This is a genomic window from Alteromonas profundi, assembly GCF_010500865.1.
Taxonomy (GTDB): Bacteria; Pseudomonadota; Gammaproteobacteria; order Enterobacterales; family Alteromonadaceae; genus Alteromonas; species Alteromonas profundi.
In genome coordinates this window covers 1-115,343 of the sequence record NZ_JAAAWN010000011.1, presented here as the reverse complement: position 1 = coordinate 115,343, position 115,343 = coordinate 1, and the positions used below count along the sequence as shown (strand labels likewise).

General features: G+C 45.5%; 91 protein-coding genes (1 of these 91 running past the window's edge). 33 read left to right on the top strand and 58 right to left on the bottom strand.

All coding sequences use genetic code 11. The features are described 5' to 3' along the window. From GTH32_RS10110 to GTH32_RS10060, 11 genes are all read right to left on the bottom strand, one after another. A protein-coding gene (locus tag GTH32_RS10110) for a molybdenum cofactor guanylyltransferase (RefSeq protein ID WP_163085342.1) crosses the window boundary here: on the bottom strand, positions 1-482 show its 5' portion. It extends 109 nt beyond the left edge of the window; only the first 482 of its 591 coding nucleotides appear in the window; it begins with the start codon at positions 480-482; its stop codon lies beyond the left edge, outside the window. 9 nt (positions 483-491) lie between these two features. Then, positions 492-1,712, bottom strand: coding sequence for an alginate export family protein (locus GTH32_RS10105; protein WP_163085340.1), 1,221 nt, complete (start codon positions 1,710-1,712; stop codon positions 492-494). Between the two features lie 146 nt (positions 1,713-1,858). Next, complete coding sequence (locus GTH32_RS10100; RefSeq protein ID WP_163085339.1) at positions 1,859-2,725, bottom strand: ABC transporter ATP-binding protein; 867 nt, start codon at positions 2,723-2,725, stop codon at positions 1,859-1,861. Positions 2,726-2,741: 16 nt separating this feature from the next. Continuing rightward, positions 2,742-3,737 carry an ABC transporter permease gene (locus GTH32_RS10095; RefSeq protein ID WP_163085337.1) on the bottom strand — a complete coding sequence of 332 codons (996 nt, stop codon included), beginning with the start codon at positions 3,735-3,737 and terminating at the stop codon, positions 2,742-2,744. Positions 3,738-3,770: 33 nt separating this feature from the next. Further along, positions 3,771-5,078, bottom strand: a complete 1,308-nt coding sequence (locus tag GTH32_RS10090; protein WP_246223223.1) for a CmpA/NrtA family ABC transporter substrate-binding protein — start codon at positions 5,076-5,078, stop codon at positions 3,771-3,773. A 484-nt stretch (positions 5,079-5,562) separates the two neighbouring features. Then, positions 5,563-6,558, bottom strand: a complete 996-nt coding sequence (locus tag GTH32_RS10085; RefSeq protein WP_163085333.1) for a glycosyl transferase family protein — start codon at positions 6,556-6,558, stop codon at positions 5,563-5,565. After that, on the bottom strand, positions 6,542-7,477 hold the full coding sequence (gene cobA / locus GTH32_RS10080; RefSeq protein ID WP_163085332.1) for a uroporphyrinogen-III C-methyltransferase: 936 nt from the start codon (positions 7,475-7,477) through the stop codon (positions 6,542-6,544). Before cobA ends, GTH32_RS10085 begins: the two co-directional genes overlap by 17 nt. 13 nt (positions 7,478-7,490) lie before the next feature. Beyond that, positions 7,491-10,238, bottom strand: coding sequence for a nitrate reductase (locus GTH32_RS10075; RefSeq protein WP_246223216.1), 2,748 nt, complete (start codon positions 10,236-10,238; stop codon positions 7,491-7,493). Positions 10,239-10,311: 73 nt separating this feature from the next. Continuing rightward, complete coding sequence (gene nirD, locus GTH32_RS10070; protein ID WP_163085328.1) at positions 10,312-10,668, bottom strand: nitrite reductase small subunit NirD; 357 nt, start codon at positions 10,666-10,668, stop codon at positions 10,312-10,314. Positions 10,669-10,683: 15 nt separating this feature from the next. Further along, positions 10,684-13,233 (bottom strand): nitrite reductase large subunit NirB, encoded by a 2,550-nt coding sequence (gene nirB, locus GTH32_RS10065; RefSeq protein ID WP_163085326.1) that lies wholly within the window; start codon positions 13,231-13,233, stop codon positions 10,684-10,686. Positions 13,234-13,529: 296 nt separating this feature from the next. Next, a complete protein-coding gene (locus GTH32_RS10060) occupies positions 13,530-15,095 on the bottom strand; it encodes a SulP family inorganic anion transporter (protein ID WP_163085324.1) in 1,566 nt (521 codons plus the stop codon). A 358-nt stretch (positions 15,096-15,453) separates the two neighbouring features. On the opposite strand from GTH32_RS10060, the gene GTH32_RS10055 reads away from it, so the two are divergent. Together GTH32_RS10055 and GTH32_RS10050 are read left to right on the top strand one after the other, a co-directional pair. Then, positions 15,454-15,741: a hypothetical protein gene (locus GTH32_RS10055; protein WP_163085322.1), complete on the top strand. Its 288-nt coding sequence runs from the start codon at positions 15,454-15,456 to the stop codon at positions 15,739-15,741. A 310-nt stretch (positions 15,742-16,051) separates the two neighbouring features. Further along, positions 16,052-17,410 carry a nitrate regulatory protein gene (locus tag GTH32_RS10050; protein ID WP_163085395.1) on the top strand — a complete coding sequence of 453 codons (1,359 nt, stop codon included), beginning with the start codon at positions 16,052-16,054 and terminating at the stop codon, positions 17,408-17,410. Here the strand turns inward: GTH32_RS10050 and GTH32_RS10045 are convergent, their stop codons facing one another. Genes GTH32_RS10045 through GTH32_RS10035 form a run of 3 tightly spaced genes read right to left on the bottom strand, consistent with a single transcriptional unit; the run spans position 17,411 to position 19,078 of the window. Then, a complete protein-coding gene (locus GTH32_RS10045; protein ID WP_163085320.1) occupies positions 17,411-18,082 on the bottom strand; it encodes a phosphatase PAP2 family protein in 672 nt (223 codons plus the stop codon). Positions 18,083-18,122: 40 nt separating this feature from the next. Further along, the gene (locus GTH32_RS10040) at positions 18,123-18,440 is read right to left on the bottom strand and encodes a BolA family protein (RefSeq protein ID WP_163085318.1); all 318 of its coding nucleotides are present in this window, start codon (positions 18,438-18,440) and stop codon (positions 18,123-18,125) included. Between the two features lie 11 nt (positions 18,441-18,451). Beyond that, a complete protein-coding gene (locus tag GTH32_RS10035; protein ID WP_163085316.1) occupies positions 18,452-19,078 on the bottom strand; it encodes an alpha-ketoglutarate-dependent dioxygenase AlkB family protein in 627 nt (208 codons plus the stop codon). Positions 19,079-19,107: 29 nt separating this feature from the next. Here GTH32_RS10035 and GTH32_RS10030 point away from each other — a divergent pair, with 29 nt between their 5' ends. Both GTH32_RS10030 and GTH32_RS10025 read left to right on the top strand, forming a co-directional pair. Next, the gene (locus GTH32_RS10030; RefSeq protein ID WP_163085314.1) at positions 19,108-20,310 is read left to right on the top strand and encodes a methyltransferase; all 1,203 of its coding nucleotides are present in this window, start codon (positions 19,108-19,110) and stop codon (positions 20,308-20,310) included. A 10-nt stretch (positions 20,311-20,320) separates the two neighbouring features. Next, positions 20,321-20,929, top strand: a complete 609-nt coding sequence (locus GTH32_RS10025; RefSeq protein WP_163085312.1) for a peptidylprolyl isomerase — start codon at positions 20,321-20,323, stop codon at positions 20,927-20,929. A 116-nt stretch (positions 20,930-21,045) separates the two neighbouring features. Here the strand turns inward: GTH32_RS10025 and GTH32_RS10020 are convergent, their stop codons facing one another. From GTH32_RS10020 to efp, 8 genes are all read right to left on the bottom strand, one after another. Next, entirely contained in the window at positions 21,046-22,269 is a 1,224-nt protein-coding gene (locus GTH32_RS10020; protein ID WP_163085306.1) for a dipeptidase, read from the bottom strand. After that, positions 22,270-24,612 (bottom strand): TonB-dependent receptor, encoded by a 2,343-nt coding sequence (locus GTH32_RS10015; RefSeq protein ID WP_163085304.1) that lies wholly within the window; start codon positions 24,610-24,612, stop codon positions 22,270-22,272. Positions 24,613-24,942: 330 nt separating this feature from the next. Beyond that, positions 24,943-25,404 carry a methyltransferase family protein gene (locus tag GTH32_RS10010; protein WP_163085302.1) on the bottom strand — a complete coding sequence of 154 codons (462 nt, stop codon included), beginning with the start codon at positions 25,402-25,404 and terminating at the stop codon, positions 24,943-24,945. Positions 25,405-25,445: 41 nt separating this feature from the next. Then, a complete protein-coding gene (locus GTH32_RS10005; RefSeq protein WP_163085300.1) occupies positions 25,446-25,946 on the bottom strand; it encodes a GNAT family N-acetyltransferase in 501 nt (166 codons plus the stop codon). 93 nt (positions 25,947-26,039) lie between these two features. After that, complete coding sequence (locus GTH32_RS10000; protein ID WP_246223214.1) at positions 26,040-26,675, bottom strand: gamma-glutamylcyclotransferase; 636 nt, start codon at positions 26,673-26,675, stop codon at positions 26,040-26,042. Positions 26,676-26,745: 70 nt separating this feature from the next. Then, entirely contained in the window at positions 26,746-29,187 is a 2,442-nt protein-coding gene (locus GTH32_RS09995) for a TonB-dependent receptor (RefSeq protein WP_163085296.1), read from the bottom strand. 118 nt (positions 29,188-29,305) lie between these two features. Then, the gene (gene epmA / locus GTH32_RS09990) at positions 29,306-30,274 is read right to left on the bottom strand and encodes an elongation factor P--(R)-beta-lysine ligase (protein ID WP_163085294.1); all 969 of its coding nucleotides are present in this window, start codon (positions 30,272-30,274) and stop codon (positions 29,306-29,308) included. A 63-nt stretch (positions 30,275-30,337) separates the two neighbouring features. Beyond that, positions 30,338-30,907: an elongation factor P gene (gene efp / locus GTH32_RS09985; RefSeq protein WP_163085292.1), complete on the bottom strand. Its 570-nt coding sequence runs from the start codon at positions 30,905-30,907 to the stop codon at positions 30,338-30,340. A 36-nt stretch (positions 30,908-30,943) separates the two neighbouring features. On the opposite strand from efp, the gene epmB reads away from it, so the two are divergent. Then, complete coding sequence (gene epmB, locus GTH32_RS09980; RefSeq protein WP_163085290.1) at positions 30,944-31,969, top strand: EF-P beta-lysylation protein EpmB; 1,026 nt, start codon at positions 30,944-30,946, stop codon at positions 31,967-31,969. A gap of 1 nt (position 31,970) precedes the next feature. Here the strand turns inward: epmB and GTH32_RS09975 are convergent, their stop codons facing one another. Next, positions 31,971-32,162: a hypothetical protein gene (locus GTH32_RS09975; RefSeq protein WP_163085394.1), complete on the bottom strand. Its 192-nt coding sequence runs from the start codon at positions 32,160-32,162 to the stop codon at positions 31,971-31,973. A 121-nt stretch (positions 32,163-32,283) separates the two neighbouring features. Here GTH32_RS09975 and GTH32_RS09970 point away from each other — a divergent pair, with 121 nt between their 5' ends. Further along, a complete protein-coding gene (locus tag GTH32_RS09970) occupies positions 32,284-32,598 on the top strand; it encodes a hypothetical protein (protein ID WP_163085288.1) in 315 nt (104 codons plus the stop codon). A 325-nt stretch (positions 32,599-32,923) separates the two neighbouring features. Here the strand turns inward: GTH32_RS09970 and GTH32_RS09965 are convergent, their stop codons facing one another. The 10 genes from GTH32_RS09965 to nudF all read right to left on the bottom strand — a co-directional run bounded on the left by GTH32_RS09965 (position 32,924) and on the right by nudF (position 46,433). Further along, positions 32,924-33,463 (bottom strand): alpha/beta hydrolase, encoded by a 540-nt coding sequence (locus GTH32_RS09965; RefSeq protein ID WP_163085286.1) that lies wholly within the window; start codon positions 33,461-33,463, stop codon positions 32,924-32,926. 184 nt (positions 33,464-33,647) lie between these two features. Then, on the bottom strand, positions 33,648-34,943 hold the full coding sequence (locus tag GTH32_RS09960; protein WP_203565445.1) for a YfiM family lipoprotein: 1,296 nt from the start codon (positions 34,941-34,943) through the stop codon (positions 33,648-33,650). Between the two features lie 69 nt (positions 34,944-35,012). Beyond that, positions 35,013-35,690, bottom strand: a complete 678-nt coding sequence (locus tag GTH32_RS09955; RefSeq protein ID WP_163085285.1) for an HAD family hydrolase — start codon at positions 35,688-35,690, stop codon at positions 35,013-35,015. A gap of 69 nt (positions 35,691-35,759) precedes the next feature. Further along, on the bottom strand, positions 35,760-37,271 hold the full coding sequence (locus GTH32_RS09950; protein ID WP_163085283.1) for a GAF domain-containing protein: 1,512 nt from the start codon (positions 37,269-37,271) through the stop codon (positions 35,760-35,762). A gap of 5 nt (positions 37,272-37,276) precedes the next feature. Further along, on the bottom strand, positions 37,277-41,776 hold the full coding sequence (locus GTH32_RS09945) for a chemotaxis protein CheB (RefSeq protein WP_163085281.1): 4,500 nt from the start codon (positions 41,774-41,776) through the stop codon (positions 37,277-37,279). A gap of 164 nt (positions 41,777-41,940) precedes the next feature. After that, positions 41,941-43,836, bottom strand: a complete 1,896-nt coding sequence (parE, locus tag GTH32_RS09940; RefSeq protein ID WP_163085279.1) for a DNA topoisomerase IV subunit B — start codon at positions 43,834-43,836, stop codon at positions 41,941-41,943. Between the two features lie 114 nt (positions 43,837-43,950). After that, positions 43,951-44,562: a YqiA/YcfP family alpha/beta fold hydrolase gene (locus tag GTH32_RS09935; RefSeq protein ID WP_163085272.1), complete on the bottom strand. Its 612-nt coding sequence runs from the start codon at positions 44,560-44,562 to the stop codon at positions 43,951-43,953. Between the two features lie 4 nt (positions 44,563-44,566). Continuing rightward, on the bottom strand, positions 44,567-45,373 hold the full coding sequence (locus GTH32_RS09930; RefSeq protein ID WP_163085270.1) for a metallophosphoesterase: 807 nt from the start codon (positions 45,371-45,373) through the stop codon (positions 44,567-44,569). Further along, on the bottom strand, positions 45,370-45,810 hold the full coding sequence (locus tag GTH32_RS09925) for a DUF1249 domain-containing protein (protein ID WP_163085268.1): 441 nt from the start codon (positions 45,808-45,810) through the stop codon (positions 45,370-45,372). The genes GTH32_RS09930 and GTH32_RS09925 overlap by 4 nt, the downstream gene beginning before the upstream one ends. Further along, positions 45,807-46,433 carry an ADP-ribose diphosphatase gene (gene nudF / locus GTH32_RS09920; protein ID WP_163085266.1) on the bottom strand — a complete coding sequence of 209 codons (627 nt, stop codon included), beginning with the start codon at positions 46,431-46,433 and terminating at the stop codon, positions 45,807-45,809. Before nudF ends, GTH32_RS09925 begins: the two co-directional genes overlap by 4 nt. A gap of 278 nt (positions 46,434-46,711) precedes the next feature. Between nudF and tolC the strand changes: the two genes are divergently transcribed. Continuing rightward, positions 46,712-48,103 (top strand): outer membrane channel protein TolC, encoded by a 1,392-nt coding sequence (tolC, locus tag GTH32_RS09915; RefSeq protein WP_163085264.1) that lies wholly within the window; start codon positions 46,712-46,714, stop codon positions 48,101-48,103. A 278-nt stretch (positions 48,104-48,381) separates the two neighbouring features. Continuing rightward, positions 48,382-49,203 carry an ion transporter gene (locus GTH32_RS09910; protein WP_163085262.1) on the top strand — a complete coding sequence of 274 codons (822 nt, stop codon included), beginning with the start codon at positions 48,382-48,384 and terminating at the stop codon, positions 49,201-49,203. A 179-nt stretch (positions 49,204-49,382) separates the two neighbouring features. On the opposite strand, the gene prsT is transcribed toward GTH32_RS09910, so the two are convergent. After that, positions 49,383-52,160: an XrtA/PEP-CTERM system TPR-repeat protein PrsT gene (gene prsT, locus GTH32_RS09905; RefSeq protein WP_163085260.1), complete on the bottom strand. Its 2,778-nt coding sequence runs from the start codon at positions 52,158-52,160 to the stop codon at positions 49,383-49,385. Between the two features lie 220 nt (positions 52,161-52,380). On the opposite strand from prsT, the gene GTH32_RS09900 reads away from it, so the two are divergent. From GTH32_RS09900 to GTH32_RS09890, 3 genes are all read left to right on the top strand, one after another. Further along, positions 52,381-54,141 carry a DEAD/DEAH box helicase gene (locus GTH32_RS09900; protein ID WP_163085258.1) on the top strand — a complete coding sequence of 587 codons (1,761 nt, stop codon included), beginning with the start codon at positions 52,381-52,383 and terminating at the stop codon, positions 54,139-54,141. A gap of 122 nt (positions 54,142-54,263) precedes the next feature. Next, positions 54,264-55,649: a siroheme synthase CysG gene (gene cysG / locus GTH32_RS09895; protein WP_163085256.1), complete on the top strand. Its 1,386-nt coding sequence runs from the start codon at positions 54,264-54,266 to the stop codon at positions 55,647-55,649. Positions 55,650-55,716: 67 nt separating this feature from the next. Continuing rightward, positions 55,717-56,724 carry a hypothetical protein gene (locus GTH32_RS09890; protein ID WP_163085254.1) on the top strand — a complete coding sequence of 336 codons (1,008 nt, stop codon included), beginning with the start codon at positions 55,717-55,719 and terminating at the stop codon, positions 56,722-56,724. A gap of 33 nt (positions 56,725-56,757) precedes the next feature. On the opposite strand, the gene GTH32_RS09885 is transcribed toward GTH32_RS09890, so the two are convergent. After that, entirely contained in the window at positions 56,758-58,155 is a 1,398-nt protein-coding gene (locus GTH32_RS09885) for a PhoH family protein (protein WP_163085252.1), read from the bottom strand. A 350-nt stretch (positions 58,156-58,505) separates the two neighbouring features. Between GTH32_RS09885 and rapA the strand changes: the two genes are divergently transcribed. From rapA to GTH32_RS09855, 6 genes are all read left to right on the top strand, one after another. Then, on the top strand, positions 58,506-61,331 hold the full coding sequence (gene rapA / locus GTH32_RS09880; protein WP_163085251.1) for an RNA polymerase-associated protein RapA: 2,826 nt from the start codon (positions 58,506-58,508) through the stop codon (positions 61,329-61,331). Then, positions 61,331-62,017: a bifunctional tRNA pseudouridine(32) synthase/23S rRNA pseudouridine(746) synthase RluA gene (gene rluA, locus GTH32_RS09875; RefSeq protein WP_163085249.1), complete on the top strand. Its 687-nt coding sequence runs from the start codon at positions 61,331-61,333 to the stop codon at positions 62,015-62,017. The genes rapA and rluA overlap by 1 nt, the downstream gene beginning before the upstream one ends. A 146-nt stretch (positions 62,018-62,163) precedes the next feature. Continuing rightward, positions 62,164-63,102, top strand: a complete 939-nt coding sequence (locus GTH32_RS09870) for a DUF3530 family protein (RefSeq protein ID WP_163085247.1) — start codon at positions 62,164-62,166, stop codon at positions 63,100-63,102. Between the two features lie 135 nt (positions 63,103-63,237). Next, positions 63,238-63,561, top strand: a complete 324-nt coding sequence (locus GTH32_RS09865) for a hypothetical protein (protein WP_163085245.1) — start codon at positions 63,238-63,240, stop codon at positions 63,559-63,561. 100 nt (positions 63,562-63,661) lie between these two features. Further along, the gene (locus tag GTH32_RS09860) at positions 63,662-64,990 is read left to right on the top strand and encodes an AmpG family muropeptide MFS transporter (RefSeq protein WP_163085243.1); all 1,329 of its coding nucleotides are present in this window, start codon (positions 63,662-63,664) and stop codon (positions 64,988-64,990) included. A gap of 138 nt (positions 64,991-65,128) precedes the next feature. Continuing rightward, positions 65,129-67,345 (top strand): hybrid sensor histidine kinase/response regulator, encoded by a 2,217-nt coding sequence (locus GTH32_RS09855; RefSeq protein ID WP_163085241.1) that lies wholly within the window; start codon positions 65,129-65,131, stop codon positions 67,343-67,345. A 36-nt stretch (positions 67,346-67,381) separates the two neighbouring features. Here GTH32_RS09855 and GTH32_RS09850 read toward each other — a convergent pair whose 3' ends face one another. From GTH32_RS09850 to rppH, 7 genes are all read right to left on the bottom strand, one after another. Beyond that, positions 67,382-68,347, bottom strand: a complete 966-nt coding sequence (locus tag GTH32_RS09850) for a sensor domain-containing diguanylate cyclase (protein ID WP_163085239.1) — start codon at positions 68,345-68,347, stop codon at positions 67,382-67,384. Next, entirely contained in the window at positions 68,347-69,366 is a 1,020-nt protein-coding gene (locus tag GTH32_RS09845; RefSeq protein ID WP_203565450.1) for a response regulator, read from the bottom strand. Before GTH32_RS09845 ends, GTH32_RS09850 begins: the two co-directional genes overlap by 1 nt. Before the next feature lie 15 nt (positions 69,367-69,381). Further along, the gene (locus GTH32_RS09840; protein WP_163085235.1) at positions 69,382-70,215 is read right to left on the bottom strand and encodes a thymidylate synthase; all 834 of its coding nucleotides are present in this window, start codon (positions 70,213-70,215) and stop codon (positions 69,382-69,384) included. Between the two features lie 8 nt (positions 70,216-70,223). Then, entirely contained in the window at positions 70,224-71,036 is an 813-nt protein-coding gene (gene lgt / locus GTH32_RS09835) for a prolipoprotein diacylglyceryl transferase (RefSeq protein WP_163085233.1), read from the bottom strand. Positions 71,037-71,040: 4 nt separating this feature from the next. Next, positions 71,041-71,847, bottom strand: a complete 807-nt coding sequence (locus tag GTH32_RS09830) for a sulfite exporter TauE/SafE family protein (protein ID WP_163085231.1) — start codon at positions 71,845-71,847, stop codon at positions 71,041-71,043. An 87-nt stretch (positions 71,848-71,934) separates the two neighbouring features. Then, a complete protein-coding gene (gene ptsP / locus GTH32_RS09825) occupies positions 71,935-74,226 on the bottom strand; it encodes a phosphoenolpyruvate--protein phosphotransferase (RefSeq protein WP_163085392.1) in 2,292 nt (763 codons plus the stop codon). Between the two features lie 42 nt (positions 74,227-74,268). After that, a complete protein-coding gene (rppH, locus tag GTH32_RS09820) occupies positions 74,269-74,811 on the bottom strand; it encodes an RNA pyrophosphohydrolase (protein WP_163085391.1) in 543 nt (180 codons plus the stop codon). A gap of 114 nt (positions 74,812-74,925) precedes the next feature. Between rppH and mutH the strand changes: the two genes are divergently transcribed. Further along, a complete protein-coding gene (gene mutH / locus GTH32_RS09815) occupies positions 74,926-75,600 on the top strand; it encodes a DNA mismatch repair endonuclease MutH (RefSeq protein ID WP_163085229.1) in 675 nt (224 codons plus the stop codon). Between the two features lie 56 nt (positions 75,601-75,656). Here the strand turns inward: mutH and GTH32_RS09810 are convergent, their stop codons facing one another. Beyond that, positions 75,657-76,733 (bottom strand): helix-turn-helix domain-containing protein, encoded by a 1,077-nt coding sequence (locus tag GTH32_RS09810; RefSeq protein ID WP_163085227.1) that lies wholly within the window; start codon positions 76,731-76,733, stop codon positions 75,657-75,659. 32 nt (positions 76,734-76,765) lie between these two features. Then, a complete protein-coding gene (locus GTH32_RS09805) occupies positions 76,766-78,268 on the bottom strand; it encodes a CYTH domain-containing protein (protein ID WP_163085225.1) in 1,503 nt (500 codons plus the stop codon). 234 nt (positions 78,269-78,502) lie between these two features. Between GTH32_RS09805 and GTH32_RS09800 the strand changes: the two genes are divergently transcribed. After that, positions 78,503-79,048 carry a TIGR04211 family SH3 domain-containing protein gene (locus GTH32_RS09800; protein ID WP_246223213.1) on the top strand — a complete coding sequence of 182 codons (546 nt, stop codon included), beginning with the start codon at positions 78,503-78,505 and terminating at the stop codon, positions 79,046-79,048. 119 nt (positions 79,049-79,167) lie between these two features. Here the strand turns inward: GTH32_RS09800 and GTH32_RS09795 are convergent, their stop codons facing one another. The 6 genes from GTH32_RS09795 to putA all read right to left on the bottom strand — a co-directional run bounded on the left by GTH32_RS09795 (position 79,168) and on the right by putA (position 90,945). Continuing rightward, positions 79,168-80,469: a sensor histidine kinase gene (locus tag GTH32_RS09795; protein WP_163085221.1), complete on the bottom strand. Its 1,302-nt coding sequence runs from the start codon at positions 80,467-80,469 to the stop codon at positions 79,168-79,170. Next, positions 80,462-81,142 (bottom strand): response regulator transcription factor, encoded by a 681-nt coding sequence (locus GTH32_RS09790; RefSeq protein WP_163085219.1) that lies wholly within the window; start codon positions 81,140-81,142, stop codon positions 80,462-80,464. The genes GTH32_RS09795 and GTH32_RS09790 overlap by 8 nt, the downstream gene beginning before the upstream one ends. A 9-nt stretch (positions 81,143-81,151) precedes the next feature. Further along, positions 81,152-84,283 (bottom strand): efflux RND transporter permease subunit, encoded by a 3,132-nt coding sequence (locus tag GTH32_RS09785; protein ID WP_163085217.1) that lies wholly within the window; start codon positions 84,281-84,283, stop codon positions 81,152-81,154. Further along, positions 84,280-85,638: an efflux RND transporter periplasmic adaptor subunit gene (locus GTH32_RS09780; protein ID WP_163085215.1), complete on the bottom strand. Its 1,359-nt coding sequence runs from the start codon at positions 85,636-85,638 to the stop codon at positions 84,280-84,282. The genes GTH32_RS09785 and GTH32_RS09780 overlap by 4 nt, the downstream gene beginning before the upstream one ends. Next, positions 85,635-87,017: a TolC family protein gene (locus GTH32_RS09775; protein ID WP_163085213.1), complete on the bottom strand. Its 1,383-nt coding sequence runs from the start codon at positions 87,015-87,017 to the stop codon at positions 85,635-85,637. The genes GTH32_RS09780 and GTH32_RS09775 overlap by 4 nt, the downstream gene beginning before the upstream one ends. Positions 87,018-87,150: 133 nt before the next feature. Beyond that, positions 87,151-90,945, bottom strand: coding sequence for a bifunctional proline dehydrogenase/L-glutamate gamma-semialdehyde dehydrogenase PutA (gene putA, locus GTH32_RS09770; RefSeq protein ID WP_163085211.1), 3,795 nt, complete (start codon positions 90,943-90,945; stop codon positions 87,151-87,153). Positions 90,946-91,420: 475 nt separating this feature from the next. Here putA and GTH32_RS09765 point away from each other — a divergent pair, with 475 nt between their 5' ends. The 10 genes from GTH32_RS09765 to rpoS all read left to right on the top strand — a co-directional run bounded on the left by GTH32_RS09765 (position 91,421) and on the right by rpoS (position 99,742). Next, a complete protein-coding gene (locus GTH32_RS09765) occupies positions 91,421-93,136 on the top strand; it encodes a TIGR03545 family protein (protein ID WP_163085209.1) in 1,716 nt (571 codons plus the stop codon). Positions 93,137-93,237: 101 nt separating this feature from the next. Beyond that, entirely contained in the window at positions 93,238-93,528 is a 291-nt protein-coding gene (ftsB, locus tag GTH32_RS09760) for a cell division protein FtsB (protein ID WP_163085207.1), read from the top strand. Positions 93,529-93,533: 5 nt separating this feature from the next. Then, on the top strand, positions 93,534-94,253 hold the full coding sequence (gene ispD, locus GTH32_RS09755; RefSeq protein WP_163085205.1) for a 2-C-methyl-D-erythritol 4-phosphate cytidylyltransferase: 720 nt from the start codon (positions 93,534-93,536) through the stop codon (positions 94,251-94,253). Continuing rightward, a complete protein-coding gene (gene ispF, locus GTH32_RS09750; RefSeq protein ID WP_163085203.1) occupies positions 94,244-94,717 on the top strand; it encodes a 2-C-methyl-D-erythritol 2,4-cyclodiphosphate synthase in 474 nt (157 codons plus the stop codon). Before ispD ends, ispF begins: the two co-directional genes overlap by 10 nt. Continuing rightward, entirely contained in the window at positions 94,714-95,784 is a 1,071-nt protein-coding gene (gene truD / locus GTH32_RS09745) for a tRNA pseudouridine(13) synthase TruD (RefSeq protein ID WP_163085201.1), read from the top strand. The genes ispF and truD overlap by 4 nt, the downstream gene beginning before the upstream one ends. Positions 95,785-95,792: 8 nt before the next feature. Beyond that, positions 95,793-96,536: a 5'/3'-nucleotidase SurE gene (gene surE / locus GTH32_RS09740; RefSeq protein ID WP_163085199.1), complete on the top strand. Its 744-nt coding sequence runs from the start codon at positions 95,793-95,795 to the stop codon at positions 96,534-96,536. 59 nt (positions 96,537-96,595) lie between these two features. Further along, positions 96,596-97,231 carry a protein-L-isoaspartate(D-aspartate) O-methyltransferase gene (locus tag GTH32_RS09735; protein WP_163085197.1) on the top strand — a complete coding sequence of 212 codons (636 nt, stop codon included), beginning with the start codon at positions 96,596-96,598 and terminating at the stop codon, positions 97,229-97,231. Beyond that, on the top strand, positions 97,228-97,806 hold the full coding sequence (locus GTH32_RS09730) for a VTT domain-containing protein (protein ID WP_163085195.1): 579 nt from the start codon (positions 97,228-97,230) through the stop codon (positions 97,804-97,806). The genes GTH32_RS09735 and GTH32_RS09730 overlap by 4 nt, the downstream gene beginning before the upstream one ends. A 1-nt stretch (position 97,807) precedes the next feature. Continuing rightward, positions 97,808-98,680 carry a peptidoglycan DD-metalloendopeptidase family protein gene (locus GTH32_RS09725; protein ID WP_163085194.1) on the top strand — a complete coding sequence of 291 codons (873 nt, stop codon included), beginning with the start codon at positions 97,808-97,810 and terminating at the stop codon, positions 98,678-98,680. 72 nt (positions 98,681-98,752) lie between these two features. Next, the gene (rpoS, locus tag GTH32_RS09720; RefSeq protein WP_163085192.1) at positions 98,753-99,742 is read left to right on the top strand and encodes an RNA polymerase sigma factor RpoS; all 990 of its coding nucleotides are present in this window, start codon (positions 98,753-98,755) and stop codon (positions 99,740-99,742) included. 64 nt (positions 99,743-99,806) lie between these two features. Here rpoS and folA read toward each other — a convergent pair whose 3' ends face one another. The 4 genes from folA to rplU form a co-directional block, all read right to left on the bottom strand. Further along, the gene (gene folA, locus GTH32_RS09715; RefSeq protein ID WP_246223212.1) at positions 99,807-100,310 is read right to left on the bottom strand and encodes a type 3 dihydrofolate reductase; all 504 of its coding nucleotides are present in this window, start codon (positions 100,308-100,310) and stop codon (positions 99,807-99,809) included. A 323-nt stretch (positions 100,311-100,633) separates the two neighbouring features. Further along, positions 100,634-101,800 (bottom strand): Obg family GTPase CgtA, encoded by a 1,167-nt coding sequence (gene cgtA, locus GTH32_RS09710; protein WP_163085190.1) that lies wholly within the window; start codon positions 101,798-101,800, stop codon positions 100,634-100,636. Positions 101,801-101,968: 168 nt separating this feature from the next. Then, on the bottom strand, positions 101,969-102,226 hold the full coding sequence (gene rpmA, locus GTH32_RS09705; RefSeq protein ID WP_163085182.1) for a 50S ribosomal protein L27: 258 nt from the start codon (positions 102,224-102,226) through the stop codon (positions 101,969-101,971). A 15-nt stretch (positions 102,227-102,241) separates the two neighbouring features. Continuing rightward, a complete protein-coding gene (gene rplU / locus GTH32_RS09700) occupies positions 102,242-102,553 on the bottom strand; it encodes a 50S ribosomal protein L21 (RefSeq protein ID WP_044055906.1) in 312 nt (103 codons plus the stop codon). A gap of 734 nt (positions 102,554-103,287) precedes the next feature. Between rplU and ispB the strand changes: the two genes are divergently transcribed. Next, positions 103,288-104,262: an octaprenyl diphosphate synthase gene (ispB, locus tag GTH32_RS09695; protein WP_163085180.1), complete on the top strand. Its 975-nt coding sequence runs from the start codon at positions 103,288-103,290 to the stop codon at positions 104,260-104,262. 55 nt (positions 104,263-104,317) lie between these two features. Here the strand turns inward: ispB and GTH32_RS09690 are convergent, their stop codons facing one another. The 3 genes from GTH32_RS09690 to GTH32_RS19730 all read right to left on the bottom strand — a co-directional run bounded on the left by GTH32_RS09690 (position 104,318) and on the right by GTH32_RS19730 (position 108,680). Beyond that, positions 104,318-105,034 (bottom strand): ZIP family metal transporter, encoded by a 717-nt coding sequence (locus GTH32_RS09690; protein ID WP_163085178.1) that lies wholly within the window; start codon positions 105,032-105,034, stop codon positions 104,318-104,320. 143 nt (positions 105,035-105,177) lie between these two features. After that, entirely contained in the window at positions 105,178-106,497 is a 1,320-nt protein-coding gene (pepQ, locus tag GTH32_RS09685) for a Xaa-Pro dipeptidase (RefSeq protein ID WP_163085176.1), read from the bottom strand. Between the two features lie 113 nt (positions 106,498-106,610). Then, positions 106,611-108,680 (bottom strand): transglycosylase SLT domain-containing protein, encoded by a 2,070-nt coding sequence (locus GTH32_RS19730; RefSeq protein WP_343033420.1) that lies wholly within the window; start codon positions 108,678-108,680, stop codon positions 106,611-106,613. A 433-nt stretch (positions 108,681-109,113) separates the two neighbouring features. Between GTH32_RS19730 and fadB the strand changes: the two genes are divergently transcribed. Continuing rightward, a complete protein-coding gene (gene fadB, locus GTH32_RS09675; protein WP_163085174.1) occupies positions 109,114-111,264 on the top strand; it encodes a fatty acid oxidation complex subunit alpha FadB in 2,151 nt (716 codons plus the stop codon). 18 nt (positions 111,265-111,282) lie between these two features. Further along, entirely contained in the window at positions 111,283-112,446 is a 1,164-nt protein-coding gene (gene fadA, locus GTH32_RS09670) for an acetyl-CoA C-acyltransferase FadA (RefSeq protein ID WP_044055899.1), read from the top strand. Between the two features lie 106 nt (positions 112,447-112,552). Here the strand turns inward: fadA and GTH32_RS09665 are convergent, their stop codons facing one another. Further along, the gene (locus GTH32_RS09665; RefSeq protein WP_163085172.1) at positions 112,553-113,521 is read right to left on the bottom strand and encodes an integron integrase; all 969 of its coding nucleotides are present in this window, start codon (positions 113,519-113,521) and stop codon (positions 112,553-112,555) included. Positions 113,522-114,136: 615 nt separating this feature from the next. Between GTH32_RS09665 and GTH32_RS09660 the strand changes: the two genes are divergently transcribed. Then, positions 114,137-114,346 (top strand): hypothetical protein, encoded by a 210-nt coding sequence (locus tag GTH32_RS09660; RefSeq protein WP_163085170.1) that lies wholly within the window; start codon positions 114,137-114,139, stop codon positions 114,344-114,346. Positions 114,347-115,343: the final 997 nt, after the last annotated feature.

The following is a 115,343-nucleotide window of genomic DNA, read 5'->3' as shown; positions in this document are numbered from 1 at the left end:
AATGCTTTCATAGATGGCATAGGCGAAGCGGCAAGCAAGCGGTTCAAGCTGTCGTAATAACGAAAGGGCTGATATATAGCCAAAGGAAACCAATCGTAATTAAAAAAGTAACTTTGTTGGCCTTTGATGCTACATTCAATCAATCGTCTTAACACCTTATTACTTAAAAGCGGCATATCTACCGGCAGTAATAGTAGTATCTCAAACTGTTTCAACTGGGCGGTAGTACACCCTTTGGTTAACGCTGAAATTGCCGCTGCGGCGGGGCCGTGGAAGGGCTTTTCATCAACAATATCTCGCCCCTTACCGCCCACAGTAAAAATATCCTTCACGCCACTTTGCAAGGCCATACGCTTAACTCTTTGCTCAAACGTATCCCCCTGATAGCTCAACGTCGCCTTATCTTTGCCCATGCGGCGAGACTGGCCACCGCATAGCAAAAATGCATGAACATGTTCAAAGTAAGCAGAATGAGTTGCCATTACAATCGCCTAAAAACGCGTACCTACCCACAACCAAAATTTATCTGCGTCTACGTTAATATCATCTGCCATATAGCGTCCATACTTCACACCTACCTTCACTTTTTCCATTAGGGTAGTGGTATACTGAATATCTACCTCACTCCCTAAGTCATCTACGCCCTCAGTAGACTCATCGGCGCTGAAGTTGTGATAGGCAAGTAACCACTTGCCGCCAAGTCCACTTCCATTAAGTGAAAAGGTCGTGTCCACCAACCCTTGGGCTGGCGTGGCTAAAAACTGATCGGTCCATCCGTTAAACTTATGCAGCGTGGCTAAGGGCGTTGAAAACCCATACATGCCATTATCGCTTCCTAGCATCTCGTAGTTAATTTTTGCGGTCACCCCAGACACAGTGGCAGCTAAAAAGCCGTTAAGATAGTTAGCGTCGAAGTCTGATGCACCTTCACCACCTCCCGTACTGCTAGACTGAGTGGCAAATTCACCACCGTACTGCCACGCCACCGATTCACTACTGTATTTGCCACTATAGCGTATACCATAAGTATCTAGGCTATTTGCGGTTTCACTATCTACCTCAAGCAAATAGGCATAGCCGGTAAATTTACCCATTTGTGTGGTGAAATTGGCGTTTATTAGGTGGTCTTTACTGTCAATATCCGCCGCTTCCGCGAAAATACGGTTGCGCTGCGTAAGATACGCATAAAAAACATCGATATTGTCATTGATAACATACTTTGCACTTACTCCATCAAATGTTTGGCGGTCTTGGCGCCAGCCCACATGGCCTATAAATCGATGGTTGTCTAAAGCAATAACCTGTCGCCCCGCTTTTAGGGTTAAACTATCTTGTTTGTACTGAACAAATGCCTGATCCACCTCAGTAGTTTCAGGATCGGCAATGACCGAGTACTCACCCACGTTGTAGCCGGTAGGGCCTACTGTGTAATCTCCTTGCCCCATCACAATACGGCTGTCTTCCACTTCACCGGTAAATGAAAAACCGTTTAGGGTGCCTGTTTGAAAACCCAGACGGGTTCGCAACGTCAAAGCGCTGGCATCGTCAAGCGTGTTATCTTGGTCCACATTCTCATAGCGCAAATTTAAATCGGCCCATGCCTTAGATTCGCTAAGTGCCTCGTGCCAATCTTCAGCACTCGCTTGGCTACTAAGGGCGGCTATAACCGCTGTAGCAATTAATGTAAGTGCAACCTGTTGTTGAGTTTTCATTGTGCGTTCCCTTTTTTAGAGTGTATCGCGTGACGTTATGCGCGCATGCAATTAGTAATAAAACGGTAAAGGGCGCCCCTCTCGGCTAAAAAGCCAAGATGTTTGCCTGCTTACTTCGTCTTTTTAATTAGGTAGCGGCGAACCGCTTAGGCGGCATCTGAGCTTTTTGATGCTTTATTGTCAGATTTCACCTTTGTGCTCCCCGCTTTGCGATGTTGCGAAACAGGTTCTATCTTTTTTTGCTTATCGTATAAGAAGGTCAGTACTTCATGGCGATAATGGTTATACGCCGGGCTATCAGCTAAGGCTAAGCGCTCTCTTGGGCGAGGTAAATCTACCTCAAGTATTTCTCCAATCGTGGCGGCCGGGCCGTTATTCATCATCACAATTCTGTCTGATAGCAACACCGCCTCATCTACATCGTGGGTAATCATAATGACGGTGTTACCAAGGTTGGCATGAATTTCCATTAGCGCATCTTGCAGGTGCGCCCGGGTAAGGGCATCAAGTGCCCCGAAGGGTTCATCCATAAGCAAAACTTTGGGCTGCATGGATAGCGCCCGTGCAATACCGACACGCTGCTTCATGCCCCCGGATATTTCACTGGGTAATTTATCCAGTGCGTGGGTCATGTGAACAAGCTCTAGGTTATGCATAACCCATTCGCGCATTTGTGCTTTGGATTGGCCGCGCATTGCATGCTTAACTGCCAATTCCACATTTTTATAGACACTTAACCACGGCAGCAAAGAATGGTTTTGAAATACCACCGCCCGTTCGGGACCAGGAGTTGTCACTTCAGCGCCATCTAAGATAACCCCTCCAGTGGTTGCCTGATGTAACCCAGCGACTATATTCAGTACCGTTGATTTTCCGCATCCAGAGTGCCCAATTAAAGATACAAATTCGCCCTTGGCTATTTTTAAATTCACATCGGTAAGCGCGGTAAATGGCCCTTTGGGGGTAGGAAAGTCAATGCCTACTTGCGATAATTCTAAGTGTTTAGATTGCATAGTTGCCTCCAGATAATTAACGCAATACGCTGGATTTGTCCCAGCTAACTAAGCGCTGAAAAGATAACATTGCGCGGTCTAAAATGAACCCGATAGCACCGATGGTTAACACAGCCACCATAATGCGAGCGAGCGATTCTGAACTTCCGTTTTGAAATTCGTCCCATACAAATTTGCCCAATCCAGGGTTTTGCGCCAGCATTTCCGCGGCTATCAGTACCATCCAACCTATGCCTAATGACAAACGTAAGCCGGTAAAAATCATAGGGATAGAGGAAGGCAGCACAATTTTGGTTAAATGGGATAAGGGCGTAAGACGTAGCACTTTACTCACGTTTATTAAATCGCTATCTATGCTAGATACACCTACTGCAGTATTAATCAATGTAGGCCACAAACAACACAACGCGACGGTAAAGGCCGAGGTAATAAATGACTTTGAAAAAGCGGGGTCATCACTAACGTAAAGGGCGCTAACCACCATAGTGACAAGGGGCAACCAGGCAAGCGGCGACACTGGTTTAAATAGTTGGATAAGGGGGTTAATTGCGGTGTACGCCGATTTACTCAAACCACACAGTATGCCAAGGGGCACCGCTATTACCGATGCGATCACAAAACCTACCATCACGGTGTAAAGGCTGGTCCATATCTGGTCGAAAAACGTGGGGGCGCCGGTAAAATCACGCACTTTAGGCTGATAGCTAGGGTCTTGTGCTACCCGTGCCGCATTGCGCTCGTCTTGCCTAACGTAAAACGCTTCGGCTTTCTCCCGCTGCACCGCGTGCTCGTCTATCAATACACCCACCTGCTCCCATACATGGGCAGGGCCAGGAAACTCACCTAGCGAGGTATCAATATTTTTCGCCACGCCGTTCCACAAAGCAAGAAACATTAATAGACCAATAAGCGGCAGCAAAAGCACAGGCGCACGTTGGTAAATTCTACCTAATACACCTTCTGCAGGGGTATTACCCGGCGCTATGCTAAGAATATTCGTCATTTTACTCATAACTTCTCCGTCTATAGCCAGATGGCTGGTAGGTTAAAGAACTGTGTCGCTTTTAAGACCAATGTTAAATTGCTCTAAGTAAGCATTTGGCGCAGTGCCGTCATACGTCACGCCATCAATAAATTCGCTTTGAGGCGGTTTAAAACCGGTTTCGCTATCAAATTCTGGGAAGTCTTCGGGGTTTGCTTTGCCCTCTGCAATAAGCGCTTTTGCAGCCTTTGCATATACGTCTGGTTTATACACTTTACGAGCAATTTCTTTATACCAATCGTCAGATTTTGGCTGTGCGATTTGCCCCCAACGGCGCATTTGTGTGAGATACCAAATAGCATCGCTGTAATAGGGGAATGTTGCGTTGTAACGAAAGAACACGTTAAAGTCTGGCACATCACGCTTATCGCCTTTTTCATACTCAAATGTTCCTGTCATGCTGTTAGCTAACACCTCTTCATCGGCGCCTACATAGTTGCTGCGAGCAAGAATTTTTACTGCCTCAGGACGATTCGCATTATTATTTTCATCTAGCCACATGGCAGCGCGAATAAGCGCTTTTACTACACGAATATGAGTACTAGGATACTGTTCAGCCCAAGCTTGGCTTACCCCGAATACCTTCTCTGGGTTGTTTTTCCATATTTCATAATCAGTGATAACAGGTACGCCAATGCCTTTGAAAACTGCTTGTTGGTTCCATGGTTCACCCACGCAGTAGCCATGAATAGTTCCTGCTTCCATCGTGGCGGGCATCTGTGGTGGCGGGGTTACTGACAGCAATGCGTCGGCGTCGATTTGCCCAGAAGTGTCGCCTTTATGTGGCGCATAATAGCCAGGGTGAATCCCCCCGGCGGCTAACCAGTAGCGTAGTTCGTAATTGTGGGTAGAGACGGGAAATACCATGCCCATTTTAAAGGGCTTACCGGCTTGACGATATTCATCAACTACAGGCTTTAAATAATCGGCTTTAATAGGATGAACAGGTTTACCTTCTTGGTGAGGAATGTGCGCTTGCATTTTTTCCCACACGTCGTTTGAAACGGTAATACCGTTTCCGTTTAAATCCATACTAAACGCGGTAACTACATGCGACTCAGTGCCAAAACCTATGGTGGCACCAAGCGGCTGACCTGCAAGCATATGTGCCCCGTCTAATTGCCCGTCAATCACCCGGTCAAGGAGTACTTTCCAATTAGCCTGCGCTTCCAAGGTAACGTAAAGCCCCTCATCTTCGAAAAACCCCTTTTCATAGGCGATTGCTAAGGGGGCCATATCAGTGAGTTTTATAAAGCCGAACTTAAGCTCTTCTTTTTCCGGCCAACCCACAGTAGGCTCGCTTTGCGCCATACTAAAAGAGGTACTGACTAACCATGCTACGGCCAGTAGCTGTGTAATCTTTCGGGGTGCTGCTTTTAACCGAGCTATTTTATTTGTGATTGACATATGCGTTCCTCGAAGCCAAAAAAAAACCCACCAGCAAATAATGGATTAGCATTATTTGCTGGTGGGCTTCGTTGCCATGTTCGCTTACGCCATTTATCGATGACGTGCAAACGACTGTTGTATTAAGTTAAGAGGGTGACCTCTTTAAAACCTTAGCGTTTTACGCTACCTCTGAATAAGGGAGAGCGTTTTATTTTTATTCTATAAAGTATAGAGCAGTGTTTGTGCCAAAAATTCAACACATTGACATATAAGCTTTTTTCAAAAAAACACTACTGTGCTGGCAATATAATTGAACAAAAAAAGTGCATCTAGTGCACTGTTTGAGGTCGAAGTAGCAAGAAATTTAGCCCCTGCCCCTGAAAGAGGCAGGGGCTAACTGACACGGTTATTGTGGGCGAAAAGGTAATTGCGTGGCGTTTCTCTCGCGCCACCACGTATTCGCCAACGTAAGGGCTTCTGTAGTAGAGCAATTTTCTAATAAAATGATATAACTGGCCAATGTCGCTATAACAGACTGCGAAGCATAGTTATGCTGTTGACTGCCGCCCCAGAATGCGAGCATATCCTCACAGCACATTTGCTTATCTTTCATCGCCCACTTATCTGTTTGCGGAGGTAATATAACCTCTTGAGTATGGCCATTTCGAGTGATAAATAATTCAGTATCCCGTTCACTGTTAACTTCGGGATCACCGCCATCACCGCGAAAACACAATGCATCAAACGTAGGATAGGCTTCATTAACCCGACAATGTTTGTGGTCAAGGTGCATATGATACACCCCTTGTACGCAAAATTTGGCCAACGTAGGGTTAAGCAAACGGGCAAGCGTATTCGCGCAGGAGCGTAAACCAAAAACCTCACGTAATTTAATTAAGTCGTCTAGTGGTTCAAGCAGATGGGATAAATCAAGGTATGTGGCGCCGTAGGACGCCAACTGTTGCTTTGCTTGGCTAATATCGTTGGCAGCTGATAACCCTAAGGTAGGTAGTGCGGCACTTGCATACAAACGTCCCGAGCCAGGCTCATGGGCACCATGAAGCATGATTGAGTAGCCCTTTTGCGCGAGTACTGCGACCGCGAGTAAATACCAAGGAAGTTGACGCCGCTTACCTGCATAGCAGCCTATATCTAATTGAGGCGCTAGCGTTGCCAACTCTGGCGCTATTAGTTCTCTACACGCATCGACAAAGCCACTAACTTCTTCTGGCGTCTCCTCACGGGTGCGAAGCAACATTAAGAATGCACCGCGTTGCTCGCCGGTAACTTGCCGTGCGAGTACCATCTTCATGGCATGGTAAGCCTCTTCGCGGGTTAAGCTGCGCCCGCCTTTTTGGCCTTTTCCTATTATCTTTATATATTCGCTAAATTGCTGTGACATGGTTATTCGATTGAAGCAGAGATAATGATACGTTCTGCTTTGACTCTACCACTTTTCCAAATACAAGTAACGTAGGTCCTTCAAGGTTTGCTTGCGTTACTTTATTTGGCAAGCTTGCCAATGTACCGGTAATTAACCGTTGGTCTTCGCATGTGGCATTTTCAATTGCTGCTACAGGCCAATTGGCACTTAAGCCCGCAGCTTGAAGGCGTTCAGATAATAGAGCGAGACGACTTAACCCCATATATACCACCACACTTTGCTGTTGCATAACAGCGCACAGTCTCTGCATGTCCGGCCAAGTATCGGGGTCGCTAAAATGGGCAGTGATAAAGCTTACTGCTTGAGAACAACGTCTATCCGTTAGCGGAATGCCGGTGTAAGCTGACATACCCGATGCGGCAGTGATGCCTGGTACGATTGCAAAAGGAATATTGGCTACACTTAAGGCGTCGGTTTCTTCGCAGGTACGCGCGAAAAGTGCAGGATCGCCGCCTTTTAACCGAACCACTGTTAATCCGCTTGTTGCAAGGTCTACCACTTTCTGACAGATGTCTTGCTGGCGCATACTATGTTTGCCGCAACGTTTACCCACAAATTCACGTGCCACATGAGAAGGAATAACATCTAATACCTCTTTGCTTACTAACGCATCGAACAATACAATGTCGGCTTGTTGGATAACTTTTACCGCTTTCATCGTAAGTAAATCAGCATCGCCAGGCCCGGCCCCAACGATAAACACCTTACCAGAAGATTGCTTGCTATCTGCCTGGTCAGCGCCCGTTTTTTTGTTAGTTACATAAGAGGCGACTTTGGCCCAATTCTCCCCCCAATTTTCGCGGCAATACTTATATGCGCGCATTCCCTCAAGGTTAGCTTTAGCAAATAATTGAAATCGTATTGGTAATATATGCATAGTTCTCTCCTCCCTAATCTAGTGACGTCGCAAGGGGTAACGCCAGTTCAGATAAGGTGTCATCTATAATTTCGGTCAACCGTGGTTTGCAAGAACCGCAATTCGTGCCACATTTAAGTTTTGTGCCCAGTGCGTCAAGGCTATGACACCCCGTCTGCACAGCTGCTTGAATGGTTTTTTCCCTTACCTCGAAACAACTACAGACCAACGGGCCTTGCGTAAAAGATTCATCAACCTTGCCGTATAATAAGTTGCTTTGATCCTCTGCGGATAAGGATTGGTTTAACAGGCTATCAACCCACGCATCAGGCACCTGCCAGTGCGGCGTTTCGCTCATACAGCTATCACCAACAGAGAAGTAGGCGCACAACTGGTCTTTATCAGTACAGAAAAATTGCGCGCTATGCGTGTCTTTTCGCTGATAAAGCACCCAATGTTTTGGTATGTTCGCTACAATTGCTGAGATACTTTCGGCGAGTAATTCTTCACATGCAATAGCCCACTTCACGCCATTTTCCAATTGCGTTTTGGCCCAATAGCTAACGCAATCTTGGTTAAAAAGAGGGGCGTCTTCTTCGCGCATACATACCATGCCGTAGGTATTAAATGTCTTCGGCCCAAGGCTTACTGCTGCGTGTTTTAACTCTGGCTGGCCTGAAATGGCATCGGTAGCCGAGGCATACAGTTTGGCTAATTTACTGTGCGAACCCCAAGTGGCAGACCAGTGGATCGGTACAAACAAATCTCCCTTTCGGATACCTTTATCCAGTTTAACAGGAAAAATACAAGGCTCTTCTTTGCTGACAGCGCTTGATAGTTGCGCATAACTATGTTGTTTAATTCCTAACGCTTTCGCATCGTCTGGGTGAATAGTTACTGTAGCATGAGGCATAGCCGCATGGAGCTTTGCGGTTTTGCCAGTGCGTGTCATGGTATGCCACTGATCTCGAGCGCGTCCGCTATTAAGTACATAGGGGTATTGTTTACACGTACGCTGGGTGGGTTGTGCTGGGGTTACGGCAATACAACGTGCTTTACCGTTAGGGGTTGGAAAGATCAGCGAGGAAAAAGGGCGTACACTATGAAGTGTGCCATCATCGCCTTCTTTCAAAGGCCATTGCAATGGGGAAAAATTATCGTACTGAGTCTGACTCATCCCCACTAGGGGCGCTAAATTTAGTAATCGTTCGTTTTTATTTTCACAGGCAGTTAAACGTGCAAACTCATCGAAGATTTGCCCTGGGTGAGAATAACTAAATGCGTCAAGATAACCCAATTTATTGGCTACATCACACATAATTTGCCAGTCGTGTTTGGCCTCGCCTGGCGGTGGTAATATCCCTCGCTGCCGTGACATCCGACGTTCTGAGTTGGTCACCATTCCATCTTTTTCCGACCAACCGGTGGCAGGGAGCGCTATATCAGCGAATGCCAAGGTGTCGTTGGTTGCAACGATGTCAGAGACCACCACGGTATCACATTTACGTAGTGCAGCCTCAACGCGCTCACGATGAGGCATACTCACCACTGGGTTGGTGCCCATTATCCACACGAACTTGATTTTACCCAATGCCATCGCATCGAACATATCCACCGCTTTTAACCCTTGGGTCTCACATAAACTCGGGGCTTGCCAAAATTCTTTCACACGAGTGCGGTGTGCCTCATTTTCAATATCCATGTGGGCTACCAACATATTAGCCAGCCCGCCTACTTCTCGCCCGCCCATGGCATTAGGCTGACCTGTAATTGAAAAAGGCCCTGTCCCTACCCTACCTATTTGTTCGAAAGCTAAATGACAGTTAATAATGGCATTGGCTTTATCTACCCCTTGGGAAGACTGATTAACGCCCATGGAATAAAAAGTAACCGCACTGGGGGCTTGACTAAACCAGGTGAAAAAGGTGCGTACATCTTCGATATCTAGATCACAATACTGTGCCACGGCAGATAAATCCCAAGGCTTCGCTGCGGCTATCGCGGCATCAAGGCCTTGTGCGTAGGTGGCCACTCGAGCTGAGTTAATCTGTTTGTTGCTATGCGCATAACGTAGCAAGCCGTTAAATAGTGCCACATCAGAACCGCCTTTAAGCGGTAAATGTAAATCGGCGATGGTACAAGTTTCAGTTTTACGAGGGTCTATAACCACCACTTTCATAGTGGGATTTCGCTGTTTAGCGCGCGCAATCCGCTGAAAAAGTACGGGGTGTGCCCACGCTGTATTACTACCGGTTAAAACTAATAGGTCGGTTGTTTCTATGTCGGTGTAATTACACGGAACCACATCTTCGCCGAACGCTCTTTTGTAAGCTGCAACAGCAGAAGACATACATAACCGCGAGTTGGTATCAATATTTGCGCTACCAATAAATCCTTTCATTAATTTATTAGCGATATAATAGTCTTCTGTTAGCAACTGGCCTGAGACATAAAAAGCAACGGCATCCGCACCAAACTGTGCAATTGTCTGTGATATTTTGTCGGCAATAAGGTTAGTAGCCGTGTCCCACGCTACCTTCTCACCTGCTACAGTTGGGTGAAGCAAACGTCCCTTAAGGTCGTTTGTTTCTAGCAAGTTCGTTCCTTTCACACACAGGCGACCATGATTGGCGGGATGCTCTGGGGTACCGGTAATCTTGTCCAGGGAAACGGCTCCCCCAGTTACGTTGCAACTGATATCTACACCACATCCCACACCACAATAGGGGCAGGTAGATTGCCTCATTTGTTGCCTAGTTAGCTCTGGGGTTGGTGTAGTCATATTCATCCTATTTATTCTCAACAAGCTGGTAAACGTACTACGCAGCAAGATTTCTCGCTGCTATGTGCCTTACTTACTCAATGGCAATTTGAAGACGGTCGCCTTCTCGTCGCACTTTATAGGCGATGACACTTACATCATCGCGTTCTAAGCAGCGCCCGGTGGTAAGCGAATAGTGCTCTTTGTACAAAGGTGAGGCGACCACGATTTCTTCCCCTACCGAGCCAAGTAGACCGCGATAAAGCACGTTTGCTTTACCAACAGGATCCCAATTACTGATAGCAAATATTTGCTGTTCACCTTTAATGTTAACGGTAAAAATAGCCACCTGTTGGTTATTCACGAGGGCGCAAATGCCACTATTTTCGACCAGGTCCTCCAGACCACATAGATCACACCATTGTGGCGCGAGTTGGGTTGTTGCTGTCATTGTCTTCTCCCTGTGTTAAACCAGTTCAACTGGAATGGCTTTATTGCTACCTAACTTTTTCTCCATCTCAGTTGCCGGGCGAACTTGCCCGCGCTCTTCAACAAACTGGATATTGGCATCGGTAGCTTGGCTGTTTACAAACTGACGGAATCGTTTGCGAGACGCTTCGTTTTCAATGGTGGTTTTCCACTCACACTGATAATTTTCAATCACTGTGCTCATTTGCGCTTCTAGTTCTTGGTTAATATTAAGGGCATCGTCGATGACCACTGATTTAAGGTAATCAAGGCCGCCTTCTAAGTTATCCATCCACACGGAGGTACGCTGGAGTCGATCAGCGGTGCGAACGTAGAACATGAGAACCCTATCTATGTAGCGAACCAGGGTGTCGGTATCTAAGTCGGTGGCAAATAAATCGCCATGCCTTGGCTTCATACCACCATTACCGCACACGTACAGGTTCCATCCGTTTTCGGTTGCGATAACCCCAATGTCTTTACTCTGTGCTTCAGCACATTCGCGGGTACAGCCAGAGACTGCAAACTTTATTTTGTGAGGGGCCCGCAAGCCTTTGTAGCGATTTTCTAAATCGATGGCCGTTTTTACAGAATCTTGTACGCCGTATCGGCACCAGGTACTACCAACACAGGATTTTACCGTACGTAATGCCTTGGCATATGCGTGTCCAGTTTCAAAGCCGCCCTCAACCAAGGTTTGCCAAATTTCCGGTAAGGTTTCAACGCGTGCACCGAATAAATCGATACGTTGCCCGCCGGTAATCTTGGTATAAAGGTTATATTTCTTGGCTACCTCACCTAACAAAATAAGCTTATCTGGGGTAATTTCACCGCCGGCTACCCGGGGTACAATGGAATATGTACCGTCTTTTTGCATGTTTCCTAAGTAGATATCGTTGGTATCTTGCAGCGGTAGGTGTTCGTTTTTGAGAATATAATCGTTGTATACGGACGCTAAAATTGACCCTACAGCCGGCTTACAAATCTCGCAGCCCAGTCCTTTACCATGGCTTTCAATAAGCGCCTCGAAAGAGCGAATACCATTAACTTTTACGATATGGAAAAGCTCTTGACGGGTGTAATCAAAGTGCTCACACATTGCCTTGGAGACTTCAACACCACGCTTTTCCAGTTCGCTATCTACCACGTTTTTAAGCAGTGCCGTACAGCCTCCACATCCGGTGCTAGCTTTAGTCGCGCCTTTAACATCGCCTAAGCTACAGCACCCTGTATCAATAGCTGAAACAATGTCGCTTTTAGCGACGTTGTGACAAGAACAAATAGTGGCGGTAGCGGGTAGCGCATCGGCACCTAAAGAAGGGGCCGCATCGCTGCTAGGAAGAATTAAGCTTTCAGGTTGTTCAGGTAACGCTATGTCATTTAACGCATACTGTAATAGGGTGTCGTAGTCGCTGGTATCGCCCACCAGTACCGCCCCAAGTACTTTTTTCTGAGCGCCATCTACAACCAGTTTTTTGTACACACCTTCGGGCTGATTGAAGTACGTATAGCTCTGTGCGCCAGGCGTACGTTCGTGGGCATCACCAATGGAGCCCACTTCTACCCCCATTAGTTTCAACTTCGTGCTCATGTCGGCACCTGAAAATACCGTATCGCCGCCGGTTAAGTGGCTTACCGCTGCCCTTGCCATAGTGTAACCGGGTGCCACTAGGCCAAAAATACGATTTTGCCATAACGCGCACTCACCAATTGCATAGATATCGGGATCTGACGTAACACAGTGATCATCAATCACAATACCACCGCGCTCACCGAGTTGCAGATTGGCCTTTTTCGCGAGCTGATCAGAAGGACGAATACCGGCGGAAAATAAAATCATATCGGTTTCTAAGAAGGTATCATCGGCAAACACCATGCGATAACGTGCCTGGCGACCTTGCTCAATAACTTGCGTGGCTTTTTGGGTATGTACGGTTACCCCAAGGTCTTCAATTTTATCTTGCAGTACTTGCCCGCCAGTGGAATCTAACTGGACTGCCATTAGTTGCGGAGCGAACTCGACTACATGGGTTTCAAGCCCCGCTTCTTTTAGTGCGTTTGCGGCTTCTAAGCCTAATAGCCCCCCGCCAACCACCACACCGGTTTTACTTTCTCTCGCTGACGATTCAATGGCTTCTAAATCATCAATGGTACGGTATACCAAGCAATGAGGTTGGTTATTGCCTGGTATGGGAGGAACAAAAGGGTAAGACCCTGTTGCTAAGATCAGTTTGTCATAGCCATAGCTTGTGCCCGCTTCGGTAACAACCTTTTTTTCTTCGCGAAGAATATCGCTCACCATAGCATTGGTGACGAACTCTACGCCCCATTCACGATAGGTGTCGGCATCAGTAAGTGCTAAATCATCTGCGCTGGCGCCACTGAAATAGGAAGATAAATGTACCCTGTCGTAGGCGAGACGCGACTCACCACACAACACAGTAATTTGAGCGGCTGGGTGGTTTTGATGTAGTTGCTCCACGAAGTGGTGCCCCACCATGCCGTTACCTACAATTAGAATTCGATTTTCTGATGTCAGAGATGTCATGGTCTCTCCTCTATATTCGGGACAAAAAAAAGCCCGCACCAACCAAAAGTTGGAGCGGGCTTCTTTGCCTATCTAACGCTATGATTATGGACTAATCACAACTCACACATTATTTTGAGCAGAATGCTCTACACACATTACACATACATTAGTTCTATATCCAAGATCAGTGCCATCTGCGTAACCATATGATTTTAATCATATTGTAAAAATAAATAGTGTTTAACATCCGAATATATGCACCAAAGAAAAGCAAGTGTGGCATTTCCTGGTGCATAGACATCAGTCAGAATACATTAGGCGAGTTTGTCAGTAGCTACACGATAACGAGGGTCTTCATTTACGTTAATCTCAACATACTTATCTGCTTTGCGTAACAAACAGCGACACTCATCACTAATATGGCGTATATGTAGCTTCTTGCCTTGTTGTTCATATTTATCGGCCAGTGTATCTAATGCATCTACGCCGGAAGAATCCCAAATACGAGACTCTTTGAAGTCAATCACCACATCTTCTGGATCATTTGCAATATCGAACAAGTCTTTAAAGTGCGTAATCGAGCCAAAGAAAAGCGGCCCTTCAAGCTCATAAACTTTCCAACCGTCATCATCAATATGACTTTTCACCTCGATATGACGCGCATGCTTCCAGGCAAACACTAAGGCCGAAACAATCACGCCCACCACAACTGCAATCGCTAAATCGGCAATAACAGTTACCGCGGTGACAAGGAAGAGAACGAATGCGTCTTCTTTATTAACACCACGAATGATGCGGAACGAGGCCCACTCAAAGGTAGCGATAACCACCACAAACATTACTCCGACTAACGCCGCCAGTGGGATCATTTCAATCAAAGGGGCTGCGAAAAGAATGAAACCAAGCAGCACCAGTGCGGCAGTAATACCGGATAAACGGCCACGACCGCCTGAGTTAATATTGATCATACTTTGGCCAATCATGGCGCACCCGCCCATACCACCAAAGAAACCATTCACGGTGTTTGCAACGCCCTGACCAACACATTCTTTATTTCCCCGTCCACGGGTATCGGTCATTTCATCAATAAGTGACAAAGTAAGTAGCGATTCAATAAGACCTACTAAGCATAAAATGATTGAAGTGGGCAGCACTATCATTAAGGTTTCCCACGTAAACGGCACCATTGGTATGGCAAAACTAGGCAGCTCTCCCGCGAGGGTTGCTTGCGCCTTTTGATCTGCGGGCAATAGATCTCTTACAAAATCAATAACGGTACGTGCTTCCAAATCGAGCCCATGCACCAATGCAGTAACAGCGACTATAGCCACCAAAGACGCAGGAACCGCAGTCGTTAGCTTGGGAAGCAGGTAGATAATTGCCATGGTTAAGGCAACCAGTCCTAGCATCCAATACAGCATGGAGCCCTGCATCCAGGTTACTTCGCCCATGGCATTAAGCACCTTAAATTGGCCGAGTTGGGCTAAGAAAATAACGATGGCTAACCCATTTACAAACCCCAACATAACAGGGTAAGGCACCAAGCGAATAAACTTACCTAGCTTAAACACGCCGCACATAATTTGCAGTAACCCGGCAACAATAACCGCGGCGAATAGATACTGAACACCGTGCTGGGCGACAAGAGCAACCATGACAACAGCCATCGCCCCCGTGGCGCCTGAAATCATCCCCGGACGCCCACCAATTGCAGAGGTGATAAGCCCCATCATAAAGGCAGCATATAACCCAATCATAGGTTCTACACCAGCCACGAAGGCAAATGCCACGGCTTCTGGCACCAATGCTAAGGCAACAGTAATACCAGAGAGCACGTCATTTTTTACGTTGCTATCTCGATTCGTAATTAAATCAAACATGTTTTCTCAGGAGTTAAAAATTAAAGTTAAGACATCGCTTGTTCGGTTGAGGAGATCAACCGTGACCAACGGGTCTGTGGAATTTGCTGGCGATTCTACCACCATTTATAGGGGAAATCTTTTAATAGAGTGTTAAGCATTGTTGCTTTTTCAACCACGAGCTTCGCAAACCTCGCAATATGTGCAGTGGCGCACTGTTTAACTGCGCTGTCTTCATTTATCACCTAAACGCGTTTTAGCAACGAATTATTTGTATCAGGCTGACAATTTGTTCTATACGTAGCATCGTATATTAATACTATGACGACCCGTTCGTACTTTTTTACTTAATTTATCCCATGACTCATAAGGAGTAACAGTGGTCCCTTATATTCTTACTATTTTATGCGTGCTTGTAGCGGGGGCCATACATTGGATGGCGCCAAAAGCCTACTGGAAAGCGACGCTTACATCTACAGTGGTTATTTTGCTGTTTTCTATTACCACCTTATTTATTTTTCAGGCGTCTGGCATGCTTATTAGCGAACAGACTGGGGAAAACGCAGATTTCTCTGGCAAGCTTATGACAATGACAATATTGATGGCCTTTTTTGGTTTCTTAATCTCATTATTTGTAGGTTGGTTTCTTCGCGTGGTACGTCACTAAGCAGAAAGCGCGCAGTATGGCATTGCACCATTACTGCGCTTCGATGGGCAGCGGCCTCCTAACGTTGCACCAAACTGGGAAAACACGTCGACACCGCCCTCCAACACCCTTACAAAAAACAAATAATTTCAACAAGTTATATTACAACTAACGGACTTCAATTAGGGCATACCCATTGCTTGTTGTTTACTATTGGTCTTAACAGATGCAGTTATATCACCACGCGGTATTGTACGAGACACTCTCTTACTACACGTATCGCCTAATGATGTATCTACCTTTACCGTTTGAGATAGATTGGGTTCGTCATATGCTCACCGACAGCGACACACCACCGGCTTCACATTTAAGCGATGTGACTAAGCGTTTTCTCTTGGCCGCAAAGCACGCTGAAATACATGTATTAGAACAGCTTTCGAGCAACTGTCGCATTGTTATTGCGGTGAAACATGTGGTTCACGCGTTGCAACGAGAACGGGGGGCAAGCAATATTTATATTGCCTCGAAGGGAACACGCTTCGCCGCCCAACGTAACACCCATATTCAGTCGGCTATTGCAGCAGAAGATAATTTACGCAGTCAACTTAAGTCGCTTTTTCTTACCAATAAAACCGTTGATGGGAATCCGCGTCTGTTAAGTAGCGTAACCTTAGCACTGCAAGGTATTGATTACTTACCCGTACTACGAGATAAAATTTCATCGCTATCATTGTCAGCGCTAGAGTCTACTCGGGCATACTGTCGCCTAGTGGCCGGGTTATTAACGGTAATATTTGAAGCTGCGGATATTGCCAGTGACCCAACCATCACTCGTATGCTCGTTGCCTTGTTCAATTTAATGCAAGGTAAAGAATATGCTGGACAAGAGCGTGCGTGGGGCGCCATTGGGTTTGCAGAAACCCATTTTGATACCCGCCTTTGCGATAAATTGAGTACCTTACAGCAAGCCCAACAACACCATTTCTCTGTATTTAATGAGTTTTCGACAAAGCCACAACGTCAGTTACTCGCGCAATTAGATAGCAGCCCCGCCAGCCACGACGTTATGCAGTTACGTAATATGATTGCTCAGTTAGCCGATGGCAGCCCTATCGCGCCTGAAATTAGTGAGGTGTGGTTTGATGTAGCCACACGTCGTATTGATGCAATGGAAGACATTGAAGACACACTTACGGAAGGTTTAGTGAAAGCGGCAAAGCGTAAAGTTACTAACGCACAAGAGGAAATGACTAACCACCAGCGCCTTATTGAAAGTTTTTCTGATGAACATGTTCCTGAAGGTTCGCCCCTTACCCTTTTATTTGATCCTAGCATGCCAGGATTAGTCGATGATCATAGCCCGCACATTAACGGGCATGAATTGGACACACAGGCAGAGGCGTTATCGGCACACCGTTCATTTTACGATTTACTTCAAGGACAAGCGCAATACATAAAAGATATGACCAAAGAGTTAGAGGACGCGAAGCGAGCCATTACCGAACACAAGCTTACCGATAGGGCAAAACTTATTTTAATGCAGCAATTTCAGCTAAGTGAACATGACGCTTATCGCCGATTGCAAAAGCAAGCAATGAATGAGAATGCCAGCTTAGCAAGCATTGCGCAAAAAGTAGTAGATATAGCGCAACAATCTCGCCCAAAATCTGCAGCCAAATATCGAGGTTAATTACTTACGCCGAATACGCAACCGTCTTTGCCACTTTATTAAGAAGAAACAATACGCTAAAAATGCTCCGCCACCCAGCCACCCGGCTAAAACATCTGTGGGCCAGTGCACCCCAAGCAATACACGACTACAACCAATTAAAAACACTAAAATGGCAGCCACCGCATATCCCCACACCTTTACGCTTAAGGTATTCACTCGATGCGCCAATAAGCTGGCCAAATAGAAATACACAATGGTGGACATCATAGCGTGGGCGGAAGGGAAGCTTTGGGTGTACACATCAACATCGTGTTGCGATACCGGCGGACGTGGCCGATTAATACCATATTTAAGCGCAAAGGTAAGCGCTAAACCTATTATTACAGTAAACACTAGCGCAGAGGCCAGTTTCATGTTGCCTTGTAACTTATAGCCTAATGCCACAGCAAAGGTAATAAACAGCAACACACTATTGCTGCCCAACGCAGTCGCATCACGCAAAATATCTTGTTGCCAGTCGCTCAACGCAAATTGCATTAAATAACTACGCACCTGGCTATCAAAGCCAGCTAAAACGCCCATAGATTCAAATAGCATTAACAGCAGAAAACCACCACCTAATAACACTATTTGTACAGTGGGGGTTTCAAGAATTTGCGCATAAGCCCTAACAGTGCCCTTCTCTTCCATGTTTTCTTGTGCTCCTTAATCGCGTTATTTGACCGGTTGTTTAGCCCTGTTTGCTACCGCCAAGACAGGCCGGAGATTTCATGGCCTCTGCGCCCCGTTTTTGCCACTCCTGCTCGGTATAGGTATGCAGTGCCAACGCGTGCACGGGGCCTTTAAGCGCTTCATCTAATAACGTATTTACTTCTAGATGGCGAGCAATGAGGCGTTTACCTTCAAACGTATTAGAGACTACAGTAACCTTAAAATGACTTTGTGCCCCCTCTGGCACATTATGCATATGGCTTTCATCTAAGACATCTAAAAAAACGGGGGATAATGCATCTTTAAGGGTGTTTTCGATAAAATCTTTAACGTTCATTAATGACTCGGCTACCGTATGATTAATTTTCGATAAGTGAGATTTATTCTATCACCAATTGGTTTTGCCGTCTTAGCTATCCCGTGTAAATAATGACTTTGGGTACTGCCTTGCATCAACAGTAAGCTACCGTGCTCTAATACCTGTACGTAGCGCTCACCGGTTTCTTTGTGTTTTAATACAAAGGGGCGCGCTGCGCCTAACGTAACCGAGGCGATAACAGGGTTGGGGCCCAATTCAGGTTCATCGTCTGAATGCATACTCATGCTATCTTGCCCATGGCGATACCAATTGGCCAAAACACTATTAAAATGAACGTTGCATTCATCACGGCATTTGTCTCTAATTGCGATAAGCACTTTAGTCCAAGGCGCCGGGCTTAACGACAAACCAGAGTAGCTATATAGACATTCGGGGTCTCCATGCCAAGACTGTAAACGTGGAATGGGGATTGTTTTGCCAAACATCCGCAAGCTGTCTTGACGCCAAGGTAAATCGTGCTCTAAAGAATTCTTATAAAGGTTGGCTTGCTCTGGGGATAGCCATTGCGGATAATAGCGTACTTGAGCTTCCGGCAAAGGAAGCGTTATGGGTGATTTCGCGACTTTTTCGTTATTCGAAAACAGTGGTAATTGCATAATACCCGACAACCTTAGATAGCATTAACATGAACACAGAATTTATACTGGCAGACCGCCAGTTTACCCTAATTCGTTACCCACAGAAGCATCAACACGTCAGTTTACAGGCGTGGGATAGTGCCGACGAATTACTTATAAGCCACGTTGAGGCTGCGTTAAGCGAAAAGCCCTTAACCGGCCCCATGCTTATTTTTAATGACGATTTTGGTGCCTTAGGTTGTTGGTTTACGCAATATAACCCCATTTGGATTTCCGATTCCTATATTGCATTGCGTAGTTTACGTGAGAATTTAATCCTAAATAACGCCAACCCTGACGTCACTGCCGACGGGGCAATAACATCTGTGGTGAAAAGCCTCACTAGTGTGGAGAGTTTATCCATAAACACGCCTACTGCACCAGATATGATTTTAATAAAAGTGCCAAGGACCTTAGCGCTTTTAGAGCAACAACTTATTGATATAAAAAGGGTAGCAACGGCCAGCACCCGAATTATTGCAGCGGGAAAAGTAAAAAACATTACCAAAACCGTACTAGGCCTGTTTGAGAAGGTTTTAGGAAAGACAACCACATCTTTGGCAAAGAAGAAGTCTCGCTTGGTTTTTTGCCAAATGGATGAAAAGAAGGCAGAAGTGACGTCTCCTTATCCTACTACGTGGCCGTGTACCCTACCCACGGGGCAAACAGTACAACTGGCAAATTTGGCCAATGTGTTTTCGCGACAATCCCTTGATATTGGCGCACGCATTATGCTTCCCCACATGACGGTAAGCAGTAATGACGTGGTGGTAGATTTAGGTTGTGGCAACGGCGTATTAGGTTTACAAGCGCTATCCATGGCCCCAGATTGTAAGGTTATTTTTGTTGATGAGTCGTTTATGGCGGTAGAAAGTGCCAGACTTAATGTGCTCAACAACTTTCCCGATAAGATTGACCAGTGCGAGTTTATTGCGAGTAACTGTTTAGAAGCCTTATTAGAAAGAACAGAACGCCCAGCCGTTACTAAAGTACTTTGCAACCCGCCCTTTCATCAACAAAATGCCATTACCGATCATATTGCTTGGCAAATGTTTCAAGATGCCAGAGATTTGTTAGTGAGAAGTGGCCATTTAATTGTTGTAGGTAACCGCCACCTTGAGTACCACATTAAATTGAAGCGCCTATTCGGTGGGACTAATATCATTGCCAGTGACAATAAATTTGTTATTTTGGGAACAGCTAAACGTTAAGGAGCCCAGTATGTTTAAGAAAATCATTTTCGCGCTGTTTTTTAGCAGCTTAACGGTAAGTACAAGCGCATTAGCGGCGAAAAAAAATGATGGCTCACATATTCAGCCAGACAACTATTACCCCCGGGTTAAAATAGAAACCACTATGGGTGATGTGGTGGTAGAACTCGATAGACGCCGAGCGCCTATTACGGTGAATAACTTTTTGCGTTATGTTGATAAACGCAGTTACGAAGATACTATTTTTCACCGCATCGTTCCTGGGTTTGTTGTGCAAGGTGGCGGTTACAATACGGATTTTGATGGTAAGTCTAACTTCCCCGATATTTTTAACGAGTCGGGCAATGGGTTAACCAATGATTTATACACCATTGCCATGGCGCGCCAAAACGAGCCGCATAGCGCCAATCGTCAGTTTTTCTTTAACGTGAACGATAATGAAAGCTTAAATCCAGGCCGCGATTGGGGTTACGCGGTTTTCGGAATGATTGTTGAAGGCGAAGATGTGGTCGATGCCATGTCGGAAGTAGAAACTGAATACTCACTTAGGCTAAGTGCGAATAACGTTCCAATTGAGCCCATTGTTATTAAAAAGGTTACTGTGTTACCGCCGTTGTAACCCCTATTGAAACAAGCGGCGTTTGTAGCAAGGCCGTATTAAATGTAAACGAGGGCAAGCGCTTTGCGCTTGCTCCTCTTGCTTTATTTTTGAGGGTTTACGTTGTTAACGCACCGCTACTGGTCTAGTGAGTCAGCATAATCTTGCGCTTGTTGCAGCAACCTTAGCGCGTTATTGCCCCAAATATCAGCTAAATCGTCTTTACTATAGCCCTCAGCCAACAAGCGCTCGGTAATTAACGGTAGTGCTGCCACATCCATCATACGCTCTACACCACCACCGCCGTCCCAGTCGGCGCCTACGCCGGTATGTTTAGGCCCGGCCACCTCAAGAATATGTAGAAAGTGTTCCATATAATCTTCGAACGTGGCACGTACCGCAGGGTGTTCTAAATCAATTTGCTTGCGTTTGGCTTTAAGCGCGGCTACCTCTTCAGCGGTCATATTGGCAATATCGCCCATTTGTTTAAATAGCACGCCGTAAGCTTTGCTTCGTTCAGGGTCGCTAGGTAATTCGGTTAAGTAGGAGCCATACGCATTAACGTGAATAACGCCGCCACTTTCTACCAACTTTTTAAGTAGGCTATCGTCTACATTACGAGGGTGATCGTAAATGGCTTTGGTACCCGAATGGGACAATATGATCGGCGTTTTTGACAGCGCAATCATATCTTCCACCAGCGCATCATGAGCGTGAGAGCCATCCAACACTATGCCCAATTCATTCGCCCGCTTAACCAATTTTTCACCTAGTGGAGATAAGCCATCATACTTAGGGCCTTCAGGGTCAGTGGAGCTATCGCCAAACTGGTTATTTTTAAAATGCACTGGACCAATCATACGTAAGCCCATTTTATAAAAGGTGTCTAACAAGCTCAGGTCTTCACCTAGTGGATAGGCGTTTTCCATACTTATATAAACAATCTTTTTACCTTGTGCGGCAATGTTTTTCGCATCTTCTGGCTCTTTCGCTAATGCAAACGTATCTGGGTGAGAGGCAACCATTTTGTGAATAGCCATTGCACGTAGCAAAGCCGTATCTCTGGCCGCTTCAAAGCCCTCTTCATCGACCGGGCCCTGGGGGGTGTAAATTACCCAAAACCCACCATCTAGGCCCCCCTCATCCATACGCGGCACATCAACTTGCGAAAAATCATCACTGTAGGTGTGCGCGTGCATTATATCGAAGCCCGGCTGAACAAGCAGCGCTGGCGTATCAAGGTGGGTGTCCATAACTACCAGCGAGTCATGAATCTTACTAGGGTCAGTGGCTGCCCAACAAGGGCTTAACGAGGCCGCGACTGTTAGTGCGCATAACGAACGCGTTAACTGTTTAATCATTTAAAAATCTACCGTAAGAGTTGCTTGGAAAGTTCGTGGGCTAAGAGGGCGTCCAAAGGATGAGCCGGTAAAGCCAAAGGACATAACTTGTTTGTCGAACAGGTTGTCCACATTAAAACGTAAGCGCATATTTTCGGGCATTCCAAAATTGTTAGGCCCCCCTATATCTACGTAGGCTTGCGCCACAAGATAGCTTTCAAGCTCATAGGTTTCGTTGAAATCTGTATAGCGGGTATCGGTATACTTTGCTGAAAGATTAGCCACCAACCATTCCGTCGGTTCGTACGTCACGCCACCGGTAACAAGCCATTCAGGGCTATCGGGAAGCTGACTACCGGCAGGATTACTGTCGAAACCATCTACTAGTTCTGCTTTCTTAAACGAGGCATTCGCGTTGAAATAAAGTTTGCGATCAAATATTTCAGGCTGGAACACGCCACTAAATTCAATACCATAAGCCTTTGACGCCCCCGCGTTAACATAAAATGTTTCTGGCTGCTGGGTAGCTGGATTAATAACACTGCTTGCAACTAAGCGGTTATCAAAGCGAGTATAAAATAGGGCTACTGCGCCGTTATAGGTTTCGCGGTTTGTACGAAAACCAACTTCATAGTTATCTGCCTCTTCGCCTTCTGGTGCTTCTGCATCAAAACCCACTGCGTTATCAAATATATCGTCAGTACCTGCTGGCAGCGCGAAATTTTGCGCCACGGACGCAAAGAGCTGATCGGTATCATTTAACCGATATACCGCCCCCACCATAGGAAGAAAGTTATCGGTATATTCAGCTTCAACATATTGCGGTCCATAACCTGGCTCACCATCGATTTCGTAATCGTCATAATCACGATAACCATCAAGAGAATAATCTACCGAAAGAGATTTAAAGCCTATTTCAAGCAATAAATCGTCGTCCATCAACGAAAAGTTATCTTTAATATATAGCTGGGTTGTCTCTCTTACCGCAGTATAATCGCGGCGATAATAAGCCACTTCATCTTCTATTACCGCGCCATCAGCACTCCCCCCTGTTTTATTGTAACGGGCTTGTGTACGGTTATAGGTATCGTCTTCTATCCAGCCACCAAACTCAATTCTATGCTCGCCTAGAAACCACGTAACACCTGCTACTATGCCATCGCGATCGCCACCCACAGTGGATAGCCCGTATTGCACACCGCGTGGATGAACCACATCAAGCCCAGCGGCAGCCTGATCGGTGTAAATACTTAGCGTATTAGTATAGCTATCTGGTGACACACCATAGCCATCTTTAGACTCGTGATAGGCAGTAACGTCAAGTTGCATTTCCTCGGTTAAATAGGTACCAAAGCCCAATGAATAAAGTTTATCGTCACGGATATTAATGCGGTCTTCGTAATAACTGGTGCAGTTTGATCCGGTAAATACGGGGGTAAAATCACTATCATCGATAGTGCCGTCGCCATTAAAATCATACACACCAGTCTCTGCGCCTATACACCCTTCTGGAATACTATCTGCGTAACTGTAATAGTAGTCATCTTCAAAGGTTGACGCAGCGGCGGATGGCGAGTCGTAGTCAAAGAAATCGTTTGATACATAGGTGGCACTAATGTAACTACTGCCAAATTCATATAGCGCTTTTCCCTCAATATGTTCACGGTCGATGGTACCTGGCCCACGCCATAGTTCAGAGTCGGTTTTAGAGCGACTCACATACGCCTTAAATCCATCAATGTCTCCGGTTTCCAACTTTACGAAGGTACGCTGTAAATCAAAGTCACCGGCAGTAATAGAAACCATACCGCCCATTTCATCAGAAGGACGCACAGTGGTGTATTCTGCAATGGGTCCAAGTGATGCGTAAGTAGGGGCTGATACATCGCCGGCCCCAGGAGAAGCAATCACTGCACCTAAGTTCTCATTATCCACATAGCGGAAAATTGGACTCCCGCCAAAGGCATCAGAACGTCCCATCGGAATTCCATCAAGTACAAAGCCCATCTGGCTTAACTGGAACGCGCGTACCTGCACAGAGTTACCAAATTCGTAGAGCCCTAACGCTCCATCGGTTTGCACATTAAAACCCGGTAAACTTTCTAGCATTTTAAGCCCTGAGATCCCCGATGGCGCTGAAAGTAGTTCCTCTCGGCTAACGGCCAATGTATTGGTGGCCTCATCGGTTCCAATGGCAATATCACTTTGCGATACCCGCCGTCCGGTTACTACTATTTTTTCTTCAGTTTTTGCTTCTGTGTCTTCGGCTGATTGCGCCTGAACGTGTGTGGTAAGTAATATTTGGCTTATAGCGCCCGCTATAATAGAAAAAGTGAAGGGCTTGAATGTGCGTTTTGTTGTCATGGTTTTTATTATCTCAGTCAGGTTGATATTCCCGTATGGGTGGACCTTGTTATTATTCTGCGCACTTCCCTATGCGGTGCGGTGTCTACACAACACATTCAACAGGCATACCAACACGGGAAGCATTCATAAAAATTGAGATAAATAAGCAAACAGTGAGGACAAGCTACGTTTTCGTTTCCAACGTCACGACCACTTTTACACGTAATTTACATTAAGAACCGCATAGCATTAACAAGCACTCTCACTGACCAATGGTGCACTGCACAAAAACGACAAGTAAAAACAGCGGAATGCACCAAGTTAGACTAAAGAAGCAATCATAATAGGTTAGAGCCAGCGACGAACCGCAAGGGTATACTGGGTATAGTCGGCGCCGAATTTAGCCTGCATAAACCGTTCTTCAGGCTTTATTTGAAATTGATTCATATAAACGATAAAAGCGGGAATGACTAACACGCTAACCCCGTTTTCTAGCCAAAGGCACCATGCGATTAATGCCAATAAAAAGCCCACATACATAGGGTTACGGCTTACGCCAAACACTCCTTTCACAACTAATGTTTCGGTCTGTTGTGGTATTCTGGGGTCTACAGTAGTTCCTGCTCGGCGAAATGCATGCACACCCAGCAAAGCAAATATAAAACCTAACGCACACACTATTAGCGCTATGTAATGTCTATAGGGCAACGCAAAGTTATAGGCAGGAAACCCAAGAGCTATAAGCCAACTAGCCACAACAAACACTAGCAAAAGGGCTACCGGCGGAACTTTTAATTCTAGGGATCGCATGGGGGAAACCTTATTTGTAATCACTCTCCCACTTTAGTTGGTTAAGTAAGATTTAACCAGAACAGGGTTTGGCCTGGAAAGGCTTTATCATAATAATAGCCGCGCGGCTTAAAGCCCAAACGCTCTAGTACATGTTGAGATGCGCTATTTTCAGGGTGGGTCATAGCAGTTAAAAATTCGTAACCTTGCTCAGTAGCCCATTTAATGACACCTTCACAAGCCTCTTTGCAGATACCCGCCCCGCGCCCTTCGGGCAGTAACGCAAAGCCAAGATCTGGATAGCGAAAAGCAAACCGATTAAATAGGCCGCAAACCCCCAATGGCTGGTGTGTTTTATTGCACTCTATCGCCTGTAAACCATAGCCCCACTCCTGTTGTTGAGCATGGGTTTGAACAATGTAATCGCAGGCGTCATCAAGGGTGAATATATTCTTACAACCAATGTATTTTAACCACAAAGGATCGCGATTTAAGGTAAGGATCCACTGGCGATCATCTAAGCTCAATGGCCTTAATGTTAAACGTTGGGTTTGAATATGCATAAATGTCTCAGCTTATTTCCTTATAAATGACACGCATAATAGAGGCGCGCCTACCTAAGGTAGATTAAACGATTAGAGCTACTGAAGATAAAGCTAACTAAGCGCCTTTAAAATAGCATCAATTTTACTATGCTGACGGCTATCTAGGTTAGCGGCCCGCGGGTATTTAGGCGCTTCTCGATCGTTATAGCGAGGGTGTTCCCATCCCTTAGTTTGAGAGACAAAAGCGTGCGCTTTTGTCTCTCCGCCATGTTCAAAACATCCAGATAAGCAGGTATCGATATAGGTTTGGTGTACAGGGAATTGCTCATTGGCGGGCAGCACCTGTAACGTTTCACATATCCAAAAAGTATGTTTTTCCAACGCATTGAAAAGTGTTTCACTCATTGGTGCACCAGTAAATGATAGCGCTTGGACCCCTACTTCAACAAAACGGTAGTCTTTTTCGCGGTCTTTTAACTGGGGGTTAATGGCGGTAGGAATAAGTAATGCATTAAGTTGGCTGTTACTATCAGTTATGGCCCCCACATAGGTTTGTTGTTCGGCTATACTGCGCGTTACCCAAGCGCGCTGAAACCCCGTAACATTTACAGGAAGCCCAGGGGTAAATATTTGCGAATATCGTTCTCGGCTATCGCGGCTAAGTAAACTGCCATACCCCAGTACGTAATGCTGCGCAGGCACTGTGGATAAAAATGCAATAACATGGCTTTCGGTTTGTGAATTCAAGGCGTCCTCGTAGAGCATAGCAAGCTGCGCAAATAAAGGAAGGTCCTTCGTCTGCGCAGCTAAAGCTTATTTAAAACAACGCTCTCACACCAAAGGTTAGATTTCTACCCGGAAGCGGCGCTTTGTCTTTCAAATAAGACGTATGCACCCGCGCTTCTTCATCGGTTAAATTGCTGCCTTTAGCGAAAACAACCCAATCTACGCCTTCACCCGTGAACTCATATTGAAGATTTGCATTTACCAACGTATAACCGTCGGTGGTGGTTTCAAAATCAGCAACATCATCTTGCGCATCATACCAAGTAAAGCCTACATCGGCAGTTAAGCCATTATTCACATAGCTAAGCTCGCTACCCACACGTAGTGGAGGGGTACGCGGTAAATTATCACTTTCTACTTCGGCATCAATATAATCACTGAACACCGTTAGACGGACATTGTTGTTTATATCGAAGTAAGTTTCAGCTTCCACGCCCCAAATATCGGCATCAGCTTGTTGGAAATAATAAACCGGATAACCTTCTTCATCGCTATGGGCTTCCTCTTCTTCGTGTTCCTCATGTTCTTCTTCCTCACTAAGCGCGATTAACCCTGTGTTGCTTTGGTAAATATAATCGTCTGCTTGGTTATAAAAGAATGAAACACTGTAGCCCCAATTACCGGTGAATTTACGAAAGGTAATATCAAGGTTCGTGCTTACCTCTTCATTTACCCCACGAAGGTTTTCTTCAATATGGCCTTCATCATCCATATCAAAGACTAACCCCACTTCAAAGCTTTCCGTTGCTAAATGCTGACCTGCTGAAAACAATTCTTGTTGACTAGGCGCACGCTCACTGCGTGATAATGTAATTGCGACAGATTGCCCTTCTACATACTCCCAATTTGCCCCCGCTGATAAGGAGGTACTGGTAAAATCATAGTCAGGAAAGCTAAATTCGGTACCATGTTCTTCATGATCCTCATCGTCGCCTTCATGGTCATCGTGCTCGTCTTCGTCGTGGTCATCTTCTACATGCAGTGCATGAAGCTCAACCTCACTGTCATCTGCATCATAGGATGTACGTTCGATACGCCCACCTAACTCGAAGGTCACATCACCCACAACTTTTTGCTCGATTAAATACAACGCATAACTCGACGTGGTATTGGCTGGCGTAAACGCTTCCTCTCCTACCGCAGTATAATCACTGTGGTTAGCCTGCAGGCCAAATACGCCATGCCATCCTTTCACTTCTTCATGATACAAAGACAAGCGCATATCGCTTGATTCATTGGTAAATACTGTCCCTAGCTCACCGTCTTCAATTTCGGCATGTTCGTAGTCAGTATACGCACCAGCAAACTTAATATTGGTTAGCCCTTCAATAGGCGAATGCCATTCACCTGCCACTTGATAGCGGGTCATGTCTACATCAAGCAAGGTGCCTTCTTCAGCATGCTCCTCGTGCTCTTCTTCAGTTTCGTCTTCGTGTTCCTCTTCATGACCATGATCATGGCTATGCCCGGGTACACCATATTCGTTATCTAATTGCTCTACAGCAAAGCCCAAATAACCTTCATCGGCCACATAGGAAAGCCCAGCGACGATATTTGATGTTTCCATGGCACTGTTTTCCAATACCCCTTTTTCTTCATCATCATCGGGCTCAGCCGAGGCATAACCGGGGATATCTGCATTGTCGGTGTCGCGATAAAAGCCATCTAAATGCCATACGATATTGCCTGCCCCGCCCGTAACATCACCACGGGTGTACTGGCCTTCGTTTACGGTGCTGTAGCTAGCTTCTACCTCGCCTTCTACGCCATCAACGTGATATTGAGGTATACGTTTATCTACCACATTCACCACGCCGCCAATTGCCCCGCTACCATATTGCAAGGTGGCTGGGCCACGAAGGACTTCGACTTGCGTAGCACTGGCCATGGTCGTGGTTACATTATGGTCAGGGCCAACACGGGATACGTCAGATACATCCAGTCCGTTTTGAACAATCTTTACTCTAGGGCCATCGTTGCCGCGAATAATAGGGCTACTCGCAACGGGACCAAAATAGGTGCTGTGTACCCCAGGCGAGTTTTTTAGCGTTTCTCCTAACGTGGGCGCCTCTATTTTGCGAAGCTTTTCTGCACCTATAACAGTGACGGGCGTAACGGATTCCAGTACAGAAGATTGTAGCGCGGTAGCCGTTACTACAATGTTTTCAACTGACGCTGGCTTTAATACAAAATCCACATTTTGATCGGTACTTACATCGCCTAAATCGTTATCTCCGTGGATAAATTGCGAAGAAAATACATGTAAATGAATATGAGGCTGGGTTACGTCATCAAACCGATAGATACCGTCTTCGCCAGTAACGGCCACGCGACGAGTGCCTTCGATAGTCACTTCGGCGCCTACCACAGGCTTACCTGATGGATCGGTGACTTTCCCCGTTACGGTAGTTGCTAACACAGGTGTGCTAAGCAGCCCTGCTATGGTAATACTAAGCAGTGAACGCATTTTCATGTGGTTTCCTTTGGAACAAAATAGTTAACTTTGTGATGTTATAACATTCTTTATTATCAAGCGTATAAAGTCAACTGCGTTTGATCCGACATAAAACCACATTTATCGTAAGGAAAAGTTATGCGCGACTAACCGGGAAATTAATGACGTCTTGAATGTGGCGCGCCCCCACTTTTATCATTAATAGTCTATCAATACCTAATGCCACCCCTGCGCAATCAGGTAATCCCGCTTCTAATGCGCTTAAAAAATATTCATCAATAGGTTTTGTGGGCAAGCCTGCCGCGCGGCGCTTTTCATTATCTTGCGCAAAGCGCCTACGTTGTTCATCGGGTGCACATAGCTCATAAAAGCCATTGGCGAGTTCAGCACCTTGAAAATACACTTCAAAGCGATCGGCGATACGCTTATCTTCGGGGTTTATTCTTGCCAATGCTGCCTGAGAGGCGGGAAATCCGTAGACGAAACAAGGGCGTTCGCGGCCAATAATAGGTTCAATAGCCTGGCCAAAAAGCAGTTGTAATTTACTGTCTATACTTAATGTTTCTGGTGCATTAATATCAATGCCGCAACATCGCATTTTATCATCAAGGGCATGGTTAGTGGCGGTTAGGGGGTCTAGCCCCAGCACATCGATAAAAGCTTGTTGGTAGCTAATTTTATCCGCAGGTTCAGTATCTAAGGTGGCGATTAATAAGGCATCTACCTCCGCCATCAACTCTACGTGAGAAAAGCCCGGGCGATACCACTCAAGCATAGTAAATTCTGGGTTATGCCAGCGCCCTTCCCCCTCATGGCGAAACGCCTTGCTAATTTGGTAAATTGCGCCACTATCGGCACATAATAGACGCTTCATTGCGTACTCAGGGGAAGTTTGCAAAAATAAAGATACAGGTTTACCCGTGGAGCCGTAGTAAAAGTCGGTGGCAAATGCATCTAGGTGTTCGTCGGTTACTGTACCTTGTGAAAGCGTTGGAGTCTCAACTTCCAATACATCTCGCTGGCAGAAAAATGCGCGAATAGTACGCAACAAATTAGCCCGCGCAACGCGGTTTTGATGTGAGGTTGTGGGTTGCCACTGCTGCATAGTAAAGGCTATGAATGAAAGAGAAGAAGCCGGTATTTCAACGTGAATACCGGCACAATACTGTTACTTTTGTACCCGTGAAACGTACTCACCTGAGCGAGTATCCACACGAATAACTTCACCGGTTTGCACAAATAGTGGCACGCGTACCACTGCACCTGTGCTAAGCGTTGCTGGCTTGCCGCCTGTACCTGCAGTATCGCCTTTAAGGCCAGGGTCAGTTTCGGTAATTTCTAACTCAACAAAATTGGGAGGCGTAACTGTAATAGGTGAGCCGTTCCATAACGTGATAGTACACACGTCGTTTTCTACCAACCACTTTACATTGTCACCCACAGCTTTTTCATCAGCGGCGATTTGTTCGAATGTATCATTATTCATAAAGTGATAGAATTCGCCGTCGGTGTACAGGTAGGCAAGCTCAGTATCCATAACGTCTGCGCCTTCTACTGATTCACCCGAGCGGAAGGTTTTTTCTAAAACTTTACCTGATATAAGTTTACGAATTTTTACACGGTTAAATGCTTGGCCCTTGCCAGGTTTAACATATTCGTTTTCAAGAATGTTGCAAGGTTCGCCGTCCAGCATGATTTTCAGGCCGCCTTTGAACTCGTTAGTGCTGTAATTAGCCATAATTCCTCTGTCTAAACATAAGGTACAAAAAGTTTCGTGGAACAAATAATACCTAAAAAACCGATTTCTGTAGAGCTAAACTGGCAAAAAGAATTGGCAAATAGCTTTACCGATCCTACTAAACTGGTGGAATTTTTAGGTTTGGATGCCAAAAAGTACGCACAGCACGTTAAAGCACGCCAATTATTCCCCATGCGCGTACCTCGCCATTTTGCCCAATTAATGCAGAAGGGTAACCCTGACGACCCTTTGTTTAAACAAGTTATGCCACTAAGTGATGAATTTGTCGTCGCACCGGGTTATAGCGAAGATCCGCTACAAGAACATCAAACGGCAGGCAGAGGGATATTGCATAAATACGATTCCCGAGCACTTCTTATGGTACGTACCGGCTGCGCGGTAAACTGTCGCTATTGCTTTCGGCGACATTTCCCTTATCAAGATAATGCGGTAAGCAAAAGCCAATGGTATGAAGCGCTCAATTACCTTGCTGACAACCCCAATATCAATGAGGTGATTTTTTCAGGCGGCGACCCTTTAATGGCTAAAGACACCCACCTTAGCTGGCTTGCAAATGAAATAGCCGCTATCCCGCATATTAAGCGTTTACGTATTCACACTCGCTTGCCTGTGGTATTGCCTGAACGCATTGATAGCACCTTTAGTGAATGGTTTACCCAACTTCCGCTGCAAAAAGTGTTGGTGTTGCATGCTAATCATGCCAATGAAGTAAGCGAGAACTTAATACAACGCTTATTGCCATTACGAAACCAAGGTGTAACCCTACTTAATCAAGCCGTGCTTTTAAAAGGAGTAAACGACAGTGCTGACGCGTTATGTGCACTTAGCGAAACACTGTTTGAAAGTGGAGTATTGCCTTATTACCTGCATGTATTAGACAAGGTACAAGGTGCCAGTCACTTTTATGTAAGCGATGAAGAAGGCCGGAATATTATGGCGCAAGCGATAAAGCGTTTGCCGGGTTTCCTAGTGCCAAAACTGGTAAGAGAAATTGGCGGTGAGCCCGGCAAAACGCCTATCGACTTACACTTACATCCCTAATTTACGCAAAGGTGTCTATATTGGCACCAAGCGATGGATCAGACGATGAGGGTTTTGGTACGTCAGCGGCTGTTTCCAGCAGCTGAAGCGTCGCTTTACCTTCTTCCTGCTGTTGGCTTTTAGCCAACTTTAAAGAGGCAACTTCAAGTGACGCACCGGACGTTGCAGATGCACTTGCACCTTGTAAATCCATACCGATTTCCTTTGTTGCTTGTAGCAAAGTAAAAAAATGGGCAGAATTGCCCACCTCTTTGTGTATCGGCACATTGTTGAGATTCTTTAACCGTTTTTTACCTAAAGCTTTAAGGGTACCCATGCAAGCTATTCATCAACAACTTCAAGACACCATCCAAACCCTTTACCGTAAAGCGGTAGATGCGGATCAGGCGCTGGATCGCTTACAACAAGATCAAAAGGGTAAATTTGCCGCAGTATTTGCCGCCGACAGCCCTTTTAGTACCTCAGCGAAACGCTTTGGCCCCTATGTGGAAGAAATTGCACACGAGTGGCAGTTGCTAAAAGATATGTCCGACGAAGATGCTAAAGCTGCCTTACCTTCGCTAATAAAAAAGATTGAATTAGCCTTGGTGACCATAGCTCAATTTCAACAATCGCTAATAAAAAAGTAGCGCATGAGAGCCGCTTTACGCCCTGAACTGCCTAAACATGAGCATTGACGGGCACCAATAGACAAAAGCGGCTCCATAGGTTTGTATCACTGAATATCTGACATGAACCCAAAGCGGCCGTTTTTAACTTTCTGACTGCAATTAATCTCTGGCCTTCAAAGAAATTACATCAATAAAATCATAGGGTTTCAAGAAAATTAACCCACGCAGATTCTGGGCATAATGCCGCGTTATATTCTAAAAGCTTCATACTTTTCTCTGGAGAGTGGACGCCATTGGTCATATAGTCGGCAGCGAAGTTGATTGGCTCCATGCGCGGCTTCACTTAATAATAAAGGTCAGTTGATAGCTTTTTATAATGTTCAGATATTGCTTCAGGCCCTTTCTCCATCACATCAAAAGGTAAAACCCAGTACCTATAAAGTTCGTTAGTTGCATTGACCAACCCGGATATGCTTGTTGCAGCGTGGGGAAGGTTTTTTAAAACTTCACTTTTCACTCTTAACCCTGAAATACTATTTTCGTTGAAAATGGTTTGTAACCCTAAAAAAGACGTTCTCATTGTATTTCTTGATTCATGTTCACTTTTTACTATTTCATCGCCTAAATTCATGTATATAAATTGCTTTAGTGACTTACGGGATGAAATATAGGTAATTATTTTTTCCACTGTTTTATTGTCTCCCCAGTGGAGGGATGGGCTGAAAGCATAGTGTGCTGTAAATAGCTCAGGACGAGCTTGAACGGTATATAACGAAAGTAAACCACCCAATGAGTGACCTTCTAAAATTCTAAATTCAGAAGTCTGATAATTTGAGTCTACAAAAGGAATAAGTTCCTTTTCAATGTAATTATTGTCGGACAACGCTATTTAGGTATCGTTATGGAGTATCTTTAGCGATTAATAATATTCATCTGCGCTAGAAACGCGTGAAACAAGCGCATCAATGTCCATTTTGTTTAATTCTTTTTCAATAGGACAACGCTGGTAAATGATTGATAGCCTTACTGCCGCTACCACCTTACAGAGATATTTCGTTTATCTATGTTTAATCAGCGGCATAAAGCGTAATAGTCGCTAAGCGGCGTTTGATTTCTTTGACCTCTTGCAGATATAGTTCGCTGTCAACCTGCTGATATTGTTGTATAAACCCCTGTTTGCTTAGCCCTTCCGGCAGCCCTTCAATAGCAGGCATAATGTCGCTGTCTGATTGAACACGGGCCATGGCATTTTGTAGCTCTTTGGCGCGGTCTGGTGAACGCGCTACGCGCGCAAATTCCGCCCCCGCCATGTCAGCGGCTAAATCAACGAAACTATACCCTGTACCACCTTGAGCTCTATCCATTAATTCTTTAAATTCGCCAATGGCTAACGACACGCCTTGCTCGCCCAATAACTCTAGCGCAGCAGAAATAATAAAATGCCGCGCAAGGTCGTTACGCTCAACTAAGATGGCCGGGGCGCGAGGTTTGATGGCTTTATCGGGGTTAGGCTGAATATCGCCCACTAAGTGCCCCACACGATGGTGTCCTACCAGCGCAGCTAAGGCGAAGATTACCGCTTTGTTATGAAGCACAGCCTCCTCTGCTGTTTCACTTCGCTCTCTGGCCCGCGCCATACCTTCGCGTAAATATTCTATTAAAGGCATAGGTTTAGGGGAAAGGGCTAATTCTCGCCCAGAAATATAGCGCAGGTAGTACGCGGTTAAATCTTGCAGTTCGTTGTCGGCATCAATGGATAAATTATTACTCACCGTATTGAGTTCTACTAATAATTCATCAAGGGGCCCTATCTGAAGCGAGACCTCATTTTCTCTCATACTAACCGCTTCAATGCGGCTAAGCGCTAGCGATGCAATTTTTGAACGCGTCCATACATTGATAGCAGTTTCAACAAACCCTACCACCATATTACCAGGCAAAGATAAATCGCCTAAGGTTATGGTATCTATCTTAAGTGCATCGCCCGGCAAAATAAGCGCAGAAACGTTGATATAGATATCGTAGTTATTTGGTGAAAAGGTAAATGCGACCGTACCACCAAAGCGCGTTACATTCACTACCCCTCTGAAATTGGGCGCGGCACGCTGAAGTACGCCTACTAAGCTCTCTATTTGCATTTCGGAAAGCACGATAGTGTGCCCTTCTTCCCGTTCTGAAAAGGCACTATTTAGCTGGGACAATAACGCATTAACGCTGTCTGCCCCATCTAACTGGTTCGATGCATTCGACTCCACAAGAGGATGTTTTTGTACCGCTGCAACCCCAATTGCTACAACGGCAACAAGCACCAGCATAAGAAGAGCCAGAAAAAGGCCTAGCAGCCAACGAAAAACGCGCTTCATAATTTACTTCAATTCCTGCCGCCCAATTTCGATAAAACGAAAATGTTACCTGAAATACCCCTACACATGCTAGTGGCTAGACATTTCGTTATCGATCCACTTTTGTAATGAATCATAACGCGCAGATGCACGAGAAAAGTCATGCTTTGCGGTTTGCGGGGTAGGAATAACCACACATTTAATTTTGGCCTGCACGGCGGACTGTAGCCCGTGATGGGTATCTTCTATTGCTATACATTCTTCTGGTTTTACCCCTAACTGTTGCATAGCCAGCTCATAACTTTCTGGGTCGGGCTTACTCACTTTTACATCTTCAACTGCCACCACAGTGCTGACATAGCTTGATAAATCGTACCCTTGCAAGGTTTTTTCCACCGAGAGTTTACTTCCTCCGGTTACAATGCCCACTCGATAACCCGCATCAAAACACGCTTTAATTGTTTCTTTCGCATAGGGCATTAGGGGAAAGGGTTGTTGGTGTAAAAACGCCTCTACCTTATCGTGTTTTGCTTGTGCAATAACCTCAGCTTCTTCATCGATAGAAAAATGCTTAACAATATCCCGTGCGTTTTGGTAAACCGGTATCCCTGCCATTACGTCATTGAAAAAAGACTCTGATAGCTGCACATCGTAGTTTGCCAGAATTTCCTTCCACAAACGAAAGTGAACCGTTTCAGAATCAATCAAGGTACCGTCGTGATCGAAAAGAATAGTGGTAGTCGCGGAAGAAATTGCATTTGCTGACATAAATCACTCCTTGGTGTAGAGGAATATAAGAAACGAAAGGAATAATGTGGCACGTTCGCTAACCTGTTACTAGGTCAATAATCGTATGAGGGCGGCTCTTAACTTTTTGGCAAGCAAAATATCCTTTTTGCTCCAAGGAATACCTTTTTCGCCATCTACTTCACTCCAGCGCTCAAAAGACGCACGAGGGGTTAAAACGCCCTTCTCATTTACCTTTTGTTTGGTTTTGTCAGGGTCGCCCGCCCAGTGAGTTACCTGCTTTTCAGGTACGCGAAAAAGATAAAAGCGAGCACTGTCAAATTCAAAGTTTAACCGTATAAGCATAATTCCTCTGGTGGCGTCACACTGCACCGAGGCTAACCCCTCGATATTGCGGATATCTTGCTCGTGCAAGATCACATCAGATGCATTCCATCGACAGCACTTATCTATGTCGCCAAGCACACTTTTATCAAGGCCACTATCAGCCGTAAAATACCATGTATCGTTTAGAAAAAGTGCACAGCTTTGGGCGGCAAACGCCTTAGCAACCGAGGCCACAAGCATATTCATATTGTCGCTCGACTTATTAACCATAAGGTGTGAAAGCCGTGATACTTCCTGATCCAGCGAGGTAAGAAGAAACAGCCTACTCTTTGATTGAAAAGTAGAGAAGATCATAGAGAAATACTTTACCAAACTCTCCGCTTGGTAGCGCACATGGGAATCTATATGCGTAACCGAAGAGTGATGACACGATACTATCCCCCATAACTTACCTTGTTGCATAATAGGGATAGAAAACGACGTACGTACCCCCATGTTTTGCATATACTCCCCATGTATCGGCGATACGCTACGCAAGTCTGAATACGTTAAATCTAACGGAGCACCTGACACAGTTAAAAAGTTAACCGGCTCTGCGCCACTATCTGCAATATAGCGAGAAGGGTTTTGGTGATACATCTGACGGGCAATTGCGGGAATATCAGAGGCGGGAAATTTAAGTTTTAAGTATGGTTGCAAGCCATCTATTACTTTTTCTGCAACCACTTCTCCCGACCACTGCTCATTAAATCGATACAGCAATACACGCTCACAGGGCAGTAGTTCATTAAGCGTAGTGATGAGTTGTTCCCAGTAATCCTGTTCTTTCCAGTCACTGCCTATATTCGGTAAAATCGCGGTTTTTAGCTGTAAGTATTGGCGCTGGGTTACTTTAGCTGTAGTAGGCTCAATTTCAATGAGGATACCTGAATCACTGCGGTGACTACGGAAATTTAACTGTTGCCCATAAACTGATTCATTAAACGCATGAGCACGACTACCTGGATTTACCCCAAGATTATAAAGCACCCCAAGCGGCAGCCAATCTAATTCATGTACCTTCAACCCAATAAGTGTAGACACTGAGAGCCCAATGTAGCTCGCAACGTTTTCACTTGCAGCGGTAACCACTAGCGATTCATTTTCAATAAATAGCGCCGCCCCAAAACCCTGAATTTTCCCGCTAAGGTGAAGCGCTTCTTTTTCACAATTCGCCAATAGCGTTTTTAACGGCAGGGTTGATGAAGACGTTTTGCTCTCGTCGTCTTTATTCAAATGTTTTATCTCACTTTCTCAAGCAAATCTTTAAATAGCAAAGGTGCGGATAATTGATAACCTTGCGCTATTTCACAGCCTAATTCTACAAAACTATTGAGCTGGGCTTCAGTGCCGACCTGATCGGCGATAACCGCGATGTTCAATGCTTTGGCTACGCTTAAAAAGGCATCTAACAACGCATCTGCATCGTCGTCTTTCATTTGTTCCATTATCGCATGTGATAATTTAATTTCACTGGCACCACTTTGGTGTAGGTGCGATATAGCGCTGTGGTAGTGACCGAAGTCGTCTACTGAAATCGTACAGCCCATACTTTTTAAGTTATGTAACCGATGGAATATGTGCTTTTCACCCGCCTGAATATCGCGCTCAGAAATTTCAAACTTGAACATCTCGGCACTGAGATTGGTACGTTTTAACAAGGCATTAAATTGTTGATTAAAACTGGTAGCCAGTAACTGTTTACCTGAAAGATTAATGGCGATACGTGGAAGCTGTATGCCCTGATTAAGCGCTTTTTTAATATCTTCTGCTACCAATTCAAGCGTTTGCCAACCCGTGCTTTCTATCAGATCGCCTTTTTCAGCTACATCAATAAACTGAGAGGCATCTAAAATTTCACCGTCATCGCCTGTCACCCGTAGCAAGGCTTCAACCCCTACCACGCTGTTAGTGGCAATTTCGTATTGGGGCTGATACACCAAACTAAAATGGTCCTCGGCAAGGGCTTGTCTAAGCTTTTGCTCAATGTCGACCCGAGCTTGGGCGTTATCCTTCATACGTTTAGTATAGTACTGATACTGAGCACGACCTAAAGATTTTGCATGATACATGGCTTCATCAGCGCGCTGCAGCAGAATATCTGAGGTAACCCCATCGTTAGGGTAAATAGCAATACCAATACTGGCCGAGACCGAAATACGGTGGCTCGCCACGCGAAACTCTTGCATCACGTTTTCAATAATGCGCTGGGCAATGTCATCAACTTCATCCACATAGGAGGCCGATACCAAGGCCACAAATTCATCGCCGCCTAGACGGGCGAGCAAATCAGTGTCACGAATACATTTGTTTAAACGCTTGGTAACCTGTTTTAATAATAAGTCACCTACCTTGTGACCTAAATTATCATTAACCGGCTTAAATTCATCTAAGTCGATAAATAACACCGCACATAACTGAGCATCACGCTTAGCGTTACCAATCATCAAGACTAAACGTTCTAATAGAACACTTCGATTGGGTAGCCCTGTAAGCTCATCGTGCGTGGCGAGATATTCAATACGACGCTGCATATTCTGAATTTCGCCAACGTCGCTAAAAGAGCCAATGTAATTTACGATATTGCCCTCTCCATCGCGAACTGCATTTAACGTAAGCCAAAGGGTTACGTCACTTCCATCTTTTATGGTAGTAATGATTTCGCCCTGCCAGAACCCTTGCTCATGCAGTAAGGTTTCTAGTTCTTTGTAGAACGCCTTGGAATGCTGCTTCGAATGTAAAAGATCGGGTGGATTTCCTGTAAGCTCTCGGGTTGCGTAGCCGGTTAGTTGAGTGAAGGTTTCATTGGCCGTCACTATGGTGCGGTTGGCATCCATCACTAATATAGCTTCGCTGGTACGCTCAAATATTTTCCCCGCCAAACGCAACTGCTCATTAGCATGACGCTCATTGGTAATATCTGTAGCTTGGGTACAAATAGACTTTATGGTTCCCTCTGCATCAAAAATTGGGAAGCGGACACTATTTAACGTTACCTTGCCAGTAGCTAAAGTGAATTCATCCACTGTTTCCACCGGCGAAAGCGCACGCATGGTATCTAAGTCTTTATCACGGAATTGTTTTGCCAGCTCTCGCTCAAATATTTGTAAATCGGTTTTACCCACTACGTCTTCGGCTGATAAATCAAATACTTCTTCAAAACGTGAGTTAACGAATTCGTAGCGTCCCGCGTTATCTTTTAGCGCGATTACGGCCAAAGAATTATTCATAATGGAGAGCAACTGCTCTTGGCTTTTTTCAATTCTCTCGTGAGCGAGTACGAGTTCTGAATTATCGATAATGACTATAATTGCGCCTGTAATTCGCTCTCGCGTATTCACAATTGGCGTTACGAAGACGTTATATGTTTCCCGGCTAGATGGCTTAATAATAATGTTACTGGCCACCCCGGTTTGCAGCGTTTTATTTAAACGTCGTTCAATGTCTTCAAAGTAGTCGGGGAAGTTAAGCACATCTAAAGGCTTGTTAAACGAACCATTGTTTAGATGAAAGCGTCGATTGGCAGCATCATTTGTACGGTTTAAGCACAAGTCCATATCAAACACTAAGATTGGAAAATCTAAAGTGTTGTAGACACTAACCAACTCACTGTTAACCGCAACAAGCTCGGCAGATTTGCGCATGCTCTCTTCATTAACACTAATGAGTTCTTCATTGGTAGCTTGTAGCTCTTCGTTGGTCGCTTCAAGCTCTTCATTATTGGCTTGCAGTTCTTCGTTAGCAGCTTGAACTTCTTCGTTCAACGCCTGCATTTCTTCAGCTGAAGCAGCCATTTCTTCAGTCAGGGTTTGTAACTGCTCACGGGCAGCAATAAGCTCGGCAATGTCAGCTTCGCTGCTATCAACTTCCTCTGCCGGCGCGGCGGCAACCGTCGCGGTAACTGAAAAAAAGTTAACTAAAAAGTAGGAGGGCGCATGTTTTTCAAGGGGCATGATGCGCATTTGCCACTGTTTATCTTGGTCGCTCTCCAATTGTTTAGCACGGCTTTGTGCAATTTCTCCGGTACGCCCTGCTTTATTCATACAAGAAATTAACTCGGCAGAAAAAGGCGCGCTAATTAATTTAGATAAGTTTAAATCGGGCGATCCTGTGGGAAAGCGAATAAACGGGTCTAAATCGCCGTGGGAGTGTAAGATAGTAAACTTGTCATTTATCAACAAACTAGGCCCAAAACCATCAAGTACAGCTTGGGTAAATATGTTTTCGTAGCTACTGGTAACCGTATCTCTGTTTCTTGGGGGCGTTAAATGGCTTTTTAGCATTTTCGGTAAATTGGGGCGCTTAGAGGTTTCACTTACCTTAAAAATTCGGTTACGTCTGTCTAATGGGACAAACATATCATCGGTGGCGCCGATAGACTCAGATTTTCCCAAAAACAACACACCATGTTTAAGTAATGAATACCTGAATAAAGATAGAACTCGACGCTGCAATTCGCTATTGAAATAAATAAGTACGTTTCTAAACGACACCATATCAAGGTTCAAAAAAGGCGGGTCGCGGGTGATATCTTGACGCGAAAAGGTGATCACATCCCGCAACGGCTTTTGCGGCTGATAGCCATCGTTAGCGTAACGGAAGTATTTATCAATCAGCGCCGGCGCGATGCCCCCCATTGATTGAACCGAGTACGTCCCTTTTCGTGCTATGCCCAAGGCATCTTCGTCAATATCAGTGGCAAAAACTTGTAAACTTATGTCTTTCTCAGCCTTTTCAATGGCTTCTAAAAAGGTGATGGCAATAGAATACGCTTCTTCGCCCGTGGCACAGCCTGCTACCCATAAGCGAACATTATCGCCGTCTTTTTTTCTATCAACAATATCTTCAATGTGCCGACGAATTGCGTTAAACGCGCTAGTATCACGGAAAAAGTCGGTCACAGAAATAAGTAACTCTTTTGACAGCGCCACTACCTCGTCAGCGTTATCATCTAGAAATTGAAGGTAATCTTTCAAATCAGTAGTTTGGGTTGCAATTAGACGGCGATTAACCCTACGTAGCAAGGTAGATTGTTTATAAAAACTAAAGTCAATTTTTGTGGACTCACGAATTTTGCTATATAACTCGCTCATCAACGTATTACGGTCATCGTCTTGCGAGTTAAAGAAGTTACGGGTCATATTTTGCGTAATATGCGCAATTTCCTGGCCCATTTCCTGCGGCTCTAATATACCGTCTACCGCCACATTTTCTAATGCAGCCTTAGGCATACCATCATACTTGGCGGTGGCCGGGTCTTGCACAAAGGCAAAGCCCCCTACGCTTTTAATTGCCTTAAGCCCTCTAGCGCCATCACTACCAGTTCCAGATAAAATAACCCCGACAGCGTGATCGCCAATCTCATCAGCGAGAGATTCAAAAAGAAGGTTTACCGAAGGTTTAGGCGCTAATTCACTGGGCTGTTTATCAAGGACTAAGCGCGCGGACTGATACTTTAAGTGGTACCCTGGAGGACCAACATAAATAGTATTTGCCTTAATTTTACATTGTTGGCTGGCTTCTTCGACAACATACTGCGTTTCCCGGGCCAAAATTTCTGTCATTTGGCTTTTATGAGAAGGGGATAAATGCTGTGCGATAATAAATGAAGCATTAATAGATTTGGGTAGCGCGCTTATGAGGTTGATTAACGCTTCTATTCCTCCTGCTGAGGAGCCCACTCCTACCACAAACGGAGTATCGGTGGATTTTTGATCTTGCTCTATGTGGGGAAATTCCATCTGTCTCCAGTAACCCTTACTCGTCGGCCTTGTTACGCCGTACTAAACGCCAATAAAACACTATACCAGTAACTTATTTCCCCACCTATACTAAAGTTCAATAAAACCCGTGAAAAGGGAAACATTTAATGTATCTCCCTTCCCTTGTAGCTAATTTACTCTAACTACAAATCTACTTCGGCCATATTGCCTTTGCTTTCAAGCCAAGCTTTTCTATCGCCAGAACGCTTTTTCGCTAATAACATGTCCATAAGTTCGAGCATTTCTTCAGCATCTTCTATGGTAAGTTGAACCAGACGCCGGGTATTTGGGTCCATCGTGGTTTCTCGCAACTGCATTGGGTTCATTTCACCTAACCCCTTAAACCGCTGAACATTCACTTTGCCGCGCTTTTTCTCTGCTTCGATACGATCGAGAATGCCTTGCTTCTCGCTTTCATCTAGCGCGTAAAAAACGTCTTTGCCCACGTCAATTCGAAATAGCGGTGGCATGGCCACATATACATGCCCTTGGTCTACCAAGGTACGAAAATGTTTTACAAACAACGCACACAGCAAGGTAGCAATATGCAGCCCGTCAGAGTCTGCATCGGCAAGAATACAAATTTTCCCGTACCGTAAACCACTTAAATCGGTTGAGTCTGGGTCTATACCTAAGGCCACCGAGATATCGTGAATTTCTTGTGAAGCCAGTACTTGTGAAGAGTCGACCTCCCAGCTATTAAGAATTTTCCCCCGCAGGGGCATAATGGCTTGAAACTCGCGATCGCGGGCTTGTTTGGCAGAGCCGCCAGCAGAATCACCTTCCACCAAAAAAAGCTCTGAATAAGAAATGTCTTGCGAAGAACAATCGGTTAGCTTACCCGGAAGTGCAGGCCCCTGAGTGACTTTTTTACGCGCCACCTTTTTGGTTTGTTTTAAGCGGCGTTGTGCATTGTTAATACACATTTCCGCCAATGCTTCAGCCACTTCAGTATGCTGGTTTAACCACAAACTAAAGGCATCTTTTACTACACCTGACACAAACGCAGACGATTGACGTGACGAAAGTCGCTCTTTTGTTTGCCCTGCAAATTGCGGATCTTGCATTTTGGTAGAGAGAATATACGCGCACCTATCCCAAATATCATCTGGCGAGAGTTTCACGCCACGGGGCATCAGGTTTCTAAACTCACAAAATTCCCGCATAGATTCTAGCAGGCCTTGACGAAGCCCGTTAACGTGGGTCCCTCCCTGCGCAGTAGGTATAAGGTTAACGTAACTTTCGGTTACCAGCTCGCCTCCTTCAGGTAGCCACATAACGGCCCAATCTGCCGCTTCTGTATTGCCACTGTAACTTCCAATAAAGGGCGCATCGCTAGGCAGTGTTTCAAATTCCTCTACTGCTTGGTAAAGGTAGTCTTTCAGACCATCTTCGAAATACCATTCAGTGGTGTCTTTTGCTACCTTGTTGTCAAAGCGTATACGCAGACCAGGGCTTAACACCGCTTTCGCACGCAGGTTATGCATTAAGCGGCTTACCGAAAACTTGGCTGAGTCGAAATATTGTGAATCGGGCCAAAAATGAACGCTGGTGCCGGTGTTGCGCTTACCACAACTATCAATTACAGCAAGCTCTTCAACTTTATCGCCGTTTTCAAACGCAATACGGTATACCTTACTGTCTCTTCGTATTGTCACTTCCACCCGCGTAGAAAGCGCGTTTACCACGGATATACCTACCCCATGCAAACCACCCGAAAAGGCATAGTTTTTATTGGAGAACTTTCCCCCTGCATGTAACTTACTCAAAATAAGTTCCACCCCAGACACTTTCTCTTCGGGGTGAATATCCACTGGCATACCACGGCCATCGTCGATGACTTCTAAAGACTGGTCTTCATGCAGTATTACCTTAATATTGGAGGCATGCCCAGCAAGCGCTTCATCGACACTGTTATCGATAACTTCTTGACCTAAATGGTTAGGCCGTGAAGTGTCTGTGTACATACCTGGGCGTCGTTTTACCGGGTCTAAGCCATTTAGGACTTCAATTGCTTCAGAATTATATTGATTTGACATAGTTATGGTTGTTATTTAAGCCAGCAATAGAGAAAAACATGCGTTGCACGCATGGCGAAATAGCGTCATTTGATGTTACCAAGGCTTGTGTAGCCTAGCAATGAAAAGCCTATGTCATCCCACATTGGATTGATTGATTGCAGGCTCTTCTAACAAAAAGCGGGCGATATCAGGAAGATGTCTTTCATAGTCGACAAAACTGTGGTCCCCTCCTTGTTCGATCACTAAATGACCGCCTTGGTATTTTTCTTCAGCTAGAAGGTAATCTAGGGTTTCATCTGCGGTTTGCAACATAACTTTATACGCCGATGGCGTGCGCAATAGCGGCGCTTCTAGCTTTTGTATGACTCGCATATCATCTTCAACAATGTCAAAGGTTTCTTGGGTGTAGGGGTTTACATGACGACCAATAAAGCCTCTTAGCAATTCATAGGGTTTAACCGCCGGGTTAATCAATACGGCTTTACCGCCAAACTTTTCCACCAAAAAGGTTGAAAGATACCCCCCCATAGAACTACCAATAACTTTTAACCCACCTTCTACAATTGCTGGATTTTTTTCAATAATATCAATCAATTGAGATTCTACTCGGCCTGGGTAATTCGACAATTGAGGTGTATGAACGGTTACGTGAGGATAGTGTTCACTAAAGTATTTTTTGGTGGCCTGCGCCTTCACTGACTGCGGTGAACTTAAAAAACCATGAAGGTATAAAATGTGCTGCATCGCGTTATATTCTCTCTATTTCTACGCTAAGGTTGCCGGTGGGGTGTAAGGTTAATATTTGATAGCCGGGGGAGAGCGTACTCACTGAGAAGTCAACGCTCATTTGCCATTGCCAACTGGTAGAGGGTGCGCCGAAAATAGGTATTTTCGTAGCGTCTACAAACTGTCGAAGCGGCGTATGTACGTGGCCGTGAATAAGCGCCTTCACTTCCCTTTGATGTTTTAGCCAGTTAATTAAACGTTCTGGGTTGCGCAAATTATGGGTGTCCATCCAACTGCCCGTGGGGTAAACATGGTGATGAATACAAAGCAAGTGATGGCGGCTTTCCTGCTGCGCTATCGCGTTTGATACGCTTAGAAGCTGGTCGTTATCTATTATACCCTGCGTGCCTGTAGTGCGGGTATCAAGGCCATGAAGGCACCACTGCCCGAACACTTGACGTGTCCCTGCTTGCAACCAAAGGTCACCTAAAAGTTGGCTAAAATAAGGGTTATTGTCGTGATTCCCCGGAATTACCCACAAGGGGACTGAAACATAACGCGCTATCAATTGCCTGAAATGTAGATAGCTTTGCTTACTATCGTCCCCTGAAATATCCCCAGTAACGATGACCCCATCAATATGACCTGGGGCGTGAGTAGTGGGCTGTGCGCTACCATCATATGCTTCTGTCTGCGGCTCATTTTCACATAGGTTAAATACACGCGATAATATTCTCGCTAGCGAGTAGTAGGGCTTAATGTCGCCGTAACCAGTGCGATCAGGGTCTGCGAATAAATGGCAATCGGTGATATGCAGTAGGCGCTTCACACTTGTGACGCCACCTTAGGTTTGCGTGTTAAACAAAAATGAAGCCATTCCGCGAGGAATATATTTACCATATGTTTTTCATTTCGCTGACGCATATTAAGATTAGGGTAGTCGTAAGAGGGTTCTAACACCCCCGTATTTTGACTGTTAATGACCTCGGCCATACGCGCATCATGGTACAAACGCACCGTCATGGCAGGCTTTAGGTAACTAGGCATTTCATTGGTGAGCTGTTGTACGGTAAGCGTACTGGTGTAGCGTGCCGACTCAATAATACATATCTGATAAGTCATACTTTTGCCCACGGCAAACTCGTAGCTTAACTTTTCAGTATCGCAGTCTGGCAAGATCCGCATGATGTGCGAATAATTAAGCTCACAAAGAGCCTGAATTGTCGGTAAATGCGGAACGTATTTCCGCTGTGAATATAAAGTCACTTTGTTTGCCACTGCTCCAGTAACGTTGTTTTGTGCATAAAAAACCATTGTAGCGCAATTATGGCTGCTGCGTTGTCGATTAAGCCATTTTCTAGCCATTCGCGAGCGGTACTTTCTGCCACTCGATGTACTTTAATGTCTTCTGACTCCGATACTAATCCGTGCACGCCGTGGGCCAATGTAGCATCAGTTTTGGCTACATATAAATGCACCCGCTCGGTTGTGCCGCCGGGGCTCGATAGATAATTTACGGCTTTGGTAAGGTGCGTTAAGCGGATGCCTGCTTCCTCCATCGACTCACGATGGCAAACATCTTCTTCCGTCTCCCCTTCATCAATCATACCGGCGATAATTTCTATCAACCAAGGGGTTGAAGACGTAGGTAATGCCCCTATTCTAACCTGCTCAATTAGCACAAACTCTTTTTGTTCTGGATCATAGGGTAATATACCCACTGCGTGGCCCCGTTCAAAAATTTCACGCTTTATGGTTGGGCTCCATTCGCCATTGAAGCACTTGTGTCTAAATTGATACTCTTGCATGGTGAAAAAACCACGATAAACTGGCGTAATATCCGTGATTTCTACGTCGTTTGAGGTAAACGAAAGGATTTTCTTGCTCATTAGCAGACACTTTTGGTTCTAAACGGTTTATCATGCATAGTACAGATTGACTCCATTTTTGTATATGTCGCTAAAGGCTTCGCATCATTGGATAAAACTCGAGAGCGATATAAATAATAGCTTGGGTACTGGTGAAATAATAAGTCCAGATCACATATTCTGTTACAGTTAAACCATAACTGTTACGAGAAGACGCTTTCGGTTTACCGTTAATTATTCTTAAACTAATAAAATTCGCAGTCCATAAGACTCAACTGACTTAACAGGAATACGTAAGCATGAAACGAACACTTCTGTCGCTGGTAATAGGTTTATCTATTAGCACAGGTGCCCTTGCCGATGACTTAATCCAGGTTTATCAACAAGCGGTCGCAAACGACCCCCAAGTAAACCAAGCGAAAGCTGAGCGCGATGCCGCGTTTGCAGGGATTAGCATTAGCCGCGCAAACTTACTCCCGCAAATTTCAGGCTCAGTGGGCTACACCATCTCAGATTCTGAGCGCTTTCAACAAGCTGCGGGTGACGACGGGTTACAGGTTTTTACAACAGATACTGAAGTAGACACCATCGACTATGGGTTATCGCTTTCCATGTCGTTATACGACCACGCAAACTGGCTTGGACTAGACCGCGCTGAAAAAATCGCTCAGCAATCTGATGCTGCGCTTGCAGCCAGTATGCAAGATGTAATTGTACGTACCGTGAATGCTTATTTCGATGTACTTCGCGCTCGCGATAACGTTGAGTTTGTAGGCGCGGAGAAGCGCGCCATTGAGCGTCAATTAGAACAAACCCGACAACGTTTCGAAGTAGGGCTTACCGCCATTACCGATGTACACGAAGCGCAAGCGAACTACGATAGTACGGTAGCACAAGAAATTCAGGCTAAAAACGCCCTTGAGTCTGCCCTAGAAGCGCTGCGTGTCATTACTGGCAAATATCATGATCGTCTGTATGGCTTAAACACAGAAAGCTTTTCTGCCACTATGCCAACACCAGCGCAGGTTGATGACTGGCTTGAAATTGCGCAAGAAAGCAACCTTGCACTATTGGTTGACCGGTTAGCAATGGACGTGGCAAAAGAAGATATCGCTATTGCACGCTCGGGTCACTTACCCACAATATCACTCTCTGGTAGCTATGGCCGCTCTAAAGACGACGTAGATGCAGAAGTTATTAATGATGATGGCTCTACCACGCCATTTGGTTATGAAACCCCCTACTTAGATAGCCAGTCAATCGCGCTATCATTAAGCGTGCCTATTTACCAAGGTGGCAGTATAACTGCGCAAACCAAACGCGCTAAGTACAACTACGTTGCTACTAGCCAAATTGCGGAACAGACCTATCGTCAAACAGTACAATCGGTACGTAGTTCATTTAATGATGTAAAAGCCGCTATTTCTACCATTCGCGCGCTTGAGCAGTCGGTGGTTTCAGCTGACAGCGCCTTAAAGGCCACAGAAGCAGGCTTTGATGTAGGTACGCGTACAATCGTTGATGTGCTAGACAGCACAAGAAACTTATTTGATGCCAGAAGAAACCTATCGGGTGCTCGTTACGACTTCATTCAATCAGTAGTAACCTTAAAACAAGCTGCCGGAACTCTTACCGGTGAAGATGTTGCTATGATTAACCGTGGTTTACGGCCGGTAGAAACGACCCAATAAAGCGTAGTACATATTAGGTAAAGGGCGGCAATGGCCGCCTTTTTTGTACCAGTAAAAAATACGCGGATGCGTGCTTGGCGGTAAAACACCTGCACGATGTACTCAGGTGTCTATTTATAATAAACGCTAAAAATTGTGCTTTATTATGCATCTTTTTACTTGCCAGCTAGGTAAAACATCATCCATGATGACGCCCGTTTTTTTATCCCATGGTTTCTCTCACATTCACTATCGTCAATGTATAAAGAGAGCCTCCCTGTATTTTAAGCGAAGAAGACATGCAAGCCTCTGAGTTACAAAATCGTTTTGAACAGATCCGCGCCAATAAATGGTTTGAAGCCTTTGTGGTTAGCGTTATTGTTATTTCAGCCCTGCTAGTGGGGGCAAAAACCTACGAACTCCCTGCGGGTTTTGGCTCGGTAACCTTACTATTAGATTGGTTTATCAGTGCGTTTTTTCTCACTGAAATCACCATTCGCTTTTTAGCCGAGCGTCAAAAACGCTACTTCTTTAAAAGTTTCTGGAATTGGTTTGATACCCTTATTGTCGTGATCAGCTTAATCCCTGCTGATGACGCTGAACTTGCGGTTATTGCACGCTTGGTGCGGGTTTTCCGCGTATTGCGCATGATATCAATTATTCCTGAGCTACGTATTTTATTGGTTTCGTTAGTTAAAGCATTACCCCAACTTGGTTACGTAATGTTGCTAATGTTCATTATCTTCTATATTTACGCCGCCGTAGGCAGCACCCTATTTGAAGAAATTAACCCTAAACTTTGGGGTGACATTACCATTTCGCTCCTTACTCTATTTAGGGTGATGACGTTCGAAGATTGGACCGATGTAATGTACGAAACGATGGAGGTCTACCCGCTGAGCTGGGCCTATTACCTCACTTTTATCTTTTTCACTGCGTTTGCGTTTCTTAATATGGTGATAGGCATAGTGGTAAACGTTATGGAACGGGAAAATGAGAAAGCGCGGGCTGAAAAGCTCGCCTTGCTTAAGGCCGAAAAAGCCGCTGAAGGCTTTGAAGAAGTCACCCTAGACACGATTATGAAAGAACTAAAAACCATTAAGGCTAAGCTTGATAAATAGCCTTGAAGAGAAAAAGAAAAAACGCCGGTTTAGGTAGATTAATGTGTCCTAAACCGGCGTTTTGATTTTAAGCGCTGCGTTTGCTTAGCCTGCGTGTTGCACGGCTATATATGCCAAACACCCGTCAATAATACTGCCGTTACCGTTATGGCAAAACAGATGACAACAACACTAAAAAGTTATATGCCGTAGCTTTGTTTAAACCCTTCAAGCCTTGACTGCGATGCGGCTTGCTTAAACTCTCGGCTAGAAAGTAGGCGCCGTGCTAGCGTATCTTTATCAAATTGCAGTAATAACTCAACGTAATTTAAATACACTTCTTCACTGCGAATAGTTTCAGTAGCAATGCTTTCATACAAAGACAATGCCTCTTCTTTGTCACCTTGCGCCACATGTACCTGTGCTAGCGTGTCTACTGCATCAGCTTGATCAGGCTGTATGGCAAGCGCTCTCTTTGCTAAGGTTTCAGCGCGGTTTAAATCGCCCTCTTGCAATTTCAAGTACGCAAGATTGTTCAACACAACAAAGTTTTCTGGTGTTTTTTGCAGGATAGTTTCATACGTCTGTGACGCTTTGGCTTGGTCTTTGACAATCTGACGCTCGGCTAACAACATAGCGCTACGAATATCGTTGGGGTACTTTTCGACATGCTCGGATATAAACGCATAAGCTTCGTCCTTTTTATCCGTCATATCTAATATAGCAAGAACCAAGAGTGCGTTGTCATCGTTTTGTACTGTTTCATACGCAGCCATTGCATGATCTAAAGCCTTTTCAGGTTTTTTATCAAACACATACAAACGCGCAATGATGCCGCGAACAAAGGGCAGTTCTTTGGCTTCGTCAGACGCATTGTTTATGATTTCCCAAGCCGGTGCGGTGCGTCCCATCTTGCTGAGGAAATAAGCTTTGAGCAGTGAAATCTGCGGATCGGTGCGTTTATCTAGAAACTTTTCTGTTAATGCTAAACCTTCTTTGAAGTTATTTTCAGCATCAAGAATAAGCAGCGTCCCTAATACTGCATTTTTATCCCGTGGATAAAGCTCTAACCAGCGTTCAAATAACGCCTTCGCCTGTTCTACCTTATTCGTCGCTACAAGTGCTTGGCCTTTCAAACGCCAGAACGCCATAGGCGTACTTCTATCTCCTTCAATGCTCGACAATAAGCTTACCGTTTCCTCCAAATCACCATTTAAAGAATGCATACGTGCTAATAAGAGGCGCAGCATAATATTGTCTTGGTCTTTATCTAGCTGCTTAGTAGCATGCTTTATCACCACCTCGCTATTATCGTTTGACGCTTCAATTGCGTACCAATACGTTATTGCTTGAATGCTTTCAGGGTTATCGTTTAGAAACTGTTTGATAACGGCGAGCGCTTTGTCTTGCTCTTCTTTAACAATGTGCAACTTAGTGCGGGCAAATACCACTTCATCTTGTGACCCTTCAAGGGCCACCGCTTTTGCTAAATACCCCTCGGCGGCATCATAATCTTTTTCAGCAGTAGCAATGTTAGCTAGGTATACCACTGGCAGCGCAAATTGCGGCGATTGCTCACGCCATTCATTAGCCGCTTCTTTCGCTTTCTCTAACTGCCCTGTTGCAAGATAGGCACGTATCAAAGTGTTCTGCGTAGAGGGCGATTCGGGTGCTTGCTTTACCGCCTCTTCAATATTCACCAAACCATCTACATCATTAAGTGAAAGCTGCAATACACCTAAACGGGCTAAATCTTCTGGCGAATTACTCACTGCCTCACTTTTTTCCACCATTTCGCGGGCACCCGCTACATTCCCTTCTTTAAGCAGTTGATAACTGGCCTTTGAGAATAAAGCAGCATCGGTATCTGACTGCGAAGAGACGCGATTTAGCACATCTAAGGCGCCGTCGCTTTCACCTAGCTGAAGCATACTGTCGGCGAGCATGCGTAGGCCTGGGTGATTAGCCGGTAACGATGATGCTACCATCGAAAGGTGTCGTTGAGCGGCTTCAAAGTCTTGAATTTGATAGGCACTAAATCCTGCTACCAAGCGCACCACCTGATCGCTTTTGCCGTTCATGATGGCAATTTCAAGACGCTCTAATGCGTTTTGATAGTTGCCGTTGGCAGACTCAATAATACCTTTGAACGTATTAAGCAGAGGGTGGTTTTCATTTATTTTTAGTAACTCATCAACAATAGGTTCCGCTTTATCGAGTTCTTTTTGCTCTACCAATAAGGCCACAAATGCGAATTTGCTTTGCACGTCATCAGGGTAAGCAGACACATAATTATCGTATACTTCGATAGCTTTCTCTTGCTGATTCTGTAGTAAATAGAGGCGCGCTAGTTGCAGTAATAGGTCTTTATTTTGCGGTGCTTGCTCTCGTAACGCCTCAGTTGCGCTGAGGGCTGCGGCGTAATTGTCATTTAAAATATATTGATAGCTATCAATTAAGCCTTTGTAGACAGTAGACGTATCTAACGTCATTAAATCGTTCAATAGCGCTCTGGCTTCGTCACTTTTTTCTAGCTGGACTAAAGCTTGTAGCTTATAAAACCCAACTTCGGCAGACTCCACCGCTGTCATACCTTGCGCACGATAATCTACTCCGGCAAGGGCAGTTTCGGCACCCGACTGTTGATATGACATCGACAGTAGTGGAATAACTTCATTGGCAGGGTGGCCAAGTTCAAGCGCTCTATTTAGTTCTTTTTCTGCAGCCGTAAAATTATTATTCTGCAAATACATCTTACCTAATTCAAAGCGAGGTAATGCGGCGTCAGGTTGAAGTTGAATAGCATTTTTATATTCAACTATAGCGGCATCAACTTGCTGCGACTGCGCATAGGCGCGAGCGTCTTCAAGGTGCTCCTCCATGGATTTTTCTGTGCAACCAGCCATAACTAGGCTGCTCAATAGCATGACAGCTACCGATGAACGCTTCAAAAAGCGGCGTGAAGATTTTCTGTTCATTGTTATTCCCTTTGCCCTGCATTGGTTTATTTGTTGTCTACACATCAAAGCTTACACCAAATTCTGTGTATTTTTTCATCATTATTGTGCAATTTCGTGGCAACCTGACCATTATTCGAATATAATAACGTTTTTTGCAACACTGCCGGTTAAACACTGACGCTTACATAGGTCGTCCACGTTTACCGCGTCCTCCTTACTTAATGCATCAGGACCCTTAATGACAACAACTGTCGACATGACATTTAAAGATCTAAAATTACCAGAACCTATCTTACAAGCCCTTGAAAAAGTTGGCTACGAGAAACCGTCCCCTATTCAAGCTGAAAGTATTCCTTTACTGCTTGAAGGACATGATTTACTCGGTCAGGCCCAGACAGGGACAGGAAAAACCGCTGCGTTTGCCCTGCCTATGTTGGCAAATATCGATCCTGAGCAACGTAAGCCGCAATTACTGGTATTAGCACCGACTCGCGAACTTGCGATTCAGGTAGCCGAAGCGTTCCAAGTGTACGCTAGTTTTAGCCAAAAAATTAAAGTACTGCCTGTTTATGGCGGTCAATCTTATGACAACCAAATTCGTCAACTTAAACGTGGCGTTCAGGTTATCGTAGGTACACCTGGTCGAGTTATCGACCATATCAAACGTAAAACATTGGATTTAAGCGAACTTAAATACTTAGTTCTTGATGAAGCTGATGAAATGTTACGCATGGGCTTTATCGATGACGTTGAACTTATATTAAGTCACGCACCGAAAGAACGCCAAACTGCGTTGTTCTCGGCAACGATGCCTGGGCCAATCAAAAAGATTACTCAACGTTATCTTAACGACCCTAAGCATGTGAAAATTGCGTCAAAAGTAAGTACAGCAAGCACCATACGTCAGCGCTACTGCCAAGTTGCCCCGCATCATAAGCTAGAAGCACTAACGCGTATAATGGAAGTCGAACCTTTTGACGGTGTTATTATCTTCGTACGCACAAAAACCGCTACGGTTGAATTGGCTGACAAGCTATCGGCACGCGGCTACGATGTAGAACCGTTAAATGGTGACATTCCTCAGAATGCCCGTGAACGTACGGTAGATAAGCTAAAACAAGGGAAGATCGATATCTTAGTGGCAACCGATGTGGTAGCCCGTGGTCTTGATGTTGAACGTGTTAGCCACGTAATAAACTACGACGTACCTTACGATAGCGAATCGTATGTTCACCGTATTGGCCGTACTGGCCGTGCCGGTCGTCAAGGTGATGCTATCTTGTTCATCTCGCATCGTGAAAAGCGCATGCTTTTCTCTATCGAGAAAACCACCAAGCAGCCGATTGAAGTTATGCCTATACCTTCAATTAGCGAAATTAACGAAACCCGCCTTAGTCGTTTCAAGCAGTCTGTGGTAGAAGCAGCGCAAGACGATAGCATTGAATCGTTAATTCCTATTGTCGAAATGATTAAAGAAGAAGCCGAAGCCTCTCCTGAAGTCATCATGGCGGCATTAGTTAAAATAGCGCAAGGTGATGAGCCGCTTATCTTAAAAGAAAGCGATCGCCCTGACTTGCATAGCAAACCGCCTCGTGAAACCCGCGATCGCAGAGATGGACGGGACGGACGTGATAGCCGTGAGCGTAAGCCGCGTGCTCCGCGCACCAGTCGCAAGCCGGAAGCTGGTATGCAGCGCTACCGTATTGATGTAGGTCATATGCACGGCGCTAAGCCTGGTAATATCGTTGGGGCCATTGCTAATGAAGGCAACATGGACTCTAAGCATATTGGCGCAATTGAAATTTATGACAATTTCAGTACCGTTGATTTACCTGAAGGTATGCCGAAAGAAACCCGTGATAAGCTACAAGGAACCCGTGTAGCCGGTCAACGTTTAAGTATTCGTGAGTGGGCTGATACACCTCCTAAGCGCGAAGGCCGTGGTGGTCGTGGCGGCGAACGCAACGATCGTGCTAACCGCGCAAGACGTAAGAACTAAGCAGTCGAAAAATACGCCTTTATATAACGTATGAGAATATAAAGGCAGATTTCGTTGTTTCTAATAAGAAAGAATTAGCGCAAAATGGCGTTAGTTCTTTTTTTTTATGTGCGGTTTACCCTATGGATTACTTTCCCCTGTTTTTAGACGCTCGCTCGCTACGCTGCTTAATTGTCGGCGCCGGTGAAGTTGCAGCGAGAAAGCTTGAGTTAATCATGAAAACCCCCGCGCAAATTACTGTGGTAGCACCATGGGCGTGCGATACGGTTAAACAATTGTCTCAACATGGCAAGGTTACTCTTATTGAACGTGAGTTTGTGGATGGCGACCTCGATGCCAAAGACATTGTCTTTATAGCCACGGATAAAAGTGCGCTTAACCAGCATATTCATGATGTAGCCCGTGCACGAAAAGTGCTCGTAAACGTGGTAGATAATACCCCGCTGTGTCAGTTTATAACCCCCTCTATTGTTGACCGCTCGCCCATTGTTATAGCCATGAGTAGTGGTGGTGTTGCGCCTGTATTACTGCGCTATTTGCGTCAAAAGTTAGAAACCATTTTACCGAGTAATTTAAGTAGGCTGGGCGCATTTTCAGAGAAATTTCGCGATAAAGTTAAGCAAACCTTAAACGGTGTTACCGCACGACGGTACTTTTGGGAAGATGTATTAGATGGCGATATCGCCGAGTTAGTTGAAAAAGGGCAGGATGAAAAAGCCAATACTGCCTTTGATACTGCCCTTCAGGCAGCAGCGGAAAATAAACAAACCCAAGGGCAGGTGTATTTAGTAGGTGCGGGGCCAGGCGATCCGGATCTATTAACATTTCGCGCATTACGCTTAATGCAAAAAGCCGACGTTGTGGTTTACGATCGCCTAGTGTCTCCACAAATTCTTGAACTTGTACGACGGGACGCAGAAAAAATTTATGTAGGAAAAGCCAAAAGCAACCACACACTACCGCAAGATGATATAAATCAGTTAATGGTTGATGAAGCAAAAAAAGGCAACCGTGTAGTACGCTTAAAAGGCGGAGACCCGTTTATTTTTGGCCGTGGTGGTGAGGAAATTCAAACCCTAATTCGCCATGGCATAGAATTTCAAGTTGTACCAGGAATTACCGCTGCAAGCGGCGCGTCCAGCTACGCGGGTATTCCCTTAACGCATCGCGACCATGCACAGTCTGTGGTATTTGCCACCGGGCATTTACGCGATGGCAGTATCGATTTAAATTGGCCTGCGCTAGCGCAGCATAATCAAACCATTGTATTTTATATGGGCCTTACTGGCCTTCCCATTATCTGTGAAAAACTTATCCAACACGGATTAAGCGATACCACCCCTATCGCACTAGTAGAGTCGGCCACGACAGAGCATCAAAAAGTGGTAACCGGTATCTTAAAAGATATTACCAGTAACCCCAACACAAGCGCGCTTAAACCACCTACATTAATTATTGTGGGCAGTGTAGTGAGTTTACAAAAAGAACTGGATTGGTTTGGTCATTAAGCCACTTGCTCTTTATCGCTATAGGCTCATACTAAATAGCACCAACAAGCGAGAAAAAGGCCGTGATATGTCTGGTAGAAGCAAAAACGACACTACCTTAACACGCGCAGGTAGGATGTCCTTAGCTTGGGCTCTTTGGGTTGTGGGGGGCGCAGTATTCAGTTTAATTTTGCCTAGCGCGCAGGCCCAGCAACTTAGTTTCGACCGCGTCAAAAAGGGCGACTATACTACCTTCGATTATCAATGGTACGATGTGGACGGTAACACCCAGCACATTCGTTTCTCGCTGCCCGAGAGTGTAACGAACTCAGCGTTAACATTGCAGCCCAACTATAAACCCGCCCTCGCCCAACGATATGTTACCGTGGCACTGATGAAAAAAGCCCGTAGCTATGACCCCACCGAGGCAATCGTTTCGATTAACAATGAAAATGGTCGCATCGATTTAGAGGTAAGGTCGCCAATACAAGGTAAGGCCGATGAAGTATTGGCTAGTTTAAAAGAAGTGCAGCGGCAGGCCTACAATGACTATTTAGAGAAAAACTATTTCACTCGCTTTACCACCTTGTTCCAGCAACAAGCAGTGAAACCCGATCATATTCGCTATGTTAAAGAAACCACAAAGGCACTCGTGCCTGTCTCGCAAGCGTTCTATGAGAAAATCAAACAAGACTCAGATGCACGGGCATACTTTAAATTACTATTGGGCTGGGTACAGAGTATTCCCTACGACACCCTTGAAGATAGAAAAGTGAGTAATGGGTCGGGTTTTGCGCCTCCCTTAGGCGTGTTGCAACAAAACTTAGGTGATTGCGACAGTAAAGCAGTGCTTACCAGTGCGTTGGTTCGCGCCTTTCTTCCCGACACAGATATGGCCATGGTGTTGCTACCGAATCATGCGCTATTGGCTATTGCACTCACCCCAAAGAAAACTGATACCACCATCAATGTTGAGGGGCAGGAGTATGTGCTTTACGATCCTACCGGCCCCGCTCTCATTCCGTTTGGGCAGGTATCTGAAGATACCTTACGCTTTTTAGACACGGGTCGCTTTCAAATAGAGCCCATTGAATAGGGTTCATTTAATAGCGCCCCGCGCTATTTGGGGTTATAAATTTTCCTCGGCAAAGCTCGCTAAACGACTACGCACCACACCATCTAGATTCATGGTTGCACTTCCAGAGAAGTTTTTAAATTTTTCCACAAGGTAGGTAAGCCCTGACGTCACCGCCGTCAAATAATTACTGTCAATCTGCGCCAAATTACCGCCCACGATAATTTTGGTACCTTCACCGCAGCGCGTAATAATAGTCTTTAGTTGCGATGCCGTTAAGTTCTGAGATTCATCAAGAATAACTATGGCGTTTTGAATACTTCTACCCCGCATAAAGTTGACTGACTTATACTGAATATTGGCTTTTTCCATGATGTAATTCATCGACCCTTTTACATTTTCATCGTGTTTATGCAAAACTTCTAGTGAATCTGTAATGGCCGCTAACCATGGCAACATTTTCTCTTCTTCGGTGCCGGGTAAGAAACCGATGGACTCGGCAATTTCTGGCGTGCTTCGCGTGACAATAATTTTGTCATACATATTGCGTTCTACCACCATTTCAAGCGCGGCCGCTAACGCCAGTAAGGTTTTACCGCTGCCTGCAGGGCCGGTAAGCACAACTAAATCGATGTGGGGGTCGAGTAGCGCATGCAGCGCCATTGCCTGACCTATATTTTTAGGTGAAATGCCCCATGCATGACGGCTCATTAAACGCTCATACCCAAGGTCGAGTACCTCAAGCGTTTCGTCGTTCACCGCTTCAACTAAACCTGCAAACTGTTGGCTATCATCAAGCAAGAACTCATTCACATAAGCTTCTGGCAACAAGGCTTTAGGTACAGTGTGGATGGTATCGCGCCCTTCGCTACGACTATCAACGCTTTTTACTTTATCCCAGAAATTCCCCTCAAAGTGGTGGAACCCGCGGGAGAGGTATTTGATATCGCTAATCAGTTGGTCGGTACGATAGTCTTCAACATGGGCTAGCCCAGCTCCCTTAGCCTTTAATCGCATATTTAAATCTTTCGTTACCAGTACAACGTGCTGTCCAACAAAGGTTTTCTGTAAATGAAGTGCCACGTTAATAATGCGATTATCATTTTCATTGCTCGTGAAAACCTGTTGGGTTTCCACCATATTTAGGTCTGCAAAAACTGACAAACTGCCGGTAGGTGCGGTAGCACCTGCACCAAGTCCCTTCATGGATACGCCAGCCACCATATCCTCTGGTGTGGCTTCGTGGAGTAAGTCCTCCATCGCGCGTATAGATACGCGTGCGTCCCGCGCTACATCTTTCTTGCTGTCTTTGATGTAATCAAGCTCTTCGAGCACAGTCATAGGGATCACGACATCGTGTTCTTTAAATGAGAGAAAAGCATGGGGTTCGTGCAGTAGGATGTTGGTATCGAGGACGTATATTTTCGTATCACTAGTGTTTTTTTTTGGCATCCTTCACTCCGGTAATATAGCCAAGCGCGCCGAATATGCACGGCTTGCAAAGATACAGTGTTACGGAAAAAGAGAAGGTGTCGTTCGAAACAGGACTTCTTCCCCTAATCGCGTCGACTGAGAAGCAACAAAACGTTTGTCTACTTCACACGCCCATGGTTGTTTTTATGAGCGCTTAATTCCACCATAATCTACAACGGTGAATTTGGCACTGTTTTTCTTTGTTTTATTTTTTCGTTGTACACAAACTGCCCAAGTAAAAAACAAAAAACACACCGATAGGCTAGTATTAATGACTTATCGTGATGCAATGCGTACAATACCGCCCCCGCAAAATAGGATGGTGATATATGAGTTCCGAAAGCCCGTTTTCTCTTGGTCAGCGTTGGTTAAGTAATACTGAGACTGAGCTTGGTCTTGGCGCTGTAATTGGTGTCGATTTTCGTTCGGTAGAAATTCTTTTTCCAGCTACCGATGAAGTTAGGATATATACCAAACAAGAGGCTCCGCTAACGCGACTCATTTTCGATATTGGCGAAACGGTGAAAAGCCAAGATGGCTGGGAAATGACGGTGACAGATATTGAAGAAAGCCAGGGCGTTTGTATTTACTCGGGCATTCGTGAGGACAATAAAGCGCAAGTACGCTTATCTGAGACTTTGCTCGATCACCATATTCAGTTGAACCAACCTGAGCGTCGCTTGTTCAGCGAGCAGTTAGACAACCCAAAATGGTTTGATTTACGACTGCGGGCACTTAACCATCAGTACGACTATTTACGTTCATCCACTATAGGCTTAGCGGGCGCTCGCATTTCCCTAATTCCTCATCAATTACATATTGCTTCAGAAGTAGGAACCCGCCATGCACCCCGGGTTTTGTTAGCCGATGAAGTTGGCCTAGGAAAAACCATAGAAGCCGCGCTCATAATTCATCAGCAATTGAAAACGGGGCGAGCTCAGCGGGTTCTTATTGTCGTACCCGACTCGCTGGTTCATCAGTGGTTAGTGGAAATGCTACGCCGGGTCAATTTGGCCTTTGCCATTTTTGATGAAAGCCGTTGCGAAGCATTAGACGACGATGAAGGCAACCCTTTTGAAAACGATCAGCTGGTACTTTGTAGTATCGATTTTTTAAGCAAAAGCGAAAAGCGTCAACATCAAATTCAAGCCGCAAGCTGGGATTTAATGGTCGTTGACGAAGCGCACCATTTGGCTTGGTCTTCAGACGCTCCATCTAAGGAATACCAGTGTATAGAGGCGCTTGCGAACAATACGCCCGGGGTATTGCTGCTTACCGCTACGCCGGATCAGCTAGGCCACGAAAGCCACTTTGCACGCTTACGGTTGCTTGACCCTGCACGTTTTCACAATTACCAAGCATTTCTTGAGGAAGAGTCTCGCTATAGTCAGCTTGCCGACGCTGTAGCACCTTTGTTGTCTGATACCGAACCCACCAGCAAACAACGGGATAAATTAGCTGACTTTGCACCAGATATCATGGCGCACGCTGGCGATTTAACAGATGCGGACACCCGACGGGCGTTAGTACACCAACTTATTGATTGTCATGGCACAGGTAGAATGCTGTTTCGTAACCGGCGCGCGAATATTGAAGGCTTTCCCGAGCGGGCTCTATCGAGCTACCCACTGCCATTACCTGATGACTATCAAGCTGCTGTGGTGGAAGGAGACTTAACCCTTGCCTTATACCCAGAACGCTTGCCTAAGTTAGTGAATACCTGGATGTATGAAGATCCAAGGGTAGACTGGTTACTCGATTTTATGCAATCTGTAAAACCAGAAAAGATACTACTCATTTGTGCCAGCGCGCGCACAGCGCAAGAACTCGGCGAGGTAATACGAACGCTGACAGGTATTCGTCATAGCGTGTTCCATGAGGGCATGACGATAGTAGAAAGAGATAAAGCAGCACACTATTTCGCCGACGAAGAAGAAGGGGCGCAAATATTACTGTGTAGTGAAATTGGCAGTGAAGGCCGAAACTTTCAGTTTGCCCACCACTTAGTACTATTTGATTTACCTCTGAGCCCTGATTTACTCGAGCAGCGTATAGGTCGCCTTGACCGCATAGGACAAACGAAAACCGTGCAAATCCACGTTCCCTATTTAGAGAATACCGCACAAAATGTATTACTTGATTGGTATCATCAAGGGCTAAATGCGTTTGAGAAAACCTGCCCGACAGGCTCTGGGGTATTTGATGAAGTGAAGCCTTTGCTGGTTAACGCTTGTCTCAACCCTGAGCAGGACAGTAGTCGCGAAGAACTAATTAATCGAAGTCATGCGCTAAATAGCCAATTGGTCACTCAGCTAGAAGCTGGCAGAGATCGTTTACTTGAGCTTAATGCCTCTGGCGAAGGCCGTGTAGAAAGTTTACTTGAAGACATAATAGAACTAGATAGCGCCCAAGATCTTGCGCGGTTTATGGGCCGGGTTTTTGATGCCATTGGTGTGCAACAAGAAGAAAAAGACAATGACTGTTTTATACTTATGCCCACAGAGCATATGGTGAGCCAATTGCCTGGGCTAGACCCTGAAGGCATGACGGTGACATACAAACGCCGCGTAGCAACTACCTTAGAAAACGTACACTTTTTAAGTTGGGATCATCCACTGGTTCACAATGCCATTGATGTGGTGCTTACCGATATGCATGGAAAGAGCAGTATGGGCTTTATTGCCGAACCTAGCTTACCCAAAGGCGCGTATTGGCTAGAAGCTCTTTTTGTGCTTGATGCAAGTGCACCAAAGTCGTTGCAATTAGGCCGCTTCTTACCACAGACACCAGTAAGAATTTGTTTAGATGCGCAAGGGAAGCCAGTTGAACTGGATGTAGAGGTAAAACGTAAAGTTGGGCGCAAGATTTCATCGCAACTGTTAAAAGCCTTGAACCAACCGCTAACCCTAGCAATAGAAAAAGCCCGTCAGTTAGCGCACCAGCAAGCCAACACCCTGTTGCACGACGCCCTAAAGAACATGCATGCAACCTTAAACAGTGAAATACAACGCCTAAGAGATTTGCAAAAACGTAACCCTTCAGTGCGCGACAGTGAAATTGAGTTTATCGAAACCCAAATTAGTGCGCTTGATAAAGTTATTCAATCTGCCGATGTTCAACTCGACGCCCTTCGCGTAGTGGTGAATAACCCTTAATGGCTAATCCTTCGTTTGTTTACAACCCGCCGCAATCGCCGTACCTCACAATACTCTATCAAGACGATGATATTGTGGTGGCGGATAAGCCCAGTGGGCTTTTAAGCGTGCCGGGCAAAGCCCAGGAACACAAAGACGCGCTAATAACGCGAATTAATTTAGTGTTTCCCACCGCTACCGTTGTCCACCGGTTAGATATGGCGACCTCGGGCATTATGGTTATGGCACTAAATAAACCTAGCCATCGTCATATTTCTAAACAGTTTGAACTACGCCAAACCAAAAAACGCTATTTTGCGCGTGTTTTTGGTCAATTAGCGGATAAACAAGGCGAAGTGGACCTTCCGCTTATTTGCGACTGGCCTAACCGCCCTAAACAAATGGTGGATCACGAAAGAGGCAAACCCTCGCAAACCTTATTTGAGCGGATTACCAGCAACAAAAACGAGTCCTTAGTGGCCCTTTATCCAGTTACTGGGCGTTCTCATCAATTGCGGGTGCATATGTTATCGTTAGGGCACCCTATTTTAGGCGATAGGCTTTATGCCCACGAGGAAGCGTTAGCAATGGCCCCCCGGCTGCAATTGCACGCACAGAGTTTGTGTTTCACCCACCCCACAACAAACCAATGGCTTCGCTTTCAAACCCCTATACCTTTTAGCGACTACCAACCTAGTGCACAATAGTAGTAGGGGCAGTAGTAGGGGCAATGGGCGCACGCTCTCCCTTTTTTGCGACAGATTTTTTGCTTTTTATGGATAAAAAAAGAAAGACGTATTGAAGTTTTCTTATTATGGGCCGATAACAGAGTATCGTCTTAGGTAGGAAAGCTATGATACGTTCGCTCGCTCCCCTTGTATGTCTTTTCGTCCTGCTATGCCATGGCGCTCAGGCAAGCTACTACACCGACATTTCGAATGCGTTTATGCCTAATGAACTTACACATGTGCAAGTCGGTGAAGAGCGCGTACCTATTTTTGAAATCCCCGCCACCACACCGTTAGCCCGTGGTGTAGTGCTGATATTAGCTGAACAGACCCCTAGCGGATTAAGCCTTGCACAAGCAAAAAGCTTAGCCAGCCTAATGAGCCAAAAAGGCTGGCATAGTATCGTCAGCCCTGTCCCCTTGGTGTTAGCTTCGCCTTTTGTCAATTATGATGTGCCGTCCACTTCTCGCCAAAACGCAGAGTTAAGCGCTGACTCAAACGAGGAAAATAGCGGTACAAACCTCACACAACCAGACAACATTAATGACAACCAAAACGTTAAGATGACTGCGTTGCACCCTCGACAGGACACGCGCCCGCCGGTTGTAGACTATCAACGCAGTGCTCAGCATCTTACGTTACTTCTTAATGCGCTTTATGAGCACAGCAAAGGGCATCGGGGCTTTCGCATTGTTATCGCACAAGGAATGAGTGCCGCACAAATATTGTCATTAGGCGCCGATCAGAAAATTGCCCCGCCGAATACCTTAGTCACTTTGTCACCTTTTTGGCCTCAAGCAAGCATCAATAGCCAAATACCCTCAGCCATAGCGGGTACTGATTTTCCGGTACTTGATTTAGCGGTGGCCAATGTGAATGAATGGGCTACACGCACCGAAGATAATCGACGTTTTATCGCATCTACGTCATTGAAGCTTCACTACCGCCAGCAAAAAATTCCAGCAAACATATTTTCCTCAAACTTCAACGATGCAAAAAAATCCCCTTATATTCAGCTGCTTGGAGGGCACATTATTGGCTGGACGCGATATTTAGGCTGGTAGTTTCTCATTTAACGCGGTAACCTTTGTTGCTGGATATAGCAGTGAGTTAATGTTGCGATATGTAAAGCCACTAGGCAGTTTTCGCAATTTTGAACTATAATTTCCCCATCAAACATAACCGGCGGCTGAACCTCTGTGAACGTTAAAGAGTTTGTAAACAACAAAGCCAAACAGCTGTGTTTTTATTTGCGAGCGTATTGGCAAGGAGAGCTTCCAATCGAGGAAATCGAGCTGTTTTTTTGGGATAGCATGGAAGAATGGGGGCAAATAGAATACACCTTCACCCAACCCTACACCCAAAAAGAGCGTGTTTTTTGGCACTTACTTCATCAGGTTCATTTTTGGCCAGAAGAGAAACTTTCTCGCGATAACTACTTAGTTGAAGAACTTACCAACTGTATATTATTTCTAGAGGGTAAAGGCCACTGCCCGTTCGATTGCGTGGGTATTCGCCCTTAGTTCTGCTGGTTTTGCCACACTTTTATCCGCTATGTTATTGCACAACCCCTAGGAAAATGGCTCAATAGACAACCACTGAACGTAATTGTCGGAAGCCCTTTTGTTTCAATCGCTTAAAACATTCAATGATCGCCGTTACCTGAGCATATTTTTATTCGGTATAACCAGCGGTTTACCCTGGGTAATGATAGGGTCGGTGCTAAATGCTTGGCTACAAGACGAAGGTTTATCCCGCTCTGCTATTGGGCTTTTTGGCGCTATATTTTCGGTATATTCATTCAACTTTATATGGTCTCCGCTTATTGATAGCGTGAAACCCATAGTGTTGGGCCAGCGACGTGGCTGGATCATTCTTATGCAAGGAGGCATTGCTCTTAGTTGCTTCGTCATGGCGCAATTCAGTGCAACGTCTGATTTATTTTATTTAGCCTTAGTTGGTTTGTTTATCGCTGTCTTTTCGGCAACCCAAGATATTGCTATTGATGGCTATCGTATTGATGTGATTGAAGCGAAAGATAACGATGGTCTCTCGGCCGCCTCCTCGGTTGCTACCGCTGGCTGGTGGACTGGGTATGGTGGTCTAGGTGCTATTCCCTTTTTCCTCGCCGATACCAATTACTTTTATTGGCCGCAGATTTACTTAGTTCTTGGCGCTATTATGCTATGCCTTATGGTAGCAACCTTATTCGCCAAAGAGCCTACTGTCGACCGCAAACAACTATTACGTGCTGCCTCGGCCACCATTCCCTTGGCAACGAGAAGCAAGGTTGCCAATTGGCTGAAACAAACGCTAATAGCGCCTTTTGCTGAGTTTTTTACCCGTAATGGGGTAAGACTCGCATTGTCGTTCCTTCTATTTATCTTTTTATTCAAAATTGGTGAAGCCTTTCTTGGCAGAATGAGTATTGTTTTTTATAAAGAAATAGGTTTTTCAAATAGCGATATAGGCACCTACTCAAAATTACTTAATTGGTGGGTGACTATTTTATTTTCACTTGCAGGAGGCTTGGTAAATATTCGCTATGGTATATACCGTGGGTTGATGACAGCTGGCATTGCTATGGCCGCATCAAATCTAATGTTTGCGTGGATAGCCGAAACCGGACCCGATGTGAAACTACTTGCAGCGGCCGTTGTCATTGACGGGTTTACAGCAGCATGGTCTACCGTGGCAATGGTAGCTTTCATTTCTCTTTTATGTAATCGAGCATTTAGCGCCACCCAATACGCGCTAATGGCTTCTCTAAGCGTTGCAGGGCGTACCTTTGTGGCTTCAAGTAGTGGCTTTGTGGTTGACTATTTAAACGGCAATTGGAGCCTATTTTTTATTATTACGGCCCTGATGGTGCTACCGAGTTTATATTTCCTTTACCGTATTCGGCATAAAATAAAAGCCTTAGAAATGCCACCTTTACCGACTAAAGGTTAATTGCATTAGTACTGCTGACTGCTATAGATAGTAGATGAGCGGGTTATCAAATATACTAAATGCGACACTTAACACTTCCCTGTAGTGGAACAAAGGTATGTAATAGGTGAACTAAGGGTATATAGACATGGAGTTAATATGCGCGAAAATACACCCCAAGGTATGTCCGCCAGGCGGCATTCTCTTATTGTTTTAGTATTACTCAGTATCACGCTGTGTGCATTTAGCTATGTTTATTTTATCCTTCATAAACAAGAGAAAATGCATGCCTCTCTCACTTCAGTGAACGGCATTGAAAATTCGCTTTACAACATAGAAAGGCAGATAGATAACTATTACCACTCTTTAGATGATGATGCCGCCAGCGTGTTACAACGCCACCTGCTTTCGCTAACAACAGAGGCAGATTACTATCTCTCTGATTATCTAAACTTCACTTCGGATAGCACGGCAAATAGCGCCGCGGTTAAATTTAGCCGAAGTAACATTAGCCAGCAAGAATTTCCCAGCTACCGAGACAGCCTTTCCACGAAAGACACTAATGCGCAGTTAGTCGGCTTACTAAACTTACTGCGTACCTTGGTACATGCCCCTAGCGCAGATGTGAAACGGCTGTTGATGGATGAACTGCCTCTTTCAACGATTATTACCCAGCTTCAGGTACAGGAACAAACGCTACTAAAGCGAGAGCACGCAGCCAAAGGTCATTTGCAGACAGCACTTGGGCTCACCCTCATTATTGTTTGCATAGGCATAATAAGTTACTGGCTGCTTGCTACTTCTCGCATTTTCAAATCAACCAGCGCGAATAAAGCTGGCGGGTTGGCAGCAGCCTATAGTCAAACTAACGAGGAGGTTTATACCGATTTAGATAGCGGCAAAAAGAAATTTCTTAGCTTAATGAGCCATGAATTTAGGGCGCCGATCAGTGCTATTATTACCGCTTTAGAGCTTATGCCTAATATGCCAGAGGCGCAACAGGGTAAGCTAATACAACAAGCCGAACTGTCATGTTATCGCTTGTTAAACCTCACTAACAACCTCCTCGATATTCTAAGCGGCGATGCCTCAGACACTATCGCACATAACGACATTGATTTAATTAGTTTACTTGACGAATGTATCTCACCAATTTCGGTACAGGTCAAAAATAACCAAGTGGAATTTGGTATGCATTGCAGTCATAGCGTACCGCAATACATTGAAGGCGATGCTGTATTAATTTCTAACGTACTTAAGAACGTGCTTGATAATGCGGTTAAGTTTACTGATAACGGCCTCATTGATATTAGTATTACGACACAGGTTAAAGATAAAAAGGTTTACCTTGTAGTTAAGGTTGTCGACTCTGGGGTAGGCATGGATGAAAAAGCCAAGAAGCAAATATTCAATCGATTTTACCGTGGGGATCACCCCCACAATCAACGCTATCCGGGAGCGGGTATTGGCCTTGCGGTAGTGAAAAAATCTCTCGAGCGTTTAGGCGGTACAATTGAAGTAAACAGTGAACCTGGGTTGGGCTCTGAGTTTACTGTACATATTCCTATTAGCCCTATCTCAGCGGCCAGCGAGCCGAAAAACCAAGTTAGCGGAGCACGCTTTGCTATTGTGGATGATTTGGAAATATCGCGTCTTCATATTCAAAATATTATTAGTAACGAAGGTTATACGAGTCGCTGCTTTGCATCGGGTTCTGACTTACTACAATTACGGGATGAGCTTCTTCAATTTACCGCGATTTTTATCGATTTGTATATGCCAGGTATGAACGGGGTAGAATTGGTGCGTACTCTCAATGCTATGTATGGAGAACGAACGCCTCCTATTATTGTGCTATCAGCAACCCCCGACATTGCCAATATTATTGCCGGTAGCGAGGTAGAGGTATGGCAATCGTTTGTGAAACCTATAGATAGAAATCGCATTATCGATACCCTACGACACTTAGTCCACCCGCGGGAATTCTCAGGCGAAAGCGTAACCAAAGCGCGTATTTTAGTCGTAGAAGATGAACCCATTAATGCTGAATTGGTAGAGAATATGATGCAGTGTATGGGTCATATTCCCACCACGGTTAATTCCGGAGAAGAGGCGATTATTGCGGCGAAGGAAAGCCGTTTCGACGCGGTATTGTTAGATATTAACTTACGGGATATGAGTGGCTTAGAAGTGGCGAGAATCCTAAAAGAGCAGTGGCCAGACTTACCCATTATAGCACTTACCGCCAATGCTCACAGGCGAGACAAAGAAGAAAGTGCGAAAGCCGGCATACGGTATCACTTGGTAAAACCGGTTACCTTTCAGGAGCTTAAAAACACCTTGCGACTTTCTCTTTTTCACCCTAGGGGGCGCTAACACCCCTACATACGATGTAGCTGGGTGGCAGAACAACTACTCTTCGTTTTCGCTAGATGTATAGATAGAATAGCGGTTGCGGCCCCCTTGCTTTGAGTCGTATAACGCTTTGTCAGCTTGCTCAAGCCATGCCAATGGGCTTTTAGCATCATGAGAGAATTCTGCTAACCCAAGACTTATGGTAAATCGAATAGTTTGCCCTTCGTGCTCCACTGGGGTGGCTTCGGCAAGGCGTCTTATACGTTGCGCAACGGTAGTGGCACAACTTACAGGCGAGTCGGTTAAGATAATGGCGAATTCTTCACCGCCATAGCGCCCCGCCAAATCGGTTTCCCGCACACAGCGTTTGATCAACGCAGCCAATGCTTGGATAACTTTGTCTCCTGCTTGGTGGCCATAGGTATCGTTTACTTTTTTAAAGTGATCGATATCCACCATCATGGCAGTGCTCGGGGTATCTTGACGTTTGGCTAATTTAAACGCTTGCTCAAATCGCTCTTGCCAATAGCGACGGTTAAATAACCCGGTGAGCCCATCGACTCGGCTGGCGGTTTTCAGTTCGTCATTTAAACGCGCCATGCCTCTTTTACTTAGCGCCTGATCGGTAACGTCATACACCATAATGCAAAAGCGCTCTACCGCGCCGTCATCATTGACAAGGGGCACCATAGTAACGTTTTGGTACATATCTGTGGCATCACAGGTAACAGGCCTGTTAGCACCAAATTTAAATAGATACTGGCGCTGCTCCCAAATAATAAATACCGGGCTACGTAAATTAAAAACAGGGCCAGACTTAACCCGCATCCAGCCTTCATCTATTTCCGGGAAGTGGTTGAAAATAAGATCGCCGATTATCGCCTTCGGCGCAATGGATGCATGGTTTTCCATAAATTTATTCCATACCTCCACACGAAAGTGTTTATCAAGCACAACAATGCCTACGTCGATGGCATCAATTAACTCAGCGGGAATTGAGTGGGGGCTTGCGGGGTTTTCCATTATTTGTGCTCCTTGTTTACACCAACGAGGCGGGAATAAATTTCATCCATCGCTTTATCGGGGAACAACAACAAGAGGTCAAAAGAAATATTGCGGGCTTTAATTGCGTAACCTATTTCTACCGCCATCACCTTACCCCATTTCTTCACGTTGTCGCTTAGCAAAGCCGCAAGTCCTTGGTGTTGCCCAAGTAATACTGGGTGAGTAAGGCTGAAAGAAAGGTCTAATTGCTCGGCTAAGCCATTTAAACAGGCGCCCGTTAATATATTAGAGACATCCATTAGCGCTTCGAGTTCGACGTTACCTGACGATTCGTAAGTATCATACTTCAAAAGCTCTACAATATTTTGTGTGTTGGTATCGTTAAAGATAACCAGCGCTTCGCCGCGGATCCCGCCGCTTACAAAGCCTTTTGATACCGCAGAAACACTTTCGTTTTGGTTTATTTCTGCTATCGCCATTGATAACTCGTTACTTTCTAACAAGTTAACATTTGGAATGGGGAGATCGATAAATTCACCTAGCAACTGCGCTAGGTTTTCGCCTGCACGGCCCATCGCAATGTTTACCATTTCGCGATAGGCATCCAGTTTTTCGTCAAACGGTGCACTGGTTGGTGCCATACTTTCTACATGGCGGTTATCAGCACTGATATCTCCATTATAGATACCGTAAGCGGCTAGAATCTCAGACAGCTTCTCGTTGTCTATTGGCTTACGGATAAAGTCTATCGCGCCTAAACTCAGCATTTTCGCGCGCGCTTGCGCTTGAACATCGCCCGAAACCACAATTACCATACAGGGTAAATCGTGCTGACGAATTTGCGCCATAGTTTCATAGCCATCCATGACTGGCATGTTTAGATCAAGAAAGAGTACGTCCCCCTTTCCTGCACGTATTAGCTCGAGCGCCTCTTCACCATGCTCAGCAAACGCTATCTCAACATCCCAACCATCTGGAATGCAGCGCGCCATTTGACGTCTTGCAAAACCCGAGTCATCGCAGATTAAAACATGCATAGTCACATTGTCTCCTTAGATAGCAACGGGGGCTTTAATGTGAGGATGGCATTGGTAGTTCTCTAACGTAAAATCGTCAATACTAAACCCGAAGATGTCATCTACTTTTGGATTCAACTTCATGGTAGGCGGAGCATAGGGCGTACGACTTAGCTGCAGCTCCACTTGCTCTAAGTGGTTGCTGTATAAATGTGCATCGCCAAGCGTATGGATAAAATCGCCCGGTGCTAAATTACAGACTTGCGCTACCATCATTGTTAGTAACGCATAGCTGGCGATATTGAAAGGTACACCGAGGAAAATATCACCGCTACGCTGGTATAGCTGACAGCTCAGCTTTCCATCTAACACGTAAAATTGGAATAACGTATGGCAAGGGGGTAATGCTTGTTTCCCCATCGCCGCGTTTTCTTTTGGAGAATAATTGGTATCGGGCAGCACCGCCGGATTCCACCCGCTAACGATGAGTCGGCGAGAGTCAGGATTAGTTTTAATTTGTTCGATCACTTCAGCGATTTGATCTACTGATGTGCCGTCTCCGCGTTCCCAACTGCGCCATTGGTGACCATAAATCGGACCTAATTCACCGTCATCTGTGGCCCACTCATCCCAAATTCGTACGCCATTTTGTTTTAGGTACGCAATATTGGTGTCGCCTTGAAGAAACCATAGAAGCTCGTGAATAATCGACTTTAAGTGACACTTTTTAGTGGTAACAAGAGGGAAACCTTCTTGTAAGTTAAACCGCATCTGGTAACCAAACACGCTTAAAGTACCCGTTCCTGTTCGGTCTTCTTTCTTTACGCCATTGTCTCGAACATGGCGCATTAGGTTAAGATATTCTTTCATTATTCTTCTTATATCTTGCTGTTTTCAACATGTTTGCTACTGCGCTTATAAGCCCAAAAAATGAGGCCTAGCCCTAATATTATCATGGGCAGACACAGTAATTGTCCTTGGCTCAGCCCCATTGAGTACAAACCAATATGGGCATCGGGCTGCCTAAAGTATTCGACAATAAATCTAAAACTACCATAGCCAAGCAAAAATAACCCACTTACTGCCCCTGTTGGCCGCGGTTTAGCAGAATAAAGCCACAATATGACAAATAGTACGACACCTTCTAACGCAAATTCATATAGCTGCGAGGGGTGACGCGGAACATTCCCTGCATTTGGAAAGATAATCGCCCAAGGCACATCTGTTGTGCGCCCCCATAACTCTGCATTTAAAAAATTACCAATACGCCCTGCGCCCAAGCCAATAGGCACCAATGGCGCGACAAAGTCGCCCACCTGCAAGAAGGTACTTTTCATTCGTTTTGCCTGCCACAGCAAGGCCGCTAAAACTCCTAGCAATCCGCCGTGAAACGACATTCCTCCCGCCCATATTTTAAACAAATACAAAGGGTTATCAAGAAACATAGAAAACTGGTAGAAGAACACATAGCCCACTCGCCCACCGATAATTACACCGACAAAGCTCCAGAACAATAAATCGCTTAATTGGTCTCGCGTCCACTTCGTTTGTGATAAGCGCTTTTGCGCTAACAAATAGGCGGCGACGAAGCCCACTAAATACATGACCCCGTACCAACGTACGCTTAACGGCCCAATGCTAAAAATAACTGGGTCGATACTTGGAAAAACCAGATAACTGCTTTCAACCATATGTTTATTCTAATCCTGAAATCATTTTAATGCTTACTACTACCAGTAAACAGGCCAGTATTGCCTTTAACACCTTGGTGTTCACTCTTTGCCCTAATTTCGCGCCAAGCGAGGCTGTAAATACAGATGTTGCCACAATACCAGCAGTTGCCGGTAAAAATACATAGCCTAAGCTCCCTTCCGGTAGCCCAGGTTTACTCCACCCTGTGGCGATAAAACTCACAGTGCCAAAAATAGCGATAATTAAGCCACTAAATGCCGCGCATCCTATCGCACGGCGTATATTTACTTTAAACCACACCAAAGCTGGAACCAATAAAGCGCCCCCGCCTATACCCATAAGGGCGCTAACAATTCCGGTACCGGCGCCTATGCCACCTAACGATAAAGGAGTGGCCGCATTGTCTGACGTCTTCTGTTTACCAAACACCATTTGCAAGGCAATTATGATAACCAGTACCGCAAAAATATCTTTTAACAATACACCGGAGATATGGCTGGCAACCTGTGCCCCCACAATAGCCCCCATAGCTACCCCTACGCCCGTATAAAGCACTAAAGGCCGATGAATATTACCTAGACGATAGTGGGCAAGCGCTGAAGCCGAGCCGGTAAAGATAATCGTCGACAAGGAAGTGGCGATGGCCACGGGCATTACGTTTTCAGTTGTCATTCCCGCGAAATGGATAAGCATATAGGACAACATAGGCACAATGATAAGCCCCCCGCCTATACCTAACATACCGGCGAGTAACCCCACTATGAGGCCAAGAGCTAAACAACTTATAAATATCACTACCACGGGTTCCATTGTGCTTCCTTGTTTAACACGAATAAGGGTATCACAACACCTCCCCGCTTTACTTTACTTTACACGACCGTTAGCAACCCCAATAAGCTAAGCACCTGCGCGGATAAGCCCACCTAAACCTTTCGTTTCCAAATACTCATTAAGATGGCTAAAAACCTCTTCATGACTAATAGAGGTTAGCGCGAGCGCTAATAGTTGTTTGCTCTCTTCTAACGTAACTTTTCTTATTAACCAATTTATCTTGCGCAAATTAAACGCACTCATACTCAGCTTTCGATAGCCCATGCCCATCAATAAGATTGCCCCGGCTGGCTCACCGGCGATTTCGCCACAGATAGTTACCGGAATATTGTTATTGTTGGCTTGTTGTACTATGTCGTATAACGCGCCAAGCACTGCGGGGTGATAGCTGTTGTATAAGCTTGCTACTCGCGTATTGTTTCTATCTACTGCTAGCAAGTATTGGGTAAGATCATTACTGCCCACGGAGAAAAAGTCTACATGCTTAGCAAGCTGAGGTAGCTGGTATAATACTGAGGGAACTTCTAACATGATACCAAGCTTCGGACGGTTCGGACGCTCCCCCGTTTCATGCACTTCATCACAAATTTCTAAGTAAGCCTGATTTATCAATCGCTTCGCTTCTTGCACTTCGCCAACCGTTGAAATCATTGGTAACATAATTTGTAGGTTTTTAAAGCCTATGCTGGCGCGCAGCATAGCGCGCACCTGAACCAAAAATATTTCGGGGTGATCCAGTGTAAGTCTTACTCCCCGCCAGCCTAAGAAGGGGTTTTCTTCGTTTATAGGAAAATAGGGAAGTGGCTTATCGCCGCCCACATCGAGGGTACGCATGGTAATGGGAAGATTAGGCGCCGACTCTAATACCTGACGATATAACTCCACCTGCTCTTGTTCAGAAGGAAAGCGCTCTCTTAGCATAAAGGGAATTTCGGTGCGGTATAAACCAATACCCGAGCCTATCCCATCAGCGTTAGATTCGACATCTGCCGACAGCCCTGCATTGATGTACAACGACATCCTACACCCATCAACACTTTCGCAGGGTTGCCCTGCTTCTGCATCGATTCGCTCGGTGATCGCAGACTCTTCTTCAATAAGCTGGGTAAATTCGGCCTTTATATTTCGTTCTGGCGAAATAATCACTTCACCGGCATAACCGTCGAGCAGTATCTCCTTTCCTTCTAACAGCGATGGCGAGACACTCTGACATCCCATAACCGCAGGCACACCCATAGCCCTAGCGAGAATAGCAGCATGTGAGTTATTCGACCCACGAATAGAAATAATACCTTTAAGATGCTGACGTGGAAATTCGGCAAGCATTGTGGCCGATACTTCTTCAGCCACTAAGATACTGGGTTGGATAGCTTGGCGCTCTTCGTTTACCTTACCATTAGCCTCAATTAAGATGTTGGCCAATATGCGGTCGGAGAGATCGACAATATCAATCGCCCGTTCTTGCATATAAGGGTCATCCATCGCTTGAAAGCGCGCAGCATAACCGTCCACAACCATTTTAAGCGCTGACCCTGCTTCCCAACCTTCACGTATTTTTTCTTCTACTTCGCGCCCTAGGCTATTGGCGTCTAGTAATTGGTGATAAAGCTGAAATATTGCCTTAACATCATCAGGTATGCCTTCATCAAGACGATGAGAAAGGTTATCTACATGTTCGCGGGTAACTTCAACCCCTTTGCGATACAACTGAATTTCTGTGGCAGGGGAAGCGCTTCGTTTTATGACGTAATTTTTTAAATTAACCGATTTGTCTGGGGCAAAGCCCACGCCTATAGCCAGACCAGGCGAGCCAGCGATACCACGTACATTCTTTTGTTGAACAATAGTTTCAATACTAGAAGTATTGTTCAGTGCCCCTCGTATATCTGCATTGGTAATTTCCAAGGCTAACTGGGCGGCTAAGGTAACCAAGAAGGCTTCTTCATCTTCGCTGAAGCGGCGCATTTCACTTTGCTGCAACGTAATCACGCCAAGAACTTTGCGCTGATGGATAATCGGCGTCCCTAAAAACGCATTGTAGTTGTCTTCTTTTACTTCGGGGTAATGTTTAAAGCGAGGATGATGTTGGGCATTCGCAATGTTAAGCGGCTCTTCTCGCTGACCGACTAATCCAATGAGACCTTCAGCATACCCGATGCGCACTAACTCTACGGCATCGGGGTGTAACCCATCGGTGGCTTTAAGGGTGAAAACTTGTGCCTCATCATCGGCTAAATAAATAGAGCACGAGTTCACGCCTAAGGTTTGTTTAACCCTAGAGGCTAGGCGAAATAAGGCGGTATCGAGCGCAGGAATACGGTTCATTTCCTGCACTATTTGCTTCAATGTGGTTAGCATTGCGCCGGTTTTTCCCTGAGTCGCCACCTAATACTCCTTCACTTATCCGCGTCGGCGCTTTTTACCACGACGTTGCGATGTACTGTGTTGACGTTGTTGAGGTCGCTGCTGGTTTGCCATCACTACAGGCGCAAACTCTTTCATCACCCTTCGATATACGTCCCGTTTAAACGACACTACATTTCTGATGGGGTACCAGTAGCTTACCCAACGCCAATCGTCAAATTCCGGGTGGCCCGTTTTCAATACATTCACGTCCCGCTCATTACAGTCTAACTGCAGCAGGAACCATTTTTGTTTCTGGCCTATACAGACCGGATTGCTCCCCTGACGAATTAACCGTTTAGGTAGCTTATATCTAAGCCAATTTCGCGTAACACTTAAAATGGTGACATCTTTCGATGTCAGCCCCACTTCCTCGTACAACTCGCGAAACATCGCTTGTTCGGCAGATTCCCCTTCATCAATTCCGCCTTGAGGGAACTGCCATGAATGTTGGCCATAACGCCTTGCCCAAAATATTTGACCCATTTTGTTGCAAATCACTATGCCCACATTCGCACGGAATCCATCGGCATCTATCACATAGACTCCCGGGCACACTATACTTTTATATTCTTGCATTCTTCCATAATATATACAGCATTCAAAGCATTAATCGAAATACATGCTTTTCTTGACCAAATAACTGAGCTTTTTATGCGTCCACCAACAACGCCACCCTCTTCTCCTGTCGATTTACTCGACCGCTGCAGCGCCATCGCAGGTCTATCGTTAGGCGAGCTAGCCGAGCTCGCTGAAGTTGCTATTCCTGCAAACTTACAACGACACAAAGGCTGGCCGGGCATGCTAATTGAAAAGTGGCTAGGCGCAACAGCGGGCTCTAAGCCGCAACAAGACTTTCCTGAGCTTGGTATTGAGCTTAAGACCATTCCTATTGATGGGAACTTTCGTCCTTTAGAGACGACATATGTGTGCTTCGCCCCCTTGTTGATGCAACCGGGCATTACATGGCAAACCAGTAATGTAAGAAACAAACTGCAACAGGTTTTATGGTTGCCGGTGGAAGGCGACAGACAAATTCCCTTAGCACAGCGCCGGGTGGCGAGTGGTTTTTTTTGGCAGCCCGATGAGCAACAAAACGCTATATTGCAGCAAGACTGGGAAGAGTTAACCGAGCAAATTTTAATGGGACAGGTGGAATCAATTACCTCACGCCAAGGTATTGCTCTACATATTCGCCCAAAAGCGGCAAACGGTAAGGTACTTACCGACGCCCTTGACGCAGAAGGGCAACGCATTAAAACGCGGCCCCGGGGCTTTTACCTGCGCAAATCTTTCACTGAACATATTTTGTTTAACGCATTCTCGTAAAATATTGGGTTATGCGTGAGCTTTAAGTGTCGGCAAGATGTGCTAGTGCCCCCTCTTTACTGGTTGTTCTTAAAGTGCTTTACCATAACTTCACCTAAGAATTTATCCGAATTAAGGCCTAAGCGTTTTGCCACGTTAGCAATGTTGGTATCAGTTCTTAACAACACCTTCTTGGCATAATCGAGTCTGTATTGATACACAAACCGGCGGAAGTTTTGTTTACGTTCAACTTGCAAGGCTAGCGCTAAGCTAGTGGCATCTAGCTCAGCCCGCCGACAGAAGTCGGTTAATGTTAACCCTAATTGTTTATAGGCTTTGCTATCTATCATGGTTCTTTCAGCGCGCGCTATGGCTGCGCACATTTCAGCAGAAGTAAGACCCCCAGCATTAAGCCGTTGATAATCTAGCGGTGAGGGGGAGGTTTTTAGCGGCTTAGTTAAACAAAACAAAGCCACCAGTAGCGGCAAACCGAGAATAAAGTGAAACAAACTTTGCCAATAGGGTATGGAGAAAAAGCCAAAGGTTGCTGCTGTTACTAGCAGTATCCCCATAAAGGCTACCCCTACGGTGCTGCCCATAATACCTGTCACCTTTCGGATGCGAAAATCGTGGGGATCAACCACTTGGTATGACAGGTAACGATGATACATTTGTAGTTGTTCGGTAATTAAGATGCCTAACAAGAGCACACTAAAGCCCGTTAATAGCGGTGTAATATAAGCTGGCCATAAAATGAGTGGAGCGCCAATTGGCGAAGAAACTAACCACGCTGATTTTTCAACTGACGGCAACAACAATACCGTGCTTTGCAATAACAGGGTTACCACTAAGGGCCCCCATAACCACCACCGCCACTTAGGCGCGGCAACAAGCTTAGGTAGTACCACACGGTATATCGCACTTATCAGTAGAACAGCAAATACATCAGATAAGCCGAACAGATGCGACAATGATGATAGTTGCCACATGCGTAACCACTCATCGAGCATAAACAGCGGCCAACTCACAATTGCCATCAGCAGCCAAACGGCATTTGTTAGGCGCCGACTATAATAAATAAAACGCCCCACAATGACTACATAGCCTACTAACATGGCATATAAAGCGTAGTGAAATACTGACTCTAAACCCATATCCAATACTTCCTTGTCAGTGTTTTCATTGCTTACCAATAAATATCTTTTTGCATAGCGACTGAACGTGTACGCTCCATTACTTTGATAAGCGTTGTAAGCTTGTCACTGGTCCATTTACTTAATTCAGCTTGGTTTTCTAACTCAGCTTCCTGCACAGCCTGACGTAACATCAGCAAGGCGTTAAGCTCATCGATACCGGTAAGTAAATCTAGCCACGGCGCTCTAAAGTTGCCTCTTTCTTCAACAAATAAGTCACCTAATAAAAAGCCACTCCATAAGGTTTGTCGTAACATTACCTCTACGGCCGAGTAATTGGATGGCCCCATAGGTTTATTCACTGGCATACTTTGCTGTACCGTTTGCCACCCCTGCGAAAGCCAGCCTTTGGCATGCTCTAACACGGGTAGTTGATATCCTGTGGCAGAATCGCGCCAGGGTTGCTTACTGATTATATCTATGGCGTTTAGTTTAATTTCGGTAGCCATGGCGTCAAAAAACAAGCTTGCTGGATCATGCGCATGAACCAACCCCGCCTTGCGGCCCTGCAGGTAACTTACAATTCCCGCATGCTTAGTAAGGGTTTTGTAAAAGAGGCTTTTTTTGGACAATAAATAACGCAAACTTTGTAAGTCGTCTTGCCATGCCCATTGTTGTGCATAGGCTATTAGCTTTCTGTGTAATGCGAGTAATTCAGGGCACTGTAATACAGGCAAGTAGAGAGACACACTTTGCAGGAGTAACCGTATACTCTTGGCGACTTCGCTGAGCATTTTAATAGAACCGGTTTCGATAAATAAATGCTCGTGATGCTGCCAATGTGCAAGTGCTAATTGAATAGCGCGAGAAAATGCTTCTTCAGTGGTGGTTTCTGTGGAAAGGGCTAAGAAATCGGGCAGTGGTCGTATTTTGGCCGTTAAACCGTGTAATAACTGATAGCCTTGCGCCGCTTTAGAAACATCACTTAGGCGCACATCCATCACTTGATTAATCAATTGCGCTAACACAAATAAACTATCTATCTCGCCTTCTTGTAATTCAAGCTCTATCTCATTGATCGCTGAATTTGCTTTGTTAGTTATGGCTTGTCCACAATCTAACACTACTTCAACACGACTATTTTGTACTTCGACCACATAAGCGTGACGGGTAAAGTGAGTACTAAATTGTCGTTCTAGCACGTCATTGTCTTTTACCGTCCAGCCGTCTGGCCACACCTTGCTGTCAAACAACGCTAGGTTTGGGGTTGGCTGTTCAAGCGGAACATTGTATTCGGCGCGCTGGTGTAAGCCACCGCTTACTTTACCATTGGTTTTTAAGGTTTGCTCATACTCACCGTTATTTCCACGAACCCGAAACCCCATTTTATGTTGTTGAAAGTCATGCTGCGGGGTGTCGTAATAATCGTTCTCAAGGCGCATTTCGTGGTGGGAGATCAACGCCACATTATGCTTTTCAAATAAGGGTAACACCTGGCTAGAAAATGCTTGGTGGGCATCGTGATGAGAAACAAACTTCAATTCGATTTCAGACATAATTGTGCGCAGACACCTTTTGTTATATTACAACCTTACCTGTGCGATTAGGGTTTCGCAACGCCCTGTATGATAGCGTATCCCACAAACTAAAATTAGACAAAAGTGGAACAAACTTGCCTTTATGGCGGTCAACCAATACCATCTTCATGTTTTAGACGAGTATTTGGACTACCTATGATTCGAAAGTGGTTATCTTTTGCCCTTTTTGCATGCTCATGCCAGGCATTTGCCTTGCAAGATACACCCCCGTTAGAAGCCTCGTCGTCACATTATATTCGTGACGATTTGTTTATTTTCATGCACACAGGCCCCAGCCGCAATTACCGTATTCTGGGCTCTGTTGAAGCTGGTACGCCGGTTACTGTACTAGGTAGCGATAGCGATACCGAGTACACTCAAATTAAGGATAATCAAGACCGTACGGGATGGGTGGAGTCGAAGTTTGTGACCACGACTATGTCACAATCTGAACAGTTACCTATGATCAGCGAACAGCTAGCCGACAGCCAAGCGAACCTTCAGCAGGTACAGCAGGAAAACGCGCGCTTACGCCAGCAACTTAATGATGCACGACAAAAAGTAACGCAACTCACAACACAGACTGAACAACAAGCCAGCGAAGTCTCTCGTTTGACTGCACAGGTTGAGCGTGCCGATAAAGACGAGTTAGTAACATGGTTTACACGTGGCGGTATGGTGGCAGGCGCGGGTATTCTATTAGGCGTATTTCTTACCTATTTACCCAAAAAGCGCAACCGTAGCAAAGAGTGGATGTAACACCTGAAATCGAACTCGGCTAAGTCAGGGTTAAAACATAGAAGTTTAAAAGGGGAAGCAGAACGCTTCCCCTTTTGTAGTTTACTCTGCTCATAAAAACCGCGAGGGGCCAGTAAAGGTTATTTCGGCAACTGATTTACAGCGTGCATAGCTAAAACCACTGTATAGCCTTGCTTGCTGTGTTCTGGGTGATATCCCCAATTTAATTTTTGTGTCAGTTTGTCGATGAGCTTCAAGCCAATACCAAACCCTTCTCCCATTTCTGCACCTTTAGGGGATAAATAGGATGAAGAGGCAGGGTTATCTTCAAAATTAGACACTATTAGCGTATCTTCCGTTAGTGATATGACCACCTTACCTTGATAGGTATGTTGAAATGCGTTGCGAATAACGTTGCCTATGACTATTTGCGCGGCGGTTGCTGGCATCGCCTTAACACAGTGATCTAAATTTAGTGTTACCGATACAGATTTTCCTTGCAACAAATACATCAAATCATCAACTAACGTTTTCACCAAGGTAGCAACATCTACCTCACTAATCGCAAGTTCATTACCGTTCTCGCGCCCTAACCAAAGTAATGTTTCAGTAAGATCTGCCATGGTTTTAGCGGCGCTATCTATGCGCGACACGGCATTTCGGCCTTTGCTATTTTCTACATCGACCACTCTATACAATAATTCAATACTGCTTCGCACCACTGCGATAGGGGTGCGGAGCTCGTGACTGGCATGGTTAACAAATTCACGTTCTCGCTCAACGGTTTGCTTCACCCGCTGTAAGCTACTGTGAATAATAGTAGCTAAGGCATTTAATTCTGTGTAACGGAAGTCTGGTATAGGCTTATCTAGATGGCTTTCGTCAAGGCTTGCGGCCCAAGCCTGTAACGACTCAACAGGCCGAGACACCGAGCGTAACAACAGTAAAAGTGCGATTGAGAAGGCAACAAGCGCAGCAACACCCACCAAAATGCTATGCATCTGGTGGTTAATTCTAAAGCGCTTTTCAGTTTCTATTGGCGGCGCAGTAAAACGCTGAGAAACATACACTTTTTGGCCATTTGGTTGCGGTACCATAACCAAAAATGATGCCGAGAGGGGACGTTCAAATATATTTGGCTTATAAATTTTTTTCATCAGCGCTCTGGGCGTTATAAACGCTTGAGGAAAGCTCTCTTTTATAACCTCAGGTACATCTTCATATGTCGCTGCTATATGGTATTCTAAAATTTTAGTAGGCTTGCCGGGCGTCACTTGCACGCGTTTTGCGGCTTGCATCATGCTGGTTCTTAGCATGCCATCCATACCATCTAAAAAACTGTCAGCGGATTGAATCGAAAACAATACGATAATTACGCTTCCTACAGCAAGGAGCGTTAACATTACGAACTTTCTTAAGCTTAAGCGCAAACCTTCAACCATCCGTGGTCTCCGTAGTTAAATAAAAGCCGGCGCCGGGGCGCGACAATATATGTGCTGACGCCTTGGCCTGCGTAAGGGCCTTGCGTAAGTGGTGCATGTGTACTTTCAACGCATTGCTTTCCGGCGCATCTTCGCCCCACGCCGCCTCCACCAGCTTCTCCCGTGGCACACTGTTGCCTTGTGCGCGCACTAAACACTTAAGTAACTCATAGGTAATTGGACTTAATTTTATTGGCCTACCTTCTACCTCTGCAACCTGTGGCTTGATCGTAAGGGTAAGATTAGCGAACCTTAGTTGGTTCACGTTGCTAGAGCGCCGATTTGCCAATGCGCCTACACGGGCAACTAATTCAGCCATGGCGAAAGGCTTAACTAAATAATCATCAGCGCCTTTGTTAAACCCCGCCAGCTTGTCTTCTAACTGGTCTCGCGCGGTTAACATTATGACGGGGGTGTCGTCGCCTTCGTTACGTATGTGTTCACACACACTTAGGCCGTCCATCCTTGGCAGATTAATATCTAAGACTATCACGTCATATTGATTGGCCTGTTGAAAGTGGGTTGCGGCGATGCCATTAGCGGCATGATCACATACCATATCTTCTAGCTCGAAATAATCGAGGATGTTGCCCGCCAAACCTAAATCATCTTCTACCAATAACACGCGGTTCATGCTGTCCACCTAGTTAACTGCCTGCAATAACTTGTCTTTCCCTTGCTTGCTAAGATGAATCAAATCTTCATAAATTAGCAACAGTGCGGGGATAAGCAGTAAGGTTATAGCTGTGGCAAACAAAATGCCATAGCCTAATGAAGCCGCAGCAGGGATAAGAAATTGCGCTTGCACTGAGGTTTCGCCCAAAATGGGGTATAGCCCCACAAAGGTAGTTATAGAGGTTAATAGTACCGCACGTAAGCGACTGGTACAGGCCTCTATTACCGCTTCTTTAAGTTGCATACCTTCCTTTCGAAGCGCATTAAAACGAGAAACCAGCAATAGACTGTCGTTTACCACTACCCCACTTAGCGCCAATATCCCGTTAAGTGACAAAATGCTTAGCATAAGCCCATTCGACCAGTGCCCGATAACAGCCCCCACAATACCAAACGGTATTGCGGTCATAATAATAAGCGGTTGCACATAAGATTTTAGCGGTATTGCAAGTAGCGCAAAAATAGATAACAAGGCTAATATAAAGACACTTTGCATGGAGCTTTGCGTTTCCGCCTGTTGTTCAGCCTCCCCTGCAAAATACATTGAAAGGTCGGGGTATTGCCGTTTTAGTGTAGGCACCAAATCGCTCTGTAGCTGATTTACTAGTTCAGTTGAGGTAATAGTATCACTGTATACCGAGGCACTTACTTTCAGTGCTCGCAAACCGTCAATGCGCACAACTTGTTTTTGCTGCACATCGGGGATCATGGTTGCGACCACACTAAGTGGAACTACCGTTCCATCGTCAAGCCTTACCCGTGTGTCCAACACATCCGAAGGGTTCATACGATCTTCTTCAGGATAGCGCACCCTTACTTTTACTTCGTTTTTATCGCGTAGATAACGCTGAACTATTTCGCCTCCAAAGGCTTTAAGTAACTGTTGCGATAGACTGCGTGTATCCATGCCCATAGCGCGGCCTTGCGGCGTTAGTTCAAAGCGCATCATAGCTTCGCCCGGGGTTAATGATGTTTCTATACCGTACACGCCATCAATATTTGCCAGCGCCTGTTGAAAAGCGTCATTCGCGGCGGTTAGCGTGTCATCATTAATGCTTTTCAGTTCAACCTCAAACGCACCAACCATCTCTCTACGCGATTGAATTTTCAGCTTTTCAACCCCTTCTAAGCTGCCGACGATCTCGTTCCATTTAGCTGACAGCATATCTAAGGTATAGGGTTTTTCATCACTAAGTGAAATGGTAATAGTGCCACTTTGATCGCCACTTGCACTTACCTGCAGGCTTTTAATTCCTGTGCCTTGTGCGCCAACCTCTTCTATTAAGGCGGCGTCAGCTTGTATAGCCGCGCGTTCTAAGGTCAACAAGTTACGCTCCGTTTGGCCAAAGCTTGCATCACTGTATAACGACATATTTGCCGTTACTGTGTCGCCCTGCATACTCGGGAAAAAGCCCACCCGAACCGCGCCGGTTAGCGGCAGACTCATCACCACAACGAAAAGCGCTATAAATAAGAATACGGCAGCATAGCGATACGTAATAGTGGCGTTTAATACTGGCTGATAGATACGTTCATTGAACCATTGAAGGCTATCATCCGCTTTATCTTGCACATTACCCCAAATACGCGCGATGCCTCGCTGGGGCGTTTTTTTGGTCGGCAAATGCGCCAAATGTGAAGGTAAAATAAGCTTTGACTCAACCACCGAAAGCAATAAACAGATGGTTACTATCATGCCAAATTGTGAATAAAGCTTACCTAACCCCCCAGACACATTTGAAAGTGCAAAGAAGGTTGCCACTGTGGTTAATACCCCAAATAGGGTAGGAATAGCCACTTTGTGGGTACCTGCAATAGTATTTGCTAAAGTATCTCCGTAGCGCCTTCGTGTGGCATAAACACTCTCCCCCACTACCACAGCGTCATCTACCACAATACCTAACGCCATAATGAAACCAAAGGTCGTCATTTCGTTAAGCGTCATCCCCGTATAGGAATCAGTCATAAAGTAGAGCGTACCGAAGAAAATGAAAGGCAAGCCTGCAGCCACCCAAAACGCCACCCTCAAATTAAGAAACAGCGCCAGCGTTATAAACACCAACACTATTCCCATTGCCGCATTACTGGTTAATAGCGCTAGGCGCTCTGTAATAAGGGTACTTTTGTCATACCAAGTCTCAAGCTCTACCCCTGCTGGTAATAGCCCGCGTTCATGCCACTCATCCACCACTTCATGGGCTTGCTCGACCATTTTGGTGATATCGCCATACTCATCCATAAGTATTTGTATGCCATAACCGTTTTGGCCATTGTAACGAGACATAGCATAACTATCGTCAGCAAACATATCGGTTACGGTGGCCACATCACCTACCGTTAAAATTACCCCGTTACTACTGGTAACAAGAGGAATACCGGCAAAATCTTTTGCATAGTAGGCCTGCTCTGATGCCTTCAGGCGAATGACTTTCTCTTTATTACGTAAACTTGTTGTGAGGGCTGTATTTGACTCCTGGTTAATTGCATCAGCCACATCCGAAAACGTTAACCCGTATGCTTGTAGCTTGGCTTCATCTATTTCTATAGACATCATAGGGTTAATAAAATTAGCGGCGTTGACCTCCCGAATATCATTTTTAGCCAATAGATCACGTTCAAGCTGTTGTCCAAGATATTGTAACGTAGCATGGCTAGCATCACCGTACAGTTGCACCCAAATAGCATGCTCCTGCCGCCGCGCTTTTTCTATTACCGCGGTTTCAGCATCTGAGGGGAAATTGTAGATACTGTCCACTTCCGTTTTTATGTCGTTGAACAGTACATCAAGATCGTATTCGGTCTCTTTTTCTACCTGTACTGTACTGCCGGTCGCATTTGAGGTGGAGGTAATCCGCTTTATACCGGGAACCGCTTCCAATGCATTTTCGATTTTAATTGCGATACCTTCTTCGGCCTGCTCTGCGTCTCCGCTTTCATAGGTCATGGAAATGGTGACAAAGCGAGGCTCCATACTCGGGAATGCTTCTTTTCGAATATCGTTCATCGACACGATACCTAATACAATTAGGCTCACCATCAATAAGTTTGCAGCAACGGAGTTATTAGCGAACCACGCGATAATGCCTTTATGTTGATTCACAGCCCGCCCCCTTCAACCACAGGGTTAACCGGCGTATTTTCAAGGTAACTGCTAAGCGGACGTATTACTATTAAGGCGTCATCAAATTCTGCATAAGGGCGAATATACGCATAGCCTTCATACTCAAACAGCACCGTGGGGGTGAACTTTGCAAGCTGACTTGTAGTGTTGTCCACGTACCAGACTTCTTGTTGCTGTGAAATAGCAGAAGATGGTATACGCCATACGTCGTTAAGTTCACGCCCTTCAATAATGGCCGTAACAAAGCTACCAAAATGCAAAGGCGAGGTGTGTTCAAGAGGATGCTCTATCACTACAACAGCATTACGCTGGCGTGTGGTTTCATCTTGATGTTGCTCTATACGCTCTACGTGCCCCTGCCACGAACGTGTATTACTGGTATCGGTAAGTGTTACCGCCCAGTTAATAATACCGTCTGCTGAGACTGTGGGTAGTTGCAGCCATTGGCTTGGTGATAACGCCACCGCTATTTCTGCTGTATCAGTAGAAAACAGGGTCGCAACTTCCCCACCCACCTGCACTATACTCCCTGGGCTCACTTCACGACTCACAACAAGCGAATTAAATGGTACGGCTAACTTACTCGCCGCTAGGTCACGTTTTGCTTGCGCGAGGTTTTCCTGCGCTTCTTTTAATGCCGATTTTGCCGAGGTGAGTTGCGGGCCTCGATGTACCAGCGGAGAATCGGGTTCTCCATCTAAACCAGACCTTGCCCATTCATCTTGTGCTTGCTGACCTTGCAAACGTTCCTCTTCTAATGCTACCAAAGCGGCGTCATAGTTTGCCTGCGCACTCGCTAGGGCCGCGTTATAGTCGGTAGGGTCGATAACTGCTAACGACTGCCCTTGCGTTATTGTACGACCGGTTTCAAATTGCTCACTAATACTCACAATTTGCCCGCTAACTTGCGAGACAAAGGACAAACTGTATTTAGGTTGCACCACGCCATACCCCTTTACCTTGGCGTTATAGGTTTGTTTCGACACTGCAACTACACCTATCTGCGCTACCTGACTAGTGGTATCGTTACCGGCTTTTGCTCTATTTGGTCGCTCGCGGCCTTGGTTTAATTTGTCAGGCCTAGCCTTTGCACTTGGCTCGTTTTGTGGCGCCCCCCCGGTAGACTTCATACCTTGAGGGCCTTCATCACTGACTTCACGCGGCATTTTGTTGGCATTAGCTTTGTTAGGTTTAGCCCCAGACACGTTCGCTGATGGTGGGCCCCCTGGGCGGCCGCCTTTTGCATTGCTGCCCATTTGCACCATGACAAAGCCAATCGTAAGCACGATGGTTAACGCGGCGATTAGCGTAATTATGATCTGTTTTTTTCTCATTGTGACACTCCAAGGCCTAGTGCTAGTCCTAAGTCGATTCTGTTTTGTAGTTGGGATGCGTGAAGTTGTAATTGCTGCGCTTGTAAGTTAAACCGTGTGTTGTACACAGATAACAAGTCAAGAATATCGATAAGACCTTGTCTATATTGGCCTTTCGCTGTGTCTGCGCTGCGTGTAGCATTGTCTAAAGCTTGTTCGGTATAGCGCCGCTGTAAGGTTAAGCTACGTTCGTTATCAAGGGCATCTTGGGTTTCTTTTACAGCTTGCAATAAGGTTTCTCTGTATTGCCACCACGCATTTAACGACGCCAATTCCGCGTCTTTAATTTGCGCCCGTAGCGCCCCGCCCTGAAACAAAGGCGCGGTCATTTGTCCTAGCAGCGTCCAAACAGGGTTGGTAAATAAGGCTTGAGAAGGCGTTGTGGCACTGTCGCTTAGCGCCGCTGACAAGTTAATACTTGGCAATAAGGCTTTATACGCCACGTTAACACTAGACTCGGTGCTTTTAAGCGCATAGTAGGCTGACTGTAAATCGGGACGGCGTGCTAAGTCTTGAGCGGGTAAGCTGGCGAGCGGGGCTGATACTTGCGGAAACGCATCGATAGTGGGGAAATCGGCCAGAGTAAGATCCTGACGCCCAAGAAGTAATGCAAAGGCGCGTAAATTAGTGGCAAGGGTGTACTCATATTCTGCAATCGTTGCTTTCGTACTAGCACTGTTTGTTCGCGCGTCATCTAAGTCATCCAGAGCGCCTAAACCTGTACGATAACGCTTTAGAATAACACTTTCGCTATTTTCGAATACTTCAAGACGGCGATGCTCTACAGCTAACAATTGCTTTTGCGTAATAATATCTAGATAGCTGCGAATGAGGTTGGCCACTAGGGTATCTTGGGTAGCCTGCAATGTGGCCCGCGAGGACGCCGCGTTAAAACTTGCAGCGTCTACACCATCGCTAATTTTTTGCCATACATCTAGCTCCCAGCTTATGTCTAAGCCCGCCGTATAAGTATTGGTGTTACTGCTATTTTGTGATGCACTATCTGACGTTCTCACGCCCTGAAAGCTCGCGCTGGCGTTTAGGTTACCCTCGGCTTTAGCACTCTCTATGGCTACTTGCGCCCGGCGCAATGTAATTAATGTTTGTTGAACGCTAGTGTTATTAGACAGGGCCTCTTGTATAAACCCATCTAGCCCAGGCAAACTCACTAAATCGGTTAGCGTGGCCGAGGCCTTTGCGTGTTCACTTTGTGCATTCCAATGTATGTCTTTTCCGGTTTGTGCGCTTGCCGACTGGCTATAGGTATTGTCGGGCGAACTCGCGCAGGCGCTAAGCAAGCCACTTAGTATCAGCAAACCTAGAACATATTTTTGTTTCATAACCCACCACATCTACATTTTTATGCCGACAGTGTGACAAAGCGGGGGTTAAGGCAGGGTTAAGAACATAAAAAAACCGGTGTTCTGCAAACGCAAAACACCGGTTTTCATCTTATGGGTTAGAAGATTTACCTTATTCGTCGTCTTCCACTAACGTCATCAGTGATGTATTACCACCCGAGGCAGTAGTATCAATACTGATTGTCTTTTCTGTCATCAATCGTTGAATAAGGTTATCGTTATATTCCGCGGTGATCACCGGCAAAATAGCACCTTCGCGTGAGGACAACATGGCAGTGATGCGTGCCGTGCGCTCGGTACTTGAATCAACAACTACACCCGCTAAATCTTCGTCCATCAGCAAGGTATCGAAATGCGCTAAGCGAGCCACCTGGAACAAACCTTTCGGCGCGCCAGTTGCTTCAAATTTGTTTTGAATTTCTACGGCTTCCTCGTAGAAAATTTCAGACACAACAGAGACAACTGGGTTGCCCGTTGAAAGCGCTGTAACTATCGATAGCAACCAATACTCAAAGGCTACGTCTTTATCCGCAAAACAGACAAGAATACCGCGAGGCTCTAGGTAAAGCTTATTAGACTCGCCCGTTGGACCCGGTAACTCGATAGGCTTGGCAAGTTTTCGCTCGACACTGGTGAGTTGCTGACGAGCCGTAGCCAAGGTGCGGTTAAGGTCGTCAGCGAGTTCGTCAACAATATCTACCTTGGCAATTTTGGCAAGCAGCTGACGCACCATTGATATGCGATCGTTCAATGGGGTGTGGCGCCACTGAACCTCTACGGCTTTCGCCTTGTCCATCATAACGTGCGCGCGCTCGGCAATTTTTTCATCGCCCACCAACGCTTTATCTGTACTGTCTACATCGTCAACCTGCGATGGTTTCGGGGTCGCCCGCTCCATCATCAAACGAGATAAGTAGTGCGGCCCACCCGCTTTTGGCCCGGTTCCTGATAAACCTCGGCCACCAAAAGGCTGAACGCCTACGATAGCACCTATCATATTGCGGTTAATATACACGTTACCCGCGCGACTTTTCGCTGCTAACTCGTTTGCGCGCTCTTCAATTCGCGAATGGATACCCATGGTTAGGCCGTAGCCTGTACCATTAATTTGCTCTAATACATTGTCTAACTCTTTGGATTTAAAGCGTACAACGTGAACAACGGGGCCAAACACCTCACGCTCTAACACATCAAGGCTATCAATTTGATACAAGGTTGGCGGGAAGAAGGTACCTTTTTCGGCTCCCTCAGGTAAAGGAGATTGATACAAAATTTCCCCTTTGCCTTTCATATATTCTACGTGGCTGGTGAGACTATTTAGTGCTTTCTCGTCAATCACTGGGCCCACATCGGTAGACAGTAATGTCGGATCGCCAATAGACAACTCTTTCATTCCACCAATCAACATCTCGATCAAATCATCGGCAATGTCTTCTTGTACGAACAACACACGAAGTGCAGAGCAACGTTGTCCGGCACTTTGGAAGCCTGAATGAATAACATCGTCAACCACCTGCTCGGGTAACGCGGTCGAATCCACAATCATGCAGTTTTGCCCCCCCGTTTCCGCAATTAGAGGCACCTGCTCACCGCCTCGATTGGCAAGTTCTTGCGAAATAAGCGTTCCGGTTTGTGTTGAACCGGTAAACATTACCGCTTTAATTCGCTCATCGGGTAGTAAGGTTTCGCCCACTTCTTTACCGGGGCAAATCATAAGCTTTAACGCATCTTCAGGAAGCCCCACCGACTGCATAATATCAACTGCACGCTTTGCAACTAAGCTAGTTTGTTCCGCAGGCTTCGCTAATACCGTGTTACCGGTGACTAACGCCGCCGCAACTTGCCCTAAGAAAATAGCTAATGGGAAGTTCCATGGGCTAATACATAGCACTACGCCCCGGGGAAGTAAGCGCTTATCTTGTGCCAGTTCCTGGGCCCGCGCCGCGTAATAACGGCAGAAATCCACCGCTTCACGTACTTCATCAATGCTATCTTGCGTTACTTTACCTGCTTCGCGCATACATATCGCAATAAGCTCCGCCATATGACGCTCAAGTGCATCCGCAGAGCGGTTTAGAATTTCAGCGCGCTCTGCGACATCGGTTTTTGACCATGCTTCAAAGCCTGCATCAACCACATCAAGGGCTTCACGCATGTCATCGGGTTTAGCGTAATAGTGATAGCCCACAATATCGTCGTGATCGGTTGGGCTTCGAACTGCGGTAGCACCTTCAGGCACATCTGTTTCGCGGTAAAACTCCTGCCACCGCTCAAGCTCATGCTTAAGTGCAGTAACCGCGTTAACATCAGTAATATCTAAACCACGGGAGTTGTCACGCTCTGGCGCATAAAGGCCCCGCGGCGTCTTAATTAACTTGTTGTAGCGAATTTTAAGACGTTGAGTTTTCTCTACTGGGTCTTCGAGTAACGACTCCACCGGCTTTTCGTCATCTACAATGGCGTTCACAAACGATGAATTCGCCCCATTTTCAAGAAGGCGTCGTACTAGGTAAGCTAATAGGTCTTCATGTTCGCCTACAGGTGCATATACACGGCATTGAATTTTATCTTGGCTTACAACCTGATCGTATAACGTATCGCCCATGCCATGGAGACACTGGAATTCAAAACCTTCTTTATCATCACCGGCTAATTCTACGATCACCGACGCCGTATAGGCATTATGGGTAGCGAACTGGGGATAAATGGTATCGCGATATTCTAGTAGACGGTTGGCGCACGCATGGTATGACACATCAGTTGACGACTTACGAGTAAATACGGGAAATTCTTCTAGCCCAGCTTGCTGGGTAAGTTTAATTTCGGTATCCCAATACGCGCCTTTTACCAAGCGAAGCATAATGGGGCGGCCCACCTCTAAAGTAAGCTCACGAATGTACTCAATAACGTGAATAGCACGCTTTTGATACGCTTGGACCGCAAGCCCAAAGCCTGTCCATCCTGATAAGTCTTCATCACGAAAGACTTTATCGATAATATCCAGTGATAGTTCAAGTCTATCTGCTTCTTCAGCATCTACCGTAAGGCCAATATCATGTTCCTTGGCCATCATACATAAGGCTTTCAAACGCGGGGGTATTTCAGCTAACGCACGCTCACGATGCGTAAATTCAAAACGTGGATGAATGGCTGAAAGCTTTACCGAAATACCGGGTGAACGCTTAGGCCCGCGCCCATTCGCCGCTTTACCTATAACTTTAATGGCATCCACGTAAGAATCGTAATAACGGTCGGCATCTTTCATGGTGCGTGCAGCTTCTCCTAACATATCGTAGGAGTACACGTACCCTTTTGTTTCTTTATCTTTAGCGCGTTCTACCGCATCTTCGATAGTCTCGCCCATTACAAACTGACGCCCCATTACACGCATCGCAATATTCATTGCGCGGCGAATAACTGGCTCGCCCAAACGACCTAGCGTTTTCTTTAATAGGCCAAACTGCTCTTGCTTACGCTTATCTGCATAGTTCACCATATTCCCGGTAAACAAAAGACCCCACGCAGAGGCGTTAACAAACAAGGAATCGGAATTCCCTAGGTGGGGGGTCCACTGGCCTTTGGATAACTTATCGCGGATAAGTTCGTCTTGGGTGTCACGATCGGGCACGCGAAGCAGCGCTTCGGCCAAACACATAAGCACCACACCTTCGGCGGTAGAAAGTGAATACTCGTTTAACAGTGCATCTACACCGCCGTGGCCTTCTTGCTCGCGACGAATTTGCAGCACCATCTTTCTAGCACGTTCCCACGCCCGACTACGAGCACGAGGATTTACTTCCGCAATAGGAAGGATTTGGTCAACCGCTACCGACTCACTAATTCGATAGTAGTCTCTTATGCGCTGGCGCAGCGGCGATGTTGTATGGAGTGTATCATTAATGAGCATTGCAACCCTTTCATAGAAATAGCTGAAATTAAAACTGTTTCATCAACGAACCCGTTTGGTGAAACCCGTTATTTATTACCACAAAGCATAGGCTCTGTTTTCGCTTGCCGATGATCTTTAAACTTTAGACTTTAGGATGAAGATCAAGGTAGCGCTAAATTTTCGCGGATACTAGCATAAACTGGCTCATCGCCAACCCTCTTGTGTCAACTTTTTCTACCACTATGCTGAGGTGTCTAATAACTTCGCCCAACGACATACAGCAAGGCATTCGAATAGCGCGTAATAGCCCCGTTACTTTAGTTACCTAGGTAGCAATGAATAAGACTTTGAAGGCCGCCCTATTCCCTGCACTTGAGCGGGATAACAGTGTCATTTAGGTACGAAGTTGCTACTTAGTATGTATGGAAGTCTGTCAAACAGTGCATTACACTGAGAATGCGAATCGGTCGCTAAGCAAATCAAGGAGTGGAAAATGGGTAGCAACACCAAGGGTAAGCCTATATTAGTATGGGTAATAGGTTTTTTCGTGGTACTTTTTTTGGTGTACTTTTTGTTCGCCAATACTATTATCAAAGCCGTTTTAGAGTCGAAACTTGGTGAATCTTATGGCGCCGAGGTCAACATTGATGACTTCGACCACTCTCTTTTCCCCACCACAGTTACGCTAAAGGGCATTGCATTAACCAACCCAACAAAGCCTTCTCACAACCAAGTGTTTGTCGGCGAAGCCCATGCAGATGTCGCACTAAAACCGCTTTTGTCCGATCAAGTTATCGTTAACAATCTCGACTTATTAGACGTAGAGTTTGACCGCGTCCGTGAAGCGCCCGGCGAGGTATACCGTGTTCCTGAGCGCAGTTTATCTTTTGATGAAATCAAATCAAAAGCCAGTGACGCTGTGCCCACCGTAGATGAACTTCTTGAGCGCAACCCGCTGAAAACCACTGCGGCCGTAGCACAAGCCAAAGAAGTTTATGAAATTTACTCTCAAGAGTTGGAAAGTGACTATGAGAGTTTGCCTGATAAGTCACGCATTGAATATTACAAAACCCAAGTTGCGCAGCTAAAAGAAACCGACTACAGCGACCCGCAAGCGTTGGTTCAAGCGAAAGCAGCATTTGATAAATTAAAAGAAGAAATAAGCGCAGACAGAGCCTTAATTACCCGTTTTACAGAGCGCGCCTCTAACGCCAAAAACGCGTTGAGTGAAAGCGTAACTGCCCTTAAAAATGCGCCTCAAGAAGATTATGCTCTGCTAAAAGGTGTGATTGCCGGGGACCAAGCGGCCCTTTCGCAAGTTACCTATTTTGTATTTGGTGATAAGGCTGCCGAATACACAGAATACCTGATGGCGGCTATGCAGATTGTAATGCCGCTTATTCAAGGCGAGGAAAAAAGTGAAGAGCCTGCCGAAATTCCTTCTATTTTGGTGAGAGAAGCGAATGTTTCTGTACTTTGGCAAAATGAGGCGATTAGCAGTACCTGGAATAACATTACTAATGTTCATGAAGTATTTGGCAACCCCACCACTTTTACTATTGAAGGCGCGGGGGAGTTATTAAAATCGTTTAGCTCAAGCGGTGAATTTTGGATAGACGGTGACGGTGTTGATGCCAGCCAAGTATGGTCATTAGCAGGCGTAACTATGTCTGAGATCCCCTTTACAGGGAATGAAACGCTAAACGCTGTATTAAAATCGGCGCTAATGCAAACTAGCGGCTCTATGCAAGTTACCGATAACCAACTTAGCGGTTCAGGAGAAGTTGACCTAGAACAATTGGTTATGGCGGCTACAGGTACCAGCGATGTAACAAGTGCCATCGCCAGCGCCCTTGAAACCTTAAGTAGTTTAAATATGACAATGTTACTTGATGGAACCCTGTCTGATCCAAACTTCAATATTAAGTCTGACTTAGACAATAAACTGGCAAAAGCCGCACTTTCACAGCTAACCGCATCGCAACAAGATAAACTCGATGAATTGAACAGTAAATTGAATGCCATGGTAAGCAATGAGCAATCGTTACTCTCTGGCGAGCTTGTTGATGTAAATAGCATGCTAAGTGCTGCACAAGGAGATAGCGCCGCGTTACAAGAATTACTACAAACTCAGCTAAATGATGTGGTAGAAGAGCAAAAAACTAAATTGTTCGACAAATTGAAACGCAAATTAGGTCAAGGCGAATAATGCGTCTTTGACTCGGCGGCACTTCGCGGCATAATACGCATAACGAAGGGGCAACGCGCTTGCCCCTATTGACCTTCGCAATCCCACTATCAGGTGTTCTCGTGTGGCAAGATAAATGGATCCCTCTGGTGCTTCTTACGTTACTTGGGTTACTTCAGTACCGACTTTGGTTTGGTAAAAATAGTATTCCCGACTACGTTAATCGTGAACATGAAGTACAAATGCAGGTGCAACAAAACGCCAATCTCGCCCAGCGAAATGCATTGTTAAAAGCGGACATTAACGACTTGAAAATTGGGTTAGAAGCCATCGAAGAGCGCGCACGCAACGAATTGGGATTAATTAAGCGAGGAGAAACTTTTTACCGGATCTTACCAGCAGATAGCAAGTGAGCAAAATGACATCCCCCTTAGTAGTTGCAGTAATCCCCGCCGCCGGTATTGGCAACCGAATGCAAGCCGATCGCCCTAAGCAATATCTCTCCCTCGCAGGAAAAACCATTTTAGAGCACACGGTTGAGCTATTACTCAGTCATCCCAAGATACATAGTATTGTTATAGCAATTAGCGCCAAGGATACTTATATTCACTCACTTTCTATTGCTACTCATGAGAAAGTAACCTTAGTAGAAGGCGGTGCAGAGCGTGCAGACTCGGTACTTAGCGCCCTAAGCAAGGTACCTAAAGAATGTTGGGCGCTGGTACATGATGCAGCAAGACCCTGCGTAGCTATCAACGATATCGATAATTTACTTTCAGTGATGCGTGATGAATCGGTTGCAGGCGGCATTCTAGCCACCCCGGTTCGCGACACCATGAAACGCGCATCAAGTAAGAGTGATCAGCCATTGATTTCCTATACCGAGAGTAGAGAAGCGTTATGGCACGCACTCACCCCTCAATTATTTCCATCTACACTATTAATCAATGCGCTAAATCGAGCACTCCAAGACGGTGCAAACGTAACCGATGAAGCCTCTGCCATTGAACACGTGGGCGGCAAAGTGGCGTTAATAAGTGGAAACCCAGCGAATATAAAAATTACGCATCCGGCGGATTTACCACTAGCAGAGTTTTATTTACAGCAAAGAGACAAGGCACAATTATTATGCGAATAGGACACGGATTCGATGTACACAAGTTTGGTGGCGCTGGGCCGGTTACCATCGGCGGCGTGAGCATTGATCACGAACAAGGATTGATCGCCCATTCAGATGGCGATGTACTACTTCATGCACTGTGCGACGCTTTGTTAGGGGCTGCAGCACTTGGAGACATAGGTAAACACTTCCCCGACACCGACGCGGCGTATGCCGGTGCAGATAGTCGAGAACTGCTTCGCCATGTACTAAATGTAGTTAAAAATAAAGGTTTTAAGTTAGTTAACGCTGATACCACCATTGTGGCGCAAGCGCCTAAGATGGCACCACATATCCACGCGATGCGAGAAAATATTGCCAGCGATTGCAACTGTGCGTTAGACGATATAAACGTGAAAGCCACCACCACCGAAAAACTCGGATACACTGGTAGAAAGGAAGGTATTGCAGCCCATGCTGTTGTACTACTGGAAAAATTATGAAGCCATTAGACAGTCAACATTGGAATTACTATTACAGCAAGCCTGTTTCAACGGGCATTTTTAAGTTTCAAGCTGACGATTTTCAGGTTGAAGAAGATTTAGGTTACCTGCCATGTGGTGAAGGTGAACACCAATTTATCTTTGTTGAAAAGACAAATAACAATACCGCTTATGTTGCCGAACAAATAGCGCGTTTTACCCAACTCCCCCTGCGCCAAGTCACTTACGCGGGTCGCAAAGATAAGTATGCGGTAACCCGCCAGTGGTTTGGTATACACGCGCCAGGTCAGCCTGATTTCGACTTTAGTCAGTTTGAACTTGAGGGCGTGAAAATTCTTCGGCATACGCGACACAATAAAAAGCTACGTACTGGCCAGCTAAAAGGCAACGCGTTTACTATTAGTTTACGCCAAGTGGTGCATCCTGAGGCCATTGAAGAACGCCTTAATGAAATAGCGCAGCACGGCGTACCCAACTATTATGGTGAACAGCGCTTTGGTGTAATGCGCGTAAACGACAGTGGCGAAGTACAGCGAGGCGGTAACCTTCTTATGGCAGAGCGCATGATTAATGGCGAAACCATTCGCCATAGGAATAAACGCTCAATGGCGTTATCAGCCCTTCGTAGTTGGTTATTTAACGAAATGATTTCAGCACGCATTGAAAGCGGTGACTTCGACAACGTTAAACCTGGTGATGCGATGGTTCTGTCTGGCTCTAATAGCTTTTTTATCGAAGATGGCAAACGCGATAATAGTCAGCAGCGCTATCAAGAAAAAGACATTTGTCCTTCGGCTCCGCTTTGGGGAGAAGGAGAGCTAGCCACTGAGCATGACGCGAAGCAAATGGAAGAAGCTGTAGCCTCGGCCCACCCTGAGGTTATAGACTTTCTTTCACAGTGTGGGTTTGCACAAGAGCGGCGCGCAATAAAAATTTGGCCCTCTCAACTTGAATGGCAAGGTAAGGGTGATACATTAACCCTATCGTTTTCACTACCTAGTGGATGCTTCGCCACTTCGGTGCTGCGAGAGTGCATCGAAACCGTGGCTCCGGTTCACAGTATTTAAGAGCGACTATGAAGATTTTAATGAGTAATGATGATGGCGTTTTTGCCAAAGGTTTAGCTACCTTGCATCACACCATCGCAAGCGAGCACGACGTGACTGTTGTTGCCCCTGACCGAAACTGTAGTGGCGCGAGTAACGCACTATCATTGCACCAGCCTTTACGCGTTCAGCGCATGGAAAGCGGCTTTTACTCTGTTAGCGGTACACCTTCTGATTGCGTTCACCTAGGGCTTTCTCGTATTTTAGAATCTGACCCTGAGCTGGTAGTTTCTGGTATTAACCACGGTGCTAACTTAGGCGATGACGTAGTGTACTCAGGAACAGTGGCGGCCGCTACAGAAGGGCGTTACATGGGTCTTCCCGCCATCGCAGTTTCGTTAAACGGTAAAGAAGGTAAACATTTCGACACCGCGGCGAAAGTGGTATTGGAGATTATTAATAAGCTTACTGCCCATCCTTTACCGGCGAACCAAATTTTGAATGTAAACGTTCCTGATGTACCTTATGAAAAGCTAAAGGGCATTCAAGTCACGCGGCAAGGACGGCGTCATAGAGCGGAACCCATGATAAAAGATACCGACCCCTTCGGGAACACGGTATATTGGTACGGGCCTGCTGGCGCGGAACAAGATGCCGGAGAGGGCACCGATTTTTACGCAGTCGCCAATGGCTACTGCTCAGTCACTCCCCTGAGTGTCGATATGACGGCTTACCAAAGCCTCGATAGCATGAAAGCATGGCTAGCAAAATAGCGAACATTCCATTACAACAAATTTAATTGCTCGCACAACAAGGATAATAAGCAAACACCATGAGATCTTCCAGAAAAGGGGATGCGTTGGCACAGCTACTTTATGACGAAGGAGTCCGTTCACAGCAAGTGCTCAATGCCATAGCAGGTACGCCTAGAGAAACCTTTTTACCCGATGCGCTTAAACATAAGGCTTATCAAAATACCGCTTTACCTATTGGGCAAGGCCAAACTATTTCGCAGCCGTATATTGTCGCTAAAATGACTGAACTACTGTTAGACAGCCCAAATAAGCCCGAAAGAGTGCTAGAAATTGGAACGGGTTCGGGTTACCAAACCGCTATTTTAGCTCAGCTTTTTACCAAGGTTTTTAGCGTAGAACGCATCAAAACGCTGCAATTTCACGCCAAACGTCGAATGAATCAATTGGATTTGCATAATATTGCAATGAAGCATGGCGACGGCTGGAAAGGATGGAGCTCTAAAGGCCCCTTTGATGCAATCATTGTAACCGCAGCGGCCAGTAGTTTACCCCAGGACTTATGTGACCAGTTAAAAGAAGGTGGCCGGTTGATTATTCCAGTCGGTAATGAGCAACAGTCGCTATTATGCATAGATAGAATTAACGGTGAATTAACCACCACCACAATAGAAGCGGTACGCTTCGTTCCTTTGGTTGCAGGAGAGCTAATGTGAAGCTTTTTGGGCCATGCTATGACATGGCGTTACGGTGGGCTAGACACCCTCAGGCAGAGAAGTATCTGGCCAGCTTAAGTTTCGCCGAGTCGGTATTTTTCCCTATTCCACCCGATGTGATGCTTGCACCTATGTCACTTTCGCAGCCCCAAAGGGCCTGGCGATTTGCTTTTATTACTACGCTGGCCTCGGTGGTTGGTGGCATTGCTGGCTACAGCCTTGGCTTTTTTGCCTTCGACGCCTGGCTTGCACCGTTAATTGAACAGTGGGGCTATACACACAAACTCGATGTAGCTATAGAGTGGTTCAGTGAATACGGCGTATGGGTTGTATTTCTCGCTGGCTTCTCACCTATACCTTATAAAGTATTTACCGTAAGCGCAGGCTTTTTGAGTATGGCGTTCTTCCCTTTCTTAATCGCCTCAACGATTGGTAGAGGAGCGCGGTTCTTTATAGTTGCTGCACTTATGCGCTGGGGCGGTGTAGTGATGGAGGCTAAACTGCGTCAGTATATAGAAGTGCTGGGTTGGGCTGTTGTCCTTATCGCGGTAGCGGCTTACTTGGTATTACGATGATATGCGAATACACGGATGTTACTGGAGTGTTATTGTACTATGTTTAATGGGGCTTCAAAGCTGTAGCTCGCGCACAGCCCCTGCCCCGGTAGTCCTGCTTAATAGCCAGGTAGAAGAAGATGATGAAGGCTATACTGAACGCACCTATGAAGTGAAGCCTGGCGATACCCTCTATGCAATAGCTTGGTATACCGGTAACGACTATCGAGACCTCGCCGAATTTAACAATTTATCAACACCTTACCGAATATACCCCGGCCAAGTGCTTCGTACACGGGCACCTGAAGTAGTAAAAACCCAACCGCAACGAACTGCACCAAGTCAACAAAAGCAGGCTGTTCAGACCAAACAGTCTACAGATCCGACCTCGAACGCTATAGACAAAAGACTAGTTGACCCCCCAAAACCACAGGCGTATGGTAAAGGTGAAAAAGTTGTTAAACGACAAAGTGTTACACCTACTAAAAAGGCGCCCCCAAAGGCGTTCCCAAGCCAAGTAAGACAATGGGTTTGGCCCGCTAGGGGTAAGGTTGTAGACACATTTAGCAAAGCTGAATCGGGTAACAAAGGCATAGATATAGCTGCAGCAAGAGGAAGTGACATTCTGGCAGCAGCAGATGGAAAAGTGGTCTACTCAGGGAGTGCATTAAGAGGCTACGGTAATTTAGTTATTATTAAACATACCGAGACTTTTTTGAGTGCTTACGCGTACAACGACACTATTTTAGTTAAAGAACGGGAATGGGTGTCAGCTGGGCAAAAAATTGCCACCATGGGTGACAGCGGAACAAATTCGGTAAAACTTCATTTTGAAGTTCGGTATCGCGGTAAGTCGTTAGACCCACTGCGTTACCTGCCAAAGTCACAGCCATAATAAAAACAAATACTAATAAGAAAAGACAAAGGAGAAACGTCGCAGGGTAACCCTTAGAGCAGGAGATTCATTATGGGCCAAATTAATAAAGCCGTCGAATCAAAACCGCAAGAAGAAATTAATGTAGTTGATATGCCAGCTGATTTAAAAGCTGATGATGTGTTAGCTGAAGAACCTGAAACTGAAGAAGTTGTTATCAGTCAGGAAGACCAACCTAAAAACCTTGATGCTACTCAGTTGTATTTAGGCGAAATTGGGTTCTCTCCCTTGCTAAGTGCAGAGGAGGAAGTTTATTTTGCAAGAAGAGCACTGAAAGGCTGTGAGGCATCCCGTAAGCGAATGATTGTTAGCAATCTTCGTTTAGTCGTTAAAATTGCTCGTCGCTACAACAATCGTGGCCTTGCCCTTCTCGACCTTATAGAAGAAGGTAACTTAGGGCTAATTCGCGCTGTTGAGAAATTTGATCCTGAACGAGGATTTCGTTTTTCCACCTATGCTACTTGGTGGATTAGACAGACCATTGAACGCGCCATTATGAATCAGACCCGCACTATTCGTCTGCCTATTCATGTAGTTAAAGAATTGAATATATATTTGCGCGCAGCGCGCGAGTTGTCGCAAAAGCTCGATCATGAGCCTACTGCAGAAGAAATAGCTTTGGCGCTGGATAAGCCAGTTGAAGATGTGACCAAAATGCTTCGTCTTAACGAGCGTATAGCGTCTGTTGATACACCAATTGGCGGTGAAAACGATAAAGCGCTGTTGGATATCTTGGCTGATGAAAAAGAATATGGGCCAGAAGAAAACTTACAAGATTCAGATATTAAAACGAATATTGTGAGTTGGTTGCAAGAGCTTAACCCCAAACAACGAGAAGTATTAGCACGCCGCTTCGGTTTGATGGGGTATGAACCTTCTACTCTTGAAGATGTAGGCAGTGAAATAGGGTTAACCAGAGAACGAGTAAGACAAATTCAGGTAGAGGCATTACGACGGTTACGTGACATGCTCGGCCACCAGGGACTATCTTTAGAGGGATTGTTCGACCAGATGGGTCACTAGAAAGCAGCGTGAACCTACGACGTAATACAAACGCCGGGAGAGGTAATCTTCTTCCGGCGTTTTTTTATTGGCGCTGCAAAGTCACAAAGGTATAGTTGTGCGGGTTGCGCTCATCACTTTGATGCTCGCTTTTTTCAACTTCTTGCCAGTTGGCCACACTATGGTAGTCGGGAAACTGGGTATCGCCTTCTACCTGTAAATCGATATGTGTTAAATATAATTTATCAGCCTTATCTAAGAACGCAGAATAAATACTCCCTCCACCTATAATCATGACTTCTTGGGTATCGTTAGACATTAGCGTCTGCGCGTTATCTAACGCTGCCTGAGGTGAATTTACTACCTGTGCATCTTGTAGCCGATAGTCTTTACGGGTACTTATAACGATATTGGGCCTACCCGGTAAGGCGCGGCCGATAGATTCATAGGTTTTTCGTCCCATAATCACCGGCTTTCCCAGTGTGGTTTGCTTAAAGTGCTTTAAATCTGCCGGTAAATGCCAAGGCATATCATTATCTGCCCCTATTACGCGGTCTTCTGCCATAGCGGCAATCATCGCTATTTTCATTAAACGTTCTCGTACATCATGGTTCGGTGAGCTATTAGGGTTAAACCACCTAGTTTTTGCCCTATCATACTGATTATTTTACTCTATGCGTAGAATCCAATGTAAAGAAAATAGTGAATAAAACATAAGGATGGAATGAGTTAGGGAGCGAATAACACAACCCACTATCTAAAGTATTACGCTAATACTATTGTGCCTGCCCATATATTGACAAAAAAAAGCACGAACATAAATGCGCTGAACGCGGGTTCGTGCTTTTTGAGTAACGAATAGACGGGGAGCTATTTGCGGTACTCTATTTCCCGTACGCTATTTCCGGTACTCTATTTTCTGTACTCGACTTCAACATCGTAATCATCTTCGTCCCAGTCATCGTCATCTAAGTCATCACCAAGATCATCTTGTGCATCTAGCGTATTGCGATGGTAGGTATCCCACTTAAACTCAACTTCCTTAGTCTCTTCCTCTACCTCGTCTTCAGCAGGCAGACTTTCAAGATACTGCATTATTTGCTGACACAAGGGATCTAAGTTTAGCTTCTGGAACGCTGATATTTGAAAAACAGGGCCATCCCACTCTAATTGCTCAACAATTTCAGCACAGCGTGCGTCTGCTTCTTCTTCAAGTAAGAGATCAACCTTATTGAACACTAACCAACGGGGTTTACTGGCTAATTTAGGGCTGTACTTTTCAAGCTCTTCTACAATGGCTTTGGCATTTTCCGCTGGGTCGCTTTCATCAGCTGGAAGTAAATCGACCACGTGTAACAAAATACGACAACGCTCTAAATGCTTCAAAAAGCGGATACCTAGCCCTGCACCATCGGCGGCACCTTCAATAAGACCGGGAATATCCGCGACGACGAAACTACGCTGTGCGTCCTGACGCACAACACCTAAGTTAGGCACTAAGGTAGTAAAAGGGTAATCAGCTACTTTTGGTTTTGCGGCAGACACCGAGCGAATAAAAGTAGATTTACCCGCATTTGGCATACCAAGTAAGCCCACATCGGCGAGCAGCATAAGCTCTAGCTTGAGATTACGAATTTCACCTGGCGTACCATTGGTCTTTTGCCGAGGTGCTCGGTTAGTACTGCTTTTGAAACGAGCATTACCTAGCCCGTGGAAGCCGCCTTGTGCCACTTTAAGCTTTTGTCCGTGATGAGTTAAATCACCGAGAACTTCGCCAGTGTCTACATCGGTGGCACGCGTACCTACCGGTACACTCACTTCTAAATCTTCACCGCCGCGACCGATACAATTTGCGCCTTGGCCATTTTTACCACGCTCTGCACGGTGAAAACGCTCGAAGCGATAGTCGATCAATGTATTTAGGTTTTCATCGGCAACAAGGTAAACACTGCCGCCATCGCCCCCATCACCGCCATCGGGGCCACCTCTGGGTACGTATTTCTCCCTTCTAAAGCCAATTACGCCATTGCCGCCATCTCCGGCTTCAACACGAATTTCAGCTTCATCTACAAATTTCATTTATCACTCCGGGCTAATTTGCCGTAGGGTTATTACATTCAGTTAGCACTATTAAGTTTACACCAAATACCACGAAAACGCCTATTCAGTAAGACGCCAACTCTATAAAACAAAAAACCCCGCAAGCGCGGGGTTTTTCTAAGCCTGTTCGGCGAGAAGCTTTCGCGCTTACTCAGCTACGATGCTTACAAATTTACGGTTGTTCGGTCCTTTAACATCAAACTGAACTTTGCCGTCTTTTAGTGCAAACAACGTGTGGTCTTTACCGATACCCATGTTGTCACCAGCGTGGAAACGAGTACCACGTTGACGAACAATGATGTTACCAGCAAGAACAGATTCACCACCAAAGCGTTTAACACCTAGGCGTTTACTCTCTGAATCACGACCGTTTTTGGTACTACCACCAGCTTTTTTATGTGCCATGTGTTCGTGCTCCTATTATGCGTTGATACCAGTGATTTTCACTTCCGTGAACCACTGACGGTGACCCGCTTGTTTGCGAGAATGTTTACGACGACGGAACTTAACGATAGTTACTTTATCGCCACGACCGTGCGTAACAACCTCAGCTGTCACCTTACCACCAGCAACGATAGGTGTGCCGATTTTTACGTCGTCACCGTTGCTTACCATTAAAACTTTGTCAAATTCAACCGTTTCGCCTGGGGCTACTTCGATTTTTTCAAGACGAACGGTTTGGCCTTCGGCCACACGGTGTTGTTTACCGCCACTTTGGAAAACCGCGTACATAGTTAACTCCGCTCTGCGTCACTGACGCTTCAATTCAAAAAACAGGGCGCGAATTGTACGTGAAACATCCGCAAACCACAACCCTGTTTCAAAGAAAAATAGATTATTTTTCCAACATTCTGCTATTTCGCCCCGATTTTGTTAAAAAACCCGGCTTTAAGCAGTGTATTCGCGAGTAAGTAGATGAGTATTTTATAAATTCTCATCTTGTCTATTCAACAAATCTGACAAACAAATTCAGCAAACACACCACCCTTATAGCAAAGATGTTGCCCTCTACACGCATAGCGATCCCGTGGTGATCCACTCAAAGTGATGCCATGATCTAAAAAATGATCCGCTCCACGAAATGACTTTTTCGCACTACGCGTTATGTGTGTATTTGGTCGAAATGTTATCACAAGTGTTAGCCGAGATACACGTTTACACGCTATAAAAAGGCCCTAAAATTGGCGTTAATAATGTAAAAATGGTGGTCTTAATACATTTTTGCTGGCTAGGCTACAAAATGAGAAGCAAAGACATCATCTTATGCCCAGCATTATATAACTTAACAATGTCTTATATTTTATGTGCCTGTGAATTAGAACTGAGAAAGCTGCAACCAGGAGCATGTTAAAAAATGCGTTAAGGAACGATATTTTAAGACAATTTGGTGGATAGTAAGTGCTATTCAGGTACAATCAGCCCCTATTAATGCCTATGAAATAAGATAAGTTTTTACGCCCATGCCTATGGATATTAATCAAATCCGCACATTGTCTGATAAAGATATGCAGGCCGTTAATCAGCTGATCCAGCAACAGGTAGACTCTGAAGTTGCTCTTATCAATCAGCTTGGCTTTTATATTGTTAACAGTGGCGGCAAACGCCTTCGTCCATTACTGACCGTGCTCAGTGCGCGTGCAATGGGTATTGAGAATAACGATCATCATACACTTGCCGCTATTGTGGAATTTATTCATACCGCAACGTTACTGCATGATGACGTGGTAGATGAATCTACTATGCGCCGGGGCCGAGAAACCGCCAATGCTATATTTGGCAATCAGGCCTCAGTACTTGTTGGTGATTTCCTTTACACTCGCTCATTTCAAATGATGGTTAGTTTAAAACGTATGCGAGTGATGGAAATTTTATCGGAAGCCACTAATCAGATTGCCGAAGGTGAAGTGTTGCAGTTAATGAACTGTAATGATGCGAGCACCACAGAAGCGCGCTATTTCGATGTTATATACGGAAAGACAGCGCGATTATTTGAAGCCGCAACACAATTAAGCGCAGTATTAACCGATCAACCCGCCGAAATCGAGTTTGCTATGCAGGAATATGGCAAGCACCTTGGGACCGCGTTCCAACTTGCCGATGATATTTTAGATTACATGGCAGACAGCAATGAAATGGGCAAAAATGCGGGTGACGATTTAGCCGAAGGTAAGCCAACGTTACCGCTACTCTACGCTATGTGGCATGCTGAGAATAAAGACGATGCTTTACTTATCCGTGAGGCCATTGAACAAAGTAACGGACTACCTCATTTAGCGCGTATTCAAGCTATTATGGCCTCTACCGGCGCGCTGGCGTACACACGAAGCTGTGCAAACAAAGAAGTACAAATGGCAATTGATAGTCTACGTGCTATTCCCGATTCACCCTATAAGGAAGCGCTGGTTTCTTTAGCGCATATATCGGTAGAACGTACCAGTTAATATTAAGAAAAGCAGCGCACGCCTTTTTCGTTGCGCTGCTTTATTATCTTTGCTACTAACCTTCTAACATGTGACCTACTACACCCACGAGAAACCCTAAAATGCCACCCAATGGGGGTAGCCAATGGTTCTCCATTCTTATTTGTGGCGCAATATCTTGAAAAACCGAGTATAAAATTCCACCGGCTGCAAACAACATTATGCCACTCATTACCACAGGGAATTGTGCCAGATAGTAGAAGCCTAACAGGCTAAATACAGGCCCAAGTAATGCCATGAGCACAAACAACATAATTAACTTACTACTGCGGCGTTTGTTTTTAGGCAACATTTCTCGGTACGCATTAAATCCTTCTGGCAAATTTTGAACGGCGATAAGCACACCAAGCAATAAAGTGCCTCCACCTAAAGCAGCCGTGGTTCCTAACGCAATCGATTCTGGCACAAAGTCGCTAAGCATTGCTGCTAGTTGACTGCCAGCGCTTTTCTTTTTGGCCAGATAAATATCTAATGCCATAAAAGCAAGGGCGCCCGCCACAAAACAACACAACGCTGTAATCACCGAGACATCTTTTATTCCTTCGGGAACGAGCACCAAGCCAACGGCAGAAATTAACGCGCCCGCCCCTAAGGCTAAGATGCCGTGACGTAACTCGTTTTCCAGCCATTTAGGTTGTATTCCTTGGTAAGTTGCTATTAATGCCCCTAACGGCATAGCTAGCCCCGCCACTGAGGCAACGATTAACAAACTTACTATATCTGCTTGCTGCATAAAGAATCCTTTCGGTATGAATGATTAAACACAAACGACGGTTTATAGCGTGCAAAGACCGATAAAAAACACCAGCAATCAAAAAGAGCAGCGTATGCTGCTGCTCTTTTATGCTTTCAATTCGTTACGAAAAACAAAGGCGATTAGTTTAACCCATTGTCTCGCGTCATATTTTCATTGCTATCGCGATGCACAATAATATTGTCTTCGATACGGATCCCACCAAATGGCTTATAAGCGTCAATGGTAGACCAGTTTATAAACTTAGACTCTGGAGAGGCTTTTAGGTCGCGCAATAAGCTTTCAATAAAGTATAAACCTGGTTCAATAGTAAACACCTGGCGAGGCTCAACCATACGCGTACAACGCAAGAACGGATGTTCTTCAGGCGCAGGTTTAGGGGTACCTCTATCATCATTCACTAACCCGCCCACATCATGTACCTGTAAACCTAAGAAGTGACCAATACCATGAGGGAAAAAGGTACGGGTGATGCCTTTTTCAACTATTTCCACAGGGGTAAGGTTCACAATACCCGTATCGTGCAAAATTTGCGCTATGCCATCATGGGCCAATAAATGAATATCGGTATAAGCTACACCCGGCTTTAAGCCATCAATAAGGGTAAGCGTTACTTTGTCTACTGCTTTAATAAGGTCGGTAAAAAGGGCGGAATCTTGGCTGTAGGTGCGTGTGATGTCGGCTGCATACCCATGATAATTGGCGCCTGCATCGATAAGGAACGAGCGAGATTGCATAGGGGCCACGTTATCGCATTGCATATAATGTAAAATTGCAGCATGTTCGTTTAGGGCAACGATGCTGGTGTAGGGCACATCATTGTCGCCCTGCCGACAGGCAGTAGCATAGGCTAAATTAATATCGAACTCACTTTTGCCTTCTCTAAATGCTGTTTCAGCGGCTTTGTGCCCTGCTACCGCCAACTTATTAGCTTCGCGCATGCAGTTTAATTCGTAATCGGTTTTATACGCGCGATGATAGTGTAGGTAGTGCAATACCCGGTCGGGGTTTACGTTTTCAAAGCCGAGCGCTTTAGCTACCTCAATATACTCACCTATATAGGCATAGCGAGACTTATCATAAGGAAGGTGTTTTTCCACCGCATCTGCTTGCTGCAACAATACGATGTTAAAACATGTTGTCCAAAATTCGTTTGGCTCGGGGGGAACCTTGTGCCAAAAGTCTTCTGGCCGATAAAATATCAGCGTAGGCTTATCGACACCGTTGGTTACTATCCAACAATTTGGGTTATCAACAACGGGCAGCCAGGCTTTAAACTGGGGGTTTACTTTGAACGGATAGTGGTTGTCATCTAAGAATATGCGTTTGCCTTGCCCAGAATGGATAACAAGACCATCTAAACTTTCACGCTGCAGCGCCTCGCGCGTACGTGTTTGAAGTTCTTCGATATGTTCTATGTAGGATGCCTGATGTTGTGACATAAACCCTCGTGTTTCATCATTAGAATTTGCCTAACATTGTACCACGAAGAATACGTAAGAGTTACCCTGCCCCCTTGTTGCCCGTGTCATTGTGTGAACTTAACGTACCTATATTATTGGGGGGCTAGCTGTGTGTCACCGGTTACAGGATGAGTTGTAATAGCCCGGGTTGTGGGGATCACGTCTTGGGCGAGTTGTGGAAAAATGTTCTTATCGCTACCGAGCTGTTGCTCATAAATATGTTGATAAGCCATAACCGCCTTAACGTAATGCCGGGTTTCTCGATAGGGGATATTTTCAATCCAAATATCAACCGGCAAAGACTCATCGGCGGGCAACCATTCTAATACTTTACGCCACCCTGCATTATAGGATGCAGAAACCAACACCGGGTTGTTGTCTAGCTTATCCATTAAATAGCGTAAATATTGAACCCCAAATTCTACATTATCCTTCACATTAAACAGGGTATCTTGGCTAACCTTCTTTTTCGCCACATACCGTGCAGTGCCCGGCATCAATTGCATCAAACCCGCCGCCCCGACAGGGGAAACCGCATCCGCTCTAAATGAGCTCTCGCGTCTTGCGATAGCCATAGCTAAAGCGTTCGGTACCTCGTACGTTGAACTTTGTTGTTTAAAATGATCTTCAAACGCAAGCGGAAAGCGCCGCTGAACATCATCCCAATAGCCGCTTTTTGCAAAACTTACAATAGCTTGGTCGTACAGCCCCCATTCATACGCTAACACTCCCGCATGGGTAACTTGTTCATCTGGCAAGGTAGATAATAAGTACCGCCATTCTCGGCGCGCCTCTGTGCGCCGTCCCAACCGATAGAATTCAAGAGCCCGCAAAGTTGCCGGTGTGGTAGCTAAACGCGCGATAGCTGAGCCATCACGAGGAACAGGACTATTTGAAAGGTTTGGCGTAGTGCCAATGCGTGCGCTGGCCATGAAGCCATAGTAGTGACGTTCTTGGGCGAGTTGCTGATAAAGCACCGTGGCCTGCATAGTATTGCCTAGCGCTTCTAGCGCTCGTGCCCGCCAATAGCGGTAATTTTCCTCGTCTTGCAGTTCGGGCTTCGCGCTGGCAATAACCGCTAAAACTTGCTGCCACTGCTGTTGCCTGAGCAGGTAAGAAACATGCCAGAGTTTTACGTCATCGCGAGCGCCGGGCTTATCGGCAATCTGCAACCATTCCCCCGCCTCTGCGCGCCTATCTAGCGCATAGCTAAGGGCGATAGCGCGGCGAATAATATGCAACTGAGGCTGACTAAATACGTTTTTGGGTATATACGTATTGTAAGCTTTTACCGCTTGTTCTGGGTTACGCCACGCTAGCTTTTCTATCGCCCACGTAAGCACATTAGACTCGTGGTTAGGGTTTTTTAATGAAAAGTGCTTCGCGTAATTAACCGCGCCTACATCACGGGTTACCGCAAGCCAGGCATCGGCGATATATTGTAAGTTATCTGGCAGTTGACGCCTTAGATAAGGAAGAATGCGACGGTTACCTTCTGTAGCGGCTATTTCGATGCGTTTGATGACTTTTTCAGGGGTCATTAACCCGTTTTTGCGCCATTGATAAAATAAGGGATCGCATTCATCAGGCTGCGATTTTCCGTGATACCAAAGCGCATCAACATCGGTTAATAACGCTTTAGGGTTATCGGTTTCATCCAACTGATAATGTAATGCTTGGCAGGTAAGTTTGGCTCCCATGCCCGCGCGGTAGCTATCTAAAAAAGCATGCTCATGCCCTTTTGCGGCCAAATAATTTAGCCACCGATAGCGCATACCGTAACTGGCGGGTTGTGAGCTGTAATACTCAAGAAACGCTTCTATTTCGCGTTTATTTTTGAGTGTCATCGTGCGCTGTAGCTTTATACGTAGCAAATAAGGATAGAGTGGATAATGAGCAAGCGCATGTATGTCTTTATCAAGTAGAGATAGCCGATGCGCAGGCATAGATTTGAGATTTTTTTCTAGCGTAAGAAACTGTGCCCGTTCCTCTTCAAACTTGTCTGCCGGTAATGTTAAAGACACCGCCTGATGAGAGAAAACCAGCATACTGAAGACAAACAGCCATGTTATACGCAACCCAGCCGAAAATGCGCTACCGCGTTTAGCGTTACAAACGTGCCCAGAAAGGCCACGACAGACAGTTACACTCTTTTTCGACACAATTGAACTCCTACCCTGAATAACATTCAAACACCGTGAAGGTGCTTGCAGCGATGCGTTGTAAAGACCGTAAAAGTTACGGCGTGGTTCCTTGCCACTAAAAGTAGTTGTGCCAGCCCGTTATATGTTGTTTACACATAATAACGTTTCTGATTGTTCATTATTATTATGCTGGATTGGCGCTTTGCACCGTTAATGCTCATTATACAAGCACCATGGTTTAAATGCAGCTTGATTTCAAACTTAACCCTTGAATTTAAGTCATCCGACCACTACCTTAGAAGGATTGAAACAGATGTTTGAATTTTTCGTTGCAAAATTGTGTGGTTTTGTAAAGAATCTAGCCACCCTAACGCGTTAGTAAGTTAATACCGCCAACTTACGTTGTTGGATTAACATGCTGACATCCTGGCCAATGCCGAAGGAGATGATAATGATATACACAGGCAAAAGTCTTTCCGTCAGTCAGTTAGACGACGGCTTTGCTGAACTGGTGTTTGACGCCGAAGGTTCGGTGAACAAGTTTGATCGCCAAACGGTGAGCGAGCTTGATGAAGCAACACAAGCACTACTTGCCAAAGGTGACATAAAAGGCTTAGTGGTACGTTCCGCAAAAAGCACTTTTATTGTGGGGGCCGATATTACTGAGTTCACCAGCCTCTTCGAAATGGAAGAAGCGGAAGTTCTTCAGTGGGTGGCAAACACGTCACAAGTGTTTGACCGCTTTGAAGACTTACCTTTCCCCACTATCGCGGCAGTTAATGGCTTTGCCCTAGGCGGCGGTTGTGAGATGGCATTGGCATGTGACATGCGTATTGCAGACACCACGGCTTCAATTGGTTTACCAGAAGTTAAGCTAGGCCTGATGCCTGGTTTTGGCGGTACCGTTCGCTTACCTCGCCTAATTGGCGCAGATAATGCCCTAGAATGGATGACCACTGGACGTGACAGAAAAGGCGCGAAAGCCCTTGCTGAAGGCGCAGTTGACGCAGTAGTAGCACCAGAAACGTTAGTGGAAGGCGCACTATCAATGGTGAAAGACGCCGTAGACGGTAAGTTTGATTGGCAAGCACGTCGTGCGGTTAAAAAAGCCCCACTACAGCTAAACAAAAACGAAGCCATGATGAGCTTCTCTACTGCTCAAGCTATGGTATTTGCGCAAGCTGGAAAACATTACCCAGCACCGCACAAAATGGTTGAGACAGTGCAAAAAGCCTCTGTACTAGACCGTGAAGGTGCGCTTAAGCTTGAAAATAAAGGCTTTGTAGAACTTGCGAAAACCGACGCGGCGAAAGCACAAATAGGTATTTTCCTTGCCGACCAGCTTGTTAAGAGCAAAGGTAAGAAGCAAGCGAAAGCAGCCACTAAGCAGTCTAAGCTTAACGCCGTACTCGGTGCTGGTATCATGGGCGGTGGTATTGCATACCAAAGCGCCGTGAAAGGCACACCAGTTATTATGAAAGACATTAATCAAGGTGCACTAGATCTTGGCCTTTCAGAAGCGGCGAAAATTCTTGGTAAAGGTATGAAGCGCGGTAAAGTTGATGCGACCAAAATGGCGCAGACGCTTAACGCAATCACACCTACCCTTGAGTACAGTACACTTAAAGATGCAGACCTTGTTATTGAAGCGGTGGTAGAAAACCCAAAAGTGAAAGGTATTGTACTTAAAGAGGTTGAAGAGAATGTCGCTGACGACGCTATTATCTGTTCAAACACCTCGACTATCTCTATTAACCAGCTAGCAGAAAGCCTAGACAAGCCAGAGCGTTTCTGCGGTATGCACTTTTTCAACCCAGTGCACCGCATGCCACTCGTTGAAATTATTCGCGGCGAAAAAACCTCGGAAGAAACCATTAATGCGGTAGTGGCTGCCACGCTTAAAATGGGCAAAACCCCTATTGTGGTTAACGACTGCCCAGGGTTCTTAGTAAACCGCGTATTGTTCCCGTATTTTGCGGGCTTCAGTAAGCTACTTATCGACGGCGCTGACTTTGTAGCAGTTGATAAAGTTATGGAAAAAATCTTTGGCTGGCCGATGGGTCCTGCGTATCTTATGGACGTTGTAGGTATCGACACAGGCGATCATGCAGCAGACGTAATGGCCGCGGGTATTCCAGAGCGTATGGCGCGCCTAGATAACGACCCAGTAACCTTATTCTATAAAGAAGAGCGTTTAGGTCAGAAAAACGGTAAAGGTTTCTACAACTACGGTGTTGATAAGCGCGGCAAGCCTAAGAAAACACCTGCTGAAGAAGCCTACGCACTCATGGCGCCACACGTAGCTGAAAAGACAGACTTTGAGGCCGACGACATTATTGCACGCCTAATGATCCCTATGGCAAACGAAGCAATTCGCTGCCTAGAAGAAGGCATTGTAGATAGCGCAGCTGAAGCTGACATGGCGCTACTTTACGGCTTAGGTTTCCCTCCATTCCGCGGTGGTATTTTCCGTTGGATTGAAACCATTGGCTTGGCGAACTTTGTTGCGATGGCAGACAAGTACGCTGAACTTGGTCCAATTTATCAGATTTCAGATGGCGTTCGTGAAATGGCCGCTGCTGGTAAATCCTATTTCGCATAAGACCCGGAGGAAAAACTAATGAAAGAAGTGGTCGTAATCGATTGCGTACGTACCCCTATGGGTCGTTCAAAAAACGGTGTTTTCAGAAATGTGCGTGCAGAAGACCTTTCTGCAGCACTAATGACCGCGCTACTAGAGCGTAACCCTGGCGTAAACCCAGCGGAAATTGAAGACATTATTTGGGGCTGTGTTCAGCAAACGAAAGAACAAGGCTTCAACATTGCGCGTAATGCGCAGCTATTAACACAAATTCCACGCACAACAGGCGCGGTAACGGTTAACCGTTTATGTGGTTCATCAATGCAAGCCCTTCACGATGCCACAAGCGGCATTATGACTGGCCGTGGTGATATATACATGATTGGTGGTGTTGAGCACATGGGCCATGTACCTATGAACTATAACATCGACTTCCACCCTGGCCTTGCTAAGTATACGGCGAAAGCGTCGGGTATGATGGGCATGACTGCCGAGCTACTTGGCCGTCAAAACGGGATTACCCGTGAACAACAAGACGCCTTTGGCGCACGTTCCCACCAGCTAGCGCATAAAGCACACCTTGAAGGCCGCTGGGCTAACGAAATTGTGCCTGTTGAAGGCCACGATGCAAACGGCGTATTAAAGCTTATTGACTACGATGAAGTTATTCGCCCAGAAAGCACAGCCGAGAGCATGGCGGCGCTTCGCCCAGTATTCGACCCTGTAAACGGTACTGTTACTGCGGGTACGTCTTCTGCGCTGTCTGACGGTGCATCTGGCATGCTGCTTATGTCGGCAGACCGTGCAAAAGAGCTTGGCCTTACGCCTCGTGCGAAAATTCGCTCAATGGCGGTGGCTGGTTGTGATGCGGCAATTATGGGTTATGGCCCAGTACCAGCCACACAAAAGGCCCTTAAGCGCGCTGGCCTGACGATGGACGATATTGAGCTTGCCGAGTTTAACGAAGCGTTCGCGGCACAAGCGCTATCGTGCATTAAGCAACTAGGTTGGATGGACCACCTAGATACAAAGATTAACCTTAACGGTGGTGCTATTGCACTAGGTCACCCGCTAGGTTGTTCTGGTTCACGTATCTCAGGTACGCTTATCAACCTAATGGAATCACAAGACGTAAGCCTAGGCTTAGCGACTATGTGTATTGGTTTAGGCCAAGGTATTGCTACTGTATTCGAGCGTGTATAAGCGTTTGACGAAGCATTTGAATTAGCGCTTAACTGAGCGCTTAAATAGCTAAGTATTGAAAAGGGCCTTCGGGCCCTTTTTTATTGACGTTAACTTGATGTGCACATTACTTTAATACGCGAGATAAAGGACTTACCACACCCTGAGCGCCTTGCTGAAGCACGTGAGTGTAAATTTGCGTAGTTTTCACATCAGAGTGACCAAGCTGTGTTTGCACAGTTCTTATGTCGGCGCCCGCTTGTAGCAAATGCGTTGCAAAAGAATGGCGCAATGTATGAGGCGTCACTTTCTTTTTAATGTCGCAAGCTTTTGCCGTATTTCGTATGGCTTTCTGAATACTCGATTCATCAATATGATGCCGGCGTACTTTCTTACCCTCCGGATCTATAGATAACCGAGACGACGGAAATAAATAATGCCAGCCTAATTCTCTTGGCGCATTTTTGTATTTCACCCGCAGTCTATGCGGCAAATAAACGCCAGCATATTTCGGGTTTTCTAAATCAGCTGCTAAGTAATTTTCCACCATGGCTATTTGCCGAGTAAGGCCCGGCTTCAATTCTGCCGCAAGTGTAACGATGCGATGCTTTCCGCCTTTACCATCCCATATACGAATGGCGTTGTAGTCGAAATCAATATCTTTAACACGCAGCCTTACGGCCTCCATTAAACGCAAACCACTGCCATATAGTAGGGATATAGGGAGCTTTAGGTTGGCAGGAATTTGTTCAAATAGCGCAACTACCTCGTCTTGCGTTAGTACAACAGGTAACTTGGCCTGCCTTCGACTTGAAACAAAGTCTAGCTCTAACGACAGTGGACATTCCAATATATCGCGATAAAGAAACGCCAATGCATTAAGCGCACTCGCTTGTGTTGCGGGAGCGACATTTTTCTTGTTCACCAAATAAGACAGAAATAACTCTACGTCTTTATCTCCCATCTCTGATGGATGCCTATTATCATTGAAGCGAATAAAGCTAATTATCCATTTGCTATAAAGCTCTATCGTGCGTTTGGCATAGCGACGATTACGCATATGCTCAACCACCATTTGCATGAACATTGATTTCATTTGTTGGTACTTTTTATCTGTATATAAGCACAGCATTACGACTTTTTAGTGCACCGTAAAATAAAAAGGAAACTTTCCGTACTTCAGTACAGTGTTTTCAGATACAAAGTATAGGATATTGATGTAAACGACATTACATGCGAAAGTGAGTAAATTATTAAAGTTATATGCGGATTTTATCCACGTTGCATAAAGGATTTTTTCCGTACATTAAATTGTTATACGGCACGAGCATTCAGGTTCCCAGGGTCACCTGACTCGTAGCGAACTGCGTAAACAGGCCCAAAGGTCAGTAGTAACGTTTGAGCTTTTATGTCACGCTTTTAGCGTAAGCGAAGCCGTATAAGACGCGGCTTGATAAAGGCTTCGCTTACGCTAAAAGTGTAGCTTTCAAACTGCGATAGACTGCTCGCGCGGCGGCTGAGTAACAGGGAAAATTTGCTAGGTACACGGAATTAACTTAGTAAAAGGCCTTACATCGATTCTCGTGTTCGTATAACAAAACGTTCAAACGGACACGAATACCAACGGCGGGTTTCTCTTGCTCAGCAAGCGTGCCGTTTAACTTAAATGTTATGTGTCAAAGGTAAATCAAGATAAGAAGGATTTTTAACTATGAAACTAGGAACTAAAATTGGTTTGTCATTCAGCTTTATTGGCTGTGCTGTCGGCGCTTATTTCGGTCTATCACCTGTTTACTCGCAATTACAGTCTGGTGTTTTATCTGGTCAAGAAGCCGGGCTAGCATTCTGTATCGCCGGTGTCTTTATTGGTAGTGTATTGGCTACTGCTAGCATTCTTTCTTCGAATAAGCATGCCACATAACAAGCCAATAAACTCACTCACTACGTTCGCTGGGACGCATACACGCGGGGCGGCTTCGCCATTATGCCCCACATGTCTGCGCCCGTTATTGAAAAGTTATAAGGCGCCAGCCTAAGCTGCGTTTGGCTATATAAAAACCCCAGTGCAACTACCCTCACCTGTTTTCATTAGCATCGCTCTGGCTTGTGGTAGGTGTAAATCCGCCGCATTACCTTCATAGGTCACGCATTAGGCGCTTTATCGCAAAGCTCTTATTTTTAGTCAGTAAGCGCCAATGCGTTTGGCAGTTCAAATGGCGGCTAGCTTCAGTCAAATCAAAACCAACACTGCTCAGTCGTTTTGCTTGTTTGTGTTAACAATCAATCGTATGCTGGCTTTAACAGTTTTTAAACAGACCAAAGGAACTGGCTTTGCTTCTAACAAAGCGCTTAAGACCACTCCCTTCGGTCGCTCGGACGCATTTACGCGGGGCGGCTTCGCCATTATGCCCCACGCAACTGCGCCGCTTAGCTTAATGTTATACGGCACGAGCATTCAGGTTCCCAGGGTCACCTGACTCGTAGCGAACTGCGTAAACAGGCCCAAAGGTCAGTAGTAACGTTTGAGCTTTTATGTCACGCTTTTAGCGTAAGCGAAGCCGTATAAGACGCGGCTTGATAAAGGCTTCGCTTACGCTAAAAGTGTAGCTTTCAAACTGCGATAGACTGCTCGCGCGGCGGCTGAGTAACAGGGAAAATTTGCTAGGTACACGGAATTAACTTAGTAAAAGGCCTTACATCGATTCTCGTGTTCGTATAACAAAACGTTCAAACGGACACGAATACCAACGGCGGGTTTCTCTTGCTCAGCAAGCGTGCCGTTTAACTTAAATGTTATACCTTATAGAGACTCTGTAGATGGATAGAGAAGGATTCACTTTTGACTTAGTTACTCAACGTTTTTTGAAGAACCGGTGGGATACTGAGCTCGGAAAAAGGGTGCTGGAGGAGGTCATACA

What these genes read in the sequence shown, in the direction of transcription:
- GTH32_RS10105 (WP_163085340.1), bottom strand. Translation starts at nt 1,712, where the DNA reads ATGAAAACTCAACAACAGGTTGCACTTACATTAATTGCTACAGCGGTT.
- GTH32_RS10100 (WP_163085339.1), bottom strand. Translation starts at nt 2,725, where the DNA reads ATGCAATCTAAACACTTAGAATTATCGCAAGTAGGCATTGACTTTCCT.
- GTH32_RS10095 (WP_163085337.1), bottom strand. Translation starts at nt 3,737, where the DNA reads ATGAGTAAAATGACGAATATTCTTAGCATAGCGCCGGGTAATACCCCT.
- GTH32_RS10090 (WP_246223223.1), bottom strand. Translation starts at nt 5,078, where the DNA reads ATGGCGCAAAGCGAGCCTACTGTGGGTTGGCCGGAAAAAGAAGAGCTT.
- GTH32_RS10085 (WP_163085333.1), bottom strand. Translation starts at nt 6,558, where the DNA reads ATGTCACAGCAATTTAGCGAATATATAAAGATAATAGGAAAAGGCCAA.
- cobA (WP_163085332.1), bottom strand. Translation starts at nt 7,477, where the DNA reads ATGCATATATTACCAATACGATTTCAATTATTTGCTAAAGCTAACCTT.
- GTH32_RS10075 (WP_246223216.1), bottom strand. Translation starts at nt 10,238, where the DNA reads ATGACTACACCAACCCCAGAGCTAACTAGGCAACAAATGAGGCAATCT.
- nirD (WP_163085328.1), bottom strand. Translation starts at nt 10,668, where the DNA reads ATGACAGCAACAACCCAACTCGCGCCACAATGGTGTGATCTATGTGGT.
- nirB (WP_163085326.1), bottom strand. Translation starts at nt 13,233, where the DNA reads ATGACATCTCTGACATCAGAAAATCGAATTCTAATTGTAGGTAACGGC.
- GTH32_RS10060 (WP_163085324.1), bottom strand. Translation starts at nt 15,095, where the DNA reads ATGTTTGATTTAATTACGAATCGAGATAGCAACGTAAAAAATGACGTG.
- GTH32_RS10050 (WP_163085395.1), top strand. Translation starts at nt 16,052, where the DNA reads ATGCTCACCGACAGCGACACACCACCGGCTTCACATTTAAGCGATGTG.
- GTH32_RS10045 (WP_163085320.1), bottom strand. Translation starts at nt 18,082, where the DNA reads ATGGAAGAGAAGGGCACTGTTAGGGCTTATGCGCAAATTCTTGAAACC.
- GTH32_RS10040 (WP_163085318.1), bottom strand. Translation starts at nt 18,440, where the DNA reads ATGAACGTTAAAGATTTTATCGAAAACACCCTTAAAGATGCATTATCC.
- GTH32_RS10035 (WP_163085316.1), bottom strand. Translation starts at nt 19,078, where the DNA reads ATGCAATTACCACTGTTTTCGAATAACGAAAAAGTCGCGAAATCACCC.
- GTH32_RS10030 (WP_163085314.1), top strand. Translation starts at nt 19,108, where the DNA reads ATGAACACAGAATTTATACTGGCAGACCGCCAGTTTACCCTAATTCGT.
- GTH32_RS10025 (WP_163085312.1), top strand. Translation starts at nt 20,321, where the DNA reads ATGTTTAAGAAAATCATTTTCGCGCTGTTTTTTAGCAGCTTAACGGTA.
- GTH32_RS10020 (WP_163085306.1), bottom strand. Translation starts at nt 22,269, where the DNA reads ATGATTAAACAGTTAACGCGTTCGTTATGCGCACTAACAGTCGCGGCC.
- GTH32_RS10015 (WP_163085304.1), bottom strand. Translation starts at nt 24,612, where the DNA reads ATGACAACAAAACGCACATTCAAGCCCTTCACTTTTTCTATTATAGCG.
- GTH32_RS10010 (WP_163085302.1), bottom strand. Translation starts at nt 25,404, where the DNA reads ATGCGATCCCTAGAATTAAAAGTTCCGCCGGTAGCCCTTTTGCTAGTG.
- GTH32_RS10005 (WP_163085300.1), bottom strand. Translation starts at nt 25,946, where the DNA reads ATGCATATTCAAACCCAACGTTTAACATTAAGGCCATTGAGCTTAGAT.
- GTH32_RS09995 (WP_163085296.1), bottom strand. Translation starts at nt 29,187, where the DNA reads ATGAAAATGCGTTCACTGCTTAGTATTACCATAGCAGGGCTGCTTAGC.
- epmA (WP_163085294.1), bottom strand. Translation starts at nt 30,274, where the DNA reads ATGCAGCAGTGGCAACCCACAACCTCACATCAAAACCGCGTTGCGCGG.
- efp (WP_163085292.1), bottom strand. Translation starts at nt 30,907, where the DNA reads ATGGCTAATTACAGCACTAACGAGTTCAAAGGCGGCCTGAAAATCATG.
- GTH32_RS09975 (WP_163085394.1), bottom strand. Translation starts at nt 32,162, where the DNA reads ATGGATTTACAAGGTGCAAGTGCATCTGCAACGTCCGGTGCGTCACTT.
- GTH32_RS09970 (WP_163085288.1), top strand. Translation starts at nt 32,284, where the DNA reads ATGCAAGCTATTCATCAACAACTTCAAGACACCATCCAAACCCTTTAC.
- GTH32_RS09960 (WP_203565445.1), bottom strand. Translation starts at nt 34,943, where the DNA reads ATGAAGCGCGTTTTTCGTTGGCTGCTAGGCCTTTTTCTGGCTCTTCTT.
- GTH32_RS09955 (WP_163085285.1), bottom strand. Translation starts at nt 35,690, where the DNA reads ATGTCAGCAAATGCAATTTCTTCCGCGACTACCACTATTCTTTTCGAT.
- GTH32_RS09945 (WP_163085281.1), bottom strand. Translation starts at nt 41,776, where the DNA reads ATGGAATTTCCCCACATAGAGCAAGATCAAAAATCCACCGATACTCCG.
- parE (WP_163085279.1), bottom strand. Translation starts at nt 43,836, where the DNA reads ATGTCAAATCAATATAATTCTGAAGCAATTGAAGTCCTAAATGGCTTA.
- GTH32_RS09935 (WP_163085272.1), bottom strand. Translation starts at nt 44,562, where the DNA reads ATGCAGCACATTTTATACCTTCATGGTTTTTTAAGTTCACCGCAGTCA.
- nudF (WP_163085266.1), bottom strand. Translation starts at nt 46,433, where the DNA reads ATGAGCAAGAAAATCCTTTCGTTTACCTCAAACGACGTAGAAATCACG.
- tolC (WP_163085264.1), top strand. Translation starts at nt 46,712, where the DNA reads ATGAAACGAACACTTCTGTCGCTGGTAATAGGTTTATCTATTAGCACA.
- GTH32_RS09910 (WP_163085262.1), top strand. Translation starts at nt 48,382, where the DNA reads ATGCAAGCCTCTGAGTTACAAAATCGTTTTGAACAGATCCGCGCCAAT.
- prsT (WP_163085260.1), bottom strand. Translation starts at nt 52,160, where the DNA reads ATGAACAGAAAATCTTCACGCCGCTTTTTGAAGCGTTCATCGGTAGCT.
- GTH32_RS09900 (WP_163085258.1), top strand. Translation starts at nt 52,381, where the DNA reads ATGACAACAACTGTCGACATGACATTTAAAGATCTAAAATTACCAGAA.
- cysG (WP_163085256.1), top strand. Translation starts at nt 54,264, where the DNA reads ATGGATTACTTTCCCCTGTTTTTAGACGCTCGCTCGCTACGCTGCTTA.
- GTH32_RS09890 (WP_163085254.1), top strand. Translation starts at nt 55,717, where the DNA reads ATGTCTGGTAGAAGCAAAAACGACACTACCTTAACACGCGCAGGTAGG.
- GTH32_RS09885 (WP_163085252.1), bottom strand. Translation starts at nt 58,155, where the DNA reads ATGCCAAAAAAAAACACTAGTGATACGAAAATATACGTCCTCGATACC.
- rapA (WP_163085251.1), top strand. Translation starts at nt 58,506, where the DNA reads ATGAGTTCCGAAAGCCCGTTTTCTCTTGGTCAGCGTTGGTTAAGTAAT.
- rluA (WP_163085249.1), top strand. Translation starts at nt 61,331, where the DNA reads ATGGCTAATCCTTCGTTTGTTTACAACCCGCCGCAATCGCCGTACCTC.
- GTH32_RS09870 (WP_163085247.1), top strand. Translation starts at nt 62,164, where the DNA reads ATGATACGTTCGCTCGCTCCCCTTGTATGTCTTTTCGTCCTGCTATGC.
- GTH32_RS09855 (WP_163085241.1), top strand. Translation starts at nt 65,129, where the DNA reads ATGCGCGAAAATACACCCCAAGGTATGTCCGCCAGGCGGCATTCTCTT.
- GTH32_RS09850 (WP_163085239.1), bottom strand. Translation starts at nt 68,347, where the DNA reads ATGGAAAACCCCGCAAGCCCCCACTCAATTCCCGCTGAGTTAATTGAT.
- GTH32_RS09845 (WP_203565450.1), bottom strand. Translation starts at nt 69,366, where the DNA reads ATGCATGTTTTAATCTGCGATGACTCGGGTTTTGCAAGACGTCAAATG.
- GTH32_RS09840 (WP_163085235.1), bottom strand. Translation starts at nt 70,215, where the DNA reads ATGAAAGAATATCTTAACCTAATGCGCCATGTTCGAGACAATGGCGTA.
- lgt (WP_163085233.1), bottom strand. Translation starts at nt 71,036, where the DNA reads ATGGTTGAAAGCAGTTATCTGGTTTTTCCAAGTATCGACCCAGTTATT.
- GTH32_RS09830 (WP_163085231.1), bottom strand. Translation starts at nt 71,847, where the DNA reads ATGGAACCCGTGGTAGTGATATTTATAAGTTGTTTAGCTCTTGGCCTC.
- ptsP (WP_163085392.1), bottom strand. Translation starts at nt 74,226, where the DNA reads ATGCTAACCACATTGAAGCAAATAGTGCAGGAAATGAACCGTATTCCT.
- mutH (WP_163085229.1), top strand. Translation starts at nt 74,926, where the DNA reads ATGCGTCCACCAACAACGCCACCCTCTTCTCCTGTCGATTTACTCGAC.
- GTH32_RS09810 (WP_163085227.1), bottom strand. Translation starts at nt 76,733, where the DNA reads ATGGGTTTAGAGTCAGTATTTCACTACGCTTTATATGCCATGTTAGTA.
- GTH32_RS09805 (WP_163085225.1), bottom strand. Translation starts at nt 78,268, where the DNA reads ATGTCTGAAATCGAATTGAAGTTTGTTTCTCATCACGATGCCCACCAA.
- GTH32_RS09795 (WP_163085221.1), bottom strand. Translation starts at nt 80,469, where the DNA reads ATGGTTGAAGGTTTGCGCTTAAGCTTAAGAAAGTTCGTAATGTTAACG.
- GTH32_RS09790 (WP_163085219.1), bottom strand. Translation starts at nt 81,142, where the DNA reads ATGAACCGCGTGTTATTGGTAGAAGATGATTTAGGTTTGGCGGGCAAC.
- GTH32_RS09780 (WP_163085215.1), bottom strand. Translation starts at nt 85,638, where the DNA reads ATGAGAAAAAAACAGATCATAATTACGCTAATCGCCGCGTTAACCATC.
- GTH32_RS09775 (WP_163085213.1), bottom strand. Translation starts at nt 87,017, where the DNA reads ATGAAACAAAAATATGTTCTAGGTTTGCTGATACTAAGTGGCTTGCTT.
- putA (WP_163085211.1), bottom strand. Translation starts at nt 90,945, where the DNA reads ATGCTCATTAATGATACACTCCATACAACATCGCCGCTGCGCCAGCGC.
- GTH32_RS09765 (WP_163085209.1), top strand. Translation starts at nt 91,421, where the DNA reads ATGGGTAGCAACACCAAGGGTAAGCCTATATTAGTATGGGTAATAGGT.
- ispD (WP_163085205.1), top strand. Translation starts at nt 93,534, where the DNA reads ATGACATCCCCCTTAGTAGTTGCAGTAATCCCCGCCGCCGGTATTGGC.
- ispF (WP_163085203.1), top strand. Translation starts at nt 94,244, where the DNA reads ATGCGAATAGGACACGGATTCGATGTACACAAGTTTGGTGGCGCTGGG.
- truD (WP_163085201.1), top strand. Translation starts at nt 94,714, where the DNA reads ATGAAGCCATTAGACAGTCAACATTGGAATTACTATTACAGCAAGCCT.
- surE (WP_163085199.1), top strand. Translation starts at nt 95,793, where the DNA reads ATGAAGATTTTAATGAGTAATGATGATGGCGTTTTTGCCAAAGGTTTA.
- GTH32_RS09735 (WP_163085197.1), top strand. Translation starts at nt 96,596, where the DNA reads ATGAGATCTTCCAGAAAAGGGGATGCGTTGGCACAGCTACTTTATGAC.
- GTH32_RS09725 (WP_163085194.1), top strand. Translation starts at nt 97,808, where the DNA reads ATGCGAATACACGGATGTTACTGGAGTGTTATTGTACTATGTTTAATG.
- rpoS (WP_163085192.1), top strand. Translation starts at nt 98,753, where the DNA reads ATGGGCCAAATTAATAAAGCCGTCGAATCAAAACCGCAAGAAGAAATT.
- folA (WP_246223212.1), bottom strand. Translation starts at nt 100,310, where the DNA reads ATGAAAATAGCGATGATTGCCGCTATGGCAGAAGACCGCGTAATAGGG.
- cgtA (WP_163085190.1), bottom strand. Translation starts at nt 101,800, where the DNA reads ATGAAATTTGTAGATGAAGCTGAAATTCGTGTTGAAGCCGGAGATGGC.
- rpmA (WP_163085182.1), bottom strand. Translation starts at nt 102,226, where the DNA reads ATGGCACATAAAAAAGCTGGTGGTAGTACCAAAAACGGTCGTGATTCA.
- rplU (WP_044055906.1), bottom strand. Translation starts at nt 102,553, where the DNA reads ATGTACGCGGTTTTCCAAAGTGGCGGTAAACAACACCGTGTGGCCGAA.
- ispB (WP_163085180.1), top strand. Translation starts at nt 103,288, where the DNA reads ATGGATATTAATCAAATCCGCACATTGTCTGATAAAGATATGCAGGCC.
- GTH32_RS09690 (WP_163085178.1), bottom strand. Translation starts at nt 105,034, where the DNA reads ATGCAGCAAGCAGATATAGTAAGTTTGTTAATCGTTGCCTCAGTGGCG.
- pepQ (WP_163085176.1), bottom strand. Translation starts at nt 106,497, where the DNA reads ATGTCACAACATCAGGCATCCTACATAGAACATATCGAAGAACTTCAA.
- fadB (WP_163085174.1), top strand. Translation starts at nt 109,114, where the DNA reads ATGATATACACAGGCAAAAGTCTTTCCGTCAGTCAGTTAGACGACGGC.
- fadA (WP_044055899.1), top strand. Translation starts at nt 111,283, where the DNA reads ATGAAAGAAGTGGTCGTAATCGATTGCGTACGTACCCCTATGGGTCGT.
- GTH32_RS09665 (WP_163085172.1), bottom strand. Translation starts at nt 113,521, where the DNA reads ATGAAATCAATGTTCATGCAAATGGTGGTTGAGCATATGCGTAATCGT.
- GTH32_RS09660 (WP_163085170.1), top strand. Translation starts at nt 114,137, where the DNA reads ATGAAACTAGGAACTAAAATTGGTTTGTCATTCAGCTTTATTGGCTGT.